Genomic DNA, 115343 nt, shown 5'->3' on the forward strand with positions numbered 1-115343 from the left:
ACCTTCTGTTTTTGGCGCTTCATAGAGGCTGTGCCGATAATAGCATACGCCGAATATAGTAATGCTTGGAGCAGAATCCCTTGCTGATCGTAGGCCGATCACATTTGACCCATTGGCATTTGTCGGGATAAAGCGATTGGCGGACCTTTATAATGGAGGGATCCCCGTGCCTGCGCCAGCGTTGATGATGCATCGAGCACATTCCCTTCGCTTTTACCGGCTTATTGCAGCCGTCCATGCTACATTCGTTCATGATCAAGCTTCCTTTCTTCGTAGAGACGAAAATCGTCATGTCCTGTCTACCATTATGAGAGATAGCCGCCGCATAATAAAGAACTGTAAGAGCTCTACAGACGAGCCTGGCCCTGGCTTAGAGTCCTTAATCGTCCTTAACAACCATTTCATGCAGGCAAGTTTAAATTATTAACCAGTTGATAATATCCGCCGCCTTTTTTATACTTTTAAGAGACATAGGCATAGAGGCAGACATCAAGAGAAAGACACGTTGAGGAGCAGGTTTAGTATGACAGTATTCGATTCCATCTTCCAAATCATTAAAGCCCCGATGGCCATTATGCAGAGCTGCGGCAATGAGCTCCGGTTCCAGTGCGCCAATCCGGCATTTACTAAACTGGTCGGCTGCTCGGAGACAGAGCTGAGAAGCAAGCCGCCCCACCAATTATTCACAGCATGGAATGAGGGCATCTGCTACAAGGAGCAGGGAACTACCTCTTGCCTTCTGAACCAGAATCTGTCCAGCCGACAAATTCAATTGCGATTGACCTGGCAGAGCATTGAGGATGCCGAGCAGCCTTCGCATCTGCTAGTTGCTGAGGATATTTCGGCCAAAGCATGGATCACAATGATGAGCCAATCGCAGAATGTGATGATATCAGGGGTTACAAATTCCGACTTCATTATTCATCAGGTCGATCAGAACTATCCACTGCCTATGATTAGCGGAGATATCGTCGTGGAACGGCAGTCTGCTTTCTCATTCGTTGAGGAGAGCGAGAAGGAACGCATCATGCAGACGATCGGACGGGCAGTCGAGCAGAAACAAGCCGAGAGCCTGATCGTGCAGACGAATAGAATTGCCGATGTGTGCCAGCTTGAAGTTCACGTCACCATCTGCCCCTTCTTCAATGGAGACGGCAGCCTGGAGCAGTACGGGTTCGTCGTTAGCGATCTGCGGCCCATTCCAGACAAGAACGATCCCTCCGTCACCCTTAAAATACTGATGGCCAGACATAACATATCCACACAACAGCTATCGGAAGTAACCGGTATATCGCAGCAGACCATCTCCAAGCTGCGCAACGGCAAAATACGCAAGCCCCAGCGCCTGACCGCAGAGCTTATTGCAGCCGAGCTGCTTGTGGCTCCGCAACAAATCTGGCCCTAAACGAAAAACACCTCCAAACCACGCTGTTGAAGCGCAGGATTGGAGGTGTTTTTGTGAAAACGTTTGAATTCGGCTTACAGATCAACGCGATTAGACGGTTATTGGGCCGCTTCTTGTACATGAACGAGCCGCAGTCCCCTATCGCTGGCAGCCATCTCGTGGAAGAACTCCGGATTCTCCTGCGCAAGCCGTATCCAGGCTGCCACACAGGCAGGATCAAAGTGCGAGCCCTGCTCACGCTCAATGATGGCCATTGCCTCGTCATGCGACATCGCTTTGCGATAAGAGCGCGATGAGGTCAGAGCATCATAGACATCCGCGATGGCCGTAATTCTGGCCAGAAGCGGAATATGCTCGCCGGCGATCCGATCCGGATAGCCGCTGCCATCCCACTTCTCATGATGCGACCGGATGACAGACAGCTCATCATGAAGAAATCCAAGACGCTTGCACATGTCATAGCCCGATACAGGATGCATCTCGATCACGAACCGTTCCTCATGCGTCAGCTTGCCCGGCTTATTCAGGATCGAATCCGGCACCTTAAGCTTGCCGACATCATGCACGACGCCACCTTGCGCGATTGCGCGAAGCTGGTCGCTCGTAAGTCCCATCTCCTCTGCCAGACGCAGCGCATACAGCGCCACCCTCATGTTATGGCCCGCCGTATAGGCATCACGAACCTCGGTCGCCATTATGAGCGCCCTGACGCTGGGCGTCATGCACGCCTCCAGCCAAGCCCGCGGATCAGATTGAAACAGCACCTTCAGCGATGAGCTGAACGAGCCGCGCGAGAAATATTGCTGGATTAAACCGCCCAGCATCATAATCATAGAGCCCAGCAGCAGCATATGGTACAGCCACCAGCTCAGCTGCCATATCGTGCCTGCCACCATAATATACTGTGAGGCCAGCAGCCACCCCAGACTATACACAATTGCACCCTGCAGCGGGAACCGGGCAGCCTGGTAGGACTGCCAATAACGGTACATCGTCCATAAGCAGGCCGCAGCCGTCAAGCCTGAGGCGATCCAAATATAAGGCTCATCCAGCAGCGGCACAACATTCATAAGCTCCGGATAACTCATTGAGAGCACGCCAACAACAACAAGCAGCAGCAGCCAGCATGGAATAAGCCATGCCCGCCATTGAGCCAGCAGCCGTATGATGGGGTTATCCGGTGATACCGCAGACAGAAACAGCCACATGACTGCAAGCATGATGCTGATCTGGGCTGCTGCGCCCGCTATGCCTGTATGCTCCATCAGAAATCCCGGCGTCGATAAGCCGTGAAGGACGAAGATGCCCGCCAACGACACATAGGACAAGGACAAGAAGCCGACCTTCAAATTGCGCAAACGTTGTCCCGCAATGCCGACAGCAACCGCCAGGATCAAGGCAAGGCCGGAAATTGCACTGACCATGTAGAAATGTCCGGTGGGCGAATGCACAGTAATATCGGCGGTCTGCGATGTGCGAAGCCATTCAAAGACTCCGATCGGCAGCACCATCGATGCTAAAGGCCCAATAATAGACCTTCCTCTTCCACGCATGGAAGTTCCTCCTGTTCAAAACAATGATGACTGACCGATTGTACATAGACTTGTTTTTACAGCAACCCCAGGCTTCCTGACAAGATCGATTGAAGCTGTGATGAGGAAGACTAAGAGGCAGCGGCCAGCAATCTGGATTCTAGCAATTATTTGTGGAAGTAATGAACCGAAAATGCCGACATGTATAAATCTTCTTTCTTCGACAATATCGGTTATTTGATCATATTTATTTAGTGCTGCTGTCATGCGGATTGAATAATTGCGTAAATTATTATCCATTTATTATAATAAAAAGGATTTTAGCCTAATATAGGAGAGGCGTAGGAGAGGCATGAAATGAAAAACCAAAACATCTTTTTGGAAATGCGGGAACGCTTTTTTAAATTCTGGCGTCTTCATAGTGTAGTCCATTTTTTACCTAAAAAGTAGCTACGTGAATCCAATGTCCGATAACAGCGTTTGGTATGAACTCCATAATTCGAGTGGAATTTATAAAGAAGAAGACGCAACAGATGGTTTTAGTGGAATCCTGTTCACAGACTCAGTCCCAACGGCGGATTATCATCTTGACCTTAACCCGGATGGACCTAATTATACCGGCGTTGTTGCAAATGGCAAGGCAAAGAACTAATCGTTATCGATCACAGTGTAGAGGTAGAGGACAGCTTGTCCTCGCCCTCTACACTTCTTACTTCATTATTCTAGCGGGATGTGACAAGGTTGAAAATAATTGAATCTCTCAAGATCGAGTTGATCTTATTTCATGGCTCTTTTCGTAAATATTGTTGCTAAGAGGAGTGGTTATCGAACTACCCCTCCGTTGTAGTGCAACTCATATACCTTTTGACCGTCTAAAAGAATTATTTCCTTCCCATAAAAGCAGTCAAGAGTACCTTCGTACTCATTTTTGAAAAGGTAATTGTCCGATTCAAAATGGTTTGGACCACGATATATTGACTTTGTATCTACCAACCTTAACGCTTGTCGAAGGAAACTATAAATCGGACCAATGATATCCCAATTTGCGTTCGGAATAATGACACCGCCTGAATAGACCATTGACCAAATTGGACGATTCTCGAATTCAACCGTTTCTTGTCCAATAAAGAAAGCCGAACCAAAGTAAATATCCCGATAAAAGTAATCACCACTGCGGTATTCCAGTTGTTTTGAACCGTTTAGTAAAGGTTGAACCGATGCATCATCACCCTGGGATGCGTAAGTGCTTCTTTTGGCTTCTACAAGGAAGTTGATAAGATGCTCGTGATTAATAGACATATGAAACCCTCCATTACGATGCACTTCTAATAACTTGAACAGATGTGAAGTTTGCTTTCTTGCAAGCATCTAAAACCATATTCCGCTTACAAAGTTGCTTTTCAAGGTTCTTTTGCAATTCCAAGAAACGGAACCACATTAAGTAGTTGTCCATGTACTTTGTAGCAACTCCATTGAACCGCTCCATCCACTTTTTTAAACGTCGGTGATATGCGTTAACGTGCTGGATGTGGTAAACGCCTTTCTTTACATATTCACCCTTGTTGGAGTTGATAATTTCGTGAGAGATGCCTTTTTTCTTAGCAAATGACTTGTAGTTTGTAGCAGAATCGGTACATAGCACGATTTCTTTATCAAGGCATTCGCCTAATGTTTGGTCAATTTCGTTTGCGGTGATACGCCCACGCCCTGCCACTTTTGTGATAATGCTTCCATTACGGTCATATGCAACCACAACGCTAATTTGTTCATTGCTAATGCCACGTTTTTTGGCAACGCCACCACGTTTCCTTGGCTTACGATGAACAATATACTTCTTCCCTTTATCACTCTCTAAGAAGTAGGTTTCATCACTTTCAATGATTCCACGCAGAGTTGTAAAGCCGAGTGAACGTAAAGCGCACAAAACTTTATGTCTCCAGTAGAAAGCTGTAGATACGTGAATATTCAACTCTTCTGCGATTTTGGGCAGACTGACACCTTCAACCATTAACTGAAAGTATTTAAGCCATTTGTGGGGGTGGTGTGTTCCCGAAAGCGGGCTTGCTGTCATGTCGTTAAATGATTTTCCGCAATCTTTGCATAAGTAACGCTGACGAGAACGATACTTACCGTTGCGTTTAATAGCGATGCTGCCACAGTGAACACAAGCCAAGCCTCTGCTGAAACGAACTTCTCTTATGTCGCCAACCATGTTGGCAATATCCTCTTTTGGTTCAGGAAAGAGAGTATCTTGTATGGCTTGGAATAATTGAAGTTGTTCAGCTTTCGGCAAATCACTAAAATCACCATAAACAGAACGCCAGTCCATAGTTCATCCCTCATTTGCAAACAAATGTTCTGGTTTTATTATATCACAAGCCTCATTTAGCAACAATCTTTTAGAAAAGAGCCTATTTCATAGAAGCAAGTGGATGTATTTGTTGTTTTTGGGTTCACTGCTATACCTCGGGTACAGAGCTAATCTGGCTTTTGGAATATATGCACCGGGTCAGATCGTTAACGGAACGGCCTATATCGTACAATCTGCTATTTTCTTGTTCATGGTATATGGAATATTATTAGCGAAGCAAGAAACAATGGATGAGTCTTACGAGGTCTTTCGGACCATTTACAAAGGCTGGAGAAATAAAGTATTTGCTAAAATGATACACATCACGATTATAGTTTTACTGTTTTCCGGATTACATGTACTTCTTTTATTTGTATTATTCGGATTTAATAATATCCCTGCCCCCTTTTACTATTCTTCATTTTTATATATTGTCCTGTACTGGGTTCTTCCTTTTATGATTTCAGGCGCACTAGGTCTGTTCTTAGGAATTGTGGTCAAGTCGAAAATTGTATATCCTCTCATGATGATTATAGGGGTCTTCATTGGCCCTCTGAATCAAATGGTTTTTATAGCTTTAACAAAGATGCTGCCTGTTTGGCTGCAGAAATTAATGTTTCTAATTAACTTGGGACAATCTGATCCCTTCAGAATTTATAATATCGTTTATGGAAGCCCCTTGGAAGGATTTCGCTGGAACACCAAGTTCTATTTTTTGGCCATGATATTAATTATTCTGGTTACGACTGTTTTCGCTATTGAAAAGCGGAAGCACTTTAAACTAGCCCTCATTCCGGCAAGTGCCTTGGTCCTTTTATTGGGAGCACTGAGTTGGAATGAGATGTCCCCGCATCTAGATGAACTCACTTCAAAGCAAGCCATATCATCAGACACCAAATACTACAGAGATACAAAGGTAGCTAAATATAATGCCGCTAACACCGATTTTATTGTGAAAAGCTATGATATGGATATAACGGTGGACAATGGTTTAAAAAATAAGGTTAAAATGAACCTCGAACTAGGAAGTACAACAAATCAACTGATCTTTAGCTTGTATCACAATTTCAGAGTACAAAGCATTCGTTTTCATAATGAAGAAATTCCCTTTGAACAAGAGGCAGATTATCTGACTGTTAATTTCCCTGGAAAATTAGACCCCTCTATAGACTATGAGCTAGCCATTGACTATGAAGGTTATGGACCCCAAAGGTTTTTCTCTAATGACCAGGCAATAATGATGCCAGGTTTCTTTTCCTGGTACCCGGTGCCGGGAAACCAACCGACAGCTGAATTTGTTAATAAGACCGTTTTTTACACGTTCAATTCACAGCAGCCCGTTCAATATACAATGAAATATACAGGACCTACACCTCTATTCACGAATTTGGACGAAACTTCTAACCATATATGGAGCGGTCGGTCAACTTCAGGAATAACGTTAGTTTCGGGTGATATGGAAGAAATTCAAGTCAATAATAAGGTTGATTTGGTTAGACCCTATACATTGTATACGATGCCCAAGGATTTGGATAAGGACGTATCTTCTTTTATTGATTTATATGGAGATATTGCACAAGTACTAGGACAACCTCGGAAGGATATTAATAAAATATTTTTACTTGAAACAAGGTTGGGTCAATCCCCGGTATGGGTTGAAGATGGATATGCCATTTTGGATGTGGCAGTAGGAAATAATAACGTTTTCACTTTAAGCGACTACCTCATACAAAATATTGTAGAGGCAGCAGTTCAAAACTATTCATGGGAACGGCAAGATAAAACAATGAGGGAACTGTATACCAGTAGCTTCTCCTATTGGTATGGACCAAAAAAATATAACATGGATAAAAAGGACAGTTTTTTAATCTATCAATACTCCTCTATCATAGACAGCTATTTCCCGCAAAATAAGAGCACATTTAATAAATTAGTTGAATTTCTCGATGCAAATCATAGCAATGATGAAAAAATACATTCGTTCTTCATGAGCTGGTTAGATTCGCTAAGGAATAAAGAATATTTCGGTTGGGACACATTGGATACTATAATCAGCAACAACAAGGAGTGAATCAAACATGCATCGTCTTCAGATCGATAATATCTCCAAAAAATATGGCGCTTTTAAAGCATTGGATAATGTTTCTTTAACATTATCCAATGGTATTTTTGGATTGCTAGGACCCAATGGAGCCGGGAAATCGACATTGATGAGGATTCTAACAACGCTGCAGCCTTTCGATACTGGTTCTATTAAATACGGGGAGATATCCTGGAAAGAAATGCACAAGGTTCAAAAAATTATCGGTTACTTGCCACAGCATTTCTCGTTATATAAACATTTATCCGTATTCGAATGCTTAAAGCATATTTCGATATTAAAAGGGGTTAGAAAAGCAGAACTGCAGGAGCAAGTATACAACGCTCTTGAACAAGTCAATTTGCTGCAAATCAAAGACCAAAAAATCGGGAAGTTATCCGGCGGGATGTTACGGCGCGTAGGCATCGCTCAAGCTATAATAGGCAACCCGCAAATAATCGTAGTAGATGAGCCAACAGCAGGGCTGGACCCGGAAGAGAGAATCAGATTCAGAAATATTCTTCATACAATTGGCCGGAACAACATTATTATCATTTCATCACACATTGTCGAGGATATAGAGACACTTTGCAATGAGGTTGCAATCCTGCACAAGGGTAAAATATTGGGGAAAGGCACCATAAACTCGCTAAAAATGAATGCCGAAAATGTTATTTGGTCAACGAAAGTCGAGAAGAACGAGTTATTTGCACTCCAAAACGAAGTGAAAATAATTTCGCAGCAATCCAAAGGCGACTACTATGAAGTACGATATTTAGGCAACACGCAACGAAATCCTCATGATCAATTGCAGGAACCTACTCTCGAGGATGCTTATTTTTACTTTATGCAAAAGGTTGACAATTCCCAATGCTGAGAAAAATAAATCCGTACTTTCAGTTGAAGAGCATGGGGATCAGTGCATTTTTGCCTTTAGTCACCTCATCTTTTTTAGTGCTTATCGTATTTATTAACAGCGGAAGTTTAGTGGATTCCATGCCCGCGATCGAATTTATTTTCCCAATAATGGGGTGTTGGTGGAGTATATTCGTTTTACATGATCTGTTAGCTGAGAAAGGCGGGGAAGTGCTGTTCGCCCTGCCTGTCAGAAGGTGGTGCTACGGATCGCTTAATGTGATGACTTTTTATATCATGTACATGCTTCTGATGGTTATCATGCTGCTTGTGATGAGCAACTGGTTCAGTCAATCTGAGCTTGTGTCTATGGGACTGCAGTTAGGGGCGCAATCTTTCTTTTATGCCGGGTTAGGATTTTTAGCGATGGTGTTAACGAGAAATACCGGTTGGTCATTAATCATTGTTACTTCATATTTGTCAATCGAATTATTAACCTTTAGAAATTCGATTAGCATGTTCGATATTTATCTTCACAATGTAGAAGCAATACCGGTTCCCGAGCTATCGAATTTTTTAATTAAAGTTGTGATTCTAGGTGCAATTTTATTTATAAATGCGCAATATTTTCTATCAACAACAAGACGATACAAATAGAGCTCGGCTGGCGCTTTTTACGTTAGAAGTCCAAGCTCGCAAAATGCTGCAGCATCAGTTTAACTGGCCTGGGGTATACGTAATAGGGGTAGTACCGGTGAACTGGAAGTTCGCTGGCACTACCCCTATTTGCCGTTCAGAAGGCCTTACGGACTCGCTTGGCAGTAATCCTTAACAGGTCTTAACGCTGCTCGATCGTTAAATTGCCGGAGCCCGTGCTGACTTGAATCTCAATATCCCCTGCGCCAAACGTAACCTGCTGGTCGCCTTCATCGTCAGAAGACTCCTCTTGCTCATTCCACTTATTATACAACTCCCCGGAGCCCGGATTGAATTCAAACCGTGCCGATGCAGGCTCCTTATCGGTAGCAATAGTAACATCGCCGCTGCCCGTATCCAGATTCATCGCATGTTTAATTTCATCCAGCTCCACCGAAATGTTGCCGCTGCTGACGTTTGCTTTCAACTCTGTGCCGCTGTCAACCAGCTCAACATTGCCGCTGCCGCCATCAACGGAAACTTTGTCCGCCTTCACTTTGTCCAGCGTTGTGTTGCCTGAGCTCATGATCACTTCCACATTCTTTGCGGTCAGCTCGTTAAGGCTCACATTGCCGCTGCCCAGCTCCGTTGAGAACTCATCGGCCTCTATTCCCTCCACGGTGAAATCGCCGGAGCCGCCCGTCGCCTTGAACGAATTAGCCGCAATATCTCTCACATCCAAATTGCCGCTGCCCATATCCAGTACAATCTGCTCCCACTTCCGGGCCGGGATTTCCACCCTAAGATCAAGATCCATAATATTCACACCTATGGAGAAGCCTTCATTCGTATCGGCTTCAACTTTAACTGTGTCACCGTCACGTTCCAGCTTCAGTATAATTTTATCCTTGTACTTCTTGCTGGCCTCTCCGGATATTCTCGCTTTGATCTCCTCCGAGGAGCCTGGCACAATCTCCAGATCCATCGAGCCCACATCGAATTGGATACGCTTGACGCCGGCTCCATCCACCGATTCTTCCTTGTTGTATTCTACGGCTCCCATGGAGAACAGCCCATCGAAGCTGAAGGATGACGAAATGCCGATTAGTCCGACGACGATTAATATTAATGCAACGACAATCCAATTTCTCATTTTTTGTTCCCCCTTGTAATCATTCTGGAATTAAACCGCAAATAGTTCAGTGTCATGCGGGCCACAGCGCGGGCAAGCCGATGTGTTCCGACGCCAGTCAAAATTCCGAGCCCCATCAGTACCGCAGCCAGAGACGAGCCTTGCAAATAAGTCAGCTCCGTTCCCCATACCGATTCATAGATCGCGGCAAGCGATGAGAGACATAATGCCCCGGCAACCGCGTAGAAGGAAATAAGGACAGCCAAGAGCGCAATGTAAGGCCCCAGCACGAATATTAAATTGAAGAAGCCAAGGCTGACCGCTGCAAGCACAGCCCGCGATACATGAGTAATGCTGCCGTTCTTGTCCGCGGCCTGCTCAACCCGGTACCCCAGCAGCAGCTCCTTAGCGATCTGTCTCGGGTCGCCAAGCTCGACTGCTGCCGCTTCCTCCGACTGTCCGTTCTCCACGGCGATGCGGAAATGCTCCTCATAATCATACATCCAGTCACGTCTTATCGGCTCCGGCACAGGCGCCAGCAGCTCCCAAAGCTCCTGCAGAAATTGTTGTCTAATCATCGTTCGACACCTTCCTTGATTATTTGGTCCACTGCTTGCGAGAATGACCGCCATTCAACCGTCAGCTCCATTAAATGCGTATGGCCAAGTGGTGTAAGCTTGTAATATTTGCGAGGCGGACCCTCCGGCGATTCCCTCAAATAAGTCGAGAAATATCCCTCCAGCGTCAATCGATTCAACAGCGGATATACACTCCCGACAGCTACCTCGAATTTATGAGAGATGGATACGGCCAATTCATAGCCATACCTATCCTCCCAAGCTGTTAAGGCCAGCACGCACAATTCCAGTACGCCTTTCTTAAATTGCACATTCATCCACAGCCGCTCCCTATTACATATCATTTGGTATTCATTATTATAGAATAGTGGGGCAAAAAAATAATCCCTTGCAGCTATAGTATATGACTTACTATTCATTAATGCAATATAGGTTGGAAAACTTTATTAAATCTTTACTCTACAGGGCTACAGGACTGCACGCCAGCCTGTAACCATATGCCTCTCTGCATTTGCTTATCCGCAAGTATCACTTTCCTATTGCGTACAGCTTGGATGTTAGACGCCTGTCATTCGACGCAGGCGCGTCCCACTTTTCACTCATAAGCTGTATGAACATTTGTTTGACAAGGAGGAAGCATCCCATGGAAGAACAACTGGTTATTACGCTATTCGGCAGTGGCGGCGGTGTCGCAAAAGCGGTATTATCCATCCTGAACCACTCCGCAGCCGATTCCGGCAGTCCGCTGCATCATCAGCTTGCAGGCAGCCGAATCCATTGCATTGACCAGCATCAACGCCCCTTCTCTTACTACAGCAGCAGCTTTCCGAATCTGGCAGGCAATATGAAACTCCACCAATTCGACTTGAATGACAGCAGGCGGCTGTCCCGGCATCTGCAAGGGACCGGCACGAAGCTGGTCATTGATTTGTCATGGGCGGATACGGTGAACGTCATGTCCTGCTGCGATAAGCTTGGCATTGCCTATATCAACACGGCGCTGGAGAACCAGGAGGTAGATGATACGCCGGAGCTTGAAGGGTTTACGCTGATCGAACGCTCGATCCGGTTTGAAGAGGCCCGGGATAACTTCACCCGTATGAAGGCGATTGTCGGATCCGGGATGAACCCCGGTGTCGTCCAGTGGATGGCGCATAAGCTCATGCGTCTCCATCCCGAGGAGCGCCCGCTGGGCTGCTACATTGTCGAGCACGACAACACCTTCTACGCCGATCCTTCGCTTGCCGCACCGGAGACGATCTACTGTACCTGGTCACCGGATTGTTTTCTCGACGAGGCCGTTCTCAACTACCCTCTGATCGCTTCGAACAAAACCCCGCTCTTCCTCTACAATACGCCTTACGAGCTGCTGTTCGACGTTACGCTTGGCCCGATACAGTTTCAAGGCTGCTTGATGCCGCATGAGGAGAGCATAACGCTCGCCCGGCTGTACGGAGTAGAGAGTGGATTTATATATAAGGTGAACGATGTGACCACCTCCATTCTAAGGGACCATCTGGACAACCCTGATGTGCTGTGGAATTGGAAGCACAAGCTGCTGGATCCTGCCGATGGAGCGCTGTCCGGAGCCGACCTGGTCGGCGTACTGCTTGTCTACAAGGACAAGGAGCGATATATGTACAACGTTACCAGCAGTGAAGCAATCTACCCGCTGTTCGGGACGAACGCAACCTATTGGCAGGTCGCCTGCGGCGTATATGGCGCATTAGGCACCCTCCTGCTGGATTCCATCGCTCCGGGTGTCTATTGGGTAGACGAACTGCTGGAGGAATACGGGCAGGATTGCCACTATGGCGATTATCTGTCCTACTATATGTCTGAGTTTGTAACGGGCAGCAATGATCAATCGCAAGGACTGCTGCTGGCACGCATGCATGAGTGGACAGAAGGAGAGGATGACAGCTATGGCGGATGATGACCTTCTTCTGGGTTATGAAAAGGATGAGAACGAGCTATGGCTGTGGGATGATCTGCCTGAGCTCCATATGGAGGTCGGTTACCGGATCAACCGGCTGCTTCACTTTGAACGTTCTGCCTACCAGGAGATTAGCGTTGCAGAGACATCCGCCTTTGGACGGATGCTTGTGCTGGATGGTGTACCGCAAATAACGGAGAAGGACGGTTATATATACAATGAAATGATCTCGCATATCGGGCTGCTGACGCACCCCAATCCGCAATATGTGGCCATGATTGGCGGCGGGGATTGCGGGCCCGCGCGTGAAGCGGCAAGATATCCGGACATTAAGCGCATCGATGTCGTAGAGATTGATCCCCGCGTAACGGATGTATGCCAGCGGTTGTTCAATCGAAGCCGTGCCGCCGCGCTTGATCCGCGCATCACAATCTTCCACGAGGATGGCGCACGCTGGATTCAGAAGCAGCGCGAACGGATTGATGTCCTGCTGATCGATCGTTCAGATCCCTTCGGACCAGCTGCTGTGCTGTATTCCAGAGCCTTCTATCAGCATGTTTACAGCAGCTTGAGCTATGATGGCATCGCCGTCTTTCAGTCCGGCTCTCCCTTCTTCGATATGAAGGGACTGAAGACGACCTATCATCGACTCCAGTCCCTATTCCCCATCGTTAGAACCTATGTAACTTCTATTCCATCCTTCCCTGGAGGCATCTGGAGCTTCACTGTAGCCTCGAAGCGCCATGATCCGCTTGCAGCAAATACAGACAAACTGCCAGCTGGTACACGTTATATGAACAAAGCTATTGCGCGTTCCGCGTTTGCACTCCCTGAGTATATTCAGGATGCGTTGCGCACATGAAGAAGGAGCGGCTGCTCTTCTGTCTAGACGACAGAGGGGTAGCCGCTCCTTCTTGCTGTGACAGCGTATTACAGGCGGATATCGAGATTACCGCCCAAGTGGGGTTGTACGCTCTGCTCCATCATCTTGATGAGCAGTTGGCCTTGAAGCTGCATATTATCCAGCGATTTCGCCATTACAGCGATTCCCGCCTGCTGCTTCAGCTGCGCCATTGCTTGTCCCGATGCTGCCGCGCTGATGCTTTGGATGTCCATTATGTTCATCCTCCTGGGTTGTTATCGCGTCATCGGCGACGTTCTATCTAGCCGATAGGTTTTGTATCGGTTTTTTGCAACCGGCACTTTAGAGCATTAGGTTAAAATGGTATGCTATATAAGCCGATGTCTATTATTCCACTCCCCCGGAGGTACTAAGATGAACCCTTATGAAGTAGCGAAATACGAGAGCGCCTATACGTTCTACACACTGAAGGAAGAGCGCACGAACTCATCTGTGACGATCTGTCCGCAGCGGGGCGGCATCGCTACAAGCTGCCTGCTGAACGGCGTAGAACTGTTCTACATGGAGGAGGATACCCTCCTGGATCCGGCAGCGAACATTCGCGGTGGGAATCCCGTGCTGTTCCCCATCTCCGGCCAGCTTGAGAACGGCCGCTACGAATGGGAAAGCAAGTCCTATACGATGCGCAATCACGGCGTTGCACGCAACCGCCCATGGGAGGTCGTCTCCACCTCGGAGAAGGACGAGGCTGCCGTGACGCTGCGGCTGCGCAGCGATGACAGCACGCGGCTGGAGTATCCTTTTGACTTCGAGCTGCTGTTTACGTATGCCTTGAAGGACGGTGTGCTTCATATCAGACAGCTTTACCGCAATCTGTCGAACCGCAGCATGCCATTATATGCCGGATTCCATCCTTACTTCCGCACCAACTCCAAACAGCTCGTATATGCAACCGACGCAACGCGCTATCTCGATTATAACGACCACACGGTCAAAGCGATTGACGGCCCCCTCTCCATTGAAGGGTTGAAGGAATCCGTCGCCTTGCTGGATGCGCAGCAGCCCACAATCGCATTCCCTGCCCCAGACAGCGGCACGATCTGGATGAAATACAGTGATCTCTTCAAATATGTCGTGCTCTGGCAGGTGGACGGCAAACCGTTCGTATGCGTCGAGCCATGGATGGCGCTTAATGCCGAGCTCAACCGCAAGGATGAACTGCCAATGATCGGGGCGGAGGAGACGCTGGAGGCGTCGCTGTCCATCGGTTATCAGCTCGCGGAATAAGCCAATTCAGCAACCCGGGCTCCCGCAAGCAGCACAATCAGGCTCCGCCTTGTTCGCCGCTTCTGCAGAGCAGAATTTGCCGTTCGAACCGCCCTTTGCGGACAATGCAGCGGTCCAGAATCTGCAAGCCGGCTTGCCCGATAGACGCATCGACTGCTTCCGTTGTGACGATGAGCAGCCTGTCTGCTAGTCTGGCCCCGCTCTGAAGCATGGACAGCCGTTCTTCGACCGACATTTTGGAGCATAAATTATAAGGCAGATCAATGATCGCCGTATCGTAACGTCCCGTCAATGTACGCATATCCGCAAGCCGGACGACGTCCGGCATGCCGAAATGCGCCAGATTAATCCGCGCGCCGCGAACTGCGAGGGGATTGATATCTGCTCCGGCAATATCAATCCCCATTGCTGTTGCTTCTATAACGACCGTGCCGATACCGCAGCAGGGATCAATGACGCGCACGCCTTCCGGCTGCGGAACGGCTATGTTCACGATCGCTCTGGCTACCCGTGTGCTTAATGCCGTTGAATATGGCCGAGGCTTCTCATTATGCTTCAGCCACTCCGGCTCGCTCTTCCTGTATTCCCCGAACAGCCACTTGCCGTGCGCATAAGCCACTCCGAACAAACGCTCCGGCGTCCTCATCTCGGCTTGCCCCTGTATGCTCCGCCCAATCTGCCGTTCAGCCGCTCTCTTGTCCTCATAGGACACACTGCCGTCGGTATCTATAAAGCATACCTTGAAGGTCGCCTTGTTCAGCCCTATTCCTGCTGCGTATTCCGCAATGCTTGCAACATCCGCGCCTTGAGCCCGGATCGCCAGCTTGTACCGGATAAAGGGACTCCGGCCAAGCCCGACATCCCTATCGCTGATCAGGCAGCCGCCCTCGGCGATACTTCCGAATAAGGCCCGCAGCTCCATCGCGCACAATTCCGCCTCATCCTCATGATAAGCGACCGCGTACAAATATTCGCGGGACAACTTCTCTGAGACGCTGGCCTGCAGGCTCGTCTCCTGGTTCATGTACCTGTGCATTGCTGCAACCATCCGTTCTTTCCTGATAGTAGAATCGATTATTTGAACCAGCCCTTCACCTTGAACCAGAGGAACATCCCAAGCCCCAGACCGCCCATAATTCCCAGCACGATATAATATCCGAACGGCCAATTCAGCTCTGGCATACGGTCAAAATTCATGCCGTATATCCCCGCGATGAATGTAAGCGGCATGAAGATCGTCGTAATAACAGTCAGCGTCTTCATGATCGTATTCATCCGGTTTGAGCTGAGCGACATATAATGATCCCTCATATCCGAGGTCATATCGCGGTTGGAATCGACCATCTCCGACAGCTTGAGCAGATGATCATGAATATCGGTGAAGAATACCAGATACTCCTGCAGCCCCTCAATGCGCTGTGAATTAATAATGCGATACAGCAGGTCTCTCATCGGAATAATGGTTTTGCGAAGCTTGAGCAGCTTCGTTCTCGTCTGGAACACCTGGCTCAGGGCGCTCTGGTCTGTGCGGCTGTCATCGGAGGTATCGAATTCGAGCAACTGATCCTCAATCGCATAGACAGCGGGAAAATAGTGGTCTACCATTTTATCGATAACAGTATAGGCAGCCTGCAAATAACCGTACGGTTGCGGCGGCGGCATAATTCCCACCTTCGACCAAGCCTCGTCAATCACCTTCAGCGGCTGCAGATGGAAGGTAACGAGGTAGCCGCGTCCGATGAACATGTCCACCTCTTCGGCCTGCAGCGTTCCTTCATTAAGAGCATGCAGCACGAAAAAATGAACATCCGTATAATGATCCATCTTCGGCCGTTGCAGAAACATGAGACAGTCCTCGATCGCCAGCGGATGGAAATGAAAATACTCGTCCAGCAGCTTCGATTCCGCCTCTGAAGGCTCGCTGAAATCAGCCCAGAACCAGCTGACCTCATTCCGGTCTATATCCTGCAGCGGGATATTCTCATAGATTTCATGATTTTTCGTTACAATGAGTGTGCGAATCATACCGACTCTTCCTCATCCCGGTTTTATTCCCCATTGTAGCATTGCTTCATTCGGCGAATCAATCAAGGAAGGACGAGCGCCGCCGTTCGCTCCTCCCGGGCTTCAGCGGTCCCCACTTCCAGCAGCTGCATAATATGCTGGCGCAGATGAATGAACTCCGCGCTTGTCCGTCTCCTCGGCCTAGCCAGCTTGATGGGCAAGATAGAGCGAATCCTGCCGGGATGCGGACTCATAATAACGATCCGGTCAGCCAGGAACAGCGCTTCCTCCACATCATGCGTCACGAGCAGGTAGGTCATCCGTTCCGTCTGCCAGATGCGGACCAGCTCCTCCTGAAGCCTCTGCCGCAGCAGCACATCAAGCGCTGCGAACGGCTCATCCATGAGCAGCAGCTTCGGCCGCAGGCATAATGCTCTGGCCAAGGCTACACGCTGGCGCATCCCTCCTGACAGCTGGCCAGGATACAGCGAGCCCGCTCCGGTCAGTCCCATAAAGCGCAAGTATTCGTCAATCCGCAGCTTCCGCTCCTGGCGGGAGCAGCCTTTGATCGTCAAGCCAAATGCGATATTTTGTCTCACCGTCAGCCAAGGGAAGAGGGCATAATCTTGAAAAATAAACCCCCGATCCGTGGACGGTGCGCCGACAGGCACATCATCACATCTCACAGCACCTGCATCGGGCTGCTCGATCCCTCCTATCAGCTTCAATAGCGTGCTCTTGCCGCAGCCGGAAGGTCCAACAATACAGATGAATTCTCCTGAATCTACACGAAGGGAGATGCTATCGAGCGCCGTTATCTTCATGCCCGTTCCTGCCTGATAGGTCTTGGATACCCTGTCGATATCTATTCGCATCCCATCCCGCCCCTCTCATCGTCCTGCATATATTTCACTTGCAGTGCCCGCTAATGCCATCGGCACCGTGGCGGCCTGTTCTCACTTCCAGCGGATGACTGTGCGCTCTACTGCTCTTACCAACGCCGAAGAGGCGTAGCCAAGCAGCCCGATAGAGAACATGCCAATGATCGATTCGTTATAATCCAGCAGATGGTAAGCCTGCCATGTTGCATACCCGATTCCTGTCTGCCCGGACATCATCTCGCCTGTAATGACACCCATCCACGAAGCACCGATTCCTACCGACAAACCAGTAAAAATACCAGGCGCCATCGCAGGCAGATAAATTTTCCACACAACACGAATCGGACCGCATCCCAGGCAATGTGCCGCCTGAACAAGCGACTGCGGCACCTGCCTTGCCGCATCCCGACAGCACAATAGAATGGGGAAGAATGCACCCACAAAGGTAATAAATATAATGCTGCTTTCTATCGTTGTGAAAAGCAGCATCGCAACAGGCAGATAAGCGATGAGAGGGATGGGGCGAAACAGCTCCAGATTAGGAAACAGCAGATCGCTCGCTCTCGGTGACAGGCCTATCCACAGCCCCAGCGGAACCGCAAAGGCGAGGCCCAGCAGAATGCCGGCAGCAACCCTGAAAACGCTGGCCAGAATATCGTTGTAATACTGCTGCTTCATCAGATCAACGCGCCATGCCCCCAGAATATCAAGCGGCTTCGGCAGGTTGCCGAATTGCAGCGGATACTGAATGTTGTAATGCACGAGCACATGCCAGGCCAAGAGGAAGAGCAGTACAGAAGCGGTGCGCACCGCGTACGCAGTCGCGCGCTTCCGCTTCTTTGCGTTCTTCCATCCCAGAGGAAGTACGGCTTGGGCTTGGCGTTCTACTCCCATCTCGCCCCCCATCTCAATAGACCTTCCCCTCAATCCAATCTCCCTGCAGCTCCTGATCAGTCAGATAGGCCTTGCCTTGGGATGCAAGAGCTTCACGCAGATAGCTGTCATCAATGAATGATTCCAACGGCAGCTTCTTCTTCAGCTTGCCGATCTCCGCCAGAAATTCAGCACTGCCGGTTAGTGTCGCAACATCCTTATTGTAGATCACCGCATCAAAGCGGATATGGTCCACCATACGCTGACATACCTCGCGCGGAAACTTGCTCTCTGCCTGGAATATTTCAACCGTCTCATCCGGGTGCTCGGCAATAAAGACATGAGCCTCATGAAGTGCCCTGAGAAAGGCAAGCGCATAGCTCTTGTTCGCCTCCACCCAATCACGATTCGCCACAACTCCGGTCAAATAATCAATCTCCGTCGCCTCTCCCGGCAGCAGAAGCTGGCCGATGCCGCGATGCTGAATCAAGCTGGGATAAGGCTCCCACGTAGAATGCGCAATGATCTTATTCTGCTCGATGCTCTGCATGCCGATTGTGACGGACTGGTCAACAATTGTGACCTCATCAACCAAATCCTTCTTCCTCAGCGCTTCCAGCAGCATCCGGTGAGAGCTGCTTCCGATCGGCGTCGAGACGGTCTTGCCTGCCAGATCTTCGATCCTTCCAATGCCGCTTCCATTCGGGACAACGATGGCTTGATTCCGTCCGCCCTTGCCTTTGCCGTCTATGGCCAGGAAGACTGAGCGGTAATTCGCCTGGCTGATGCCCATCACACCATTAAGCAGGGATGGCATATCGCCAAGGAATGACAGCTGGATTTTGCCACCGTTCATATTGTTGTTGAGAACAGACCCGGCCGGAGCGTCGAACCATTCAACCGTGACCTTGTCGCTTGGGGCCAGCTCCTTGAGATGCTTCTCGAATAATTGCTTATTCTTAATGACAAGCGCTCCCCAAGTCTGGGCGGTCGGGGACTGATAACCAATCGTAATCGTCGCCTGCTTATTCTCCACTCCATCTGCCTTGCCGATCGGGGGTTTCTCACCGCCTTCCGTAGAGCAGCCCTGAATCAAGAGGAGAGCTGCGCCAAGAGAAGCTAGCACTATCATCAGCTTTCGAGCCCGGTTTTCCATAGACAGACAACCTTCCTTTCATAAAAAAATCATCCTGCGATCATCGAACCAAATACGGAATATGAACACGGACAGCATCAACCGGACAATCCGTCTGGCAAGGTGTGCAATACCAGCATTCATCGTATTTCATATAGGCCTTGCCGTCCTTGTCGAGCGCCAGAATGCCCATCGGGCATACCTGCACGCATATATCGCAGCCGATGCATTTGTCGCGGTCGATGATGACGCTCGCCTCTGCACGCTGCTGAACATAATGGGCGGAATAGTTGCTCATGCCGTTGTCCCTCCTGCAACTCCAGTTCTAGTCTCCAATACATAAGGCGGAAGCTCCTTCGTAGACAGCTCAATCTCGCCGTCCCCGCCTTTCTTGACGATAACCCGCTTCATCCAGTTGGCATCATCCCGTTCAGGATAATCCAAATAATAGTGGTAGAAGCCCCATCGGCTTTCTTTGCGGAACAGCGATGCGCTTGCCATCATCTCCGCACAATCGACGATGCTGTGAATCTCCAGGGCACGGCCAAGTTCATGCGGATCACGCGCGCCAAGCAGCTTCAAGTCCTCCTTGCGGAAATGCCGGATCTTCTCCAGCGCAAGCTCCATCTTCGTTGTCGTCTTGGGCGGCATAAGGTACTGCGTTACAATACGGCGGATTTTGTACTCCACCTGCTGATGCGGTACGCCATCGGCATTCGCAGACAGCGCTTCAATCCGCTTCCGCTCTGCCTCTATCTGCCCCTGGTTCGGCTCCACCCTCGCCGTGCTGGCAGCGAATGCTGCCGCATTGACGCCTGCAATCTTGCCGAACGTCAGGGCGCCAAGCAAATATTGATGCGGCACGCAGGCCATGTCCCCTGCCGCGTATAATCCGCGAAGCGAAGTTTCCGCTTCGTGATTGACGAGGACGCCGGACGCGCTGTGCCCGCTGCACAGGCCGACCTCGGAGAAATTCAGCTCCACCATGTCTGTGCGATAATCTTTGCCGCGCCCGGCATGGAACAGATCACGGCTTGGGCGTTCATTATGGTGAAGGATCGCTTCGATCTTGCTCACCGTCTCGTCATCCAGATGCGTCAGCTTCAGAAAGAGCGGCCATTCACCCTTGTTGGCAAGCTTCCACATGTTCATAATGAGCTCGCCGCTCCAATAGTCGCACCCTGTCACCCGCTCTCCCTTGGCATTCGCCGTGTAGCCGCCGAACGGACCGGCTACGTACGCACAGGCAGGGCCGTTATAATCCTTCATCGTCGGATTGATCTGATAACACTCGATCCCAGTCAGCTCTGCCCCGGCATGGTAAACCATCGCGAAGCCTTCTCCGGAATTAGTCGGATTCTCGTAGGTGCTGTACAGATAACCCGAGTCGGTAAGCCCCATTCGCCCCGCTGCGCCTGCGGTGAGAACTACCGCCTTCGCCTTGACAATTACCAGCTCGCCGGAATTCACATCGAGCCCGAGCGCTCCGACGACTTGATTGCCTTCTGTCAGCAGCCTTGTCGCCATGACACGGTTGATGACTTTGCAGCGGTGCTGCTTGACCTTCTTCGCCAGAATCAGCTTCAGGTTGCTTGCTTTGGGCATCGGCAGCACGTACCTCCCTTTGCGGTGAACACGGTACACCTCGTAATTGCCCTCGGCATCCTTCTCGAAGTCAACCCCCCAGCTGTCCAGCTCCTGTATGATGGGATAACATTCGCTGGCCTGCCGATATACCGCCCGCTGGTCAATGATGCCGTCATTGGATTCCGTTATCTCAAGCGTATACTCCTCAGGTGTCGCTTTCCCCGGCACAACGGCATTATTGAGCCCATCCATCCCCATGCTTATGGCCCCGCTTCGGCGAATATCGGCCTTATCCAGCACCAGCACATTCAGCTGAGGCTGAGCCTGCTTGGCCTTTATCGCAGCCATTGTTCCTGCTGTGCCACCCCCGATAATAAGCACATCCGTTTCGTACATTCTTGTTTCCATATTGGAATTCATCCTTTCGTAAGGGAGGATAAAAAAAGAAGACACAGAGACTCGCCCGCTTCAGCGAATGCCTCTGTGTCTCCGGCTGACCGGTAGACTCTACTTATAATCCCCAGTTGTTCCATCGGGTTTATGGCGCTAACTTTAGCACCCCCCCAAACCACTGTCAACGAAGGGACGAACATTGCGCACGAATGAGGAGCAATGCGGATGAAACCCTTATTTTTCAACTCTATACGCCCTGCCCTGACCCTTTCAACCGTATTGAATATTTGCCGACTTATCGATATGATGATGTTATATAGTATACTTATTGCATCGGAATAATAAGAATAAAAGGAGGGAAGTGTCTGCCATGAAAGACAACCCATTCACACTGCTCCATATGCAGGACGCCATGGACTTGCTCGGAGTCAGCAGATCCACCATAGATCGCTGGAGAAGCACCAAGCAGCTCCCTTATGTGAAGATCGGCAAAGAGGTCTTGTTCGACCAGAATGCTCTCACAGCGTGGATGCGCAGTCATCTCATCATGGCGGAGCCCCGATCAGGAACGAAGGCATCTGAACGGACAGCAGCTGCGGACAATCCTTCTGCGCCCGTCACGATTGTGGTCGGCTATCAAAGCGGTACCGCCCATATGTGGAGTCCGCTCATAATTCGGGAGCTCGGTCTGTTCGAAGAGGAGCTTCGCTCCATCCGGCCATTCGGGCGTTATCGCGTTCAATGGCTCGACGCTCCCAGCGGACTAGAGCTGGTGGAAGGCATGATTGCCGGGCGGGTCCATATCGCCTCGCTCGGAGATTATCCCATTATCGTCAGCCAACAACTAAGCCGACTGCTGCCGGGCTATCAATCCATGCTGATTGCCTTCGATGGCAAGACTGCGGGAGGACAAGGTATCGAAGTAGTCGTTCCGGAGGGAGATTGCACTCCTAATCTGTCTGCTCTCGACGCATCGGCCGTATCGACAGTGCCGCATTCAAGCGCCGGCTGCCGGCTGCGCAAACTGCTGACAGCCACCAATCTCCCCGGCGTCGAACCCATTGTCGCCAAGGGAATGCGTGAATGTCTGGACGGTATCCTGAAGCGGACGGTTAGCGCGAGTGCTATGTGGGAGCCTTACATCAGCCTGCTGCAATACTTAGGAGCCGGCAGACCAATTGAGACTGGGAACCTCGAAGGAAGAGAGGATTACTTGACCGGAGTCGTGGCGGACGGGGAATGGGTACGCAATCATGAAGATGCTGCTATCGCTTACTTAAAAGCACATATTCGCGCCCATCGATTTCTGCGGGCGGAGCCGTTCGCAGCTTCACAGCTCATACATCGGGCGACGGGATTCCCGGCCCAGGTGACCGGAAGCGTGATCTCCCGCGTACGCTGGGATGCCGCACTGTATGGACGCGATCTCGATACACTGCGGCGACTTGGCAAACATGACAATTTGTTGGAGCAGACAAACTCCATCAAGGTTGAACCCGCTTATCTGCTCCATGCAGCCCGCTCCATGCACCCGGCCCTGCCGCGTACCAATGATTTCTCTATGGACTGGGCAGTTGAGTCGCTATAACGGGGATACATAACAAATTTCCTGGGTCCCAAACGCGAAGGTCGGCGGAATTGGCTTCATTACCTGGAAGTATAAGAGCGTGTAGATGATGAAGCCTGCGAAGGTACAGGAATTCCGATTAAAGGAAGCCTTAGGCCGTACAATACCTGCGATAATGCAGGAATATGAGGAAGAACTGGCCGATAAGGGCCATATACAGCCAAATGCCTGCGCTTCGGCATGCATTTCAGCATCGACCTGGCTGGTACGAGAGAAAGGCTGCAGTTTCGCAGGCATATTCGACGTTTATGGTTTTGATATTCTCCAGCAGCCGCCAATCTACCGATACGTAAAGGCAACAGTTATTACGCCGCTCTGATCTGTTGCAACCGAATATTTGGCCACTTCCGTGAATGGTCCGATGAGACGGCTCCAATCGGTAGCAGCCTCCTCAGCCTTGTACATTCTTTTGAGCGTGATGGCGTTCATTCCGGATTTTATCGCACTGGCAATGCGAGCTTCGAATTCAGCAGGAGTGCCGACTGTCAGCCCGTTATACGCAAAATAATTATACGTGACACTCTTCGCCGCAGGGAGCTTGTCGCTCCACTTATGATCCTTGCTCAGTTCCTCATCTGTCACATTGAAATATCCGTATGTTACCCTGCCAGACACATCGGGAACGGGATCATCCCATGTCACATCGAGGTTGTAATATTCGCCGCCAATCTTCACCTTATTCCATGCATGAGCGATTCCATTAGCCGTTCCCGTCACAACATGCGCTTCAATGCCAGCCATCTCCAGCAGCAATTGGGCTGAGTAGGCATAGCCCTGGCAGACAGCGATCCCGCCTATGAGCGCTCCGTACATCGTATAAGAATCTTCCGGCACACTATCCTTCTTATAGTTCTCATAATCATACGCAATATTCAGCAGAAGATAATCATGAATGGCCAGCTCAGTCTCATATTCCGTCATGTCAGGCTGAATAATTTCTTTTAGAATCGCCTCAGCCTTGGCATAGACTTGCTTGGCCCGATCATTATTCATTTCGACCGGCAATGCTTGGCCCGGCACCTTCAGCAGATCATGCTCGTCATTGACATAGTAAACTCCAAACTGCTTATAAATGCGGTTCGCAAGAACAATCCCCTGCTCGCGGGTAATCGACATCTGCGGCATAAACCGCAAACTGCTGCCGCGCTGTTCACCCTTCATCAGCTTCAGAGCGCTCAGCGTTTCAACAGCAGCGCGGGACCATCCTGACAGCCTGGCGGCATCGGCGAATACCGGAACAGATATACCATCATAGACCAGCTTGTCTTCTCTCCCCGCCCTCTTCAGCGTATTGAAAAGCATAACCGCTGCCTGCTCACGGGTAACCGCTTCATTCGGCGAGAAGGCCGTGCTGCTCGTGCCCTTCACAATACCAAGCCCAAGAGCTTGCAGCACACCGAAGCTGCTCGTATCCTTGAACGGGTTCAACCTCGGTGTGGATGGCGTTACATTCGTTAATGCTGTATAGAGAAGAACCGTTAATTGACTGAATTGCTCTCGGGTAAGCGCCCCTTGAAGTTGATTATTAAGTTTAGAGGGGATTAGCCCGCTATCCTGCGCCTCCTCAATATCGGCAGCTGCCCAGGGGCTTGGCAAATTATTGGCGGCGTAGGATCGATTCGGCACCACAGATATAGCTAGAACGGCAATCAGGAGTATCATGATGAGAGTCGACAATTTATTGTTCATTATGCGTATGCTTCCTCCTGTAGAGAGACTAATAATTACAATAATCATACCATACCTTGTACCCGCACTTTGATCGTTTTTGCATCTGAAAATTTCCCGCCACCGCAGCAGCGGCCTGCTTATTGACATTTCCAGTAATCCTATGTATAATTAATGATTGTATGTTAGTGTAACCCTCGGTTTAACCCCGATTTATGATGATGGATCACCTCCCATCCGTTAACACTTTCCTTTTATTCCGGCTGCTTGAAGGAACACGGATTCAAACTGGCGCGGTCTTGGAACCGCAAGGACGACTGAGAGGATTAGGGCTTTCGTTGTTTTCGTGAAGTGAGTCATGAACTAATGCGTTACGCTAAAATATATCGTTCGCCATATTGCCCCTGCTGTTTGATTGTGAATGGAAGGGATGCTGCGAACACACACAATGGCCCCCGCTTATTGAAGCGGGGGCCGACTAATTTTTTATAAGTTAATTACGGTTCTCCTGAGAAGATGCTTATCGCATTTAAACTTGAGGGATAACTGGCTTCCAATACTTCTCATTACCCTCGAAAGCGTCGTTAAGTTTGCTTACACCATCGCAATTCCCTTCGTTTGTCATCGCAACTCCGAATAGGTTAATGATCATAATGAACAATTTCATGTCATCCACTCCTCTTATCTCATTGTGCCTCTGTCTTATATGTTAGATTATATAACATATAGATCACACAATCAATAACCAGGACTGATTTCAATCATTGCACTTCTTTATAGCCCCATTCGTTTTTTCTTATATTTCAAAATCGCCATATAAGTTGCTTAGGAATGAACAACAAAGCGAAGCAGGGGGAATGATGCCGGAGAAGCGCCAACGATCGCAAGAACATTCCCCTGCGCGGCAGCCTGATTGTTCGTTTCAATCAAACAGCTTCAGCGTCACTCCGAGGACTTCGCCGGGAAATTCCGGGCGATATAGATGACAGGCGTAGACGCCGCAGAGATAACAAATTTAATCAGATAAGTGGTGATGAATATCTCCAGCCACACTTCGAATGGATAATGACCAGCGAAAGCGATGCTGCAGAAGATTAGCGAATCTACCAGCTGACTGACCGCTGTACTGCCGTTATTGCGTATCCACAGCTGGTTGCGCTCAGGGAATATCCGCTTCAGCAGCGAATAGATGCGAACATCAAGAAATTGGCTCACGAAGTAGGCCACCAAGCTGCCCAGCGCGATCTGCGGAATGAGGCCGAATATCGTCTCCAGCGAAGAGTGGCCCAGATCATCAGCCTGCCGCTCGAATACGATCGCCATTTGCATTACGATCATCATCATAAGCAAGGTGAAAAAACCAAACCATACCGCCTTCTTGGCCGCCTTCTCGCCGTATTTCTCATTCAGCAGGTCAGATGCCAAATAGATCGTGCCGTACATCGTATTGCCGAGCGTCATGACGAATCCGAACATGTCGATCGTCTTCACCACCTGGACATTGGCCAGCACAGTCGCCACCCCTACCCATGCGTACAAGCCGCTCTTGCCGAAGGAGCGGTAACATACGAGGAACAGCGAGAAATTAACTACTACAAACAATACACCCCATAAAAAATTAAACATGCAACTATTAAACCTCCTTAGTTTTGATAACGCGGGAGTTTGCGAACCGCGACTCCCTTCTCGTAGCGGAGCGTTAACCATTATATCACAGCAGTCAAGCCATTCACGCGCAGCAGCCAGTTTGCATGCAGAGCAGTTGTCACAATCACAGTCACCATCATCGCACATCGCGTAAAACAAAAGCGTCCGCAAAATATATCCCGCTACATCGGATATATTTTGCGGACGCTCCATTTATGAACGGTCAGCTCTGCCCAGCAGCTCAACAATTCGCTTCTCGAACTTCATCGGCTTCGTTGTTGGCGAGTAGCGCTTCACAACCTTGCCTTCACTATCTACGAGAAACTTGGTGAAATTCCATTTGATAGATGAGCCGAGGAGTCCCGGGCTTTCCTTCTTCAAATACTTGAACAACGGGTCAGCAGCGTCGCCATTCACATCAATCTTCGCGAAGAGCGGAAAGGTAACACCGAAGTTGATCTGGCATACCTGCTCCACTTCACTATCCTTCCCTGGCTCCTGCTCCCGAAACTGATTGCTCGGAAATCCCAGCACCACGAAGCCTTGATCCTTATACTTCTCATACAGTCCCTGAAGCTCGGTGAACTGAGGAGCGAATCCGCATTTGGATGCAGTATTCACAATAAGCATCACCTGTCCCCGATAATCCGCAAGCGGCTTCTGCTCGCCTCGAATCGTCTGCACACTGTAATCATAGATATTCATGCCCATACACCCCGCTTATAGATTCAGATGCTATATCGATAACCATAACCACTGCTCACAAGCAGCAAGGCCATTTATTCAAGCTGTACTTCCTATTGTAATCAACCACCTGTTGATTTACCAGACCCTGCCCGGGATCACTATTTTGTCGTTTATAGCTATCATTCCCAAATAAATCTAGTTCGACAGATCTACTAGTGTTACAATATCTCGTGTATGATTCTCATAAACTCAAAGGGGAGAAATAGAATTGAAATCCTTTTTCAGAGCTTCCTCCATAATTGTTACTGCAGCGCTCTTAGCCAGTCTCTTTCTGCAAACAATCGCAGCAGCAGCTCCGCTTAGCCCGGCGGTCATCGAGCAGCTAAGACTTGAAGCAGCAGCCAAGAACAGCGCAACAAGAACAGCAAGTATATCCTCCAGCATTGATACATCCACTCCCAATCCCGTGCGCGTCATCGTCCAGTTCAGCGGACAGCCGTCTGCCGCAGGCAAATACGCGGCAACTATGGGAACCAGCCGCATCACCGCTAAAGCTGCAGAAGCAGCCGTACGCCTGGAGCAAACCTCGGTTCTAAGCACCGCGCTAATCCAAGGCGTCCAGCTGAAAGTCAATTACCAATTCAACACCGTTCTCAACGGCGTTGAAATTACGATTCCCGCTAATCAAATTCCGCAGCTCGCCGCCCTTCCGGGTGTCCTGTCCATTTATGAGAACCGCATCTATATCGCAGCTCCTGTAGAGGATGCTTACAGCTCCGTCATTGATACCGTCTATACGGATATCGCTCCTATCAAACAAATCGGCGCCGATGAAGCGTGGAACAAAGGCTTTACCGGCAAAGGCCTGAAAATCGGCGTTATCGATTCCGGCATTGACTACCACCATCCTGATTTGAAGGATGCCTATAAGGGAGGCTATGATTCCTTCAATAAAGATAGCGATCCTTATGAGGACGGGCCCGTAAGCCAGGAAGACGATCCTTATGGCACCGGGTTCGCGGGCTCCTACCACGGCACTCATGTTGCCGGAACTATTGTCGCCCGCGCAGCCAACACAGCAGCAGAAATACAGCATAAAGGCATCGCCTATGAAGCGGATCTCTATGCTTATAAGGTAATGGGCTATACCCCTATGTCATCTGAAGCAGTCGGTACAAGCGCTCAAATCATTGACGGCATCGAGCGGGCAGTCAACGACGGAATGGATGTCATTAACCTGTCACTCGGCACTGATCTGAATAAGGATCCCAATTCCCCGATGTCCATAGCGATCAACAACGCTGTACTTTCAGGAGTTGTTGCAGTCGTTGCCAGCGGTAATGCCGCTTCCAGCGGCCCTTACTATTACTCTATGGGCAGTCCGGCAACTGCACAATTAGCTATGACTGTCGGAGCCGTCACAAGCCCTGTAAGTTTATACAGCGGCTCAGCCGTCAGTTCCTTCGACAGCGGCCTTGAATATCCGCTTCAAGCGATGGCATGGCTCACAGGCCATGAGAATTTCAGCGCAATTCTCGGCACAGAGCCGCTGGATACCGTCTATGCCGGACTCGGCAGCACAGATGATTATGAAGGCATTGATGCCAGCGGCAAGATTGTCTTCCTGTCACGGGGCAGCATTCCATTCGCGGATAAGATCAGCAATGCCAAGCTGAATGGCGCCAAGGCTATCATTATTTTCAATGGGATCGAGAAGACAGACCCTGTAGCTGGCATCGTTCCAGATCTTTCTCCTTCTATCGAGGATCGCGACGGCTTTATTGAAGGCGGATTTCTGGGAGATGATCTCGCATTTATCCCTACATTCGTCATGTCCGGCATGGAGGGAAGGGCATTGGCCCAGCAAGTGGCCGCTAATCCGGCAACTCCGCTGCAATTTACGTTCGGAGCAGATTATCCAGCCACTGTAATCGGCGGCGATCACGTAGCTCCCTTCAGCTCCCGCGGTCCCAATTCCGACAGTGATTTCAGCATTAAACCGGACTTCACAGCACCTGGAGTGGGTATCCTGTCCACTTTCCCGGAGTTTCTCAGTTATATGCCGGATGCCACTTATGAAGAAGCCTACGCACGATTGAGCGGGACCAGCATGGCCGCTCCGCATGTAGCAGGACTTTCTTTGCTGCTGCTTCAGCAGCATCCGGATTGGACGCCCTTCGACATTCGGGCAGCACTGGCGAATACCGCTACTCCCCTCTATGACGAGACGAGCACCTTGTACGATGTATATTCGCAAGGCGCCGGGCGAGTGAATATCGCAGCAGCTATGGAAACACCAGCAATCATTCAAGCGCTTGATACCATTACCATTCTGGACAAAAATCTGGGCTCTCATGAAGTAACCAATCCGAGCAGCAGCATTAGCTTCGGCCTCATGCAAGCAGGGAGCGCTCCAGCAAGCGAGCAGCTTCAAGTGAGAAATTTCTCGGATGACGAGCAGCAGTACAAGACTGCCATCATGGTGCATGGTTCGGTCACTACTGATCCGTACCAACCAATACCGTCGCCCGATCCCTTTAATATCGAAGCCTTTCTCACCGGAGTTGACGATAATGATATCGTAACGATTGCCCCAGGCGCAGCGGCGCCGCTGTCTCTTCAAATTGCTCCGAGCGCAAATGCTCCGGACGGCGTCTATGAAGGCGAAGTCGTGCTTACTAGCTTAGGAGGCCTGCCAACGCTGCATCTTCCATTTGCCGTCCACATTGGCGATGAGAGACCGGATAACGGATTCGGATTGCAAGACTTGGTCTTATCGAACAGGGTTATTTCACCAGGAATTACAGGCATTGAATCCGTACATGAGACATCCGAGCTGGCATTTACTTTGCAGGCTAATAATACGAATGCGCTCGCTTTGATCGTCTATGATAAGAGCGGCAGCCAGATCGGATTTATGCATGATTCGTTGAACCTGGATGACGCTGATCAACTGGCAATGGCGGCGACAGGACGCAAGTCACTGCCGATAAACGGAATTTACTATGATTTCAATGAGCAAAGAGAGCGCCGCCTGCAGGATGGCCAGTACACGTTGGAACTGCTAGCAGCACAGATAGGGAATGACGGCAAGATCGCCAAGGACGAATACAACCAGCCCATCATCTATTCGGCTTTCACAACCATCGCAGTCGATACTGATGATGAGGACGTATTGAAAGTTGTACAAGCAAGAAGAGACTTCATCGGTCAACATAACGACAGAATACTGAATCAGCCCGCCCTGCAATTTCCAAGCAATTCAGGAATAACGTACAAGGTGACAGACAGCAATAAACCAGCTTATATCGATAAGGACGGTATTCTGCGATCACTTCCGGCCTCGGGAAGCGAGAATGTAACGCTTACCGTTACGATCACTTCAGCAGCTAAGCCCAGCATTAAAACCAGCATACCTGCCATAGTAACTCTGAAGCCGATAGACAAAATCATCGATATTGGTGGCGGCGGTGGTGGCGGTGGCGGCTTTGTGCCTCCCGTTGTCATCGCACCGGATACCGCCCTGCCTGCCGGACCGGAAATTCCGGACAACAGTCCCTCCATTGCAGCAGTTATAGATCAGGGGCAATTCAGATCGGCAGTGAAACCGGCCTTAACAAGCGCAAGCGCGGGCAATACGGTTCAAGCGTCTGTAGCCGATACCGATCTGCAGCAAGCGTTGAATCAAGCCGCCAGCTCTCCGGTTGGCGTTATTATTAAAGTGCCTGTTACAGGCAATCAGCAAGCACAGCTTACACTTAGCCCGAGCCAAGCGGCCATGCTCTCGAAGGCTGCCGACGGAAGCACGATCATTCTTAGCACAGGACAGGCTTCAGTCGCTCTGCCTGCAACCGCGCTGACAGGCCTGCCAGCCGATGCTTCTGTGCGGATTACCGTCGGCAATGACACCAGCAGCAGCTCCGCATTCACGGCCGCTTATAAGGAGGCGGTTATACTTGGCACACCTGTATCATTCGAGGTTGATGTTCTAACGAATGCCGGCACCGATCCGCTGCATGTGCCAATCGGCCAATTCATTACAAGATCGTTCACGATCAGCGGCAGCAGCGGCATCGGGACAGTTGGCGTTCTCTATCTTGAAGACGGCAGGATTCGCCCTGCAGCCGCCGCATTCACGCCAAACAGCGACGGAACCATCACAGTTGCCGTAAGCCGGCCCGGGTTCTCCGTCTACGCGGCAGCGGCACATAAAGTTCAATTCACGGATATCCGCACTTCATGGGCGAAGTCACAGATCCAATCATTGGCCGATAAGTTTCTCATGAAGGGCACTTCCGAGACAACATTCGCACCTAAGCAAAAGGTTACACGCGCAGAGTTCGCCGCAATGCTGGCCCGAGCGCTCGGTCTCCAAGCATCAGGTCCCGCTCCGTTCGACGATGTACGCTCCACCGATTGGTTCGCGCAGGATGTCGCCGCAGCATATGAAGCGGGACTGATTACCGGAATGAACAGTGCGTCATTCGCACCCGGAGCGTCCATTAGCCGCCAAGACTTAACCGTCATGCTTGCAAGAGCATTGAAGCTGCTTGATGCGCCTGCGCAATCTCCGCAGCCTCATCGCGCATACTCCGACGTGTCCAGCTTCGCCGCCTATGCGAAGGAGAGCATCGAGATCGTAACCGCGAGCGGATTAATGAAAGGGGTCGAAGCTGGCGGCGCAATCACCTTCCAGCCTTCACTTCCTACAACCCGTGAAGCCGCGGCAAGCGTCATTCACTCCCTGCTCCTGCAGGCCAAATTGATCAATAATTAACAGCAGCCGCTTCTGCAAAAGGAGGTAGCTGTCCAATAAGTCCCTAAAACAAAAAAGTTGGGCGAAAAAACAACATGTTTTTCGTCCAACTTTTTTATGTATTTGCTTCAGCAGGAAAGCAGTGAGGCAGATACCCAATACTTGCCCGCATTGTCTCCAAGCTTCGTGTCTACGTCCCCATGTACCAGTTGACTGAAAAAGATCCGGTTAGTAGAGCAAGGAGAAGCCTGCGGAAGGGCAGGAATTTCGGCTAAATGAAGCCATTGAGCGCAGGAAGCCTGCGAATACGCAGGAATATATGGCGGATTGGGCCGCTATCGGGAAAACATGGCGAAATGCCTGCGCTTTGGCAGGCATTCGGTCATCAGCATGCAGAAATGAACAAAAGCATGCCTATTCGCAGGATTCGCCGCCGCCGATGGAATGACTCCAGAGTCCCCCTCCACGCGTCGGGGCTGTAAGGGCTCACCCCACTTGCTGCACCCTGCCAGTTCCAGGCGCACTTGAAGCCAGCGCGTGAAGCCAGCTCGCGAGGCCAGCGCATGGGAGCAGTGCGTGAGGCCAGCGCGTGAGACCTTTTCCGCACCGCGCGTGTCTCCCGGCGCACGGTGCCATTGCGGCACGCGGGGATCAATCACACGTCGAGGGTCAAACCTCGTGCGTCCATAACATGGAGGAAGCCCGTGAATCCGACACACAAAGGCTTTCCGTGCGGCCTATTCGCCTCAAGGAGCTGCCCAAAAAGGGTAACCCCGAGTGCGTCAAACCCATAAAATGTACAATAGAACCTTCATAACCACTATAAAAGTGGAGCTGAAGGTTCCTTTAATTATTACATCCAAAGCGGAAGCTGAAAGTTCCAAAAAAGACTTTCGGGACAGCCTCCTCCTCTTATTTCTACATGCGGTAATTGTTTATGAACGCAACCGCCCGGGCAATATCCCGCTCCGGCTGATCGCCCACCTCACGTTCAATCGTCAAATATCCCCTATACCCGATCTCATGAAGCGCCGCGAAATACGCATCAAAATCCACATTCCCCTCGCCAAGCGGAAGCTCTTCGAAGTCAGCACCCTCTGCCGCCATCTCTGCTATATGCCCATGGCTCATTCCCTCATAGCCCAAATAACCGTATACTTGGCGCGGATCAACAACGCGGAGCCTTCTACCGTCCTTCACATGTGTATGGACAATATAATCCTTGAGCAGATACACACCTTGAACAGGATCATCACCTGTTACCATCACCATATTAGCAGGATCGAAATTAACCGAAACGCCATTAGTCCCCAGCGTCTGGAGGAAATCCCTCAGATGCACGGCAGTCTCAGGTCCGGTCTCTACTGCAAAATATGCATCCATACTTCGCGCATACCGCCCAAGCTCCCCGCAAGCCTCCTGCATCGCCTCATAGATGGCGCTATCAGTATTCTGCGGCACGATGCCAATATGCGTCGTTACGATTGACGTGCCAAGCTCGACCGCTAAGTCCAGAATCCGCTTCGATTTCTCGATCTTCACAGGGTTCGCCATTCGATCTTGAAACCCATGACCGCCGAGATCTCCGCACAGAGCGGAAATTTCGAGCCCCAGCCCCTCAATTCGATCTCGCAGCTCCCGTCTTTGCCGCCCCCCCATATTGGCCGGATCCATTGCACCGGAGACCGCGTAGATCTGCACACCTTCCGCACCGACCCGCTTCGCCTTCAGCAGCCCCTCCTCAATTCCGCAGCCAAAGCTGTCTACAATAACACCAATTTTATTGTTTAATTTCACCATAGCTATATTCAGCTCTCCCGAATAATGATTAAGTCATGACCGATTATCCTCTGTCAATATCGCCCAAGCTGCTTCCAAAAACAACGAAAAGCCCGCATCTCCAATCAGAGAGCGGACTTACGCTTCGTTGACAGCTAATCTCGCTCCACAAGGTCTCGCTTCAAATACCCTTCAAGCGTATTGCTAATATCAAAAATAGTATGTGCCAAATCATAATTCTCGTAAGCATGCTCGCATTGAGACTGATACGACATATCGCTCTCGTAGTGGCTCAGATGATCCGCAATAACTTCCTCACTCAGACCTTCGTCACGCTGCCGCGTCTGTACCGTCTGCCGGTCCGCGTAGATGAATAAGCGAATAACATGGTCGCCATACATGCGCTTCAAAATCTCCGCGCCCTCAGGGTTCAAGATAAGATAGATACAGCCATTATGCTGGAAACTCTGTTCAACATCCTTGTCTCTAAGGCCGTATTGGTTGTTACTAATGGTGACGCTCTCAATGAATTCGCCCCCGGCATGAAGCTGTTCGTACAGCTGCGGGGTAATAAAATGATAGTCCTGTCCGTCCACTTCACCTGGTCTTGGCTTACGCGTCGCATACGATAATACCTTGGATATGCCCAGCGTCGAGCCTACACTGTCCGCAATTGTCTTGCGTCCGGAGCCATCAGGCCCAGTGAATACGATAATCAGTTCCCGATCCTTGAGTTCAACCATTCTCACAACCTCCTTGTTCGCTAATATCACAAGTCCATAACGATGGGGCGTGCAGCATAACATTTTACCTATGAGGCTCATTATACCAAAATCAATGAAATTCATCAATAAATGACCATTTTATTGATAAATAATTAATATTTCTTTCACTATCGTCCATTATCGCGGAATATCGCGTCCACTCGCCCACTCACATCGGTATTCGGAGCGAAAACAAAAAAACCATCATCCGTAGATAATGGTTCTTCAGGAAGCGCATGTATTCAGATCTGAACACCCTTCTTAAGCGCCTTCTGATTGCTGTTCGTATTAACAAGCAGGGGTAGCATCTTCGTGCTGCTAACCATTGGAGATGAGCACTGCCGACATGTTGGCACAGCCTCAAACGCAAAATTGTCCCTCATCCAGCTGTTGCAACCTTCATTAGAGCACGACCATATAGCCGTCAGTTCTTCAGGGATTTCTTCCAAAGACTTTTTCCGTGAGTACATCGACAAGCCCCCTTCCTTCCTATCTTGCCCAAAAAAACAAGCCCTTAACAAAAGAGTTAAGGGCGTTTTTTTAACGATATACTACAGCTTTACAACGTTCTCAGCTTGTGGTCCGCGGTTGCCTTGTACCACGTTGAATTCTACGCGTTGTCCTTCGTCCAACGTTTTGAATCCTTCGCCAGTGATTGCGCTGAAGTGTACGAATACATCGTTGCCGCCTTCAACTTCGATGAAGCCAAAGCCTTTCTCTGCGTTAAACCATTTAACTGTACCTGTTTGCATTTGTATTACCTCCAAAATTTAATTTACATGCGTTTCTTTATTCTTGACGAAATAAAAATTCACATATTGGAAAAGGTTCCTTACCAAACAAAATAGTAACCCTTTACAATATGTAAATTGAGGTTCGATTTCGTTTTAAAAAGCATACCACATAACGCTTCGAATAGCAATATTTCCTTGCTGCCAGCTATAACGCCAATCCAGCTCCTTCCAGGGCGCTGACAATACCCCTAACTAAAGTCCCGTTACAGCCCGTTGCATAAGCAAGACTATAAGACTGCTGCGACAATAGTTATATTGACCTTTCTCATTTCGACTTATTTATGGTTATCTAGACATTGTGGAATTCAATGCAGAATCATATCAGGGGGATAACAATGAAACGGATCACATTCATGACTGCATTATGTATCATGCTATGGGCCGGAGCCGGAAGCATCGGCTTTGCTCAAGGAGAGAAAGCCTCATCCTTCACCGATATCCAGTCACACTGGGCGGAGAAGACAATTGAAGAGATGGTACAGCGGGGCATTCTTGATGGCTATCCTGACGGGACCTTCCGCCCGCAAGAGCCAGTCAAGGTGGATCAATTTATTAAGATGCTGGTGCTCTCCTACACAGATCTGCATCAGAACGGGGATCGCAGCTGGAATCCTGCCTTCCTTCAATCCTTGAGCGCGGAGAACCAGGCCATTCTGAAGCAGGATTACCGCTACTTCGACTTCAAGGCAAGCACGGCCGGCTACTGGGCCAAGCCATATATCGATATATCAAGCGATCTGCATCTGCTGAACAGATCCCGCTACAATGATTTTCAAGCCGATATGACCCGTGAGAATGTTGCCGAAATTCTATATTATACGCTTCAGGAAACGGAATTTCTAGAGGATTCGCAATTCAGCCAGGGGGTCGCGCAATCGTATGGCGATCTGCGAAGCGCTTCGGAACGCGAGCAGAAATTTATCGCTGAATCGTTGGTGAAAGGAATTATGCAGGGCTACCCCAGCGGCTTCTTCGGTGTCGGCCAGACGGTGACCCGTGCCGAGTCACTGGTGCTGCTGGAGCGGCTGACCGATAAGAGCAAGCGCATCGCGGTAAAGGTATCACCTGAGAAGTTAGAGCGTACTGTTCCAACACAGGGCGGCGGAAAGAAGATCGTGGTGTTCCCGGATCAACGGATGTGGGACGCATATGAAGCATTGGTTGCAGCTGGACAGCTGCGCGGCTCCAATCATGACCTGTTCGAAACGACCCTTCGCCTGTTCAAGGATCAGGAGGAGAAGGAGCTCGTGTTCGCCCGGAAGGCAGGCGCGTCCGAGGAAGCGGCGCTATGGCTTGATCCGCAATACAACACCTATGGCATCACGATCCATCTGCGCCAGGGGACATTGGCCCGCAATCAGGAGGCTGTCCAGCTGTTCGCTAACGGATTGTTCGGTTATCACGCATCGTCCTTCCATCAATTATTCACCGAGATCTGCACGAATGTTGAAGCGGGCAAACGGACAGATTCCTCAGCAATCATCATCGGTGATAACAATGTGAATATCCAAGTAGACGCTGCGGCAAAGACGGTCATCTTCTCCATAGCGAAGAAAAAATAAGCCCTTATACAAAAAATAACACGTGCAAATTCCTCATTTGTACTATAATGGGAATAGAATTCATGTACAGCACAAGAGAGGAATGATCGTATGTTTGGAAGAGTAACGTCCGATTTGCTCGGTTTAAGTGATGTAGGCGCGGTCATCAAGCCGCAAGATTACGACAAGGTGGATTCCGATGATTATGTCATGCATGAGGATAACGAGAAGATCTACTTCTTGATCAAATCCAAGGCTGACGAGTATTGCTTTACGAACCTTGCCCTCATTCATCTGGACGGTGTGAGCGCTATAAGCAAGAAACGCACGCTGCGCCGCTATCCTTACAACATGAACAAAATTAATAACGTCTCCTTGGAAACTGCCGGCACTGTAGATCTCGATGTCGAGATCAAATTCACAATCGGCGCTACCGCTCTCAGCATTGATATTCATAAGAAACATATAGAAGAAGTGAAGGACTTGTACAAGACCCTTCTTAAGATAGCGGAGCTCATGCATGAGAACGAGATCGCTCTGAGCTATTCCAGACAAAGCATCGAGATGGCTACGACGGCTCTCGGCAAGATTGCCAAGATAGATGCCAACCTCGTCGCGCAATTCGACGCTCTGAATGAATCGGCATTCAACTGGCTTGCCAGCACGCATAACCAGTACAAAGTAAGCGACTTTGGCGATATTTTCGAACGGTATATTAATCTGTAATTCATGAATCGATTTGAACAGGGCCTCTAATTTCGCACTATGGAATTAGTGGCCTTTTTGCTATGCAGCCATAGCCGACATGGTCCTGGGTCGTAGTCGTTCCCCGCCTAAAGCCTAGCCGCAAAAACGGTCGCGGGACTGTTTTGAACGATCCGGCCGGATATTAGAATGTAGTTATGAGCAGCGCAATAAACATACGTTGGCAAGCATTCATTCATTATAGAGATTCAGGAGGGAGTAATACCCAATGAAGAAATTGTACCTTTCGAGAACAGACAAGAAGCTGACAGGATTGTGCGGCGGTGTGGGTCAAATGTTCGGCATCGATCCAACAATTGTACGTCTGCTGTTGGTCGCGGTCGCACTGTTCAGCTTCGGTTCGGCGTTCCTGATTTACATTGCAGCGAGCTTTATCGTACCGAAAGAGCCCGGCGATGCGTTTAACGGGGGCAACCCTTACAGCTTCAATGAGTTCTACCAAAACCGTTAATAGGAGTGGATGAAGAATGGGAGTATTAACAAGATTAATCGATATGACAAAGGCAGCTACGAATGAGCTGCTCGACAAGCTTGAAGATCCAACAATGATGATGAACCACTATGTACGCACAGCGAAGAGTGATGTTGAATCTATTCAGACAGAGCTTCTCAAGCAAGAGGCCGGCGCCAAGCGTCTTCAATTGCAGGCCGAAGAATATACTAAGCTTGCGGAGCAAAGTGAAGCCAGAGCGCTGGAGGCCATGTCATCCGGCCAGGAAGCACTCGCAAGAGAACTGCTGTCAATCAAGCTGCAATATGCGGAGAAAGCACGCGAGAGTGCGGCATGGAGCGAGAGCGCCGAGCTGAGATGCGGAGAGCTGGCTAACCGCTTGGAAGAAGCCAAGGCGGAGCTTGCTGTGATGCAGAAGAAACGGGATGAGCTGGCTGCCCGCGCTCAATTGACTGCTGCCAAAGCAAGGGCGTCAATGACCGGCTGCGGGACTGGTCTCGAAGGCGGCGGCGCAGCTCAAGGGTTCCAGCGGATGGAGGACAAGATTGTTCAATGGGAAGCCCAGGTTGCCCTGGCAAGCCGCCCATATAACGGAGCAAACACCATTCACTTGTCCAAGGAGCATGGAGAAGCTGAGCTGAACCCATCGCAATCAGCATTAGTGGACGAGCAATTGGAGCTGCTGCGCAAAAGACTGCCGGCACAATAATACGAAGAGGAGCCAGCTTTATCCTGGCTCCTCTTTATTTGATAGAGAGACGGGGGTGCGCTGCTCTGCCCCTGCGCGGAAACGAATTCTCCACTCCGCTTTGACTCGCGGGGTTAGAGGCTTCTTCGTAAGAGTTGGGGCTGCCTTATTCGGCATTATCCTTCGGACAGCCCCTTGGTTTTTTGCCTTAACGAACGACATGGATTGCGAACCCGCCGAATAAGATTGAAGTACAGATACCTGCTGCGTCACAGCGCATCTATTCAGGAGGTGAAGGCTTCTTGCAAATTCATGTCGTCCAATCGGGTGATTCCCTTTATCGGATTGCGCATGCTTATGGGATACCGATTGAGGACATTACGGAAGCGAACGAAATTTCTGCCGCCAATACACTCGTCGTCGGACAGGCACTTGTCATCCCTATTGTCGGCCAATATTATTGGGTACAGCCGGGGGACAGCCTCTTTCTCATCGCACAGAGATTCCGTATTAGCGTGCATACGCTTGCTGCCGTGAACCAATTGTCTGTCAACAGTCCTTTAGCAGTAGGAATACGCCTCTATATCCCCCCTAAACCTAAACGCAACGCGGAAATCATCGCCTACATAGAGCCTAGAGGAGATTCGGTCTCCCCCAATCTGACCCAAGCAGCCCGTGAAGCAGCGCCTCTGCTTACTTATCTGGCTCCCTCCAGCTTCCGCATCAATCGCAATGGTACCTTGCAGCCCCCGCCGCTGGATAATTTAGGGGCGATAGCGGAGCAGAATGGCGTTGTTCTTATGATGGTCATTACGAATCTGGAGAACGAGCAGTTCAGCGAAGAGATCGGACATCTGATTCTGAATGACGAAGCTATTCAGAATCGGCTGCTGGATGAAATTATGAAGACAGCCAAGGAGCTGAATTTCCGCGACATTCACTTTGATCTGGAGCACTTGAATCCCGATGACAAGGAGGCCTACAATCGGTTTCTGCGCAAAGCCGCCCGCCGTGTCCATCAGGAAGGCTACCAAATATCGACGGCTCTGGCCCCCAAGACAAGCGCTGCGCAGACCGGCCCCTGGTATTCCGCGCATGACTACAAGGCACATGGAGAAATTGTAGACTTTGTTGTTATTATGACCTATGAATGGGGCTACAGCGGAGGCCCTCCTATGGCTGTATCCCCAATCGGACCCGTCCGCCAAGTACTGGAATATGCAATCAGTGAAATACCCGCCTCCAAAGTGATGATGGGCCAGAATCTGTACGGCTACGACTGGACCTTGCCCTATGTTCAAGGAGGGCCTTATGCGCGGGCCGTAAGTCCGCAGACAGCGATCGGACTCGCCAGAACGAATCATGCAGCGATCGAGTATGATGCGCGAGCTCAGGCTCCGTTCTTCCATTACTGGGCAGGCGGCAAGGAGCATGTTGTCTGGTTCGAGGACGCGAGGTCCATTCAGGCGAAGTTCGATTTGGTAAAAGAGCTGGGGCTAAGGGGTGTAAGCTATTGGAAGCTCGGATTAAGCTTTCCGCAAAATTGGCTGTTGATCGAAGATAACTTTCATGTGGTGAAACGTTAGCACGGGGAATGTTTAACCTCTTCCATTGTGTGGTATGCTAATTGGGAGTTTTTTGCTTTGGAAGGAGTACGCCTATCAATGACCGATCCATCTCTTCGCTTGTTCGTCGCCGCTTCGCTCCCGTCACAGCTGCAGCAGCAGCTTGCCGCTTGGAGCGAGAAGCTTCGCCTGGAGCTGCCTTTCCGCAAATGGGTGTATCCCAGCGATCTCCATATTACACTTCAATTCCTTGGCGATACACCCTCTCTGCAGAAGGCGCCTATTATAAGCGCATTGAACGGCGCAGCGAGCAGCGCCGGAGCATTTGAGCTGACTTTGGAAGGTCTTCGCCTATTCGGCCGTCCCAGCAATCCGAGCATTCTGTGGGCCGGTGTGGGCGGCGAGCTCCGCCTGCTGCATGATCTTCAGCAGCGGATCACCGCGGCCCTCGCGCCTCTTGGCTTTGTGCCTGAGGAACGGCCCTATCACCCTCATATCACGCTGGCGCGCAAATACAGCGGCGATATCCCTTTTGAGCCGGAACAGCTTGACCGTTACGCTGTTCCGGCTGCTGAAGAGGGCGAGCCGCTTCGCTGGATCATTGAGGATATTGTGCTATACAGCAGCACACTTCGGAAGTCCGGCCCTATGTATGAAGCAATTGCTCATGTGCCTCTCGCTTCATCTGGCAGCTCTGCACCTCGAGCTTCATCTGGCAGCTCTGCACCTCGAGCTTCATCTGGCAGCTCTGCACCTCGAGCTTCATCAAGACCGTCCTGACCGCATCCTTCTGATCCGACAGACGGCCCGGACCCTACCTACGACACCGGATTCACGCGCACAGCCGCTTGCTTGCCGCTGAGCTGAATGCCGGTTTCTTTCGTCCCGCTGGAGGCAAGCTCCTTCACGATTCTTTCCAGCAGCTCTTTGGCCCGCTGCCCTTCCTTGCCCTGAACCTTCACAACAAGCTGCACCGCATTCCCTGACTGCAGCAGCTTCTCCGCCTGCCGGAGCTTCGTATCATAATCGTGGTCCTCAATATTTGCTGTCAGCCGGATTTCTTTGACCTTAAGCGGTTGTTCCTTCCTGCGCTCTGCCCGCTTCTCATTCTGGGCATCCTGCTTCGCCGCTCCCCGGCCGATCAGCTTGCAAGGCGGCGGGCTGCTCATGAGAGAGGTGCAGACCAGATCCACCTTCAGCTCCCGCGCCAGCGCAAGCGCCTCTTCACGCGCAACGATTCCCAAATTTTCACCGTTCAAACCTGTTAATAGTACCTCGGATGCTTTAATTTTCTCATTCATGATCATTTCACTTACCTCCGAATTTGCAGCCTTACTTACAGAATACTCATAGAATACCACGCCAGCAGTTCCCAGTGTCTAGTACAAATCGTAGCTCAACGAATAAAAGAATGCTCTGCACTCGACATGACATCCTCCAGAAATCCGGGCTGCCCGCTGGCGGCTTTCGCACTTTATTTTCTCCATCCAGCCTATTATTGTCATTGAATACCCAAATCCACACATACGATTAAACGGAGCAGATACAACGATACATTCGGATCAAAGGAGTAATGGACATGGGCTATTATATCCAGGTGGAGCGCGGAGTTAAGCTGTATGTGGAGGATGTCGGGGCAGGAATGCCGGTGCTGCTTGTCCACGGCTGGCCGATTAATCATAAGATGTACGAATATCAAGTCAATCAGCTTCCCAAGCACGGGTTCCGCTGTATTGGGGTCGACCTGCGAGGCTTCGGCAAATCGGATCGGCCATGGACGGGCTACTCCTACAATCGAATGGCAGATGATATACGTGTCGTTATTGATACCTTGGGACTGGAAAAGGTTAGACTTGTCGGCTTCTCTATGGGCGGAGCCATTGCGATCAGGTATATGAGCCGCCATCACTGCCACAGGGTTATCCAGCTCACTCTTCTCTCCGCAGCTGCTCCTGCATTCACCCAAAGGAGCGGCTACCCGTATGGCATGAAGAAGGAAGAGGTCGACAGCCTTATTGTACAGAACGATACAGACCGCCCTCTTATGCTGGAGAATTTCGGCAAGCTCTTCTTTGCAAGCCAAGTCAGTCCACCCTTCCGAAGCTGGTTCCATTCACTGGGGCTTGAGGCTGCCTCTCATGCCATCGCTGCAACCGCCGTATCGTTAAGAGATGAGGATCTGCGCCCCGACCTCGGACGCATTCATGTGCCAACCTTCATCTTTCATGGCTTGTTAGACAAAATATGCCCCTTCTCATTGGCACTCTTGATGAACAAGGGCATTGCGAACTCCATCCTGCTGCGCTTCGAGAAAAGCGGTCACGGCATATTCTACGACCAACTGGACCTGTTCAACCCATCCCTTCTGAAAGTGCTTCGATCCTAGACAGGCAGCTGCGGTTAGGCCAAAAAGAATGGGCTGTCCAGAAAGCCCTTTATGGAAATCCCAACTCCCACTTTAAGAAACTGTACGATGTGGCATGTGCCTGCGATCATCAGGCTGTTGACGTACCCCCGCCAGAGGAAGATCCATCATTCAAACACCACGACAGGCGAGATCCGAGATTCGAGATGTAAGCGAGGTAAAACATGCGAAACGGCATTTATTTGCTCGTTTCTGGCCCCATGAAGGTGAAATGCCTGCCAGCGTGCAGGTATTTCACCTTCATTTCCTCTTAACGGCCGATTTTGTCTCAAATTCATGCTTCATCGCAGGAATGTTACCATTATGGCGTCTTGTAACCGAAATTCATGCACATTCGCAGGCTTCTTACTCTGTCACCCTGCCTTCAAAACAGTTGGATAACGGGCCGTCCAGAAAGTTGCTTGATGATTTCAGACAGAGTCCCCACTAAGTCCCCGTATACAATAAAAAGATGCTTCCAGTCCCCTTTTTAGTGGTTATGGAGGCATCTTTTCACATCATTTGGGACTGACTCATTGGATATTGGACTTTTCGGACAGCCCCTCTTCACCACGCTTTGCACCGCATCACGCCTTAGGCGAGAAGCCTTCCTCAACCAAATATTGTTCCGCCTCGTCATAGGTCTCGAACACCATATCAAGATTAAGTCCAGCGTAGATATACCACATATCCTCCTCCCGCTTGAGCGAGAGCGTCTCCTTGTTCGGCCCGATCCACTCCGAATCCTCGCCATCCTGTGTTTTCTTCCGTCTGCTCTTGGCAGGCGCTTCCGGCACCTTCATAGAAAGCGAATGGATGGAAGCCTCAAGCAGAGTCCGCAGCTCATCAGCGGAGTAGTCGCGTATATTCACGAAGCCTCTATCATCGGCTTCATAATTGCGCAGCAAACCGGCATATACGTAGCCATTGCCGTTGGGATGCAGGTGGAACACGACGATCTTCTTATCATGAGCACTCTCTTCATAATGATAGTTGACGCGGCGCAGCGATACATCCCTCCGCTGCAATTCGGGATAGGAATCAATAATTGCAAGCTTCTCTTCAAAACTGAGCATGGATGCCCTCCGATGACACAAATTTTTGTCTATTTTCAACGATACGCAAGTTGCGCTATGCCGCCCCGTTCCGCATCGGATGCACCTGCGCACATATGTTATTTGCCCGGAATAAAGCCCTTCAACCATTCACCGAAGCTGCGCGGATTTCTCGTCTGGATCAGCACAACACCTTCACCACGAAACCGGCAGACCGCTACCTCACCGCTCGTAAAAGTAGATATCCACCCCTTGGCAGCCTTCTCGATCGTGTAGTTCATATAGCTTGGCCATGCGACCAGATGCCCGTTATCGACAACAATCTCTTCCCCATGAGCCAGGTTGATGGCATGAATAGCGCCATAGGACGACAGGAAGACCGTTCCTCTGCCTCTGATCTCGATGATGAAGAAACCTTCGCCGGACAGTATCCCTCTGGAGAGATTCTGCATCTTGGTCGCAACCTCTATCCCGCTAGTTGCAGCCAGGAAGCCGTCCTTCTGCACACACAGCGTATAGGAGCCATCAAGCTCTACAGCCTGAATCCCGCCGATTGTCGAAGGGGCCAGTGTCACCTCTCCGCTGCCTCTGGTAGACGTGAGCTCCTGGAAGAAGAACTTCTCTCCGCTTAGCATACGCCCAAGCCCTCTCATTATTCCGCCATCCACAGTTCCAGTAAGGTTAATATTAGGCGACATCGATACCATCGCACCGGACTCGGCCTTTACCGTTTCACCCTGCTCCAGATTCACCTTAAGAAGCGGAAATGCGCCTTCATATAAAATTTCATATCTCATCGTATATCACCCTTCGCAACAGATTAATCAACACATTTCGCTATTACTCTTCATATTATCAAAAATACCGCAAACAGCCCGGATTTACAAATATATTCGGTCCCGGGAAGAGGACCCCCCCAGCGCCAGCATTACGGCTTCCAGACAAGCTCGCCCTTCCTGTTGATATATCCCTCAACAAAGCCTAGCTCGGCTGTCTTGGATTCCAGATAGACTTTAGCCAGCTCGCCAACGAAGGAGTCTGCCCACATATATGCAGGCTTAATGACGAACTTGCCCGTCCGGTCGATATAGCCGTGTTGCTGTCCCTGGCTAGCGGGGGCCAGTCCATTGACGAATTGCCCGCCTCCAAAATAAATAACCTTCTTTCCCTGCTTGTTGATATAGAAGGTTCGGCCGTTTCTCTCCACAGCTGCCAGCCCGTCCGAGAAAGCCCATGCCGCCGAGAACTGCGGGGTTATGAACATTTTGCCGGTCCCGTCGATATAGCCGTACTTGCCATCCACATAGACAAGCGCCGCTCCATCCGAGAACGGACCCGCATGGGCATAGATGGCAGGTGTTATCAACTTGCCGGTCTTGTCGATATAGGCATATTTGCCCCCGGCCTGCAATTGAACGACCGCTCGCCCCTCAGAGAATTCGGTTGTGCTGCTGAAGCGGTAAGGAATGACCAGCCTGCCCGTTTTATCAATATACCCGCTGGCCTTCCCCATGTTCACCCTTGCCAATCCATCCGAGAATGGCGACGCGTGATGGTAGATCGCCTCCGTTACCTGCTCACCCTTGACGTTCAAATAACCGTATCTTGTCTGGTAGGTTCCGTCCTCCATCATAATTTTCTTCTGATATACGGCCATACCGTCTGATATATATCTGCACTGATTCAACGGGCATTCGAACAGCTTGTTCCCCGCGGCATCATAATAGATTTGCTTGCCGTCCGCAACGACATAAGCCGGATTGCCCTGCTCGTTCACAGCTATACTGTACTTGGGCTCGATGATGATCTGGCCCTTCACGTTAATAAAGCCAAACTTGCCGTCCTTCTCGATCCGGTATAGCTTCTCCTGTGACGCAGGGGCGGCGGCAATCTCTTTCGATGTGCCGGCAGCGAATGAAGCAGCCCCGGATGTGCCAAGCAATGTCAGGGCTAATAATGACGAAATCAGCAGCTTTTTCATAATCAATCTCCTTCTAGCTGTGCGCAGCTTCATTTTATAACCTAGACGTGCTTTGGCCGCATTATGTTCCAGCATCTCCCTGCCTGCCCTGCTCGCCCGGAGGCCTTTCTAATCATTGGCGCCTATTGGACAGCGGCATTCTTATCGGGTGCGCTGGTTGTATAATAGTCCAGCATTTCCGAGAGAACCGCTACCATTCTCTCGTGCAGCTGAGACGGCTCCTTGATTACAATGGCCCTTCCATAAGGGAGCAGAAAATAAGGGACAAAGGTAAGCAGCATCGCTTGGTCAAGCTCGAACCTGGCTTCTGTGCGGTCGCGCTCAACAAGCGCATGTCCGAACAGCCAATGCTCGCACAAGCCATTGATCGCCTGCTCCTGACCGCTGATTCGCACCGTAATCAACGCATTGTCCGTGTGAGGCAGAAGCTTGCCCAGGAAAAATTCCCGTGCCGAGAAATCCGCAGGCCGCTCGAATACGGCTTCCGTCCGGTTAAGCGATGCGATCCGGTCTACCCGAAAGCTGCGGATCTCTCTTCGCAGGCGGCAGTAGGCGACGATGTACCAGGTGCCCTTCCAATATACTAATCCATAAGGATCTATTTCTCTTGCGGTCAATGAATCCCGTCTGCCTGCATACGTCATTGCGAGTGTACTTCCCTCCGCTGCCGATACCTCCAATGTTTGAAGGACAGGCGCAAGCGCCGTATTGGCGGGCGGATTAATGACGTCAAGGCCGCTCTCATGCCGATTGATCTTCTCCAACTGATCCTCATTCGTGTAGATCTTCAGCTTCGCGACAGCGCCGCTGAGCGCTTCTCCAAAAGGATATCCCGCCTGCCGGGCAAATATGGCTGCATGAACGAGCGCCTTTTGCTCATCAGCATCAAACATCAGCGGTGATTCATTGAATTGGCGGAGCAAGCTGTACCCGCCGTTATGCCCCGCATCCGATATGATCGGAACACCGCTGGCACATAAGGCATCGATGTAACGGTACACCGTTCTGATATGAATTTCTAATGTATCGGCAATTTCCCTCGCTGTCATTCTTCTTCCCGTCTTGAGCAGCCAGAGAATAGAGAGCATATTATCAGCCTTCGACACGCTGCAGACCCCCATTCTAATTGGAACCATAGTCCGGTCCGGCAGGCAAAAAGGCTCACAACCCTCTACAACGGGTCATGAGCCGATACATTAGCTGCTAGTCGATATAGCCTGCCATGCCTTTGTCCATCAAATATTGCATCTCAGCGTCCAGTATCTTCTCAACTGTCAGCTCATCCAGCTTAATATCCGGCTTGCCTAGAATATAATCGACCAGATCATCGCTGTCGATCTCCACCTCGCCCTTGGCATTCTCTTTGGCGCCATTGATATAGGCCTGTTCGTGCTTGAGAACGAGCGCGATGCTCCGGGAATCTGCCTTTGTTTCGTCCGCTATGTATTGTACAAGTTCCTGCTCGTTAAGCTGCTGTTCGCTCATTTAGTTGTCATCCCCTCATTGATATGTTGACATTGTAGCATAGAGTACCACATAGTGCCTAAAAATTGCACCTCCTGCGCCATTATGACAAAATAGCTCGACGGCCTCTTCTACTATTCCAGCCGCTGCCGTCACATAGGAAAAGCTGTCTTGGGAGTAGTATTAAGTTCTACTCCGAAGACAGCTTCTATTTAGTAATGATTATTTAAGGACGCTGCGGGAATACACCCTCCAGAGCGATGATATAATTGATAGCCAGATACGGCTGCATATTGTTGTGCGGCTGGCTCCCTCCTTGAGGGAGAATAGCCATCGGATTCATCGGTGTATTGATAAGATCCGAATACACTTTATCGCCTTTCCTCCCGCCGGTATTAGCCCATACTGCTCCTTGAGGGGTCATCTGATCCGCCGCTACATTCGACGGACAAGTAGCGGTATGGATATGATTCGGCAATTCTGTCGTTAGCAATGTAACCGTCGAACTACCGACATCCTCTCCCACACTTCTTGGCGTCAAGCCAGGCCCATTACCTTGGTTCATAGGAGCCTTGCCTTGCAAATTCGGCAGCGCGAACGTAGTTTTGCCGTCTCCCCCGTACTGAACGCCGAGAATAGAAAACAATGCCGTATTCTGCCTGATAGCCACTAGCTGACCATTACAAAATGCCCATCCCCTCGGAGCATAGCTGCCAGCGAATATTCGAATCTCTCCCACATATGGATCCATTGTGTCTCCTCCTTGTAAGTTTAGTCTCGTGGCGGAAAAATTCCGTTGAGCGCAATACAATAATTCAGAACCAGGTAAGGCTGCATATTGGTATGTGCAGCACTTCCGCCTGCTGGAGTCAAGGCCCCAGCGTTCATTGTCCCGCTGGCCGAAGCTACATAGGATGTTACTGCGGATGTCCCCCATGTATTATCAACTGGATTCGCACTCGTCCCTGTGTTTCCAGCTATTGCCTGGTGATTATGTGCCGGCATCTCATTTATCGTTAAGGTGTGTGTCTCTTCTCCTTGCATCAGTCCTGCCCGAATAGATGAACTAGGATGAATAGGAGCTCTTCCCTGAAGATTAGGCAGAGCAAAATTAGTTGTCCCGTTGCCACCGTATGTCGTGCCGAGTAGAGAAAACAATGCCTGATTTGTCTGTATAGCCAGAAGCTGTCCATTGCATGGTGCCCACCCTCTTGGTATAAGGTTGAAGGGGAACAATCGAATTTCAGCTAAAAACGGTTCTGCCATTATAATACCCTCCTTCTTCTCTTAGCCTTGGCTTGGGAATATGCCTTCCGTTGCGATGATAAAACTGATAACCAGGGACGGCATCATATTGTCATGCGGCTGATTGCCTCCTGTTGGAGTCAATGATCTGACATCCATTCTTCCATCTGCAGTTTCAGTTGAATACTGTTCCTCTGTGCTCCCGCCCCAATAATTGTTACTAGGGCTTGCAATTGTACCGGTTATGTCCGAAGCCGCAGCCAGATGCGTATGAGCAGGCATTTGTTGGCTGGTTAACGTAACGCTCTCAACTCCTGCCCTCTGTCCAAGCACGTAGTTGGTTCCCGTCGTGCTCCTCCCCATACTAAAGGGAATACGTCCGCGCAAATCCGGCAAAGCAAATGTAGTATTACCATCTCCACCATAGGTCGTGCCGAGCAGAACATAAAGCACCTCATATTGACTGATCGAAAGTATTCTGCCGTCGCAAGGCAGCCAGCCCACGGGTGCAAAGTTGCCACCAAACATCCGTATTTCGCCCACGTATTGATCACTCATGATTCTACCTCCCACTTGTATTGGTCATGCTGCCATTCCATAGCGACATACGGATACCGATCCTCCGTGACTTTGAAGCCTAGCCGCTCATACAAACCTTTAGCCGGATTATGCTGCAGCACATGAAGACGAACCGGTTTACCGGATTGTTCGCCAAGCTTAAGCACATTCTGAACCAGCTCGGTTCCTATCCCCCGCCTGCGATACCTCTCTGTCAAAGTCAGATCGATGAGATGAACGGCTTGCTCCGTATGCGAAATCAGAATACGGCCGATCTTAAGCTCGTCCATATATACAATCTGGCTGTCGATATGAGGGTATTGCATAGCGTATGAACGCATTTGCATATCGAACTGCATCTGGAGGAAGGCGAGCAGCTCGGACTCAGACCATCCGAGCGCTCCCCACTCTTCCCTTCGTGTCTCAACATATAACTCGAATAAGAATGCTTCATCCTCCAGAGCGGCCTTTCGATATTCCAGCAATGTACGTTCCTCGCTTCTCTATATAAGCTCTGCCTTCTCCAGCAATCTCTTGATGATAACTGCGGTTTCAGCACGGGTTAAGGCATTTCCAGGATTCAATTGACTGTTGAAGCCAGTCATAATCCCCTTCTCGATAATAAGTGCAGCGGAAGATCTTGCCCATCCTGCTACTTGTGCGCTGTCCTTAAACGGTTGAAGCGCTCCCGCAATTTGCTGGGCTGTCAGCGTATTGGATTGACCTGCGAGCTTGAGAGCCCGCTCTATAATGACCATTGCTTCTTGACGCGTAACTGTGCGGTCAGGAGCGAATGTTGTGTCATTTATTCCGGTAACCAGACCATAGTGCTCTGCAATTGATACGGCGTCATGATACCAGCTCGTATTGCCAACATCCTGGAATGAAGCCCCTTCTTGCGGCTTCCATAGACCAAGCGCTCTAGTAATAATGGCCGTGAATTCAGCCCTAGTAACAGAGCGATCCGGCTCGTATGATTCATCGCTAACGCCATTAATGATCATACGTGATGCCATATTATTGACCGCTTGCTCGGACCAGTGACCCGCTACATCACTAAACTTCTTCTCATTGAAGATGATGGTGTACGTACTGTTGGTCATGCTTTTAATAACCGCATAGCGTTTTCCGTTTATTTCCACCACTTTTGTCGGCATATGGACGACCGTTCCGTCAGGCATAACTACAACGCCTGTTGTAATTCGATCCGGATCGACATCGTCTGGTATGGCGATCGTTCTCTCTATATAAGCGCTGAAATCTGTAACTTCAACTGTTGTCCCATTGTGAGTCGCTGTAATTTTATATTCCACAGGTGGAGCAATGATTTGATAATTGCCATTGCGAGCTTTCTTGAAAATAACATCTGCATCAGATTCCGAAACCGTTACAATCTCTACCTGCACCTCAATGTCTTGTAGAGGTACATCGGCGCCAAATTGCCCCCGTAGTGCTTCTATGTCAATCTCTTCGGCCGGAATCGTATACTCAGCTTGCTTGGTCGTAATTTTCAAGACAGCATCTTTATTTTCCATGGTCTTAACCATTTGCCCATTCAGCTTGCCGATAATGATATCTGCATCATGGTTGACTGGAATTTGGACAACCGCATTAGGGCCCTCTTTCTCCAGTCTCTCCTCCAGCTTCTTCTCGTCAAGAGTAATGGTGATTGTCTCTCTGCCATCCATACCCGTTAGCTTCTCAGCATCAGCCAGTTCATCCAGCCGTTGGCCATTCACAATAATCTCCAACTTCAGCTCTTCTCTTACAGGCAGTGAAGGCGTGACTGGAATCGGTGAATATTCACTAACATTAGTTACCGTCACTGTGAACGATTTCTCGAAAGAGAGTCCTCCAGCATCTGTTGCTTTGATGCGGACGCTGTAAGATTTCTTCGTCTCGAAATCGAATACAGCAGATGTCTTCAATACATTGTCTGCAAGTGTGAAGCTGCTGTTATTCGTATCTCCTTCACCGCTTACCAAGCTGTACGTGAACGAGTCTCCGCTGTCAGCATCCGTAGTTGCAAGAGCGCCAACTGAAGTGCCAATAACAGCATTCTCTGCGACAGAAGACACATCTAATGTAATATTGGACGGCGCTTCGTTCGCATTACTGACTGTAATGGTGAAGGCTTTCTCAAATGTATGAGCAGCCGCGTCCGTTACTCTTACACGCACACTATAGGAGCTCTTCGTCTCGAAATCGAATACTTCCTTGGATTGCAGGGTATTGCCTGCAAGGGTGAAGCTGTTGTTGTCCGCGTCTCCCGTTCCAGATACCAGCGTATACGTGAACGTCTCGCCTGCATCTAGATCTGCAGCCGTTAATGTGCCTACTGCCGTGCCCACTGCCGTATTCTCAGCAATCGTTGTGCCCGTCAGGGTAAGGTCAGAAGGCGCATCATTAGCATCTGTAACTGTAATGGTGAAGGCCTTCTCGAAGATCCCGCCGCCTGAATCCGTCACTCGTACTCGGATGCTGTGGCTGGCTGCCGACTCATAATCAAGAACTGCGCCGGTCAACAGCTTGTCGCCCGATATCGTGAAGCTGGTATTATCTGTATCACCTGTGCCGCTGACCAGACTATACGTAAAGCTGTCCCCACTATCAACATCTGTCGTGCTGAATGTTCCAATTTCCGTACCTGCTGCTTCATTCTCGGCAACTGTGGCGCCAGTCAAGGCCAGAACCGTTGGAGCGTCATTGCTGTCCGTCACTGTAATGACATAGGCTTGCTCGAAGGTTGCTCCTTCCGAATCCGTTACTCTGATCCGAACGCTGTAGCTGTCTTTCGTTTCGAAATCAAATACGTCGTCTGTCTTAAGCGCATTGCCCGCAATCGTGAATGATCCGTTGTCGGTATCTCCCGCACCGCTTACAAGCGTGTAAGTGAACGTATCCCCAAGATCCACATCAGCAGCATTCAAGGTTCCAACCGTTGTTCCAGAAACGGCGTTCTCTGCAACAGAGGATGCAGACAGCGACAGACCTGTCGGAGCATCGTTCACATCCGTTACTGCAATAACAAAGGTTTTCTCAAAGATGTTGCTTGCGGAATCTGTTGCTTGGATACGGATGCTGTAGCTGCTCTTCGTCTCGTAGTCGAATACAGCACTGGTGCTGAGTACATCACCCGTTATCGAAAAGCTGGCATTATCCGTATCGCCGCTGCCGCTGGCGAGCGCATACGTGAAGCTGTCCCCGATATCCGAGTCTGTCGCGCTGAGGGAGCCTACGGTCTCTCCGCTGGCTTGGTTCTCCTGCACGGTATCGTTAGTTAATGCGATATCTGTTGGTCCATCGTTGCCGTCCGTTACCGTGATCGGGAATGATTGCTCGAAGGTTGCCCCTCCCGAATCTGTTACACGGATACGTACGCTGTAGCTGTCCTTCGTCTCATAGTCTAGGACTGTGCCTGTTTGCAGCACGTTCCCTGCAATGGTGAAGCTTGCATTGTCCGTATCGCCACTGCCGCTCACAAATGTATAGGTGAAGGTATCGCCATCATCAACATCTGTAGTTGTGAATGATCCGATGGAAGTGCCAATCGCTTGATTCTCTACGATGCTTGAAGCTGACAAGCTTACACCTGTCGGCGTTTCATTCACATCACCAATCGTAATCGTGAAAATTTCCTCATATGTTCCGGATGCTGAGTCCGTCACTCGAATACGGATGCTGTATGAATCCTTGGTCTCATGGTTAAAATCATCATCCGTTCTGAGCTCGTTGCCAACAATAGCAAAGCTGGCATTATCCGTATCGCCGCTGCCAGCAGCAAGGCTGTAGGTGAACGTATTGCTGGCATCCTCGTCTACTGCATCCAGTGTACCAATCACAGTACCGATGGACTCATTCTCATCCACTTCAGTGCCTGTCAAAGTAATATCGGAAGGGGCATCATTAGCGTCCGTTGCTGTGATGACAAAAGACTTCTCGAATGTGCTCCCGCCGCTATCGGTTACACGGACTCGGATGCTATATTCCTCTTGCGCCTCATAATTGAGAGGGGTGCTAATGTTCAGCTTGTTACTTGCTATAGCAAATGAACTGTTATCCTCATCGCCCGTACCGCTAACCAGCGTATACGTGAAGGTATCCCCTGCATCGCTATCCACTGTTGCGAAGGTTCCAACCTCCGTGCCAGCTGATTCATTCTCCTCCACAGTATCACCTGTCAATGTGAGATTTGTTGGAGGGTCATTGCTGTCTGTTACGGTAACAACGAAGGACTTCTCGAACGTCAAACCATCGGCATCCGTCACTTCAACTCGAATGCTGTAGCTCGATTTGTTCTCGAAATCGTATTCATCATCAGCCAGAAGCTCATCATTTGTAATGGAGAAGCTTCCGTTATCCGTATCACCCGTTCCACTCACAAGTGCATAGGTGAACGTATCGCCAGCGTCAGCATCTGTTGCGATGAATGCTCCGATCGTCTCGCCGATCTCTGTATTCTCCGCAAAGGAGGATGGAGTCAATGATACATCCGTAGGTGCTTCATTCACGTCCGTTACCGAGATAACGAAGGTCTGCTCAAAAGTGTTGGAGCCTCCGTCCGTTACACGAACCCGGATGCTGTAGCTGTCCTGCGCTTCAAAGTTAAAGCCTACTGCCGATTTCAATGTATTGCCATCAATCGTGAAGCTTGCATTGCCCGTATCGCCTGCGCCGCTGACAAGGCTGTATGCGAACGTCTCTGAGCTGTCGATATCGGTTGCGCTGAATGTACCAATCGTTGTGCCTGTCGCTTCATTCTCCGCTAAGCTATTCGCGGTCAAAGCGATGGCGGTTGGCGCATCATTGCCATTGGTTATCGTAATCGTGAATACTTTCTCATGGCTGCTGCCGCCTGCATCTGTCACACGTACACGAATGCTGTAGCTGTTCTTCGTCTCGTAATCAAATACCTCATTCGATCTCAGCTCATTGCCAACAATCGTGAAAGAGCTATTATCTGCATCGCCCGTACCGGTGGCAAGTGTGTAAGTGAACGTGTCGCCGCCATCTACATCAGTCGCAGTGAATGTGCCTACTGGAGTGGCTGACGCCGCATTCTCGGCTATGCTTGCTGCCGATAGGCTGATATCAGTTGGTGTCTCATTAACATTCGTCACTGTAATTGTGAACTGTTTCTCGAAGGTATGACTTTGTGAATCCGTCGTGCGAATCCGAATGCTGTAGGAATTCTTGGTTTCATAGTTGAATATTGTTGCTACATTCGTCTTCAATTTATCGCCGTCTATAACGAAGCTCGCATTATCGGTATCACCCGCCCCGCTTGCCAAGCTATAAACAAACGTATCGCTGCCATCCAAATCAGTAGTGGTGAGCGTGCCAATCTCGAAGCCGCCAGTCGCATCCTCTGCAACTGTCGAACCTGACAATGAAATATTAGTAGGCGCGTCATTGCCATTGGTTATTGTGATCGTGAAAGCTTTCTCGAAGGTATGGCTTGCCGAATCCGTCGTACGAACTCGAACACTGTAAGAGCTTTTCGTCTCGAAATCGAACATTGCATTCGTTTGCAGCTGGCTGCCAACGATTTTGAAGCTTGCGTTATCCGTAGATCCCGCTCCGCTTACCAGGCTGTAAGTAAACGTATCACCGCCGTCAATGTCGGCTGTGCCCAGATTTCCTACCACTGTGCTGACAGCTTGATTCTCCGCTACACTCGAGCTGCTCAAGGTGATGTCTGTTGGCGCATCATTGCCATTGAGTACTGTGATAGTCAGTACTTCCTCATAGGTAGCTCCTTCTCCATCCGTCACTCGAACCCGAATGCTATAGCTGTTCTTGGTCTCATAGTCAAAAATAGCCGCCGTTCGCAATTCATTGCCAACGATCTGGAAGCTCACATTATCGGTACTGCCTGCTCCACTCACCAAACTATAGGTGAACGTATCGCCCACATCAGCATCTACAGCCGACAACGTACCTACAGCCGTTCCAGAGGCAGCATTCTCCGCTACACTCGATGACGATAGATTAATATCGGTAGGGGCTTCGTTAGAGTTCACTGTAACGACCAGACGCGGATAATAGGTATTATCCTCATCGGAGTAATAGCCAATTTGTGATACATCACCGGAAGATCGTCCTGTAAGCACAAATGTAGCCACTTTGTCCCCGGCCGCTTGTTCAGTAATATAATCGGTAACATCAAATGTTTTCCATTGGCCTTCGACAAAACCTGTGACTCCTTCAATGATTGCGTCTCCAGCAGCAGGAATTGTTGCTGTATTTTCTAACCATGCATCGTTGCTTGATTTCCACAGACTAACAAAAGGAGGTGTATTATCAAACACTTCCGTTATGTAGATTCGGAGTTCAGCACTTACAATAGGGTCGGTTATGCTGGCAAGCTGAAATTTCATCGCGCTTTTTGCTTCGCCGTAGTCTGCGTCATATCCTACAAAGTTTTCATCAGTTAAATACCCTAAATCTTCAAACCCCTCGGGATAAGAACCCTCATTATCCACGTAAGTATCCATCTCTGCCCGAATCGTCAGATCATCTGCGCTTACCCTCTGCGCCGCTATAAACGGCATCATCATACTGATCGTCAGGAATATAACGACCATTCTTGATAATTGCTTCTTAACTAACATTAATTTCACCTCTCCATTCTTACTTTAGGCCCACGAATCCATTTAGCCATCTAGTATATTGGTTCTACATTTAATGTCATTTTCCTGTAAAAATTTATATGAAATAAAGAAAAATTTATGACATTGCCCATAAGTGTCGGTTTTTGTCGGAAAATCTTAGAATTCTAACCTGCGCACGACCATACATGCCATTCAGCATACGACGGATCATGAATTATTCCTCAACGAGCTATATCTACCCAGCATTAATTTCCTTGGATTCCCTAATAGTGATTATTTAATGCTCTGCCCAGGATCTGAATTCCCGCAATTCACCATATCTGTAATTTCATAAGAATATGACTTGAAATTCTACCTTTATCAACACAAAAAAATACACCCCTTAAGCTCCATCGAAATCACCCTAGTTTTTCGAATGTCTACTATAAGGGATGCATTTTATATTTTACCTCATCGTACTGACAATAGCAGTTAAAGCCTCGAATGATTATTTACCTTATATTTTATAATAAACCCAACAATTAATAATATTAATCCAATTAGACAAGAACTCAAGGGATAGACAACAGGAAAATAAATTGATGGATTTCTATAGGGCAAATCAGATTTATAACCAATTAATGAAGATGATTGCGACGATAACTGTATTAATTTCACTCCAAGTAAATGATCCCCTCTCTCTGTATAGGAAAAGGTTTCTTCTTTTAATTCTTTGTTCCGGTGAATGGAAATTACTCTCCATTTCTGTGATTCAACATGTGTTGTGATATTCTCACCTTTTAACCAATCGCCTGATAACCTTTGTATTATTGCAAGATATGTTTCGTTGCTTACATTATCCTTTATTTCTACAATATTAAGCCAAGACAAAACCCGCCCCTCTATTATACTATTAGGTGCTAACCACGCTTCAGAAGTGGGATATATTTCCATACCATTAATTACCACTTTAATAAATACCTTGTGTTTTACCTGATTATTAATCACAAGATTTGATACAGCCTTACCCGTATCTTCTGTTAAGATCTCAACGACATTCCCTTCCCATTTAATGGGGTGATTAAGAGATTGTGAACCTTGCTCTGAAATATTCCTATTATTAATACCTTTAAACTCATATCTTGAATTTATTTTAGAATCAATCACAAATTCACGAACCACTAAGAAGAGAGGAGATACCGATATTGCAATTAGCAACAAACCTAAAACTAAAACAGCTAAGATGAAACTCTTTTTTATCAAAACGGACACTTCCTTCATCGAAGGAAGGCTAGGAGATAATCTCACCTAACCTTCGAGTTAAGTTAGAGCTTGAAACTCTTATTCGTAGGTAAAGCTATAACTAAAAGACCCCCGACTAAAAGCCAGATTAATGAATGGATTTACTGGAGCAGGGATTGCACTGAATTGATACAAAGTATTAAAATTACCGCCATTAATACTAATATAACCTTCATATGAAGGGAATTTATCAAGGGTACCCGACACCGTTATTCTACTCATATTACTGATTTTAATCTTAACAGAGTAATCAAGAGATGGAGAACCAGATGATAGTTCATTTCTTGCAGAAGTAACAGCATTAATTATAGTGTAATTACTATCTCCACTTTTATCTAGATTAGTAGCCCAAGACATTCCTCTATTGCTATCACGTTTGGATGCAATAACTTCTCCTTGGTCATCAATCCGTTCTGTTACTGTAACATAATTGAATCCCACAATTGAATTGTAATCGAGATTCACCACTCCATATTGTAAAGTCTTTACATTGAGGTCATTCACCCCAAAGTGTCTGTCGCTACCATTTCCTAGATAAGTATCTCTATGAGGGTCTGAACCGGTATCAACAGGTAGGAATGTATCCAGGCTAACAATTGCGTAATTCGCCCCAGTATCTGCAACAAACCTCAAATAATTAGCGGTTGCATGAATCTGATTTTGCATAGCTTTTGATCCAGCCGCTCCATTATATGCTTCTGTTAAGAATTCCAGTTGCTCGTAAACAAAAGTATTACTTTTTTTATATTTAACGTCACTTTCTTGCATATGACCCGAAGGGTCAGTAAATATTAAAGGGTTATTGCTCACATACGTATATAGATTCAAACTCAGCGGGTTATCAATCTGTCCCTCATAAGTATCCTCACTAACAAATCGTCCATCGGAGGGATTGTACCATCTGGCTCTCAGGTACTGTAACTTCGTCGTACTATCCCATAGCTCGCCAGAGTACCTGAACGGATTATGCACCATCTCTTCTTCCGATACTACATTCCCCCAGAGATCGTACTCGTACTTGTTCAGGAGATTTCCCGAGGCATCTCTCAATTCGACGATATCGCCGTGTCCATTTACTACCGGATACGCCTTCGAACCATCACTGTACGAGATCACCTCCAACCGATTGCCGCGTATATAATTGGCCTTCAATTGCCTTACACCGTTAATGACGGTCGCTTCCGCGATAATCTGATCCCCATCATAATAATATCGTGTCGTAATGTCATTTTGGATCCGCTCTACCATCAAACCGTCCCCGTTATAACGATATTGAACGCTAGCTCTATCCTTAGCAATACTCGTCAACCTGCCCTCGTTATCCAAGGTAATATCCCTATCTTCAAAATCAGCAGTAGTCAGCACCGATTCCATCGATAACCGGTTACCTCTCTGATCATAAGTGTAGGTCTCTGCGAATTCACTTGAAGTCTCGATTCGGTTCAGACTGTCGTAGGTAAATGAATCTGTCTTCTGCTGATTAACCGTCCGATTCGCAATGTTGTTATTTCCATCGTAGGCATACTTATAGGTCAGTACAGCCTCTTCGTTTGCAACATGGCTCAGTTCCGATAATTTCAGTCCATCATATCGGCTATTGCTGGTAACTCCGTTTTGCCCAATCGTCTGGTGCAATAGCCCATTCTTTTTATATGTGTACCTAGCATCCGCTGAGCCTTTTATTGTTCCTACGTCCACCAATTGGTTCAGGTTATTATAGGAATAGAATGTCGTACTTCCAAACGGTCCTGTCATCTTCTCGCGATTGCCGTTGGCATCATACTCGAGTTGCAGCTTTAGTTGATCTGGATAGGTCAATGTAGTTAATTGTTCAGTATACGGATCATACGAATAGGCTGTGGTTCCAGTCCCATCAGTCATACTAAGACGTTTGCCAGCCTCGTCATATGTGTATGTCACAGATTGATTCGCACTGGTACGATTTGTCAATCTATTCCTAGCATCATACGCAAGTGTTGTTTCATTACCCTTGTGATCCTTCCGTCTGACTAGATTAGAGTTCGCGTCGTAATACCGCCTTTCCAGCCTTCCTTCCTCATCCTTGATCTGTTTCACACGACCAAGTTCATCGTAGAACTTCTCCTTAACACTTCCACCTGGATACGTCATCTTAGTTATATTTCCAACTTTATCATAGGTGTAAGAGGTGGTTTCATTCTTCGCATTTGTTACAGCACTGAGCTGGCCTAAAGCATCATAGGCAAATTTCGTTACATTGTTATTGCCATCTCTCTGTTCGGTTACCTGTCCACTGATCGGATGGTAAACTAAACTACTAACTTGTTTGATAACAGCATTTGGTGTCGATCGCTCTTCTTGCTTAACTACCCTTCCTAGTTTGTCGAAAGTCTGGATTTGCGTATAGCCTTCTGCATCAATGGTTGTAGTTGTACGCAGTGCTTCATTATAAATAGCCTTTGACTCGGCAAGATCGGCATTGATCGTGGAAGTCGTACGTCCCCACTTGTCATAAGCAACCTGTGATCGATTGGATCGGGCATCCTCGCTCCAGATCATCCTTCCATTACTGTCATAGCCATAACTGGCTTTTCGCTTGTAATCAGAACCTTCCAGTAATTCCTCTTTAATCTTCCATCCAAGAGAGTTCCAGCTAATTCTGGCCTTGCTCCCGACTTCATTTCTGACTGTAATTGTATTACTTACATCATTATAATCTGACTGGAAAACGGCACCGCCAGGATAAGTGACTTTCTTAATTCGATGAAGAACATCGTATTCGTATGCGGTACGATTTTGTTTGCCGTCAATCCATGCAGTCATCAGACCGTTAGAACGATCATACTCTGCTTCTGTATGAATTGTAGTTGAAAGATTATCTGCATCAATCACAGTTAATGTCTTCTTTGTTGGGAAAGCGAATTTATTTTCTCCTCCCTTGTACTCAAAGGTAGCCTCGCGAGATCTTCCATCAAGGAGTACCACCTCTTTAAGCACGTTACCATACTCATCATAGCTAGGGTAACTTACTTGTTGAAGTATCTCGCCTATCGCATTATTTTTCCTAACCGTTACCTGAGTAACAGCTCTTTGTGGATTGCGAATGTACTCTGTAAAAAGCGATGTGTCTGAACTAACTGGTTTAACCATCGTCTTAATAAGATGAGTGCTAGGGTCATAGGTATAGGTTGTCGTTATACCCGCAGCATCAGTAGATTGCAGTGTGTTGCCGTAATCGTCATATTGATTACTTACAGTTATTGTGTCGCCTGTAATATTGTCACTCATGACAGAGACAGTTGGAACAGAAACAGGATAATTACGTGCTCCTACTGTCTTACCATACGTATTTACCGTCTTCTTCTCCATACCATCGGCTTTGATAATAGATTCCTGAAGATAATATTGCGCAGGTGTTTCAGCATTTATTACATCTTTTTTATAGTTAAATGTTGATCGCGTTAATCCATTATCTATTGTTGTTAATATCGTCATATCCTGATCATAGGACGAACCAATATCCGTATTATGATACTGTATGCTTTGGCGGTTAAAGTCTTCTATGCTGCCGTTATCGTATATAATTTGATCGAAACGGGATTGCAAACGGTAAGCTTCATTAACCGAACTGGAACCAATCAATCGTTTCACCGGGAGTGTCTCGTAGGTATATACGGTTTTCGAGCCAGTCGGATGCTGGACCTGAGTTAATAATGCATAGGGATTCGATGTACCGCGTTCAGGATAGGCAGAGAATAAATTGAATTTGGCTTCTTTAAGCTGATAAGAATACGTGGTCTTACGACCAATCACATCCGTAACAGAATCTAGAATTTCAACACCTTGTTCTGTATGCTTCCTATAGAGAACGCTCTGACTTCCTTTAGTTAGTCTCACTTCTGATGGCGTATAGACAATCTGAATCTTATTGCCGATCGCATCAGTTACCTCGCTGAGTAGTTTTCGGGCATAGGTCGCATGTTGTGTATAGGAGAATTGAGTCGCATTATTATAAGCGTCTGATATTTGTAGTATCCGTCCATCATCTGTGAAGTACTGCTTGATGGTTCCGTCCACCGAAGTTAATACATATTTTGAGGTTTCCCCATTGAAGCTCACGCTGGTATTGGTTGTAAACGACATCCCCTCCCAGTCGTAGCCTTTCAAACGAGATCCATCTATCTCATAACTCCCCTTACCCGCAAGATGAATAAATAATTTCCCTTCACTCTTTTCTATAAAGGGCAAGCTCCAACTCCAACCCTTACCAATTGGATACATTTGCTGCTCAATTGGCGTTGTAGTCTGATTGTAGTATGAGACCCCTTGTCCAACAGCTGCTACATAGGTTTGTACAGTTGCATTCGGGCTGCTCGCAAAATAATAAATATATTGACCGTCCCTTTTAAGCACTGATCCTGCATAACTATTAATGGTATTCTTAAAATTATATGCATCTGTCTGATTCTCAAATGAATTACTAGCAAATGTTACCGTGCTGCCTTGCCCTTCCTTATAAGACTCTGTAACCCAGAAGCCCTGCGCTTTTCTTGCATATCTATAGTAACCTGAGCCTGCCGATTGCCAGGAGCCATATCCGATAGAACCTGACGCCCCCTGCTTGGTGACCGTTCCTCTATAATCCTGACGGTATACCCTTGTATCAGCTGATGCCGGCTTAGTAACTATCCCTGAGTAGTGGGCTAGATACTCTCTCGTACATTTCCATCCTGGAGTTCCCCCAGACTCACATGCTTTGATTGTTTCAACATTAATTTTATTTAGCGTTCCTGAGTAGCCTCCAGAAGCGTACGATATCGAATAAGGACAGGTTGAAATATCTGAGCTCTTTACCCATATCTTGCTGCTATTATAGTAGCCTTCCTCTTTTTTCGTGCAGCTGTCCGTCTCCGTTCTAGAGGCTGCAGGTGTGTATGATCCGGAAATAACATAGGACTGCCCTGTTGAATATAAGTTACCGCTAAATCCGTTAGCACTATAATAAACATAGGAGTTAAATCCGGTAGAACTGCTGCTCGTTCTATAGTCCGTCTGAGTCCGGGTTTCATTGCCATTGGTATAGACTACCCCATTACTGATCGCTTGATCGGCTTGAACTCTCGTATCATAGGACCCCAGTGTGACTGAATTGGATGCTACAAACCCCGTTGAATAATCCACGGTTCCATTACCATCATAATCTTCCTCAATCCATTGATTTTCCGTGTATTTAACGGTATATACAGGTATAAGAGGCTTTTCAATTGCTTGAAATGTGACGTAATATTTATAAATATCGTAAGTATAGTTATTAACACCATAACTTTTCCCATAGAATTGGGATGCATTACTATCATAGGTACGAGTCAATGAAAAACCTAGTCCATTTCTACCGGGTAATGACATATCCGTCTGCTGTACAGAGAGTCCCCCAGTTAAACTAGATATGGACTCATTATTTAATCCGATTGCGTATGGTGCCTCGTTCATGGTTGTCTTGTTATATACCGGGGGCACCTCTTGCATAATCGAGCTTACTGTTGCATTTGTAGCCATAACTCGATTCTGACCAGATTTCCCTTCCAGTGCCCTTTCTGTTGCTTCCATGTGCTCGGCAACAATAGTAGATTCATCCGCTTTTACCGCATCTACCATCCTTAATATCGGATCAGTCAGATCGTTATAGACCTGACCGGTAACTGTTGAAGAAAGATTAATTTCATTGGGGCTTAATAAATGCAATTCTTCCTGGAAGGTAGATTGTTTTATTTCTGCTTGTAGAAAAGCGGTATACACCTCATTCAATGTATAACCTTGATCCAGTTGTTGCTGAACGAATGGTTCTGTAGTTGCGAAACGCTCCACAACTTTCTCAATCTCTAACTTGAATGTGGACATTGATTCATTAGCATAGACTCGCTGCGCAGCCATAGGTTCGAAGACAGCCGCCAACATGCCTATTATGATTGCTGCTAATATAATTTTACTATTCCGTATTCTCATCTTCTCCAAATCCTGCCTCTCATTCCGGTCTGTTTTTCGTTAATTAGTGATTACAATTGAACCAACTCTTGTCTAGTCACGGTGCTAACAAAAATACCATTCAAATCATAAATATATTCCGTTGTATAGACATACATACCGAGGGTGATGGTTCGCTTGATGAGCCTGTTCGATTTGTCGTATACATAATGAGTCGCTTTTCTAGAGATCTGGAATTTATAAGGCTCAATAGAAATGGTCGACTCTCCTGCAATTACTTTTATATAGTAGCTTTTTCCGCTTTCCACGTTGAATGAGACTTCTTCATTTTTATTTCCAGCAATGATTCCTTTAGAAATCTGTTGCTGCATCTCATTGTATAAAACAACATTGTAATTATTGTCATCGGGCACGAGAAGAGTGATATGATAAACTCCTGTTGATACTGGAATGAATCTGAAATAATCAACATCTGATGGCGCTGACAGGTAGCCTGATTGAACACCCGCCGAATATACCTTTGCCTGTGCGAAAGTATTATTGGGCTCATTTGCATCATAAATATACGTATAATGAAGAACGGTTGATGGCAATGACAGATTTCCTGATGCATCCTTCGCCCTGATGCTAATGTCATAAATTCCAAACGCTGCATTCTGAACCTTGTATGTGGTCTCAGTCCCCGGAACAGTAGCTAAAAGCGTTGTGCCGTTATAAATTTCATAAGAGGCTACTTTAGCATTATCCGCAGACGCATCCCAAGCAATTTTAAAATGATTTGCAGACAGCTCGGAAACCATAATATTCGCAGGCGTTGTTGGTTTCTCTGAATCCTTGATCAGATATAGTGCATCAAGTCCGATCTTATAATCTGTACTACTGGCGTTCTTACCTTTCACTGTAAAACGAAATGCATGTGTATCGTCCGTCTGAACGGTCACCCAACCCATGTTGATTTCCTCAAACTCTGTACTGCTGTTGTATCCATCGATAATAGTAGGATTATTGTTCAACTGCATCCGCCCCATATCAGGGCCCTTTCTGACTCGCACAATAACCTGATAGCTGCCTGGCTCCGATACTGGAACATTAAATTCAACATACTCACTGACAGCCTTGGTATTTACATTCTGCCATTCCCCAGCACTTGCATCTCCACTAACCACACGAATAGATGATTGTCCCGTATTGGTATGAGAAATATCCTCAAACTCCAGCACTTGCATTGCATTCTCATCAACAGTTGAGGCTGTTATCGTTTCGCTCACTTCCGATACTTCGCTATCCGTATCTACAGCCTTGACATAGAAGCTATGAGTCGTATTACTCTCAAGACCTACTGCCGTGAAATGCGTATTGCTTGTTGTTCCGATCTTCGTTCCATCCTGATACACTTCATAGTTCGCTATACCCGCGGCATCAGTTGATGCCGTCCAACTCAAATTAATTGTCGTATTCGACTGAATTGGCGATGTCAACCCAGTCGGCACCGTTGGTGGCAACCCAGTCTTAACAACTAGTGCTTCCGTAGGGTCCGACAGATTTCCTGTGTGATCCTTCGCACGAACGGTGAAGCTGTATATCGCATTCGGTGCTAATCCTTCTGCTATATAGCTGGTCGTGTGTGCATCTACGATCCCAATCACGGTTGAACCGGATAGGATATCATATTCTTTCAGCTCCGCATTATCCATTGATGCTATCCAAGTCAGCTCCGCGCTTGTGGCAGTCTTCCGCACAAGCGATAATGTACTTGGTGTTGTTGGTTTCTCTGAATCCTTGATCAGATATAGTGCATCAAGTCCGATCTTATAATCTGCACTGCTGGCGTTTTTACCTTTCACCGTAAAGCGAAATGCATGTGTATCGTCCGTCTGAACGGTTACCCAACCCATGTTGATTTCCTCAAACTCTGTATTGCTGTTGTATCCATCGATAATAGTAGGGTTGTTGTTCAATTGCATCCGCCCCATATCAGGACCCTTTCTGACTCGCACAATAACCTGATAGCTGCCTGGCTCCGATACTGGAACATTAAATTCAACATACTCACCGACAGCCTTGGTATTTACATTCTGCCATTCTCCGGCACTTGCATCCCCGTCACCTACACGAATAGATGATTGTCCCGTATTGGTATGAGAAATACCCTCAAACTCCAGCACTTGCATTGCATTCTCATCAACAGTTGAGGCTGTTATCGTTTCGCTCACTTCAGATACTTCGCCATCCGTATCTACAGCTTTGACATAGAAGCTATGGGTCGTATTACTCTCAAGACCTACTGCCGTGTAATGCGTCCTGCTTGTAATCCCAATCTTCGTTCCATCCTGATACACTTCATAGCTCGCTATCCCCGCAGCATCGGTTGATGCCGTCCAATTCAAATTAATCGTCATGTTCGACTGAATTGGCGATGTCAACCCAGTCGGCACCGTTGGTGGCAACCCGGTCTTAACAACTAGCGCTTTCGTAGGGTCCGACAGATTTCCTGTGTAGTCCTTCGCGCGAACGGTGAAGCTGTATATCGCATTCGGAGTTAATCCTTCCGCTGTATAGCTGGTCGTGTGTGCATCTACGGTTCCAATCACTGTTGAACCGGATAAGATCTCATATTCCTTCAACTGCACATTATCCGTTGTAGCCGACCAGACCATTTCTGCGCTTGTCATTGTCTTCTTCACAAGCGATAATGCACTCGGCGTCGTTGGTTTCTCTGAATCCTTGATCAGATATAGTGCATCAAGTCCGATCTTATAATCTGCACTGCTGGCGTTTTTACCTTTCACTGTAAAACGAAATGCATGTGTATCGTCCGTCTGAACGGTTACCCAACCCATGTTGATTTCCTCAAACTCTGTATTGCTGTTGTATCCATCGATAATAGTAGGGTTGTTATTCAATTGCATCCGCCCCATATCAGGACCCTTTCTGACTCGCACAATAACCTGATAGCTGCCTGGTTCCGATACTGGAACATTAAATTCCACATACTCATCGACAGCCTCGGTATTTATATTCTGCCATTCCCCAGCACTTGCATCCCCATCAGCTACACGAATAGATGATTGTCCCGTATTGGTATGAGAAATACCCTCAAACTCCAGCACTTGCATTGCATTCTCATCAACAGTTGAGGCTGTTACCGTTTCGCTCACTTCCGATACTTCGCTATCCGTATCTACAGCCTTGACATAGAAGCTATGAGTCGTATTACTCTCAAGACCTACTGCCGTGAAATGCGTATTGCTTGTTGTTCCGATCTTCGTTCCATCCTGATACACTTCATAGTTCGCTATACCCGCAGCATCGGTTGATGCCGTCCAATTCAAATTAATCGTTGTGTTCGACTGAATTGGTGACGTTAACCCTGTCGGTTTCGTTGGCGGTAATCCAGTCTTAACAACTAGCGCTTCCGTAGGATCCGACAGGTTGCCTGAATAGTCCTTTGCTCGAACGATGAAATTGTACGCCGCATTCGGGGTTAATCCTTCCGCAGTATAGCTGGTTGTGTATGCATCTACAGTCCCGAGCACAGTTGTACCCGATAAGATCTCGTATTCCTTCAGTCGCGCGTTATCCGTTGCAGCCGACCAGGTCAGTTTTACGCTTGTCATTGTCTTATTCACAAGCGATAATGTGCTTGGTGTCGTCGGTTTCACTGTATCTTTAATATAGTACACAGCGTCGATTCCCATTTTGTATCCTGTGCTGCTCTCGTGCTTCCCTTTTACTGTGAGCCGTTTTTTGTATTCCCCGTACTTGGTAGGCAGTATCGTCCAGCCCTCTTCAAACTCCTTAAACCCCGGATTGCTCTGATAGAAGTCAATACTGTACTTAGGTGGTCCTAACCTACCCAAGTCAAACTGAACCGTTCCCATGTCAGGCCCAGTTGCCATCCGATATACGATTTTATACATCCCTTCTTCTTCGGGAATCGGAATTTCAATAACGACACTTTCTTCTAGATTCGCTGTTTCAAAGCTCCTCCAGCTTCCTGCACTTGCATTCTTCTCAACTTGGTTATTGCTCGGGACTGTTCCGATAAGATAAACAGTATCTTCTCCCTCCGCTACCTCCTTCTCATTCCTGTTTATTGTCGAGGCTGTTATCGTTTCACTTGCTTCCGATACTTCGCTATCCGTATCTACAGCCTTGACATAGAAGCTATGAGTCGTATTACTCTCAAGACCTACTGCCGTGAAATGCGTATTGCTTGTTGTTCCGATCTTCGTTCCATCCTGATACACTTCATAGTTCGCTATACCCGCAGCATCGGTTGATGCCGTCCAATTCAAATTAATCGTTGTGTTCGACTGAATTGGTGTTGTCAGCCCCGTCGGCACTGTAGGTATTCCTTCATTTGTTGGTGAGTTATAAACGTTATCAACAACATCGTTCATAGGGTTGTATACAACCGATGAAACAGATACTAACCTCTCTTTACCGAAATGTGGCGATAGTTTCACACGACTATCTCTCGCCGTAATTGGTGATGCTGAAATCATTAATAGAGTTAATATCAAAGCACTAGCCACTATTCTCTTCACAAAAATATCCCCCCAATTGAACAAATTATAAAATATACCAAATACTAATTTAACACAGATGAAGCGGGTAATTTTATATTTTATATAAAAGTTTTCTAATATTATCCGGTTATGTAGATGTACCAGCTTCTATGATGTCTTCTTAATAGTGTACCTTGCCCAATTCAGGCTACTTTGGTCACTTGCAAAAGTTCTTTCATCTTAGTCCTCCAAAGATGACCATCTTACTAAGGAGTCTCTTGACATTCGTACAGCAAAACGTATTCACATTAATTCTAAATACCTCTCCTTCAGCAAGGTAACTGCTTTTTGATGCGGCCGTTCGCCTGCCATCGGCAATAGTATCAGCTATTCAGTGCCCGCTTGCATACCTCATATTGAAGTCACGCACTCGCCCCATTGAACGCGGCAACATCTTGGATTTAAGCCAATTTGATTCGTTCTGTCCAAGAAGTGCTATGTAGTTACAGTTATCGCGTATAACAGAACACTGAATTTAACATCTTGCAACTAATAGAAGGGCTTGTTCGTAGTAGATAGAGGAAGATTACTTTTCAAGAGAGGATTAACGATGAATCCCAAACAAATTATTATCGTTGGCACGATAGCTATTGTGATCACACTTAGCGGAGGTATTTGGACCGACAAGGCCAATGCCGGAAGCAAGAGCCCGATATCACCCACTCAGAAAGTGAATATTGAAGTTCAAGATGCCCTGCTGCAATTGCTTGGCGCATCCTCTAATGACGAAGTACAAGAAGCGTTGTATAACGGCGAATCATTGGCTGATATCGCTAAGAATAACAATCGGGATGTGCAGCATATCATCGCTTTGCAGATGGCTGAGATGACCGAGCAGTTGGATTCGCGTCTTGCGCAGGGAAGCATTACCCTTGATCAATATCAGGCGCAGAGGTCAGAGCTGGCGGAGATTGTTACACGAAGCGCCTATGGCCTCAACGGCAGCTAATCGCGCACCAGGCTTTTAGGAGGAAGTACAGACAATACGCAATTTATAAAGACGGACGGATTACGGCATTCACCTGAGGCCTATCCGTTCCTTTTTACGTGCAAATTTCTTGTAAAAAATTGTTGCCAGCCTGCAACTATTAGCATTTATTGGCGTCCAATAGTTATTGGACAATTCTGGGCTGGCAAGTCCACTCGTCCATGAATCCAGTCATAGAATGGATGAGGTGAGCGATGAAGAAGTTTGGATTCCTGTTGTTGTTTGTTGCCCTTCTGTTCCTGCTTCCCCAATATGGACAAGCTGCTCCCGGCGGTGCGCGGATTCTGCTGGACGGTCAGCAGCTGGCCTTGCCTGACAAGGTGGAGATTCCCATTATAAGCAACAGTGTCATGGTTCCTCTGCGTGTAATTGTAGAGAATCTTGGGTTCGACGTCAGCTGGGATAAGCAGCTCCGCAAAGTGACCGTCACCAAAGAGAATCGCATTGCCGAGCTGACGATCGGAAGTGCAACAGCAATTGTAGACGGGACCCAGCAGCCGCTAGTTACCGCACCTGTCATTCACTCCGATACATCACTAGTTCCGCTGCGCTTCATTAGTGAAACGATGGGCCTCAAGGTCGGCTGGGACAATAAGACCAAGGAAGTAACTCTGCTCACTCCTGTGCAGACTCTCCCGGTAACCGAGCAAGATCCAACAACACCTGATGGTCTGCCTGATTCAACTGAAACAGAACCGGATCATACAGATGGAGACGCAGATCCCGTCAGTACTGGCCTGGCCTCCGTTGACGGAATCAGCTTTGACAGCAACCGCTTGATGATGGCAATTACGGGGAATGCAGCACCGAGCGTATTCACCATGAGCAATCCTGAACGAATTGTAATCGATGTGCCGGGCGCCAAATTCGCTGAAACTTTCGGCAATGGCCTACTATTGAACACGTCACCTGCAGGAGCATTGGAGGTAAAGGATTACCCCGATGTAAAGGGAATTCGCTATTCATTATTCAACAACAAACCTTCGACGGTTCGAATTGTTATCGATCTCAACGGTGCCACATCGTATACGACTTACAATGAGGGGGATAGCAGCTCACAGCTGTTCGTCGTAGATCTGAATGCGAATGCTGACACGACTCTTCCTGATCCGGCTGCTCCAACACCCGTCGTGCCCCTTGACCCTAACGCCAGAAAGCTTGTCGTTCTCGACGCTGGCCATGGCGGTACTGATCCCGGTGCCAAGGGCATAACAAGCAAGATAGAGAAGGATTTCAATCTCGCACTAACGCTCAAGGTCGAGGCACTGCTCAAACAGCAGCCCGGCATTGATGTTGTTCTGACCAGAGCGGACGACACTTTCGTAACTCTGGCGGATCGCGCGATTATAGCTAACAACCTGCATGCCAATGTATTCGTTTCCATTCATGCCAATGCAGCTCCCGGCTCCCCTTCTGCGCAGGGAACAGAAACCTTTTACTACCATGACACAAGCAAGCTGCTGGCCGATATTATGCATAAGCATCTGATTGCTGCTACTGGCTTCAAGGATCGAAAGGCACAGTATAAAAGTCTCAAAGTACTGCGTGATACCATCATGCCTGCGGCGCTGCTCGAGATCGGCTTTTTGTCGAATGCGACGGAGGAATCGCTCCTGTTCACGGAAGAGTTCCAGCAGCGTGTAGCGGCAAGCATCGTAGAAGGCATTGTTGAATATCTCACTCTGCCAACAGAAACCCCACCCGTCGTACCACAGCTGTAAGCATGCTGCTTTCCATCAATTCAAAGAACCCCCCGCATCCCATAAGGAAACGGAGGGTTCTATTGTTGTACACACCTGTTACAGCTGAAACAATGACAGCACAATACCGACTACAAAGCCGCAGAGCGCTCCATTCACCCGAATCCATTGCAGATCATTGCCAAGCTTATCCTCCAGCATGCGAACCAAGGAGGCATCATCCATCTGGTCGAGATTTTCCTTCACCAGTTGTCCGATCCGATAGTGATTCGACTCCACAAATCCGATGATGCCAGAGAGCAGACGGGACTCCCATGCAGCAATCCATTCCGGCTGCTTGTTTACGTACCGCACAATAGATCGATACACGGTGAATACCGCACGGCCTCCATTCCCCTGCTCTTCCTCCAGCTTATGAATGATGGAGCCCCGCAAATCTTCGATCCGCTCCTGAATGAAGCTCTCTGTACCTTCTCCCTGAAGCTGGTTCAACGCCCATGCCTTGAGCCCGTCCAGACGAGTCTCGTCACCCGCCAATTCGAACAACCGCACCCGGACTTCGCGAATGATTTTCTCCCGATAAGGGTTATCCTCATTCTTCAGCTCCCGAATACCAGAGAGCAGTAGATTTTGCAGCATCGTCCCCATCTTCTCTTCATTCATGAAGCCTGCGAATGCTTGTACAGCGAAGCCCATGAAGCCGCCAACCTTGACCTCATTGAGCTTCTCGCTCGCCAGCTTGCCCAGCATAATTCCTGTATCGGGCTTGGCTGCCCAGTTGGCACCCTCATCGAGCACATAGTCGAAGCTTTTCTCGTCGTACCGGTCATTCATGATTTTGGCCAGCACTGTATCTGCCGCAGCTCTCATATCCATCTTCTGTATGTACGCCGCTATGCCGGACTGAATGTAAGGTGCAGCCTTATCAAGCGGCATTCGCTGCGCCAGCTGAATCAGCAGGTTTAGAATGCTTTTTCTTACGCTCCTCCTGCTTAACAGCTTGGTCAACAAGGATGACGCATACCGCAGCACATTGAGCTTCCGCAGCTTATTCTCGATACTCTCTTTGTTCAGAAATTCATTCTCCATAGCCGAGATTAACGATTGAATGATTCTGTTCCTGTTCTTGAGCAGCAGCGAGGTATGCGGAATCGGAATTCCAAGAGGATGACGGAATAATGCAGTCACCGCAAACCAGTCCGCAATACCGCCAACCAAGCCCGCTTCGAAGCCGCCCTGCAGCAAGGAGACGAAAATGGATTTCGGGAGGAATAAGGTGGCCACGAAGCCGGAGGCCATTACGGCCAAAGAAATGCTCGCCAAATATCTAGATCTCATATTATGTCTCCTATTCGGCTGCTGCTAAAGCTAACAGCCCCATACTGTGTTATTGCTCCAATAGCAGCAGGACCTTTTTATAGGAAAGGGTTCCCACTCGCTATACTAAGTATGATTTCTCTACAGGGCATCCCTTGTACCAGATCCCTTATCGTTGAATTCCATTACACTTTACCATCATCATAACAGAAACGAAACTCAAACCTAAATTCATTTTTATTATGACAGGGTTCTCCATAGGAGCCCCGTCCCAGCTTAGCAGGTACTATGTGAAAATAGTACTACCTACTTTGAAAATAATGGGTATAATTTAATTATGACTTGGTACTAAGACAAGGACAAACACATTAAATGGAGGAATTCAATATGTATTCCAAACGTAGAAGAAACACTTCGGCCTTTACCTTCCTATCTTGGGCATCGTTTTCATTTGCACTGCTCGGCATGTTCATCGGCATTCTTTATCTGGACGAACCGCTTAGTGTAAGGGGATACTACGCAGTCAGCGCCCTATATTTGACCATGGCTTCCTTCGTTCTTCAGAAGGTCGTTCGCGATAATTTGGAAGATGAGCAGGCAACCCGCAAAAGAAACACGCCGGCCTTTACCTTCATGGCTTGGACGGCATTCTCAACAGCGCTTATGGCCATGTTCATCGGCATCTGCTACCTCGATCAACCGCTATCGGTTCAAGGCTATTACGCCGTCTGCGCCTTGTTCCTGACAATGTCCTCCTTCGTCCTGCAGAAGACTGTACGCGACAACAATGAGGATATCGACCCGCAAGCCCTGCAACCGGGTGCTGAGAGCATGAATCTGCAAGACTAGTAGGTAGATAGTAGGAGAATCGTTTTGTCACGGGATTCGTCCCCCAAAGAAAACTTCGTTCTCCAGCTATCCCCATCATAAACCACCCTTCAAATTATACCACCAGCTATCTCCGGCTAACCTAATAATAACAAAGAGAAACCTTGAAAGGCATCCAGCCAGTCAAGGTTTCATGTGTCGGCATGTTAATTGCTATTAAATAGCTTCAATGCAACTATGTTTCCTGAGTTACCAAAAACCGAAGCATGGTACAATCCTTCGAAGATATTATCTCTATGGAACTCCCCAACAAAGACAATATCATCATCCTTCTCGCTATACGCATATCGAACCAGTATAATAGTGAGATTCTTAACATGCTTATTTCGGCAGAATTCCTGTACATTACAACCAAATTCTACAATTGCGCTTGGAATCTCCTCTAATTCAAACCACTCATCAAATTCGCCTATAAATTCTTGATTAAGAATTTCAAAAGTAATGGAATGTAAGAGCCCATTAAGATGGGATACCTTCTTTGATTGGATCTTATCTTCGGGTAGAACTCTGTAATTATTCTTTTCTTCAAAAACAGTAAGTATGTACGACATATCAGTATTTTCATCCGTATCAAATGAAATGAACTGAGAGCAGTCATATAAAACTTCCGACATTATCTCACCTCTTAGGGATGCTATAGATTTTAACCCCTGTCGCTCTCCTCGGTTCTTTTTCGATCTTGTCTATTGGTAGTTTAGTACCGCCGCTCGTAACAAGCAAATCGCCAACCTTCAGGTCTTTAACAAGCGTCTTTTTCAATCTACCCAGAAAGGATTTGGCACCATAAAATTCCTATAAAAAACCTTGAAAGGCATGAAGCCAATCAAGGTTAAAGCGGTGTCAGTAACTTTCTAAATTTTCTTTTTGTAGCTCAGCTATTTTTCCAAACGGCTCGAATAAAACGAATATTTTTTTTTGAAAACTACTATCCTCCATTAGTTGTTTATTCTTCTCTACATCATTGAGAATTGCATAAAACTCTTCACATTCAACAGATGCACCTTCGCCACCATCTGCCTCATCCCCGGACTTCAACAATAAATCTTGTAGCGATAACTTGCCGTCTAAATATTTTAGATAATAATAACCAATTACTGCATCACTAAAAAGTGGGATACTTTTAATTCTGTGGCTTTCATCAATTAACAAATCACATAGAGCTTTACTTAATTCATCTATATCCCTTGATAAGGATACATTTATTAGCCAATCATCTAGTTTTTCACTCATCATAATGCGCTTATCCGCCCATTCCTGCCAATCTTTTTTACTAAAATATCCACTAAAAGCAGTTACAAACAAAAAATGACCAATTGCTATTATTTTTACCACCTCGGTGTTTCAGGATGTAATCCCGGCACTCCTTTTCCATGTTGTCGAGGATTGTACCATGGATTAGGATGGTGAAGAGGATTTGTATGTGTTTCAACGTCAGGTCGTCCATGGTCAGTATAATCATTATTACCTATCTTTCGACCATACTTATCATAAATTGTCTCTCTCGAATAAAGTTGACCAGTCTTTTCATTTATCTTTTGATCAACAATGCTTCGTGTACCAGGAACTGTATATGATCTATCTCTAGTGTTAGGTTGGTTTTCATAAATTTCTTTATAGTTTTGCTCCCAATATCTTTGATATCGAGCCGCCTCTGATGAGTCCATTTCATCAACAAAAGTCTTACCATTTCCCGTCCCCTTAACAGTGCAATTATGCACCCAAATCCCAAGATTAGAGACGAAATAAGAATTAAAATCTTCCACTTCAAAATTGTAAACAGTCGCTTGTCTCGGCTCTTTTTCGATTTTGTCTATTGCTAGTTTAGTGCCGTCGCTCGTAACCAGCAAATCGCCAACCTTCAGGTCTTTAACAAGTGTCCATCCCTTGCCATCTAACCAGAAAGGATGCTCGCCCGTCACCTCGATGATTTCATCCCCGATGTGGACATAGTGGATTTCCTCGGCTTGCTTCTGGAACAGACCCACTACCTCTTTATATGCCACTTCTCCGGTTGTATCATCTTTCGAGAGAACCATATCTCCAACTTCAATGTCCTCGATCGGCTTCTCGCCTTTGTCTGTAAGCACCTTTGTTCCAGATGTAAAGCAATTACATTTATTATAAAGATCATACACCTCATCGCTGTATTTCATAACATCCTCCGCATGAGCAGCCGTTCTTACTGCAGCACCTGTACCTGAAAGAAATGGCACAAATGCCGATCCAACATCGAGAGCTAGATAGCCTGCATTCTCCCAGCTCGGATCCCTAATAAGTTCAATCGTATCATAGATTGCAAATCCGATGTCAGCAATCTGGCCTTTATACGTATCCTCTGTATTAAACCGGCCAATACCTGGTGTGTTTGATGTACTCATTCGGCACTGGGTAGCCCCACCTAAAAAAGAAGCCCTGAAAGGCACGAAGCCAGTCAAGGTTATGTTCTATATCCCATCTATTTATAAAAATCTTCTACGGATACTGCTTCTATTGAGCTGCAATAAAAGTCTATAAAATTAAATCCATCATTCTCCCCATACCCACTGTCATCATGGACATGATACCTTTTGCTACTTTCCCAACCGATCTCGTTCTTGTCGTGAATAATCAAATTATCGGTAAGATATAGATTTGTTACCTTTCTTAGTGTGAGATCCGAAACATTATAATATCTTATTTTAAGTTTGAACCTCCGGTTACTTTTTATCAGTGACAGTGATACAAAGAAAGTAAGTTCTAGGGTAGTAGTCAAACCATCCATACCATCTATGTCAATATCATACTCTATCCCTACTATACCCTCATAACTCCAAGATCCTAAAGCATTCAATTTATCAGTCATGAGTTCATAGTTCTTAATAACTGACAATTGCATCCCATCTCCTTATTAATCAATAAACTCAATTTCATTGTGTGATGTCGCGAGTTACCGTGCACACTATAATCAACCCTTGCTGTAGTGCCGCTGTCATCTGTCATGCCGATGCGCCTGCCCCGTGTGTCGTATGTAGCGTGGTAAAAAAAACTTGAAAGGCATGAGACCAATCAAGGTTTGAGTACAATTAATTATTACGTACGGTTAGAACTAGCATACTACCTCCATCACCAAAACATGAGAAATGAAATAATCCCTTCATAATACTATCGGGAGACACGTCCACTTGGGTAATAGTATCCTCTTGTTTATTTTCTGAAGCATGATTAATGAGAAATAACCTTAGTGTGTCTATGTTATTTTGTAAAGCTATATTTTTGATTATTAGTGCAAACTTTGTAATCGCCTCAGGAGCATCATCATAGTTTTTCCAATCCTCAAAATATCCTAAGAACTCGTCATTAAGTAATTCAAATAAATGATTAAGTAAATACTCTTCTAAATAGACCTTCTTTTTGTTTGGTATAGATTCGCTTGTAACAAGCTTCAAATTCAATTCACCTAAAGGCTCTAATAAATACTGTAGATTGATCTCTGTCCTGGTGTTGATAGTTATAAGTTGAGTACAATCAAATATTACATAGGACATTTTCTCGCCTCCATACGTACCAAGCAACTAATGTCTTTTTCGGGGGAGATTGAACTACCACTTCATTTCGGCTACTTGTTAAATAATTTTTAGAGTGGATACATAGTTGTTTTCGTTTCAATAACTTCTTTTAAGCTCCTTCTAATTTCAGGTGTGTTACAATCCGTCTTTTTGATATATTCTATGAGCCTCCTCCGATTTCCCATGAATTTTGTGCCTAATTAGAGGGCAGCTGGCTAGCCTTTGTGACAGACAGAGCTTCCCGTTTTTGAAATATTCTGTTACGTCGTGACAATATAATTGTCTCGCTATCCCTCTGACTTGTTGCGAATATACTTTTCGGTTTGTTACCTTCCCACCGTCTATATCGCAATAAGAAAATCGCAAGAAAACAAAGTTAACAAAAATAGGTATCTAACCATAATCGACCTATTAATACAACGGAATAGCGTTATTTAGGTTAATAAATTCAAGCATTGATGTGTGTACAAACAAAATGACGAATCTTTATACGGATATTACATAGGTACAGTGTGTTATTTTTGAATGAAGTATTCATTCGGCACTGGGTAGCTCCCACCAAAGAAGTACCTTGAAAGGCTATTAGCCAATCAAGGTTAACAGGCTTACTTATTATTCATACAACTTCCCGACATAAAACAAATTCGCAAGAAAGTTCCAATCTATATTTTGAGGTATTGGTAAATTGTTATTTTCATAATAACCTTCCATATCCTCTACCCAAGACTTTATTCCTTCGAGAAAACTCTCAATGTCTCTATTTTCCCAATCACTAGGGTTTGATTTAAAATCCTTAACTAACTTACCAATAAATTCTGTAAATTGATCTTTGTCACTGACTTTTTTTATTTCTTTATATAATTCCATGTTCTCCTCCTACTTTATCGTGAGATTATTTCCATCGGCCATTTTTAATTTAATTGAACTTCCACCATTTTTTGTAGTCATTTTCCACATTTGACTTTCAATCATTTCTTTAGTAGCCCATTGTACGGGTATCTTTTCAGTACCGGCAATTCTAAATGCGGCTAATCTTCGATGATCCAACGTCCATATCTTTCCTGCACCATTTTTCCAAACATTAATGGTTTCTAAATCACTTGGTGAAAGTTTCCCTGATTTAAGTGCGTCAGCATTACCTAATACAGTGTAGTCGCCAGTTTTGTTTTTTATAGAACTTTGCATAAAATTAATCTCTTTCGGGTTCAGAGAATCAACCGTGCCCTTAACAGCACAATTATGCACCCAAATCCCAAGATTAGAGACGAAATAAGAATTAAAATCTTCCACTTCAAAATTGTAAACAGTCGCTTGTCTCGGCTCTTTTTCGATTTTGTCTATTGCTAGTTTAGTGCCGTCGCTCGTAACCAGCAAATCGCCAACCTTCAGGTCTTTAACAAGCGTCCATCCCTTGCCATCTAACCAGAAAGGATGCTCGCCCGTCACCTCGATGATTTCATCCCCGATGTGGACATAATGGATTTCCTCGGCCTGCTTCTGGAACAGACCCAATACCTCTTTATATGCCACTTCTCCGGTTGTATCATCTTTCGAGAGAACCATATCTCCAACTTCAATGTCCTCAATCGGCTTCTCGCCTTTGTCTGTAAGCACCTTTGTTCCAGATGTAAAGCAATTACATTTATTATAAAGATCATACACCTCATCGCTGTGTTTCATAACATCATCTACATGAGTAGCCGTTCTTACTGCAGCACCTGTACCTGAAAGAAATGGTACAAATGCCGATCCAACATCGAGAGCTAGATAGCCTGCATTCTCCCAGCTCGGATCCCTAATAAGTTCAATCGTATCATAGATTGCAAATCCGATGTCAGCAATTATATCTATAAAATGTCCCGTTGGATCATGGTACATCAACGGATTATTTTGCGCATACGCATACAGATTAAGCGTCAGTGGATCAGCAATCTGGCCTTTATACGTATCCTCTGTCGTAAACCGGCCAATACCTGGTTGGTAGTTACGTGCCCGCAGATAGTAAGTATCTGTCTCCTCATCGAAATACTGCCCCCCATATCTAAACGGGTTAGTATCCGCCGTGTCGCTATCAATCTCTACACCAAAAGCGTCATACTTGTAGCTATTGATTAACGACCCATCTCCTTGACGAGTTTCAACCACATCTCCATGCCCATTATGCAGATAGTAGACGGTTCCATTATCGCCCACACTTGCAAGCAGCTGATTTCCTCTAATATAAATGGAGGTGCCTGTTGGCTTTACGTCTGCTGCAAGGTTTGAGCCATCCCAAATATGGGTTGTTTTTTGCCCATTAACCATCTTCCATATTCTGATACCCTTCGGGTCATAGGCATAGGAAGACTTGAATGCTTCGCTCTCAACCTCAATGAGTTCATTCTTTCCATTATACGTATAGAACACTATATCATTGCCTTCACCTTCCCCGAACTTGCTTAACAGATAATCTTCGTTAATATTCGGGTCTAACGAGGAAATGATTTCTTTGACTTTGCTCAATTGATTTCCATTATTATCGTAATCATACGTGGTTACAGTACGCAGGTTACTCTCCCCTACGGACTCTTCAATCAACCTGTTATTTAAATCGTAATTATAATCCGTTTGGATCAATGCGCTGCCTTGTTGAACGACTAGAGATTTGCGATTATTGGCATCATCGTAATTAAAGGTAGATACCTTGCCTGCCTCAAACGTCTTATAAAGACGACCTAAACCATCATATTGATAACTTGTTGTAGCTACATTCCCGCCCGCTAACTCTACCTTTTGATATAAGCTTCCATCTACATTGTAGTCATAACTAAACTGCGAGGTAATTGTTCCGTTGATGGTATGACTTAGAGATTTTAACTTGTTCGCCAAGTTATAGGTGTAGCTTGCAACGGTGTTGTTAGCATAGTTGATGAATTCCGTGTAGCCGTTATCATTGTATTGGTATGTCGCGGTCAGATTACCATTAGTGGAAAGCTGGTGCATCCTGTCCATAGTATTATATGAATAGGTGTTATGAGAAATTTCCGAACCGCCGCTAATAACCTTGAACGAAATACGGTTATTATTTGCGTTATAATTGTAAAGTTTAGACACTCCTCCCTGCGTCTCTTCTTTAGTTAATCGACCTAAGTCATCATAATAAAAGTGTGATACTGCTTCCGAATTGCTTGATTTGGTTAATCGTCCAGATAAGCTGTACTCATATACAGAAGAAGTGTTCAACTTCTCTGTATCCGTCGTTACATTGGTTGTCCGCAAACGGTTTAATCCATCGTACGTGTTAACTGTAATTGCCCCGTTACGATCCTCTTTCCTCTTCAGATTGCCATTAATATCATACTCATATGTTTCTTCTTGCTGCATCGGATCAATCATTCTTTTCATTCGATTGAAGCGATCATATTCATATTTTGTAACGGAATACTCGGTATCGCTACCAGCACTGACACTATCCAACCCATTAATGACAAGTGGTGTACTGAGCCCTGTGTACATTCTTACCTTATTTCCGACTGAATCGTAGTAAAATTGTGTATAATTCTCTGCACTGCCGTTGTCATAAGTAACAACCATCCGTAATTGATTACGGCTGTTGTACTTATATTCAATACTCTGATGAGTATTTGTTGAACCTACATGGTTGTTCGTCGTCTTTTTTAATATTAAATTTCCCTGTTCCATCGGCATAAAGGAAGAGCTGCCCCTTTGCATTCAAAGGAGCAGCTCTTCTCTTGTATTTAGAACACAACACTAAATCGTCCGATCATCCACCCTCGCAACCTCGCTAAAGCTATTGATAATGTCCGATAATTCCTGTTGAACCTTATCGCTATTGTACGATTCAAGCGTCCATGAATGCAGTTGATGGAAGTGCGTATCCGTCTCGACGGTGGTGATCGAGTAAATCACTGAATACCCGTTATGCTCCGTTGAGAACTTGAATTGGTACGCCTCATACCCATTGACAATAAGAGCATTCGTCGGCTCAAGCAACTTCACATCGCTATGTTCCTCCAATGCCATATCTTCAATAAGCTCATGATACTCCTCCAGCGTCACATCGCTCGGGAAATCAAGCTTATCCTCTGACATCAGCATAAAATATTTATCAGAAAACCGGTGTGTAATGCCAAGATCCTGATCGTCATTCAAATCATCCTCGTGCCAACTGGCCGGAGCAGTAACTTGAAACTGTCTGTCCTTGCTGAGAAACACTTCCGTCCCCTCTGCAGAAGAAATGGCCGTATACAGCCCCAATATAGCGGAAACTACGGCAGCGAGACCCATAATCGAGAAAAGGATCGTTAGTGCCACATCCTTCGTCTTGCTCCTTGAAGAAGGCGGCAGGTCCTTCGTATTCACCACGAAAGTATTGGCCGCCATATCTCCGATTCGCTGCCTCTTCTCTGATAATAGAACAACAAGTCCAGCAATAAGACCCGCCTCAATAAGCTGAAGCAGATAGCGGATAAACTCCTTCAGAATTCCCGGAGGCCGTCCATCCTTCCTTACCACTTGTATACGAAGCGCAAATTTGCCTGCCGTATATCCAGTAAGCCCTTCAAGCAGCAGGTAGTACATCACAGCTCCAAGGAACCATATTCCGATCATAATAAACATGCGCGGCGACTCTTCGTCAAAGCCCCCAATCGTAAGAGCTCCAATAAATAAGAGTATCAATAAGACATTATCCACTATTGCTGCTGCCGCACGCTTAACAAAAATGACTTCCTTCTTGCTATGAATAGCTACACTCTCCATATCGCTCGGCAATGGCGCTGGCGGCCCCCCATTCCAATAATTAGGACCTTCATTCAGCCCCGGCTGGCGATAATCTCCTGGCTGGTACTGCAATACTTCCACCTCATTCTGTGTCATATACATACAATTGTCATAATTCCACTATTTAAACACTCCATAATTTCAAAGTCAATCCTATCATTACCATTATTTTTTTGGGCTTGACACCAGTTAAACCATTGGGGTATAGTGGACGAAAATAACGCATATTCTGCAACTTACGATGGAAGCACCCGTAAGAGAAGGCTTTTTTAAGCCTATCTTGCTGGTGCTTTTTTTGTTGTTCCCATCGTAATAGAGCTGCGATTCCAGAGGAGGAAGATGATGTATGAGAAATCGAAGGATATTCCTGCTGTTCCTGGCACTTATTCTGCTGTGCACGGCAAGCTTGACAGCCGCTGCCGCCACTGCCGTTGAACTGACCGCAACTGATAAAGCCGCCCTCGGCAAGACAATCACCGCTGCTGCTGCAGCCGAGAAGGCCGTCATTAACAAGCTATATCAGGATCTGATTACTCTTCAACAGCTGGAGCAGAGCCGGGATAGCTCAATCAAATCTGTTCACATCAAGAATGAGGAGGCACTACTAACTCTCCGGAGAGATATCAAGCTCATTGATGTCGAGAAGCTCAAGCTGCTCGACAAGGCGGTTCAGCAAGCGCGAGAGCGCTACAAACCGCTATTCGCTCTCTATACAGCACTTAACAAGCAAATTGCCGCTGTGAAGAAGCTCAAGATCAAGGAGCTGAATGCGCTGCTCTCCGCACAGGCCGATGCGATGAAGCTCGCCGTTCAGGCAGCGCGGCAAGAGATTAAAGCCCGTGAGAGCTTGCTGCAGGCTGCGAAGAATCATGCGAAAGCCGCCAAGAAGAGAATTCAAGAAACGCTATCCGCTATTACATTCGTCAAGATACGAATCAAGGCTGAACGGAATGCCGCCTCAACGACTAAGAAGCATATTGGCCCGCAGTTGAAGATGTTCAAGCAAGCGGTGAAGAAGACGAACGTCGAGGGTACCTTGGAATCGCTGCCAGCTCTAGTCGCCCAGGTCCGCCATATTGTAGCTCGCAAAGGGACCATCCTCGATCTGGAGAACCAAATCAGCGCCATTATAGACAAAGCAAAGGCGCAATTACCATCTAAACGGTAATTGCGCCTGAGGGCAATATTTGATTAAGGCAAGTCAATCAGCATGAACGATGCGCCTGAAGACGACTCTATTGCCAGCTGTGTTACATCTGTAATTCTTGCGGCATCGCGTTTGCTCAGGCTGTGCTCCTTGTTCAAGGTTAAGTCACCTTCAATTACGAACAGATAGATTCTTCTGCCCGCTTCCTGCGAGAATGTGAGTGCATGCCCAGCATCCAGATCAGCCAAATATAAGGTGAGGTCTTGGTGAATAAATGCAATCCGCTCCGATTGAATGCGATTCGAAACAATCGGCAACAGATTGTTCCTCTTGGCGCCTTGATCATACGATTTCTGCTCATAGGAGGGCTTTAATCCTTGTTCACTCGGCATGAACCACAGCTGCAGGATGTTGGCTGTCTCATCTTCTGAGTTATTCACTTCCGAATGGAGAATCCCGGTTCCGGCACTCATCCGTTGAACCTCTCCTGGACGAAGCGTTTCCTGGCCGCCTGTATTATCCTCATGATGCAATTGACCGGCCAGAGCTACTGTAACAATCTCCATCTCTCGATGCGGATGTGTTCCGAAGCCCTTCTGTGGATGAATGAAATCATCATTAAATACCCGAAGCGGACCAAAATTAACATTGTCGGGATCATAGTAATCAGCGAAGGAAAAGCTGAAGTTGTAATGAAGCCAGCCATGGCTTCCGGAATGTCTGGACTCGGAAGGATATATTCTAATCATCTGATCGCTCCTCTTTTTAATGCTCACATTTTCGCAACAACTTACTTTGTGTAAGTATGATAATGTGTTATATTAACTCTTGTCAAGCAGTTGCTCATTCGGCGCCATCACCTATACCCGGCAAGGGTTATTAGCTAAAGGAGTGTTCATGATGAATCATATGTATATTCGGCATGCAGTAGGGGGCAGGCAGCTTCTGGATTCCATTCAGCATACAGCCGGTTATGAGGTTGAAGAAGCAGGAAGCGGCAATTGGAAATTCGTCATTCGCATTACGGATGAGCATGCAGCCCAGCAAGTGCTGCAGCATAAGAACGAGATGAATCTGTTTGTCATCGGAAGCGGCAATACGAGCTCCAAGACATGGTACTATTCTTCCGATGGTAACGTGCAGTATGACCGGACGAACAGCATGCTCGTCATTGTAGCAGATGCCAAGCTGGATTATTCCGTATAATGAAGGTATGCCCAATTTAGTATGAATAGGAGAAGCGCACTGTGGCACATGTCCGCCGATTAATGACAGACCAGGATTTCGATGAAGCAATAGAACGCCAGGCTAGAATTCGCGTATTTAAGGACGACCATATTATTGACTCCGGAGGAATTATTATACGATTCGATGCCGGAACGGTCGTTATTCAATCCAGTGTGAGCGATATAACCTACCATCCGAGAGCAGCATGTGAATTCTTCTCGATGAAGGAGCGCTAGATCCCAAGTGAACTCACCTGCACCTCTTCCTTGATCACAATTGCATCGATAATGCGAAAGTGCCGGAAAGTCATAAGGACTCCCCGGCACTGCAACTGATTGTGTTATTGCTCCCTTGCTTTCACTCCGTGCTGCCGATCTGGCAACTCTCGGGGCCTCAGCCTTTATTGGCTCCCGCTTTAAGCCCCTCAATAATATATTTCTGCAGGAATAAGAACAGAATCGTGATGGGGATCGCTACGAGCACCGCTCCGGCAGCGAATGTCGTGAACTCGTTGTTCGCCCGTCCGGTGACCATTTCGAACAATCCGATTGCCAGCGTCTTGTTATCATTGGATCGCAGCACCAGTCGCGCGAATATGAAGTCCATCCACGGGCCAATGAAATTCGATACCGCGATGAATGTCAGCATCGGTACCGAGAGCGGAATCATGATGCGGAAGAAAATAGCGGTATGCGATGCTCCATCGATCTTGGCCGCTTCCTCCAAGCTGCGCGGCAAGCCGTCGAAGTATCCTTTTACAAGCCATGCTCCGAATGGAATCGAGCCTCCCGCATAGACAAGAATAAGGCCCCAGTGATTATCAAGCAGATTCATCTGCAGCAGCAGAATATAAATCGCAATCATCCCCATAAAGGACGGGAACATTTGCAGCACCAGCATAACCATGAGCCCCTGCTTGCGTCCAGGGAAGCGAAACCGCGAGAACGCATAAGCGGCCGTCACAACTAATATGGTTGCGATAATCATATTCATAACCGCAATAAACAGCGTGTTCTTGTACCAGAGCAGATAGTCCTTCTCCACGAAGAGATTAATGTAGTGGCTGAACGTCAGCTTCTCAGGCAGATAGGTGGTTGAGCTGATCGTATCGCCGGGATTCAACGAGCCCAGAATAACCCATATAACGGGATAAAGCACAACAACCGCAGTGGCAATGAGAATGAGATAAATCACCGTAAGCATAAGCTTATCTCGCAATGACAGACCGACGGACAACTTTCGTGAACCTGTAATCGTCCTCATTGGATCATATCCTCTTCCTTGAATGCTCTTGTTTGCCGGAAGTTCCAAATCGAGAAAATCGCGATAATAATGAAGATAAGGATGGAAATGACCGACGCTGTATTAAATTGATTCTGCTGCAGCGTCAACTTGAAGATCCACGATATCAGAATGTCCGTCGAACCCGCATAGCTGTAATCAATGTTGACAGGGCCGCCCTCCGTAAACAAGTAGATAATGTTGAAGTTATTCAAATTTCCGGCGAAGCTCATTATTAGCAGCGGTGCAGTTGCGAACAATACAAGCGGGAATGTAATCGTTCGGAATCTCTGCCATGGACTAGCCCCATCTACCTCGGCAGCTTCATACATATCCTTGTCGATGCTCGTTAGCACACCTGACATCAGAGCCAGCCAGAACGGGAACCCGAGCCATGTATTCACGAATACTAGCGATACTTTAGCCCAGAACGGATCGGACAGCCAGGGAATAGCCGAGATGCCAAGCAGGCTCAAATACTCGTTGAGCGGGCCGAACTGAGCGTTGAAGAAATTGCGGAATATTAATATAGTAACGAATGCCGGGATAGCCCAGGGGAGAATGTAGATCGTCCTCCAGAATCGCTTGAATCTCACCGCCTTGACGTTAATGATCAGGGCATAGAAGAGTCCCGTGAAATAAGTGGATACCGTAGCGAGCACTGCCCACAGCAGAGTCCAACTGACAACACCGTAGAACGTATGGCTCCATGCCTTTAGATTGAACAGATTCGAGAAGGTTTTGAAGCCAACCCAATCAACCAGATGCTTCGGCGGGAGATAATTCGGTCCGGAATAGTTGGTGAACGCGATCAGAATACCGAATAGCAGCGGCAGAATAGTTAGAAATAGTGTAAAAGTAATAGCAGGTATCAATAAGAAGTAGGCATAGCCTTGCTCCCACGCATGCTTGATCGATTGCTTGGCATCATGGGCAGGAATTCCTGCCTCGATGCCCTTTCTCACTTTGTAAGCATCACCGATATTAAAGATATAAAAGCAGATCATGACAAGAAGCGCGAGCAGATAAATGATCCCTTCAACCATCAGGAAGATAGAGTGATCCCCTTGTTCAATAATCCGGCCGCGCTGGCGAATTTGCATTTGTTCACCTAATGTGATGAGGCCCCATAGCCCGTTCATGACAGGCTTGCTCCAGAAAATAAGCACATACAGTTCAACAAGTGCCAGCAGCAGACCTTTTGCAATCTGGCGATTATAGATCTGCCCAAGGCCCATAAACAGAATGGATAACGTCACACTGATGGTTGTCTTAACAGACCTCTGCTCTCTGGCAGCTGGAATGATTGACATTGGCGATCCCATAGCAAACTCCCTTCACCCTATTGATTTTGCAGGGATATCGCCTCTTTGATTTGATTTACCGCCTTATCCAGCACTGTTTTGGGATCCGCATTGTCGTCCCAGATAACTGCGAAGGCATTGCCCATAGCTTCCCATACAGGTGTCATCTCCGAAATGTTCGGCATTGGAACGGATACGGCCGCCTGATCCAGGAAACCTTTAATAATCTCATTGCTCTTAATAACCTCGTTCTCCATCAAGCTAATACGTGGCGGCAGTTGCCCTGAGATTTCGAACTTCTTCATCAGCATTTCTTCACTGGTTGCAAACTTGGCATATGCCGCTGCGGCCTCAGGATATTTGGTATAGGAATTGACATAGTACGCTCTTACGCCCGAGAAGCTTGTCGGCGCTTTTCCGTTATCAAGTTTAGGGAGCGGGGCCACTCCAAAATTAACCTTGGCTTCCTGCAGGCCCGCTACAGCCCAAGGGCCATTAATGTCGAACATCAAATTGTTATTAATGAACAGGGATTCTTTCAACGAGAAGTTAATGTCACCGCTTTTTAGAGGTAGGACCTCTTTATGCAGTTTCTGCATGAACTCGCCGGCTTTAACCGCCCCTTCATTGTTCAGGCCAATATCGTCCTTATTCGTGTTCTTGTCTCCGAATACATAACCGTCATATCCGCCCAAAAAGCCATATAAGAAGAAGAAATCGTTGACTTGCATCATAAACCCGTATTTCTCCTTGGACTTGTCAGTGAATGCTTTGGCCTGCTCAATCAATTCATCCATCGTTGTCGGCACCTGCTTAACCAAATCCTTATTGTAAAATAACGCGTACGTATCGATAGCGGTCGGATAACCGTACAGCACGCCATTCATCGAGGTTCCTGTAATAGCAGCTTCCATGAACTCCGATTTATATTCTTCCGCATAGAAGTTCTCCAGTATTAAGCCTGCAGCAACCAAGCCGCCAATCTTGTCATGAGGTGCCAGGAATACGTCTGCACCAAGACCCGCAGGGCCATCAGTCTGCAATTTGGTCGGGGCATCGCCCTGCGATACTACCTGCACTTCAACCGGAATATTATATTTCTTCGTAAATTCCTCGGCTACCGCCTTAGCCCATGTCTCATCAGAGCCTCCATTATCCCATACAATAAGCTTCGCATCCTTTTCCAGCTCTGGCTCTGTGTTGACAGCCGTGTCATCGGGCTGTTCCGGTACAGTTTCATTGCCTTGGTTAGCCGATGGTGTGTTGGTTGTTTGGCTCGGTTCATTGTTGTTGCCGTTTCCGCATGCGGCAATTGCTGTTACCAGTACAAAAACAATAACTGCTGATACTACTTGTCTCATTTTCATTCCTTTACTCCCCTTTTTTCATGAATTGAAAGCAAGCGATAGACGGCTTTCCTCTCCGCCATGCAACCGCTTACTCCCCCATTCATATGAGCTATGGCCTCATAATATGCTTGATTTATCGACAAGCTTTGGAATCGAAAGGGACAAGCATAATCGGAACAACAAAAAACACCCCCTGGCGGAGGGCGGGCTAACCATCAGGTTATCCCATTCTGCCAAGGGGTGTTCGATGTCGTTTATGAACTATTGCTTAATCAGTGCGTAGATAACTTGCGCACCTTCTGCACGGTTCAGGTTTGCTTTAGGAGCAAATTGACCGCCGTCTCTGCCTTGCAGCAGACCAAGCGCAACTGCTTGCGATACGGACAGTTTCGCCCATGCGCTGATTGAATCGCTGTCTGCCAACGATGCATTGCCTTCCAATTCAGCGGCAGTCTTGCCTGTTTTCTTCTCGTAAGCACGAATCAGAATAACAGCCATTTCTTCACGAGTCACTTTGGCACCCGGATTGAATTTGCCGTGGCCATCGCCCGTAACCAGTCCTGCTTCAGCTGCTGCCGCAACTGCTTCAGCATACCAGGCTTGTGCAGATACATCGGAGAAGGCCGCTTGTTTCGTAGCCTTCAGATCCAAGGTACGCACTAGCAGAGCTACGAACTCTGAGCGTGTCAAATCTGCAGATGGAGCAAACGTCGTAGCGCTTGTTCCTTCGATAATGTGCTTCGCGGTCAGCGTCTTGATAACATTGGATGCCCAATGCTTGCTCGGTACGTCGCTGAACGTTTTGTCGAATTCCAGAATAGCATATTTGCTGAAATGGTTAATCGTTGCTGTCATGTAACCATTGCTTACAGTGCCGCCAATGTACTGCAGCTCGCCATTCTCAGCAATGTAGTAAATACCCGCTAAATCTGTGTTTGCATTATCAGCCAGTTTGAGCGTAATCGTAAGCGGCTTCTCGAACGTGTTCAGAGGCAGCTTCTTGCCATCTGCTGTGCTGACATACAGGTTCAATTGGTATACTTCGCCTGCTGGTTTTACTGCACTTCCTGCTTCCTTCTGCTTGTCGATCAAGCTTTGGGCCGCCGCTGCTTCTACCGGTTCGATTTCGAATACGATAGTTGCACCTTTTGCGCCGTCTCCGGATACAAGAGCGCTTGCTGCCTTCAATACTTCTGCCGGGAACTGGATCGTTGCGCCGCCTTGTTTGATCTCAAGTGCATTGCTGCCCAGTACGTCAGCTGTATTGAGCGGAAGAACCACTTGCTTCACGCCACTGTTTACAGCTACAGACACTTTGCCGTCTGCTGCGTTTTTCAAGGCTTGCTCATTGACTGCTGCTTGCGGTACATCTTTAACACCCGTGTTATTGTCATAAATAGTTACATAACCTGGGGTAGTCGTGCCTGGGTTCGTTCCTGGGTTCGTCCCTGGATCTGTTCCCGGATTCGTTCCTGGATCTGTTCCTGGGTTCGTCCCTGGATCTGTTCCCGGATTCGTTCCTGGATCTGTTCCTGGGTTCGTCCCTGGATCTGTTCCCGGGTTCGTTCCTGGATCTGTTCCCGGGTTCGTCCCTGGATCTGTTCCCGGGTTCGTTCCTGGATCTGTTCCCGGGTTCGTTCCTGGATCTGTTCCCGGGTTCGTCCCTGGATTCGTTCCTGGGTTTGTTCCTGGATTCTTTTCAACGATACCTTTAACAATAACAACAGTACCTCCATCTTCTTTAGCCGGAATGCTTACTGTTACTTTATTGTCTGCCTCAACAGTGTAAATTTCTCCACTGTAGATATCTGTCGCTTTGCTGCCTACTTCGAACGGAACGGTGAAGGTTGCTGTCTTCACTACATCATCAATATTCAAACCAACAAATACAGACTCATTCATGTAGTTGCGTTCAAAAATGATATATTTATCCGCATTGCTGCCCGATGTCTTCGTCTGCGTACCTTTAGAGAGTATTTTAGAATATTTACCGCGAATATACATGAGATCCTTATAATGATTCAGAAGATCAGCATTCTCAGTCATTTTGTCCCATGGCATATCCTTACGGTTCTCACCTAGTATCCCCTGGCTGAATACACCGTTCCGGCCTGTGGCTCCCAGTTCTTCGCCATAGTACACCACTGGCTGGCCTTTGGACATAATTTGCAGAGCAGCAGCTACCTTCAGCTTACTCTCAACATTATCGACAGAATACAAGAATCCGTCTTCATCATGGCTGCTAAGGAACTGACCCAAAGTAGCCGTGTTATTGATTCTATTGCTGCGCTGCTCTAACACTGAAATTACGCCATCAAGATTGCCATTAACGAAAGACTTGGCTTGAGATTTAAAGTCGAAATCAAGCAGGGAATCCATTTGCCCTGTACCTAAGTAACCTCCCGTGATATCAATGCTTGCTCCGAAATATTCACCAATAATTTTGAAGTTCGGATCGATAGCGGTAACAGCATTTTTAAGCGCTCTCCAGGAAGTGTTCTCTACATGCTTGATCGTATCTGCGCGGAAGAAATCAATTGTATCTCCACGGTCAGTTCTTGCTTTATTCAGCCAGTCTGCCTGCCATTGCACAATCTGATCTCTAACGGCAGGATCCTCAGTAATTAAATCAGGCAGCCCACCTACTTCTCCAGTAATGTCACCGCTTCCGCCTGGTCCACGGATCATACCATCAAAACGAGCACGATCTTCGTCCGTTGGGAAGTTAGCAATACCTCCCGTGTTCGTGTCCGTTGGCTTCAAACCATAGCCCGTATGGTTAAGAACAACGTCAACCATGATTTTGATTCCACGGTCATGCGCTTTATCGATAAGCTCTTTGAACGTTTCGAGATCTCCTAAATGCTCGTCAATCTTAGTGAAATCCTTCGCCCAATACCCATGATAGCCATACTGGAATCGGTATGGAGCCGATGTTGCCTGATTGTTGTCGATATTGTCTACAATTGGTGTAATCCAAAGCGTGTTAATTCCCAAATCCTTCATGTAATCCAGCTTGTTGATCAGACCACGGAAATCACCACCATGGTAAGTTTCCAGATGGGTCTTATCATAATTCTCGCCGTTCGGGTCATCATTAGTAGTGTCCCCGTTGGAGAATCTGTCCGTTACTGCAAAATAAATTCTTGCTTCATCCCAGTCAAAATCAAGATCGCCTGGTGGTGGGGCAACTACGTTCAATGCCGCTTCATCAGTTACATAATGCCCATAACGATCCATCAAAGTAACCGGAATTATTTTTTCACCTGGTGTTGTTGAATCTTTAATAGAAATTTGTTGTTTCTTCAGTTCGACGTCGATTGGTTCCTTAGCACTGCCGCCAACTGCTGTCAGATCAGCGAATATTTCTTTAATATCGCTCATATCTCCGTCAGTGACGGATACGTTAACAGACAGTTCCGCTGTTTGTTTGTAATTAACTCCTGTAGCAGGAATAGATGCAGAGAAATCCCATGTAGGGTCTTTGTATTCAAAATAACTCTTGCCGTCCTCTACATTTGGGTTATAGTAGTCTTTCTCTGACTTCGTCACGCCATTAGCGCGAGTTACTTCAAAATAGTAGTAAGATTTGCCCAAAGGCACATTCTCAACTGCCACTTGGAAATACTCTTCAGCATTATCGTAAGACATGTCATAAGAGGTGCTGTTGCCTTCATTCTCAATAACAAGGTTCACGTCGAGAATGGTATCCATCGTATTGTCCCGCATCAGCAATTCATCACGATAGAAGAAAGAAGTAATCCCTTGATCCATAACAGGATTGCTCAAATGCTTCAATTGTCTAATTGCCACGGTGTCTTCAGTAACAAACACTTTGGCCGTGCTTTGGCCAGGTGCAAAAGTAACAACGCGATCTAAATCAATATCCCTTTCAACCCAATCTCCTTTACGGAGTTTGAATCCCATCGTACTCGAATTGTTCGCAATCGGAATCTCTGCAAATCTCATGCCATTCCGATCCTCTTTGAAGAGCTTCTGTCCATCAGCCAGACCCGTGGACCAGACCCAAATGTTCCAGTCGGTATAATCATCATTCAGACGGTCATAGTAAAGATGAACGTAACGCTTCGTTAATGGATGTGGCTCAACCGTAAAGTTGAAGGACAAATCCTTCTGCAATACGCCATAAGACTCACTTTCTAGCGAGTTAGCAGGAATTTTCACTTGATATGTTTTTCCATATTCCAGTTCACTGGAAATGTCGAAGTTAATGTTTTTGCCGGAAACAGAGTGGCTGTAAACTACATCTGTTACAGTTAGACCGCCTAGTTCTGTCACGTTGTCATTAAGTTCAATCGAAATAGTGGAAGTATTAATAGGCACATTCACAGATCCAACACTTGGGGTGGAATTGATTATGGCTAGTTCACTGACTGCGCCTTGAATAACCCTTCCTATGCTATAAGTACTAAGAGCATTTTTAGTTAAACTTTCGTTCCATGTGTCTGCTGCTTCGTTTCCCGCTTCAGGGATAACATCAAATGCTCCATGAAGAGCCGAGTCGTTTCCACTAAGTACTGCAATACCTTTTACGACATCACCGTTCTTCAGGCCAAGGACTGATAGTGGAATTTTCCCCTCAAAGCCTTTCGTACGGTCAACTGCAAAATCCGCTCCCTTTAACGCAGACCATGTTGCAAGTATCGGGTCGCTCAAATTAGTGGATTTGTACACTGCAGCGCTATGAAGAGCATTATTTTGTTTAATTCGCTGCACAATATGGAATTGCGGCCTTTCACTTCCCGTGAACTTGAATTGGGTATTGAAAGGATTGCCCTCTATACCGGAATCAACTCCGTTCACATTTAGGGCCAAGTTGATATATTGACCATTATCTCCCCAGTTAGGAACATTAACAGCGTCAATATAATAATAGAGATAATATCCGTCGTTATGAATACGAAGGTTGTCAATATGGAAAGGACCTGCCGTATTCCCGTCTTCTACTGCTACCCAAGAGTTAGCATTCTCTGATCTTCCCAGAATCGCAGCTTGCTCCCAAGAAGTATCCTTCGTACCGTCAATTGTTACATTGAAGGTAGTTACCGTATAGGCATTGCTATAAACGGATTGAACGTCTGCCTTCGGAACTGGAGTAGAGACTCCCTCAATCATCTTTTCCTCTGTACCGGATTCATCCCAGCTACTTGCCTTCTGATTTGAATTATTCTCAGGAATAACATCGAACGCACCGTGTTGATTCGCGTTATCACCACTCTGAACAACAATCGCTCTGATTTCATCTCCATTCACAAGTCCGAGTTCAGACAGAGGAATCTTTCCCTCAAAGCCTTGTGAGCGATTTACTTTGAAATCAGCACCTTTTAGACTTGTTTCGGTGCTAAGAATCGGATTTAACAAGTCTGTCGACTTGAATACAGCCGCGCTTCTTACAAGATTATCGTTCATTACCCTTTGCATAATATGGAATTGAGGCTTCTTATCCGTTCCGCTGAAATTATACTGGCCGTACCAGAACTTATTAGGACCGGATGGTGCCGATGGCCCGGCACTAATACCGGAATCTTGATCATTAACCTGAAGTGCGATGTGAATATATTGGCCATCAGGGCCCCAGTTAGGCACATTAACGGCATCTATCCAATAATACAAGTAATCATTGTCGTTCGTTATCTTCAAATTATTAATATCAAAGCCCTGCCAGCCTGCACTCGGAGACGTCCCAAGGGACGCAATCTCATCCCATGCCGCATCTCTAACCCCGTCAACCGTAATGGTACCGGAAGATGCACTTGCCTGCTGAACACCGTAAACCGGCAATAGTCCGCAAACAAGCGTACTTGCCAGCAGAACGGATAGCCATCTTCGCTGCTTCTTAAACATTCTCATCCCAGCCTCCCAATATAATATTCTCGTTACGCAAACGTTTGCACAATGTACGCACAAAATGGAGCGTTTTCAGTCAGTGCCGGGCATGATAGTCAGTGCTGCTCTTTCTATCTAACGCAGCCATTCTATCCTTACCGCCACAGGTTCAGTGCAAACGCTTTCTTAACTAGTAGTAGTTTAACATTGATTAGCAGATTATTCAATACAAGAAGTCGCTGTTCTGCTCTGGTTCAGACGCCCTTTATTCCCCTTCCCGATCCGACCAATCCACCAGTGTTTCGAGCAGCACGGACATCAATCCGCCCATCACCAGTCCATTGCTGACTATTGGGCCGATATAAAGCGGCAATCCGGCGAATGCCTGCGGCGGGACGTTCATAATGCCTATGCCGAGAAGCACAGGCAGCGCAATCCGATAGACAGTTCGCGTATTCAGCACCATCCCTTGGAAAGCGCGCAGGGACGTCCCGAACATTTGCAAATAAGCGATAAAAAGGACGGCATACCCGACACTCGGCGGGAGCGTGGAGAAAAATGCCATCATCGGTGGAATCATACCTATCGCAACGATCATTGCCGCCCCGATAACAAATGCCGCCCGTCTCAATATTCTCGTACTTTCCAGAAAGCCTATGGAAGACGTGAATAAACCGAATGGGATGAGCCCGGATACGGCTGCGCCGACGGAGAACAGCCCGGTTAACAGAAATGACCGCTTATATTGGCCGTCCGTTGTCTCCTTCCCGTATAATTTTTCGACCGTGCTTAAACATGTGATCGTGTTGGTCATATTAATAATTCCGACAAAAAATGCAGTCAGTATAATCCCGATCTCCACATGCGGGGCTCCCCAAGGGAACAAGGATAGCAGTGCTCCCCCACCTTCCTGAACAGAAGCATGAGCCGGAAAAATGCTCGAATACGCGATCCATCCCGCTACAATTCCGATCAGAACGGAGTAGTTGCCGAGCATTCCCCGCCCTTTCAACCCAAGCAGGGCAACCAGACAAGCGATACCAATAGATAATAGAGTAACAGGCCAATCAATCCGTCCATTCCCATCCAGGCCAAGCATTCCCTTGAAGAAGGTCAGCGACAGCTGGACGCTCAATAGAAACAGGAATACCCCCTTTACTGTAGGCGTGAATATCCGCTGCAGCACATGCCCGAAGCCCCAGTAACCTAGAACCATCATCGACACGCTGGATAAAATAAATCCTGCTGCCAGTCCGCCTCCCACCTCACTCAAACTTAATCCTACAGCCTCCGCCGAAGCGCATAGATTAAGCGTCAGGCTCCACCATACACCGGACAGACCATCCATAACTGCATACCGGTGGCCGAACAGCGCTTGAAGAATACACAATGCTCCTGTCAGAATAAAGGAGCGCTGCAGCACCCCCGCAATCTCATCCGGCCCCAGATGGAAGGCATGACCGAGCGACAGCGGGACGACAATTGTATTGGTGAAAATATAAAAAAACCACTGCGCGCCCGCTAATGTCAGCGTGACCGGATGCTGCTTCAACATTTCTCCACCCTATCCGGCGCCTCTTCAATCTGTATTGCTCTCATCCAATGCTTACCGCCTTTTCCTAAGTTGTATTCATGCGCTCCGCTATTGGACAGCAAGACTTCCATTTCCTCATAGCCCCGTTTGCGAGCGTGCTCCAGCGGCGACACCCCGTCCCCGTCAGCCACATTCACATCCGCTCCATGCTTCACCAGCAGCTCTACAATCCGCTGATGTCGGGGCCCCCCATCACCAAGCAGAATAGCTTCCAGCAAGGCCGTCCAGCCCAGATTATTCACATGATCGATATTCACAGCAGAGCGTTCCAGCAGTTCCTCGACAATCTCCACATGCCCCCGGTCAGCCGCCGGAATAAGCGCCGTTCCCCCGTACCGATTCGTTATTGCCGGGTCAGCCCCGGCATCGATCATTAGCTTCACTATGTCCAGCAACCCTTCAGCTCCCGCATAGAGGAGAGGGTTATCCTTTCGGTCATCCTGGGCATTAATATCTGCACCCGCATCAATCAGCAGCTTCACCGTATCCGGATTGTTGCCATGAGTGGCAGCCATAATTGCTGTCCGGCCCCGTGCATCACGGGCGTTAATATTCGCGCCCTTCTTGAGCAATTCCAGCACGGCAGCCGAATCACCTTGCTCCGCGTACATAATCAGCTCTCTATCCAACATGCTCACATCCTTGTCCCCAGCAGGCTGACAGCCAACAAGAACAAGCAGCAGCACGACTGCAAACTGTCTTACCATAGCCCTGCACCTCCTGATTGCCCATTCTGGCTGCAAGTATGATATCATAGCGCTAGTTATACGAAAAATATTCGTTTCGTTGCATTCTCATACGATATGCATATACCAGATGGAGGCGATCCAGGATGGATCTGAAGCAGTGCCGTTATTTTATTGCCATCGCCGAGGAGCGGCAAATTACTGCAGCGGCAAGAAGGCTGCACATGGCCCAGCCACCGCTCAGCCAGCAGCTGATGATGATGGAGCGCGAACTGGGCACAGCGTTATTCGAGCGCCTGGGCAGGCATATGGAGCTGACGGATGCCGGGAAGAAGCTCTATGAATATGCCGTCAATATGACCAAATTCATGGAGGAGGCCATCGCAGAGGTCAGAGAAATCGGCGAGGGCATGAGGGGTAAGCTGACCATTGGCGTTAATACGCTGTCCGATGCGAGACTGCCCGGCCTGCTCCGCACATTTCGCCGCCGCTACCCGAATATCACCTACAAAATTCAGCAGAATGAATCCAGGCAGCTGTGCGCATTGCTGGCAGATAGAGCGATTGAGCTTGCGTTGGTGCGTCTTCCCGTGCCGCTTCATGATATCTCTATGCTCCCATTGGAGGAGGAGCCCTTCTATTTCGCCACAGTGGAGCCGATGGAACTTCCTGAAGACGGGATCGCCTACCGTCAAATCCAATCCCATCCCCTCTTGCTGCCTAGCACGGAAGGGCTGGGATTGTATGAGTTCATTATTCAGCAGTTTACAAGCCGCCGGCTCTCTCCCACCATTCTAGGGGAATGCTCCGATATCTCCGTTCTAATGGAGCTGGTCGCCTCCGGGTTCGGAGCGACGATCATCCCTCAATCCGTGCTCTCGCTGCATAGCGGCCACCGTTTGCACAGCTACCCTTTGCAAGATACGACCGGTCGGAATACCTCCGCGCTCATCTGGTCCAATAATCATTATTTGTCCAAGCCTGCCCAGCGATTCATCGACCTGGTGAGAGAAAAGAGCGGATCATCCGCTATATAAAAAAGAAGCGCTGGCAGCCCGCAAGCAGCCAGTGCTTCTTCTCTATTGTCATCAACCTCTCAGCGCCGCCAGATCGATCTCCGGCACAAGTCCTTCCTGTGCGGCTCGGCCAAGCAATGCCTCGACTGCTCTGTACCCTTGCTCACCAAGGTCAGCCGAGAAATGATTCACATACAGCTCGATATGCGCCTGCGCCACTTCCGGGGCAAGCTCCTGTGCATGCTCCATAATATAGGCAGCAGACGCCTCCGGGTGAGCCCAGGCATATTCCACCGAGGCGCGAATCCAGCCCGTAATAGCGGCCAGATCCAGCGTTCGCTTCGCAATGATCGCACCAAGCGGAATCGGCAGATTCGTATCGCTTTCCCACCAGCTGCCAAGGTCGGCCATCAGCTTCAGGCCGTACGAGGGATACGTGAACCGCGCTTCATGAATGACCAGCCCCGCATCGATGCTGCCTTTCTGGACAGCGGGCATAATCTCATGGAACGGCATAACGATAATTTCGCCGACACCTCCAGGGACATGCTTCGCCGCCCATAGCCGGAACAGCAGATAGGCCGTCGAGCGCTCGCTCGGAACCGCCACCCGGCGGCCGGACAAAAAGGAGGGATCATCCGTCCCTCCCTGTCCCGCTGTCAGGACAAGCGGCCCGCAGCCTCGCCCCAATGCGCCGCCGCAGGAGAGCAGCGTATACCGGGACAATGCCCACGGCAGCGCGGCATAGGATATTTTCAGAATATCCGGTCCGTCCTGTTGTGTCGCCAGATGGTTCGTAATATCAATGTCCGCATAGGTCACATCGAGCTGCGGAGCCCCGGTAATCAGCCCGTGCGTCCAAGCATGAAAAATAAATGTATCATTGGGACATGGCGAGTAAGCAATCTTCATGATACAGCCTCCCGTAAAGCAGCACTGGCCGCTTCCAATACTTCGAGTGCTTCCTTGATTCTCCAGGCGGACCGGTCGCGGGGACCAACCGCATTAGAGATTGTCCTAAGCTCCAGAAACGGCAATCCTAAGCGCTTTGCCGCTACAGCAGCGCCGTAGCCTTCCATCGCCTCCGCCGCCGCATCCGGATTGCGCCGGATAAGCTCCGACGCTGTCTCACCCGTACCAGTCACTGTGGATACCGTCAGCACTGCTCCCGTAGAAGCCGGTAAGCCAGCCTGCTTCAATGCCGCCGCCACAGTGTCGGCCAGCGTCACGTCCACTGCAATGCACGAGGAGCCAAAGCCAAGCTCGTCCAGGCTGAGGAAGCCTTCCGGCGTCTCCGCTCCCAAGTCTGCCGCAATCACCTTGCTTGCCACAACTACCGTCCCTACCGCCGCTCTTCCCTCGAACCCGCCGCCGATCCCTGCGCTTATGACGAGCCGATACCCGCCGGCCGCAAGCGCGGCCGCTGTACCTGCCGCCGCCCTGGCTGTACCGACACCAGCTGCCACGACATCGAAGCCAGCAGCGCCGCGAAGTCCGCGCACAACCGCATCCCGCTCCGCCTCTACAGCCGTTATCACCAGCACTCTATTATTGTTCATACCCAAAGCCTCATTGTTCATTAGCGCCATAGCCATATCTCCTTATTGCTGCACTCATGCAATCGCATTTCTACTGTGTCCCTGATTCCGCCGCGCAGAATCCAAGGAATACGAAATCCAGCTTTTTATAGTGAACCATGAATCATCTAATTTATCAATGCAGGCTCCATCCAGACACTTCTCGGTCCGGCGGGTTTCCCATCAACTACGCTCCCAACGTGTACAGTAACTGTCTGCAATCAACAGATCCGGTTCGTAAAGAGAGAGATTCCTGCGTAAGTGCAGTAATTATGGCTAAAAGAAGCCGTTGAGAGCAGAAAGCCTGTGTAAGTACAGGAATATATGGTCGATCGGGCCGCTATCAGGAAGAAATGGCGAAATGCCTGCGCTTTGGCAGGCATTCGGTCTTCAACAAGCCGGAACGAGAAAAAGCATGCATTTTCGCAGCAATGTTCAACGTTTACGGCATTGCTCTCCCCCTCAGCGGGCATCTCGACGAACTCGCATCGCAGGTATCCGACCTTCCTGCCCCCAAATCTGCCTCCTTGTATCTGCCCCAATATTTGCTCCCAGCATAAAGAGCAGCCGCCCCAGCATAAAATGCTGCAGCAGCTGCCCTCGGTGCAGCTATTAAATGAACCCGCGGAATTACATCAGATAGCGGAGAAAAATATAAATGCTCGACAGGAGGATCGATAGCAGCATCAACGGGAACGCGTATTTCAGAAACTTTACGAACGTAATAGGATACCCTTCCTTGGCTGCGAGCCCTGCTGTAATCAGGTTGGCGCTGGCCCCGATCAAGGTGCCGTTGCCGCCCAGACAAGCGCCCAGCGCGAGGCTCCACCATAGCGGCTCAACATTCTGGATGCCCATATTGCCCATCTCTTGAATGAGAGGGATCATCGTAGCCACGAACGGGATGTTGTCCATGAAGGCAGACGCAATCGCGCTCATCCACAGAATCAGCATGGACGTCGTAATGGGATCGCCTCCTGTAAGCTCCATCGCTTTCACCGCGAGCGTGCTAATAATGCCCGTGTCCACCAACGCGCCAACCAAGGTGAATAATCCGACGAAGAAGAAAATGGTTGTCCACTCTACACTTGTCAGCGCCTCCTCCATTACATGCTCACCGGAGAGCAGCAGCAGTACGAAAGCGCCGACAAGCGCAATAACCGAGGATTCGACATGCACAATCTGATGCAGGAAGAAGCCGGCAATTGTTAGCCCGAGAATGATCAGACAGCGAATCAGCATCTTCCGATCCGTAATAATCCCCTTCAGCTCGATCGCCATAATCCCTTTCTTATATTCATCCGTTGTCCGGATTTGCTTGCGGAACAGCAGAACGAACAGCGGAAGATGAACCAGCATAACGATGATGGCAATCGGCGTCAAATTCTCTATGAAGGCCATGAAGGTCAGCTCTTGCACCGCACTGCCAATCATAATATTAGGCGGATCGCCGATTAAGGTCGCTGTGCCGCCGATATTGGATGCCAGAATTTGCGAGAACAAGTAAGGGAACGGATTGACGCGCAGCTGTCGCGTAATGCTGAAGGTGACCGGAACGATCAGCAGCACCGTTGTTACATTATCCAGAAACGCGGAGCCGAAAGCCGTAATCGCGGCGAGTGCGACCAATATTTTCACCGGATCGCCTTTCGCCTTCTGGGCCGCTACAATCGCAATATACTTGAATAACCCTGTCTTGGCCGTGACACTTACGATGATCATCATTCCGATAAGCAATCCCAGCGTATTGAAGTCGATATGATGGCTGATGGCATCGTCAACGCTCACAATGCCGAGCAGCAGCACAAGCAGTCCGCCCAGCATCGCCACGATTGTACGGTGTACCTTCTCCGCAATAATCATTGCATAGGTAATCAGAAAAACCGCAATGGCCAGTATAGCCTGTTGTTCCACGCCTTGACTCCCCCTTGCTTACTGATACTCCTCTCATCGAGTATCCACTACGATAGAATACAGCAGAGTACGTTAGAAATTCCAGTTCCTTTTTGGCTTATAGCCCGCATTCTCGACAAAATCCCGCTCTGTCTCAAGAGGAAGACCTGCCATCGGAATAGCTGCGGATTGCGACACGATCAGCATCCGGCAGGCCATCTCCAATGTTTGCAGCGCCATGCGCGCCTCCCGAATCGAAGTATCATAGACCAGTACTCCATGGTTCTCCAGCAGGAGAACATTCGCCAGCTTCGCCTTTTCGCGAACCCCTTCTCCCAACGCCTCGCTGCCGGGATGGCAGTAGGGGACACGTTCTACCTTTTCAAGGTAATACATCGTTTCGACGAACCAATTGGAAGGGATCTCGATCTTGGAGCTGGCGACGAGCGTACTGTAAAAGGGTGAAGCGTGCAGCACAGCTCCGATCTCCGGCCGGTTCTCATAGATCGCCCGGTGCATCGGTGTTTCCTTGGACGGCTTGCGGCCCTCTGAATGACAGGTCTGGCCCGAGAGGCCGCATTCGATCAAATCCTCGTCGTCCAACTCGCCAAGAAAGGTTCCGCTTGCCGTTATCAGGTAGCGGTCACCCTCTGTTCTTGCGCTAATATTGCCAGCATTGCCCCAAGCCAGCTCGTACTGCATCATATATTTTCCGGTATGCTGTAATTCTTGTCTTACTACCTCTTTATTCGGCATTAGTAAGTTTCTCCTCCATTATATCGCCTGATAGACGGAAAGGCCGCAGCGCGGCCTTCCCAAGAGCAATGAAATTATGCGATTCATCGCTATCCTATTTCAGCAGATTAGGGATGAACATTGAAATTTGCGGGATATAGGTAATCATGAGCAAGGTGATTAGAAGCACCACATAGAACGGGAGCATCCCTCGTGTGATCTGCACCAGATTGATCTTGGCAAGCTGTGACGATATGAACAAATTGATGCCAAGCGGCGGTGTACACATGCCGAGCGCCAGGTTAACGATCATAATGATACCGAAGTGGACCGGATCAATACCGAGCTGAACCGCAACCGGAACGAGAAGCGGCGCAAGAATAATAATGGATGCGTTCGTCTCCATGAACATGCCGACAACTAGCAGGAACAGGTTGACCAGCAGCAGGAATACGTAAGGATTATCAGAGATGCCGATGAAGAATTCAGCCACATCCTGCGGAATGCCTTCCCGCGTCAGAATCCAGCCGAACAAGCCTGCGCTTGCCAGAATGAACATGATCGCGGATGTCGTCACGACCGATGTGGTCAAGACATGCATCACTTGCTTGAGCTTAATTTCACGATAGATGAGTACACCTACAATAAATGCGTAGCCTACGGCAACACCTGCCGCTTCGGTTGGCGTAAAGTAACCGCCGTAGATCCCCCCGAGAATGATAACGGGCATGAGCAAGGCCAGGAAGGATTCCTTGAACGCCTGCCAAAGCTCTTTGCCGGTCTTGCGGGTTTCCTTGGCGTAGCCGCGTTTCTTCGCTATGATGAACACCGTAATAATAAGAGAAAGTCCGATCAGAATACCCGGCACGAAGCCGGCCATGAACAAATCGCCGATCGAGGTTTCTGTCGAGATTCCGTAGAGTATCAGTGGTATGCTTGGCGGAATAATAACGCCGAGCTCACCCGATACGGATTGCACAGCACCGGTAAAGTTCCGGTGATAGCCGCGTGAGATCATGGCAGGAATCAGTATGCTTCCCAGCGCTGCAGTCGTAGCTGCACTAGAGCCCGAGATAGCCGCAAAGAACATCGATGTCACAACCGTAACGATAGCCAGTCCACCCGAGAAATGCCCGGTCAGCGCATTGGCGAAATTAACGAGCCTTCTGGATATTCCGCCGTATTCCATCAACACTCCTGCAAGGACGAAGAACGGAATGGACATAATCGGGAATGAATCGATCGAGGTGAAGGACCGCTGCACCAAAACGATAAGCGGTGTTCCGCCATCCCACCAGATCGCTACAGCAGCCGCAAGCCCCATAGAGATCGCAATCGGGATGCCAAGCGCGAAGAAGATCAGAAGGAATGCAAATAATATGATACCCATTACAGATTCTCCCCCTTCTTCAGCACTTCTGCCACTTCAGAGGTCTCAACATGCTCGTTCGTCAGCAGCTCGATAATGACAGCGATTGCATTAATAATCATCAGCAGTGCGCCGATTGGTATTGCCATATAGGGAATATCCATTGAGATTCCTATACCTGCTGATACCTGACGCTGAACGATTTCAAGCATATCAATTCCTTGTACAAGTAAAATGATAAAGAATACGATGGAAATGAGCATAATCGCAACCTTTAGCATTTTACGCACATTCGGTTTCAAGTACTCCGGCAGTATTTCAATAGCGATCATGCGATGATGCCGCAATGCTAGTGAAGATCCCAGGAACACCGTATAAACCATTAAGTAGCGTGCCGCTTCTTCAGACCAGGTAAGCGGAATTTCAAGCACGAATCGGCATACAATCTGAGCAATAATAATGATCGACATAACGGCGAGCATAATGCCTACAATGTAACCCACTATTTTATTCAGAACGTCAACGCATTTCATTGCTGTCTGCATGGATGAACCTCCTGTTTGACGTTATCTATCCTTACATAAGGCACAAGCGCGTCGGTGCTTGGAATACGCTGATTCTATGATGTGAGCACCGGCGCGGCCTGCCTGACTTGCCTTATTTCGTGTTAACGATGCTGTCGTACAATTCTTTGCCGTATTTATTAGCGAATTCCTCGTGGACAGTTTTTGCTTTCTCCATAAACGGAGCCGTATCTGGCTCAACGACTTCCATGCCGCTGTCTTTCAACATTTTGAGCAGCTCTTCTTCTGTCTTGGCAACAAGATCATTTTCGAAAGTGGTCGCTTCTTTAGCCGCCTCTTCCACTGCCTTTTGCTGTGCTTCGGACAGCTTGCTATATGTGATATCGCTCATCGTGAGCATAACGTAGCCATAAACATGATTCGTGAGCATCAAATATTTTTGAACCTCTTGAATTTTGTTGCTTGCGATCAGGGCAAATGGATTCTCCTGTGCATCGATTACGCCTGTTTGCAAAGAGGAGTATACTTCACCGAACGCCATCGGAGTCGGGGATGCGCCCATTGCTTTCCATGCTGCGATCGAAGCAGGAATCTCTGGAACACGCACTTTCAGACCCTTCAAGTCTTCCACTTTCTCAATCTTTTTATTAGCAGTCAGCTCACGCGGACCACGTACCCAGAACTCCAGACCGCGCACCTGCGCGTTAGCCAGCAGGTCTGCCTTCATCTTCGTGCCTACTTCACCGTAGAGCACTTTCTCCATATGGTCTTGATCACGGAACAGGTACGGCAGTTCAAGAATCGAATACGGCTCATAGAAGTTGGAGAGCACGCCTGCTACAAGAGCGAAGTCAACGGAGCCAAGCTGCATGCCTTCAATCAGGTCGCGGTCGTTGCCAAGCGTGGAGCTCGGGTATACTTCGACCTCAACACTGCCGCCGGATTTCTCTTTCACCAGCTCTGCGAATTTGAGCGCCCCTTTATGCCATGCATCCGATTCCCCTGTAATATGGCCAAGACGCAGCTTGACCTTCTTGTCGGAGCTGGCATTGCCGCCGGATGCTGCCTCTTTGCTGCCATTGTTTCCATTACTGCCGCATGCAGCGCTTACAACAATCAATAAGAGCACCATTGATATCAAGGCAAGTTTCTTGTACATGTGTGTGACCTCCCAGTTTGTATACATTCATGTTGTTCCATCCTCCGGCTTCACTGCGTAACAGCGTGAAGCCGGGCTGATCTTTCGGCTATTCGAACGTGACCAGCACCTTTAGCGACGAATCTTCCTTCTTATCAACCAAACGGAATCCTTCCGCAGCCTGCTCATAAGATAATCGATGGGAAATGATAGCCTCTTCATTAAGGGCACCCGCTCCAATGAGGTCAATCGCTGTAATCGTGTCTTCGCGGGTGTATGTCATGCAGCCTACAATTTCTTTCTCCTGATTCTGCAAATTATGAATGTCGAAGGTCTGGGTGCCATGGAACATTGCAATCGTTACGATGCGGCCGCCTTTGCGCAGCAGAACAAGGGACTGATCAATAATACCGGGAACACCAGCTGCAATAAGCACTTTATCGAATTCTCCGCCGATTATGCCCTTGGCCTCTGCCATCCACTCCGGCTTGTTCATAATATTAAGCGTGTGCGTGGCGCCCATCTGCACAGCGCTTTCGAGTGCATAATCCATCACATCTGTTACCATGATGGTCGTTGCGCCGGCTGCCTTCGCTGCGGCCATCGCCAACAGTCCAATCGGTCCTGCTCCAAGAACAGCTACCTTGTCGCCTACTTCAATGGCCGCCTTGCGGACAGCGTGCACGCCAACTGCGAAAGGCTCCACCAGTACGCCTTGCTCATAGCTCATACTGTCCGGCAGCTTGAATACCATTTGCTCCGGCGCGGTAAAATATTCTGCCATCGCGCCATACCAATTGCCGATGCCCGGCGCTCCTCGATTGGCACAATAGTTGATCTTGCCAGTCAAACAGTATTCGCAGGTGCCGCAGCCCGTCTGAGGCTCAACCGTTACCCGGTCGCCAAGCTGCAGCTTCGTTACCGCCTCTCCAAGCTTGACCACCTCGCCGGCAATTTCATGGCCGATGATGACCGGCGGCTTGCGGAAGGGGTGCAGACCTTTGTACGTATGAATGTCTGAACCACAGATTCCGGCAACCTTAACCTTGATCAATACCTCATTTGCGGACAACTCTGGAATTTCCACATCCTTGACAACGACTTTGTAAGCATCATCTACATATACAGCCTTCATTGCAGCTCCTCCACTCCCTGATTGAAACGAACAATGGGGTGCGGTACAGGGGAATGTTCATCCGATCGCTGACGCTTCTCCAGAATCACTCCCTCTGCTCCACTCTGTCGTTCGTCCTCTCGTTCTTCTTTAGTTAAACAATTTGCTCTTCGATTCCTGAAGATGATGCTTCATCCGCTGCACACATTCTTCATCGCCTTGCTGCAGCAGTTGATAAATCTCCTTATGATCCTGCAGGAATCCTTCCATTCTGTTCGGCTCTTTCCGCAAATGCCTTAGCGTGATTCGCAGCAGATGGTCTTGATAATTCAGCAGCACACGATAAATTTCCTGATTGCCTGCAAATTTGCAAAGCAGAAGATGAAACTGATGATCAGCCTTGGCGAAGGCCTTCACATTCAACTGCTTCACGATCTCTTCCGTCTCTTGCAGATTAGCCAGCAGCAGATGATTCTGCTCTTCTGTCAACCGACCAAGAATCTCTCTAATATTGAAGGACTCCAAGGCAACCCTGAGATCATATATATCAACAATCCGGTTCAATGCAAGGTCATTAATGATGATTCCCTGCTTGGATGATACCGTTACGAAGCCCTCTGTCTCCAGGCGGGTAAGCGCCGATTTGATCGGTGTCTTGCTCATCTGCAGCAGCTCGATCAGCTCCCGTTCTGACAAGAAGCGTCCCGGCTCGAATCTCTCATCGAGAATATGTTCCTTAATCTGATTGTAGGCAATGTCTTTCAATAAAGGCGCTGAGCCCGAGCTGGTCTCTTCCAAACTGCCACCTCCCCTCACGATGATCACCATACCGGGTTAATCCGCAGCGGCATCCCTCACTCTGGCAAAATAATCCGGACTTCCAAACTGGCCGCCCTTCAGCGCAAGTTCGATTCCATCCATAGCCGGATCTTCCGAGTAAACTTTGCACAGCGGCGCCCCCGGTGAGATGGGAAGCAGCATTTCCAGCCCATAAATGCCCATCTCGCTTGTAACGAAGCCTGATGTATCGCCCCCGGCAATTACAACCCGGCGCAGTCCCGCCTGCCGCATTATATAGTTGGTCCAGCGTCCCAGCTGTCTTCCAATATGCTCCCCCGCCTGCGAACCGTTGATTCCCCTATCGGCCAAAGCCTTGCGGGTTGCCGCGATTGCTGCATCCTCCGGTCCCAGCGCCGTATAGAGAACCACGCTCTCCCCTTCATTAAGGAGAGTAATCGCTTGATTCAGCAGCTCATCCGGCAGGCTCTCTCCGCCCGTAATAGCGGAGGCTGGAATGCGAATGCCATGAAAGCCTTGTTCGATGGCGGTCTCAATCTGCCGCTGGCTGACTGGTGAAGCGCTTCCAGATACGGCTAAGATCCGATCGGATGGCGCGATGCTGCCCGTGCGCTGTGCCGCTGGCTCCTCTTTTGCCAATCCGGATTTCTTCCAGAAGGCAGTCAATGCGTATTCAACACCGGAAGAGCCTACTACAAATTGAAGACCCTCGGCTAAAGCACCCTCCCAGATTAATCCGCCGCTGCGTGCCAGTCTCTCCTCATCCAGAGCATCAATCAGCAGCACTGCCGGCTTTTCGTTCAGCTTGGCACGATAGCGCTCTCCAACAGTCAGAGCATCGCCGTCCAGCTCCAAAATGTTCATCAAGCCGATTTCCTCATCCAGCTGCTCCCGCAGATGAAGCCTCAAGTCTGCCTCCCCCATTGGCGTAACGGGATGACGAGACATCACTGGATGGCGATCCAGGCGGTATACGTTTCCGTCCATCCGGGCAAAATGTTGGCCGAACAACGTATATCGTCCAAGCGCCGGCGCCCCTACCAACAGTGGAACTGTCTCCTGCCCTGCAAAGAACGGGCGCGATACCCTTATCGCCTCGCCAATGCTTCCGAATTCCGGCGATGAATCGAAGGTGGAGCAGGTTTTGTAATGAACAACCGGTGCTCCAAGCCGTGACAAGCCTGCCATAACCGCCCCTACTTCCTTTGCCAGGTCCGGCGGCGTCTTTGCCCGGCTGGTACCAGCTACGCCGATACAGCGGATGCCTTGGAATCGCTCCACCATGGCTGGTGTCGGGGCATCCAGGAACAATAGGGTCCGATAGCCGCTGCTCGCCAAGGCTTCCATTGCATCCGTAGAACCTGTAAAATCATCGCCGTAGAAAGCGAGTAGAAGCTCATTGTCTTTCATCCCTCTATTACCTCCATTCCTCCTACTTCCTGCCGAATGTCTCTATTGCTTTCTGCAGCTCAGGATGCTCCTCGGCATACGTGTTCAGCTCAATTCCCTGAACCGCTGCTTCCCAGCCCTGCTGCATGCTGCGGACACCCTCGGCTGTACCTCCCGGATGGGCCAAGATGCCGCCTCCGGCAAGATGAATGACATCAAGCGAGCGAACTGCCTCATAGGTTGTTGCTGCACTTCCCGCCCATTGCGCTGAGGACAGCACCGGCATGACCGTATAGCCACCGAGCATTGGGCTTAGACAATCATTAATGGATTGTGCAACAGATTCATTGCTCTCCGCGAACTTGCTGTCCAGCCCATTCGTATGAAGGTGATCGACGCCCGCGAGCCGGCATAGCTTCTGATAAGCAGTGAAGCTCATGCCAAGCAGCGGACAGCGGGTCATCGCTCCCCATTGATTGCGGTGACCGTGAACCGGCAGCTCCGTATACTGGCGAAGATGGGCAACTGCCGGCAATCCGACACTGTTGATGCTGACCATCACACAGGTACCGCCCGCTGCCAGAACAATGTCATGATTGCGCCTCATCTCATCGATATCGCCCGTAATATTGAAGGCATACATCAGCTTCTTGCCCGTCCGGTCGGCTGCCCGCTCAATCTCTGCCATCACAACCTCGACACGTTGTTCGAAGGAAGCATACAGCGGATTGCCGCACAGCTCGTCATCCTTGATGAAATCCAGCCCCGCTTCCGCCAGTTCGCGAACCATCGATCCGTATTCGGACAATGGGAGGCCGATACTCGGCTTCACGATCGTTCCGATGATGGGACGATCGTACACCCCAGCGAACCTCCGCGTCCCTTCGATGCCGAATTTCGGCCCCGGATAGCGGATCGCAAAGGGCTCCGGCAAGTCCAGATCCATCAGCCTCAGCCCCGAGAATTCACGAAGCTCATAGAGGTTCCCGGCTACAGTAGATAACAGATTAGGCAGTGATGGGCCAAAATTATGAAAGGGAAATGAAAGCTTCACAAGCGCTCTGCGATAGACGGGCTTGTCCATGCCTGGCGGGAGATAGCATTCCGGCAGCGATGGGGCAGAATAAGCGCCCAGCTCTTGAATGCTCACGACTTCCGCGCCATGACGCGCCTTCAGTTCCCGCGTTTCACCCGGCACAGAGATGAACGTACCCGTGGACTGCTCACCAGCCATCACCTGGGCCGCTCTCTCCAATGGATATGGCGTCTCGATAAGATAAGTAGCCAGAACTCTATGATCGGTCATCATGATCTACCTCATTTCTTGATAGCTTCATCCTTCCAGCAAGCAGAACTCGAAAGAACAGTTCTGCGATTGCTTGCTTGCTTGCTCGCTTGCTATGTGCCATCATCGTTGCGTTCACCATTCATTCATAGATCCATCTTAGATCTATGTTAGATCTATTTGATACCCATCATAAATAAACCGCTTTCATTTGTCAATCGATTTCGCTAAAATCCGAATAGCCCACTTTTTCCCACTCTTGCACGGGTGTGATGGCCGATGCCTGAAACACTGATATACGCTATATTTTTAGCCGGCTACAGTGAATCATTCATCTGAGCACAAAAAGTGCCCGGAAGTCCGAAGGACTTCTCAGGCACTCATCATAAGCTGCCCATCTATAATTAAGGCAGGAGACGTATTCCGCCTATTCCCATGGAAATTTCGTAACCAGAAAGTCAGCGAATTTCTTGCTTTCCTCTCTTCTCCTTCTTCTCATCTCTGCCCGATGTTCTGCCGTCTCGAACAATTTCCATTCCTCTTCAGTCTCCGGGACAACGTGAGGAATAGGAATGGGCCGATTGTTCTCGTCCAGCGCGACGAAGGTAAGGAAAGATGTTGCTGCAATCTTTCTCTCCCCGCTCCTCAGATCCTCCCGAATCACCTTCACGAAGACCTCCATCGAGCTCTTGCCTGTCCATGTTACGAAGGATTCCAACGATACCGAATCAGAGGGCCGGATGGGATGCAGAAAATCAACTGAATCGGTAGAGGCCGTAACTGTGGTCACACGGCATAATTTCGAGGCCGAAATCGATGCAATATCATCAATATAGGACATCAACTTGCCGCCGAATAAGGTCTCATGATTGTTCACATCCGTCGGAAAAACTCTGGATACTTTGAAACAACGGGTCTCCTTGGCAAACTTCTTGTCCACAATCGGTCACACTTCTTTCTGCAAAGTTGCATATGTCCGATAATCTTTTCTAAGGCTCGCGGTCCTAATCTGCTCAATTCCGATTGCTGCTGCGACGGATGGCAGATATAGCCAAATACTAACCGACATTGCCTCCAGCTATGCGATCTCCAGAATTGCCCGATGGATCCGTTTTATAATCATCCTCATCCGCATGGACAATAAAGGATTTGCCCTGGATCGAGTTCGCCTTGCCCTTCTCCAACGTCATCCCTTCAATAACGAAACTCATATGAGCCGTCCCGTCAGCCCCGGCATTCAGATTGAGGTAATCACCCTGATGCGGCCCCTCCGGATTAAGGTGGCCGTGCTTCTTATGCTCCGGATTGTAATGTGCGCCCGCAGTCTTGAAGTCATTGTTCTCAAACTTCTTCTCATGAAGATGAAACCCATGCTTGCCCGGCTTTAACCCCGATGCTTGCACATTAACCTGGATACCGCGATCCGTCTCAGACAGCCGCACATGCCCTGTTACCGCTCCCGCAGCCGTCACAAGCGGAATATTCATCTCACCGAGCCAGACCTCTTTCGTATCTCTCGCCCACAGCTTGCCGAAGCTTTGATTGTTGCTCTGCAAAGTAAATGCAGCACCCGTAAACAACAGGACACCGCAGACAATTGCGATAACGACATACTTCCTGTTTGACTTGCGAATCATGCAACAAACCTCCTTATTTTCTTCGTATTGTTCCCACTGTATCCGATTTGACACTACTATCCCTGTCCATTTCCAATTCTCCCTATACTAATCCCTCGCACATTATGCAGCGGATGGCCTTCAAGGAGCGTCACTACTCGGTATCGTACCCCCTGAGTGTAGCGCTATGTGATACACTGCGTGCGGCATGTTGTTATGTTTCCTTATAATGCTGTGGTGTGGTGGTGTTTAGTGTTATATTGTGTGCTGTGTTATGTCGTGTTGTATGCTGTATTATGCTGCGTTGAGTGTTGTTTGCTGTGTTATGTGTGCTGTGTTATGTGTGTTGTGTGTTGTGTCGTGCTGTATTATGATGTGTTGTGTGCTATGTTGCGCTGTGTGCTGTGTTATGCTGCGTGTTATTGTGATGTACTGTATGTTGTTATGCTGTGCTGTATTGTTCAGGTCTGTGCAACGCAGTGTAGCGCTATGTACTATACTGAGGCACAATGTGGTGTTACCTTGCAGGATGGAGGTCGGCCACAACAAAGCAGAAATCCTGCGTAGGTGCAGGAATTTCGATGGAAAACACCCATAGAAGGCAGAATGCCTGCAATCAGGCATGAATATATAGGGGATTTCGCCTTCTAGAGACAATTAGAGCGAAATGCCTGCACTTGCGCAGGCATTTGTTCCTTGGCAGGCCGAAAACGAGTGAAAACCTGCACTTATGCAGGCATCTTCCCCGTTTCTGGAATGGCGCCTCTGATCAGGAGGATTTCCCCCCTGAACCCAGAGCAGGTAATAAGAAGAGTCCTCCAGTTCCACTTTGGTCGTGGCTTTGGAGGACTCCTATTTTCGACAGCCCCAGCTCCATAGGTGCTCGTTGGGAAAGGAAAGCAGCTCTAGATATCAAAAAACTTCCGGAGTATATCGAAGACAACTCTCGTACTTATCGGCTTGCTTATATAATCGTCCATTCCTGCTGCAAAGCAAAGCTCCCTGTCGCCCTTCAGCGCATTCGCCGTCACTGCAATAATGATGGGGCAATTGTCTCCCAGCTTATCCTTGATAACCGCTGTTGCTTCGAGCCCATTCATGCCCGGCATATGCACATCCATAAAGATGACATCGTACTCTCCGGTATACGCCAGATTAATAACATCTACGCCATTCTCCACAACTCTCACCGCATGTCCTTGCTTCTCCAGCATTTTGACCAGCACCATCTGATTGATCTTGTTGTCTTCCGCAATCAATATGCGCAGTGCTCTCTGGATAGCCTGTCCATTCAAAGGAGCATGCTCGGCAATTCCTGTATTCCTCCGTTCAATCTCCTTCAGAATTACAGTGAATATAAAGGTCGATCCCGGCCCATCCGTTGGCTCCAGCCAGATCTCTCCATTCATCAGATTGACCAGCCGCTTGCTGATCGCCAGCCCCAGCCCTGTGCCCTCCAATGTGCGCGTCATGAAATTATCCAGTTGATAGAAAGGCTGAAACAAGTACTGCACCTTTTCCTTGTCTATTCCGATCCCCGTATCCTTAATCGTGAACCTCAGCTTCACCTCATTGCCGACATGGGCCTCCTTGTTGACGGAGATGGCGACACTGCCGCTATTCGTGAACTTGATCCCATTGCCGATCAGATTCATCAACACTTGCTTCAGCCTCTGATAGTCGCCCACCAGCACGGGAGGCAAATCAGGGCTCATGGAGAACGATACTTCAAGCCGCTTCTCCTGTGCCTTGGGTGATAGAATATCAACAGCTTCGAAGATGCAGCCTCTAATATCGAAGGGCTCCTCCAGCAGCTCCGTATTGCCGGAATCGATCTTGGAGAAGTCCAGAATGTCATTGATTATTGTCAGCAGCGTATCCCCGCTCTTGCGGATGATCTCCAGGTAGCCCCTCTGTTCCGTATCCAGGATGGTCGTTTCCATCAACAGATCCGTCATTCCGATTACGCCGTTCATCGGCGTCCTTATTTCATGGCTCATCATGGCCAGAAACTCGCTTTTGGCTTTATTGGTCGATTCTGCCGCTTCCTTATCAATAATGAGCCGCTTTTGCTCCGTAATATCCTTCGCAATGATGTAATAGCCGACATTTTCCGAATTGATGATAATAGGGACGATCGTCGCCAGTACCTCGGCCACATGTCCGTCCTTATGATAGATTCTATCGATGCTTTGCTCCGCTGACATGTCCTCCAAGGAGTGGGTCAGAATGCTTTTAATATCCTGATTGCCAATAATGCTGGAGAAACTATGTCCGATCAGCTCTTCCAGCCTGTACCCCGTCAGCTCTTCCGTCATCTTGTTCGCATTAATAATATTGCCTTCCAGATCAAGCGACACAATCGCATCGTGATTGTATTTCTTCAGAGAGGTGTAGCGTTCGATTGTCTCTTGAAGCTTGCGCTCAATCTCCTTCCGCTCGGTAATATCCTGAATCGTTCCATTCATCCGCTCGGGAATACCTGTGTCGGAGAGGACAACGACACCGCGAATATGAAGATACTGATCCTTGCCATCCCTCGTTGACGTCCGGAACTCGAAGCTGAGATTCTCGCCCTCCAAAGCTCCTTCAATGCTTTCTTTAAACCGCTGCCGATCGCGGGAAGGAACCAGATCCGTCAGTTGGCTCAGTCTGCCCTTCGCATGGTTCCCTTCAAGATTGTAGATCAGATACAACTGGTCGGATAAGGCAATCTCACCCTTATCGATATCCCATTCCCAGCTGCCGATCAATGCGATACGCTGCGCCTCCCTAATGAAATCCTCCTGCTTCTTGCGGTCTGTAATTTCCCTTCCAATGACCACAATAACCGTGCTGCCGCTGCTATCTTTGAGCTGCTTCACCATGGATTCAAACCAGATATCGTAGCCGTCTCTATGCCGCATCCGAAACTGGCTTCTCGCGCTGCCCTGCAGCTTGCAATCGGCAAGGGGCTGCAGATCCTCAGGATGATAGAGCATCGCCTCCTCTTTGCCCACCACCTCCTCCGGTGAATAATCCAGCAAATCGTGAAGAGATGGCGATGCAGACAGAATGACGCCTGCTTCCGAAGTCTGATAGATCAGATCGCGGGTATTATCTACGACTATCTGATACAGCTTTTCCGTTCGCGACAAGCGCCCTTCAAGCTCTAACCGCTCTTGTATCTCAGTGAAATGCAGCACTACAAGGACGGGCGATCCAGTCCCCTCGTCTATAATTCTCATTGTGTTCAAGGATACCCAAACCGTACTGCCATTCTTACGCATGAGCCCATGCTCGGATACAAGCGATTCGTATTCCAGCGCAGCCTCCACAATGTCATGCCGCTTCCCATCCGCCCACCGGTCTTCCGAGTGCACGATATCTTCCAGTTGAAGCGCGGTCAGCTCTTCATATGTATAGCCAAGCATACGGCAGAGGCTTCGATTGGCAGCAACCCATTCGCCTTCCGGTGTAACGATTGCCATCGCATGAGATGAATAAGCCATAAGCTGGTTCACAAGAGATTCATGATTAATATGTAGACTGAGCATGCAGCACTCACATCTCCTCTTATTCAATAATGATGGGTCCGTTCTCGCGTCCTCGCTGCAACCAGTGTCACCGGGTCACACAGAGCTTGAAGACATACCTCTTCTTCTATACCCCCTGCATGGAATGACGAAACATTCCTTTGCCCTGTCATCGCTCGCATTTGCACTTTATTTATCGAATCGGCACTACCTTTGTCACCGTGGCAGGTGGTTGAAGGAACATATCGAATATCTCTAGCATGAAATCATAATGAGGTGAGCGAAATGGATGTATGGAAAACAAAGGATACCGCAGGTGCGCTCGGAGTCAGCCCGACAACCGTCAAACGTTGGGTCCTCCATTTCTCCCATTACTTTCAGAAGGACCGTCTAGGACATTATATCTTCTCGGGACAGGACGTGCGAAGACTGCAGTATGTCAAGGAGCGAATGGAACAAGGAGACAGTCTGGAGCAGATCACACTTCCCCCGCTGGTAGAGCCCGGGGACAACATGATGCGGCTGCCTGCAACAATGATTACGAATGCGGATGCAGTTGAGGACGGCACAATAACTGCGGACATTTGGACGGCGGCTGATGCCGGGGCGAGCGCAATGGAGAAGAGTTCAGCTATGACAGCAGCAGCGGCTTCGACAAGCGGGGGAGCCGGCTCTGCCACGACGACGGCTAATGGCTCACTGGATGCCATCCGTCTGAGCTGCGATACTGCGGAGCTGATGTCCCGAATCCGGCATGTCGAACATACACTCTCGCAAAAAGCCGACGAGATCGTTAACCTGCAGGTGCTTCAGCACCGCATGGAGCTGGACGAGCTCCGCCAAATGGTGGAGCAGCTTATACGCTCTGTCGAAGCCGCAGGGACGCCCAATGCCACGCCGCCAGTTCCATCCGAATCAGCTGCTCCATCGGAGGAGCCCGCTGCATCTTCGCTCAAGCTCCAAATCCGCCATAAGAAACGGGGACTGCTCCGGTCGTTTTTTCAATTCCTGTAGTCCCCTCCAATAGAAAAACAGGGCTGTCCGAAAAGCCCCCTATCCAATAAGTCAGTCCCAAATGATGTGAAAAGATGCCTCCAAACCACTGAAAAGTGGGACTGGAAGCATCTTTATCATTATATATGAGGACTTAGTGAGGACTCTGAAATCATCAAACCACTCAACCGCCGAACCAGGTGCTCGTAGCCTTTCACCTTCCCCGAGTGTGGTTTGAAAGCAGCGTGACGGAGTAAGAAGCCTGCGAATGTGCATGAATTTCGGTTTCAAGACGCCAAAATGGTGAAATGCCTGCGATCATGCATGAATTTCGGGGGAAATCCGCCGTTAAGGAGAAACGAAGATGAAATACCTGCACGCTGGCAGGCATTTCATCTTCATGGGGCCGGAAACGAGCAATAAATGCCGTTTCGCAGGTTTCGCCTAGCTCGCAGCTCGCTTGTCAGACCCGTTCACTGTACTTCCACTATCCTCGGTTACGATGGAAGAGCAATATCGCCGATCCTCTCCGCGCCGCCTTCTCCAGCATGATACACTTCAAGCTCGCCATCAGAATTCTTAACTACTAGATAGCCGCATAGGTTCCATCATCGAACTTGGGCCACAGATTGCCTGAATACCATCATCCCCTTCTTGCTATTCTTCAATACGACAAAAGGCACCTCAAATGGCGTACCCTTGCCGATGAAGAACAAGCTTTGCAGCGGCCCAACTGGCCCGCTCCCTAAATGCATCAACCTGCGTTGAATCTACGATTCCATCATAGGAATTGTGCCAGCTATATGATCAGTGATTCCAGTCATGAACTCCCGTCATGACGAGTTTTATGGATAACTTGGTGTAAATATCTCATTAGAAAATATATAATGCTATAAGGGAGGCGAATGATCTAATGAGAAAGTTCTTTAACAGTAAAAGTAAATTAATAAGTGCATTTGCAATTGTGTTGGTTTTATTCCTTATCTTTTTGTCCATGAATCAGACAACCGCGGCTGAGTATTCAAGCAGATTGTATACGCCAACGTACACAGCGAAGATAGGAGATCATTATTTTATAGTGGACTGCTGGAACCATAGAATTATTTACAATGATGACATAGATACGGACATAAAAAATTGGAGCACACTGGATAACGATATCGCCGGCCCGCATTCCATAGCCAGTGATAGTGAATTATACGTAGCTGAGGATACCGGAAGAAACAAGCTGTTCGTGTATACATTAACGGCGGATGGATTTAAGAAAACTCAAATCATTGATGATATTGCAGGCCGTCCTCATCGAACAATTTATGATCCATCTACAGAAAAGT

General features: G+C 48.2%; 89 protein-coding genes and 2 pseudogenes (1 of these 91 only partly in view). 26 read left to right on the forward strand and 65 right to left on the reverse strand.

Translation table 11 applies throughout. The features are described from left to right. The first annotated feature begins 523 nt into the window (after positions 1 to 523). Entirely contained in the window at positions 524 to 1405 is an 882-nt protein-coding gene (locus K0T92_RS14875) for a helix-turn-helix domain-containing protein (RefSeq protein WP_219873271.1), read from the forward strand. A 98-nt stretch (positions 1406 to 1503) separates the two neighbouring features. Here K0T92_RS14875 and K0T92_RS14880 read toward each other — a convergent pair whose 3' ends face one another. From K0T92_RS14880 to K0T92_RS14890, 3 genes are all read right to left on the reverse strand, one after another. Then, complete coding sequence (locus K0T92_RS14880) at positions 1504 to 2958, reverse strand: HD-GYP domain-containing protein (RefSeq protein WP_219873272.1); 1455 nt, start codon at positions 2956 to 2958, stop codon at positions 1504 to 1506. Positions 2959 to 3759: 801 nt separating this feature from the next. Continuing rightward, positions 3760 to 4236 carry a DUF5680 domain-containing protein gene (locus K0T92_RS14885; protein ID WP_219873273.1) on the reverse strand — a complete coding sequence of 159 codons (477 nt, stop codon included), beginning with the start codon at positions 4234 to 4236 and terminating at the stop codon, positions 3760 to 3762. A 13-nt stretch (positions 4237 to 4249) separates the two neighbouring features. Further along, the gene (locus K0T92_RS14890; protein WP_219873274.1) at positions 4250 to 5266 is read right to left on the reverse strand and encodes an IS1595 family transposase; all 1017 of its coding nucleotides are present in this window, start codon (positions 5264 to 5266) and stop codon (positions 4250 to 4252) included. A 103-nt stretch (positions 5267 to 5369) separates the two neighbouring features. On the opposite strand from K0T92_RS14890, the gene K0T92_RS14895 reads away from it, so the two are divergent. Genes K0T92_RS14895 through K0T92_RS14905 form a run of 3 tightly spaced genes read left to right on the forward strand, consistent with a single transcriptional unit; the run spans position 5370 to position 8879 of the window. Then, positions 5370 to 7358, forward strand: a complete 1989-nt coding sequence (locus K0T92_RS14895; RefSeq protein ID WP_219873275.1) for a hypothetical protein — start codon at positions 5370 to 5372, stop codon at positions 7356 to 7358. 7 nt (positions 7359 to 7365) lie between these two features. Further along, positions 7366 to 8244 carry an ATP-binding cassette domain-containing protein gene (locus K0T92_RS14900; protein ID WP_219873276.1) on the forward strand — a complete coding sequence of 293 codons (879 nt, stop codon included), beginning with the start codon at positions 7366 to 7368 and terminating at the stop codon, positions 8242 to 8244. Beyond that, positions 8238 to 8879, forward strand: a complete 642-nt coding sequence (locus K0T92_RS14905) for a hypothetical protein (protein WP_219873277.1) — start codon at positions 8238 to 8240, stop codon at positions 8877 to 8879. The genes K0T92_RS14900 and K0T92_RS14905 overlap by 7 nt, the downstream gene beginning before the upstream one ends. Positions 8880 to 9060: 181 nt before the next feature. On the opposite strand, the gene K0T92_RS14910 is transcribed toward K0T92_RS14905, so the two are convergent. From K0T92_RS14910 to K0T92_RS14920, 3 genes are read right to left on the reverse strand one after another with little or no spacing between them, the layout of a single operon-like run. Further along, positions 9061 to 10011, reverse strand: a complete 951-nt coding sequence (locus tag K0T92_RS14910; RefSeq protein WP_219873278.1) for a DUF4097 family beta strand repeat-containing protein — start codon at positions 10009 to 10011, stop codon at positions 9061 to 9063. Continuing rightward, positions 10008 to 10568, reverse strand: coding sequence for an HAAS signaling domain-containing protein (locus K0T92_RS14915; protein WP_219873279.1), 561 nt, complete (start codon positions 10566 to 10568; stop codon positions 10008 to 10010). Before K0T92_RS14915 ends, K0T92_RS14910 begins: the two co-directional genes overlap by 4 nt. Then, positions 10565 to 10885 carry a PadR family transcriptional regulator gene (locus K0T92_RS14920; RefSeq protein ID WP_219873280.1) on the reverse strand — a complete coding sequence of 107 codons (321 nt, stop codon included), beginning with the start codon at positions 10883 to 10885 and terminating at the stop codon, positions 10565 to 10567. The genes K0T92_RS14915 and K0T92_RS14920 overlap by 4 nt, the downstream gene beginning before the upstream one ends. A gap of 326 nt (positions 10886 to 11211) precedes the next feature. On the opposite strand from K0T92_RS14920, the gene K0T92_RS14925 reads away from it, so the two are divergent. Next, on the forward strand, positions 11212 to 12504 hold the full coding sequence (locus K0T92_RS14925; RefSeq protein WP_219873281.1) for a Rossmann-fold NAD(P)-binding domain-containing protein: 1293 nt from the start codon (positions 11212 to 11214) through the stop codon (positions 12502 to 12504). Then, positions 12494 to 13366 (forward strand): polyamine aminopropyltransferase, encoded by an 873-nt coding sequence (speE, locus tag K0T92_RS14930; RefSeq protein WP_219873282.1) that lies wholly within the window; start codon positions 12494 to 12496, stop codon positions 13364 to 13366. The genes K0T92_RS14925 and speE overlap by 11 nt, the downstream gene beginning before the upstream one ends. A 68-nt stretch (positions 13367 to 13434) precedes the next feature. On the opposite strand, the gene K0T92_RS14935 is transcribed toward speE, so the two are convergent. Continuing rightward, the gene (locus K0T92_RS14935) at positions 13435 to 13620 is read right to left on the reverse strand and encodes a YjfB family protein (RefSeq protein ID WP_219873283.1); all 186 of its coding nucleotides are present in this window, start codon (positions 13618 to 13620) and stop codon (positions 13435 to 13437) included. Positions 13621 to 13780: 160 nt separating this feature from the next. On the opposite strand from K0T92_RS14935, the gene K0T92_RS14940 reads away from it, so the two are divergent. Further along, entirely contained in the window at positions 13781 to 14653 is an 873-nt protein-coding gene (locus tag K0T92_RS14940) for an aldose epimerase family protein (RefSeq protein WP_219873284.1), read from the forward strand. Positions 14654 to 14690: 37 nt separating this feature from the next. On the opposite strand, the gene K0T92_RS14945 is transcribed toward K0T92_RS14940, so the two are convergent. The 7 genes from K0T92_RS14945 to K0T92_RS14975 all read right to left on the reverse strand — a co-directional run bounded on the left by K0T92_RS14945 (position 14691) and on the right by K0T92_RS14975 (position 21541). Then, a complete protein-coding gene (locus K0T92_RS14945; RefSeq protein WP_246628174.1) occupies positions 14691 to 15701 on the reverse strand; it encodes a TRM11 family SAM-dependent methyltransferase in 1011 nt (336 codons plus the stop codon). Between the two features lie 26 nt (positions 15702 to 15727). Beyond that, positions 15728 to 16678, reverse strand: a complete 951-nt coding sequence (gene corA, locus K0T92_RS14950; RefSeq protein ID WP_219873285.1) for a magnesium/cobalt transporter CorA — start codon at positions 16676 to 16678, stop codon at positions 15728 to 15730. A 62-nt stretch (positions 16679 to 16740) separates the two neighbouring features. Continuing rightward, a complete protein-coding gene (locus tag K0T92_RS14955; RefSeq protein WP_219873286.1) occupies positions 16741 to 17532 on the reverse strand; it encodes an ABC transporter ATP-binding protein in 792 nt (263 codons plus the stop codon). Positions 17533 to 17613: 81 nt separating this feature from the next. Beyond that, positions 17614 to 18432, reverse strand: a complete 819-nt coding sequence (locus K0T92_RS14960; RefSeq protein WP_219873287.1) for an ABC transporter permease — start codon at positions 18430 to 18432, stop codon at positions 17614 to 17616. 13 nt (positions 18433 to 18445) lie between these two features. Next, positions 18446 to 19567 (reverse strand): ABC transporter substrate-binding protein, encoded by a 1122-nt coding sequence (locus tag K0T92_RS14965; RefSeq protein ID WP_219873288.1) that lies wholly within the window; start codon positions 19565 to 19567, stop codon positions 18446 to 18448. Positions 19568 to 19607: 40 nt separating this feature from the next. Then, on the reverse strand, positions 19608 to 19844 hold the full coding sequence (locus tag K0T92_RS14970; protein WP_219873289.1) for a 4Fe-4S dicluster domain-containing protein: 237 nt from the start codon (positions 19842 to 19844) through the stop codon (positions 19608 to 19610). Next, a complete protein-coding gene (locus K0T92_RS14975; RefSeq protein WP_219873290.1) occupies positions 19841 to 21541 on the reverse strand; it encodes a fumarate reductase/succinate dehydrogenase flavoprotein subunit in 1701 nt (566 codons plus the stop codon). The genes K0T92_RS14970 and K0T92_RS14975 overlap by 4 nt, the downstream gene beginning before the upstream one ends. A 355-nt stretch (positions 21542 to 21896) precedes the next feature. On the opposite strand from K0T92_RS14975, the gene K0T92_RS14980 reads away from it, so the two are divergent. After that, a complete protein-coding gene (locus K0T92_RS14980; protein WP_219873291.1) occupies positions 21897 to 23114 on the forward strand; it encodes a helix-turn-helix domain-containing protein in 1218 nt (405 codons plus the stop codon). A gap of 318 nt (positions 23115 to 23432) precedes the next feature. Here K0T92_RS14980 and K0T92_RS14985 read toward each other — a convergent pair whose 3' ends face one another. The 3 genes from K0T92_RS14985 to K0T92_RS14995 all read right to left on the reverse strand — a co-directional run bounded on the left by K0T92_RS14985 (position 23433) and on the right by K0T92_RS14995 (position 27173). Next, on the reverse strand, positions 23433 to 24842 hold the full coding sequence (locus K0T92_RS14985) for a transglutaminase domain-containing protein (RefSeq protein WP_219873292.1): 1410 nt from the start codon (positions 24840 to 24842) through the stop codon (positions 23433 to 23435). Between the two features lie 921 nt (positions 24843 to 25763). Then, positions 25764 to 26447, reverse strand: coding sequence for a queuosine precursor transporter (locus K0T92_RS14990; protein ID WP_219873293.1), 684 nt, complete (start codon positions 26445 to 26447; stop codon positions 25764 to 25766). A 234-nt stretch (positions 26448 to 26681) separates the two neighbouring features. Continuing rightward, positions 26682 to 27173 (reverse strand): glutathione peroxidase, encoded by a 492-nt coding sequence (locus K0T92_RS14995; protein WP_219873294.1) that lies wholly within the window; start codon positions 27171 to 27173, stop codon positions 26682 to 26684. Positions 27174 to 27423: 250 nt separating this feature from the next. On the opposite strand from K0T92_RS14995, the gene K0T92_RS25315 reads away from it, so the two are divergent. Beyond that, entirely contained in the window at positions 27424 to 31932 is a 4509-nt protein-coding gene (locus K0T92_RS25315) for a S8 family serine peptidase (protein ID WP_219873295.1), read from the forward strand. An 897-nt stretch (positions 31933 to 32829) separates the two neighbouring features. Here K0T92_RS25315 and K0T92_RS15005 read toward each other — a convergent pair. From K0T92_RS15005 to K0T92_RS15020, 4 genes are all read right to left on the reverse strand, one after another. Continuing rightward, positions 32830 to 33711, reverse strand: a complete 882-nt coding sequence (locus K0T92_RS15005) for a sugar phosphate isomerase/epimerase family protein (RefSeq protein ID WP_219873296.1) — start codon at positions 33709 to 33711, stop codon at positions 32830 to 32832. A gap of 134 nt (positions 33712 to 33845) precedes the next feature. After that, on the reverse strand, positions 33846 to 34433 hold the full coding sequence (locus tag K0T92_RS15010; protein ID WP_219873297.1) for a guanylate kinase: 588 nt from the start codon (positions 34431 to 34433) through the stop codon (positions 33846 to 33848). Positions 34434 to 34696: 263 nt separating this feature from the next. Continuing rightward, the gene (locus tag K0T92_RS15015; protein ID WP_219873298.1) at positions 34697 to 34924 is read right to left on the reverse strand and encodes a cold-shock protein; all 228 of its coding nucleotides are present in this window, start codon (positions 34922 to 34924) and stop codon (positions 34697 to 34699) included. Positions 34925 to 35005: 81 nt separating this feature from the next. Continuing rightward, positions 35006 to 35206, reverse strand: coding sequence for a cold-shock protein (locus K0T92_RS15020; RefSeq protein ID WP_072330115.1), 201 nt, complete (start codon positions 35204 to 35206; stop codon positions 35006 to 35008). A gap of 377 nt (positions 35207 to 35583) precedes the next feature. Here K0T92_RS15020 and K0T92_RS15025 point away from each other — a divergent pair, with 377 nt between their 5' ends. From K0T92_RS15025 to thpR, 6 genes are all read left to right on the forward strand, one after another. Next, positions 35584 to 36810, forward strand: a complete 1227-nt coding sequence (locus K0T92_RS15025) for an S-layer homology domain-containing protein (protein ID WP_219873299.1) — start codon at positions 35584 to 35586, stop codon at positions 36808 to 36810. Positions 36811 to 36900: 90 nt separating this feature from the next. Further along, complete coding sequence (locus tag K0T92_RS15030; protein ID WP_219873300.1) at positions 36901 to 37515, forward strand: PH domain-containing protein; 615 nt, start codon at positions 36901 to 36903, stop codon at positions 37513 to 37515. A 247-nt stretch (positions 37516 to 37762) separates the two neighbouring features. After that, entirely contained in the window at positions 37763 to 38005 is a 243-nt protein-coding gene (locus tag K0T92_RS15035) for a PspC domain-containing protein (RefSeq protein WP_219873301.1), read from the forward strand. A 16-nt stretch (positions 38006 to 38021) separates the two neighbouring features. Further along, positions 38022 to 38714, forward strand: coding sequence for a PspA/IM30 family protein (locus K0T92_RS15040; protein WP_219873302.1), 693 nt, complete (start codon positions 38022 to 38024; stop codon positions 38712 to 38714). A 281-nt stretch (positions 38715 to 38995) separates the two neighbouring features. Continuing rightward, positions 38996 to 40279 carry a glycoside hydrolase family 18 protein gene (locus tag K0T92_RS15045; RefSeq protein ID WP_219873303.1) on the forward strand — a complete coding sequence of 428 codons (1284 nt, stop codon included), beginning with the start codon at positions 38996 to 38998 and terminating at the stop codon, positions 40277 to 40279. Between the two features lie 78 nt (positions 40280 to 40357). Continuing rightward, on the forward strand, positions 40358 to 41038 hold the full coding sequence (gene thpR, locus K0T92_RS15050) for an RNA 2',3'-cyclic phosphodiesterase (protein ID WP_219873304.1): 681 nt from the start codon (positions 40358 to 40360) through the stop codon (positions 41036 to 41038). A gap of 38 nt (positions 41039 to 41076) precedes the next feature. On the opposite strand, the gene infC is transcribed toward thpR, so the two are convergent. Then, a complete protein-coding gene (infC, locus tag K0T92_RS15055) occupies positions 41077 to 41565 on the reverse strand; it encodes a translation initiation factor IF-3 (protein WP_219873305.1) in 489 nt (162 codons plus the stop codon). 272 nt (positions 41566 to 41837) lie between these two features. On the opposite strand from infC, the gene K0T92_RS15060 reads away from it, so the two are divergent. Further along, positions 41838 to 42644: an alpha/beta fold hydrolase gene (locus tag K0T92_RS15060; protein WP_219873306.1), complete on the forward strand. Its 807-nt coding sequence runs from the start codon at positions 41838 to 41840 to the stop codon at positions 42642 to 42644. Positions 42645 to 43249: 605 nt separating this feature from the next. Here the strand turns inward: K0T92_RS15060 and K0T92_RS15065 are convergent. The 13 genes from K0T92_RS15065 to K0T92_RS15125 all read right to left on the reverse strand — a co-directional run bounded on the left by K0T92_RS15065 (position 43250) and on the right by K0T92_RS15125 (position 67290). Continuing rightward, a complete protein-coding gene (locus K0T92_RS15065; RefSeq protein WP_219873307.1) occupies positions 43250 to 43738 on the reverse strand; it encodes a hypothetical protein in 489 nt (162 codons plus the stop codon). Positions 43739 to 43836: 98 nt separating this feature from the next. Next, the gene (locus tag K0T92_RS15070) at positions 43837 to 44514 is read right to left on the reverse strand and encodes a TIGR00266 family protein (protein WP_219873308.1); all 678 of its coding nucleotides are present in this window, start codon (positions 44512 to 44514) and stop codon (positions 43837 to 43839) included. Between the two features lie 131 nt (positions 44515 to 44645). Beyond that, the gene (locus tag K0T92_RS15075; protein WP_219873309.1) at positions 44646 to 45773 is read right to left on the reverse strand and encodes a WG repeat-containing protein; all 1128 of its coding nucleotides are present in this window, start codon (positions 45771 to 45773) and stop codon (positions 44646 to 44648) included. 47 nt (positions 45774 to 45820) lie between these two features. Further along, positions 45821 to 46804, reverse strand: coding sequence for a helix-turn-helix transcriptional regulator (locus K0T92_RS15080; protein WP_219873310.1), 984 nt, complete (start codon positions 46802 to 46804; stop codon positions 45821 to 45823). Positions 46805 to 46901: 97 nt separating this feature from the next. Next, positions 46902 to 47183 carry a hypothetical protein gene (locus K0T92_RS15085; RefSeq protein ID WP_219873311.1) on the reverse strand — a complete coding sequence of 94 codons (282 nt, stop codon included), beginning with the start codon at positions 47181 to 47183 and terminating at the stop codon, positions 46902 to 46904. A gap of 205 nt (positions 47184 to 47388) precedes the next feature. Further along, a complete protein-coding gene (locus tag K0T92_RS15090) occupies positions 47389 to 47913 on the reverse strand; it encodes a phage tail protein (protein ID WP_219873312.1) in 525 nt (174 codons plus the stop codon). A gap of 20 nt (positions 47914 to 47933) precedes the next feature. Further along, on the reverse strand, positions 47934 to 48428 hold the full coding sequence (locus K0T92_RS15095) for a phage tail protein (RefSeq protein WP_219873313.1): 495 nt from the start codon (positions 48426 to 48428) through the stop codon (positions 47934 to 47936). A 21-nt stretch (positions 48429 to 48449) separates the two neighbouring features. Continuing rightward, a complete protein-coding gene (locus K0T92_RS15100) occupies positions 48450 to 48965 on the reverse strand; it encodes a phage tail protein (RefSeq protein WP_219873314.1) in 516 nt (171 codons plus the stop codon). Next, a complete protein-coding gene (locus K0T92_RS15105; protein ID WP_219873315.1) occupies positions 48962 to 49450 on the reverse strand; it encodes a GNAT family N-acetyltransferase in 489 nt (162 codons plus the stop codon). The genes K0T92_RS15100 and K0T92_RS15105 overlap by 4 nt, the downstream gene beginning before the upstream one ends. Before the next feature lie 18 nt (positions 49451 to 49468). Beyond that, complete coding sequence (locus K0T92_RS15110) at positions 49469 to 55579, reverse strand: cadherin domain-containing protein (RefSeq protein ID WP_219873316.1); 6111 nt, start codon at positions 55577 to 55579, stop codon at positions 49469 to 49471. A gap of 471 nt (positions 55580 to 56050) precedes the next feature. Then, positions 56051 to 56821, reverse strand: a complete 771-nt coding sequence (locus K0T92_RS15115; RefSeq protein WP_219873317.1) for a hypothetical protein — start codon at positions 56819 to 56821, stop codon at positions 56051 to 56053. 78 nt (positions 56822 to 56899) lie between these two features. Next, positions 56900 to 62842 (reverse strand): RHS repeat-associated core domain-containing protein, encoded by a 5943-nt coding sequence (locus tag K0T92_RS15120; RefSeq protein WP_219873318.1) that lies wholly within the window; start codon positions 62840 to 62842, stop codon positions 56900 to 56902. 50 nt (positions 62843 to 62892) lie between these two features. Beyond that, positions 62893 to 67290 carry a fibronectin type III domain-containing protein gene (locus K0T92_RS15125; protein ID WP_219873319.1) on the reverse strand — a complete coding sequence of 1466 codons (4398 nt, stop codon included), beginning with the start codon at positions 67288 to 67290 and terminating at the stop codon, positions 62893 to 62895. A 652-nt stretch (positions 67291 to 67942) separates the two neighbouring features. Between K0T92_RS15125 and K0T92_RS15130 the strand changes: the two genes are divergently transcribed. Further along, the gene (locus K0T92_RS15130) at positions 67943 to 68341 is read left to right on the forward strand and encodes a hypothetical protein (protein ID WP_219873320.1); all 399 of its coding nucleotides are present in this window, start codon (positions 67943 to 67945) and stop codon (positions 68339 to 68341) included. A gap of 233 nt (positions 68342 to 68574) precedes the next feature. Next, positions 68575 to 70101, forward strand: coding sequence for an N-acetylmuramoyl-L-alanine amidase family protein (locus K0T92_RS15135; protein WP_219873321.1), 1527 nt, complete (start codon positions 68575 to 68577; stop codon positions 70099 to 70101). 78 nt (positions 70102 to 70179) lie between these two features. On the opposite strand, the gene K0T92_RS15140 is transcribed toward K0T92_RS15135, so the two are convergent. Continuing rightward, positions 70180 to 71418, reverse strand: coding sequence for a DUF445 domain-containing protein (locus tag K0T92_RS15140; RefSeq protein WP_219873322.1), 1239 nt, complete (start codon positions 71416 to 71418; stop codon positions 70180 to 70182). 366 nt (positions 71419 to 71784) lie between these two features. On the opposite strand from K0T92_RS15140, the pseudogene K0T92_RS25070 reads away from it, so the two are divergent. Then, positions 71785 to 71994, forward strand: a pseudogene (locus tag K0T92_RS25070) (YiaA/YiaB family inner membrane protein); the annotation flags it as partial. A gap of 36 nt (positions 71995 to 72030) precedes the next feature. After that, entirely contained in the window at positions 72031 to 72246 is a 216-nt protein-coding gene (locus tag K0T92_RS25075) for a YiaA/YiaB family inner membrane protein (protein ID WP_281423155.1), read from the forward strand. A 185-nt stretch (positions 72247 to 72431) separates the two neighbouring features. Here K0T92_RS25075 and K0T92_RS15150 read toward each other — a convergent pair whose 3' ends face one another. The 8 genes and pseudogenes from K0T92_RS15150 to K0T92_RS15185 form a co-directional block, all read right to left on the reverse strand. Further along, positions 72432 to 72899: a hypothetical protein gene (locus K0T92_RS15150; RefSeq protein ID WP_219873324.1), complete on the reverse strand. Its 468-nt coding sequence runs from the start codon at positions 72897 to 72899 to the stop codon at positions 72432 to 72434. A 226-nt stretch (positions 72900 to 73125) separates the two neighbouring features. Next, on the reverse strand, positions 73126 to 73617 hold the full coding sequence (locus K0T92_RS15155) for a hypothetical protein (protein WP_343223713.1): 492 nt from the start codon (positions 73615 to 73617) through the stop codon (positions 73126 to 73128). Between the two features lie 362 nt (positions 73618 to 73979). Next, positions 73980 to 74405 (reverse strand): annotated as a pseudogene (locus K0T92_RS15160) (polymorphic toxin-type HINT domain-containing protein); the annotation flags it as partial. Between the two features lie 335 nt (positions 74406 to 74740). Next, positions 74741 to 75154, reverse strand: coding sequence for a hypothetical protein (locus K0T92_RS15165; protein WP_219873325.1), 414 nt, complete (start codon positions 75152 to 75154; stop codon positions 74741 to 74743). 193 nt (positions 75155 to 75347) lie between these two features. Beyond that, positions 75348 to 75809: a hypothetical protein gene (locus K0T92_RS15170; protein WP_219873326.1), complete on the reverse strand. Its 462-nt coding sequence runs from the start codon at positions 75807 to 75809 to the stop codon at positions 75348 to 75350. Between the two features lie 633 nt (positions 75810 to 76442). Next, positions 76443 to 76697 (reverse strand): DUF7660 family protein, encoded by a 255-nt coding sequence (locus K0T92_RS15175; protein WP_219873327.1) that lies wholly within the window; start codon positions 76695 to 76697, stop codon positions 76443 to 76445. Between the two features lie 9 nt (positions 76698 to 76706). After that, positions 76707 to 79517: a polymorphic toxin-type HINT domain-containing protein gene (locus tag K0T92_RS15180; RefSeq protein WP_219873328.1), complete on the reverse strand. Its 2811-nt coding sequence runs from the start codon at positions 79515 to 79517 to the stop codon at positions 76707 to 76709. Between the two features lie 63 nt (positions 79518 to 79580). After that, positions 79581 to 80714 (reverse strand): RDD family protein, encoded by a 1134-nt coding sequence (locus K0T92_RS15185; RefSeq protein ID WP_219873329.1) that lies wholly within the window; start codon positions 80712 to 80714, stop codon positions 79581 to 79583. Positions 80715 to 80958: 244 nt separating this feature from the next. On the opposite strand from K0T92_RS15185, the gene K0T92_RS15190 reads away from it, so the two are divergent. Next, entirely contained in the window at positions 80959 to 81780 is an 822-nt protein-coding gene (locus K0T92_RS15190; protein WP_219873330.1) for a hypothetical protein, read from the forward strand. A 23-nt stretch (positions 81781 to 81803) separates the two neighbouring features. Here the strand turns inward: K0T92_RS15190 and K0T92_RS15195 are convergent, their stop codons facing one another. Beyond that, positions 81804 to 82508, reverse strand: a complete 705-nt coding sequence (locus tag K0T92_RS15195; RefSeq protein ID WP_219873331.1) for a pirin family protein — start codon at positions 82506 to 82508, stop codon at positions 81804 to 81806. 148 nt (positions 82509 to 82656) lie between these two features. Here K0T92_RS15195 and K0T92_RS15200 point away from each other — a divergent pair, with 148 nt between their 5' ends. Both K0T92_RS15200 and K0T92_RS15205 read left to right on the forward strand, forming a co-directional pair. Beyond that, positions 82657 to 82965 carry a hypothetical protein gene (locus K0T92_RS15200; RefSeq protein ID WP_219873332.1) on the forward strand — a complete coding sequence of 103 codons (309 nt, stop codon included), beginning with the start codon at positions 82657 to 82659 and terminating at the stop codon, positions 82963 to 82965. A 41-nt stretch (positions 82966 to 83006) separates the two neighbouring features. Further along, on the forward strand, positions 83007 to 83222 hold the full coding sequence (locus K0T92_RS15205) for a hypothetical protein (RefSeq protein ID WP_219873333.1): 216 nt from the start codon (positions 83007 to 83009) through the stop codon (positions 83220 to 83222). A gap of 157 nt (positions 83223 to 83379) precedes the next feature. Here the strand turns inward: K0T92_RS15205 and K0T92_RS15210 are convergent, their stop codons facing one another. The 6 genes from K0T92_RS15210 to K0T92_RS15235 form a co-directional block, all read right to left on the reverse strand. Continuing rightward, positions 83380 to 84249: a sugar ABC transporter permease gene (locus K0T92_RS15210; protein WP_219873334.1), complete on the reverse strand. Its 870-nt coding sequence runs from the start codon at positions 84247 to 84249 to the stop codon at positions 83380 to 83382. After that, a complete protein-coding gene (locus K0T92_RS15215; RefSeq protein WP_246628175.1) occupies positions 84246 to 85592 on the reverse strand; it encodes a carbohydrate ABC transporter permease in 1347 nt (448 codons plus the stop codon). Before K0T92_RS15215 ends, K0T92_RS15210 begins: the two co-directional genes overlap by 4 nt. A gap of 17 nt (positions 85593 to 85609) precedes the next feature. Continuing rightward, positions 85610 to 86938, reverse strand: a complete 1329-nt coding sequence (locus K0T92_RS15220) for a sugar ABC transporter substrate-binding protein (RefSeq protein WP_219873335.1) — start codon at positions 86936 to 86938, stop codon at positions 85610 to 85612. Between the two features lie 243 nt (positions 86939 to 87181). After that, a complete protein-coding gene (locus K0T92_RS15225) occupies positions 87182 to 92791 on the reverse strand; it encodes an alpha-amylase family glycosyl hydrolase (RefSeq protein WP_219873336.1) in 5610 nt (1869 codons plus the stop codon). A 241-nt stretch (positions 92792 to 93032) separates the two neighbouring features. Beyond that, positions 93033 to 94322, reverse strand: a complete 1290-nt coding sequence (locus K0T92_RS15230) for a uracil/xanthine transporter (protein WP_219873337.1) — start codon at positions 94320 to 94322, stop codon at positions 93033 to 93035. Further along, positions 94316 to 95068, reverse strand: a complete 753-nt coding sequence (locus K0T92_RS15235; protein ID WP_219873338.1) for an ankyrin repeat domain-containing protein — start codon at positions 95066 to 95068, stop codon at positions 94316 to 94318. The genes K0T92_RS15230 and K0T92_RS15235 overlap by 7 nt, the downstream gene beginning before the upstream one ends. A gap of 125 nt (positions 95069 to 95193) precedes the next feature. Between K0T92_RS15235 and K0T92_RS15240 the strand changes: the two genes are divergently transcribed. After that, positions 95194 to 96084, forward strand: coding sequence for a LysR family transcriptional regulator (locus K0T92_RS15240; RefSeq protein WP_219873339.1), 891 nt, complete (start codon positions 95194 to 95196; stop codon positions 96082 to 96084). Positions 96085 to 96135: 51 nt separating this feature from the next. On the opposite strand, the gene K0T92_RS15245 is transcribed toward K0T92_RS15240, so the two are convergent. The 14 genes from K0T92_RS15245 to K0T92_RS15310 form a co-directional block, all read right to left on the reverse strand. Next, complete coding sequence (locus tag K0T92_RS15245) at positions 96136 to 96975, reverse strand: 1,4-dihydroxy-6-naphtoate synthase (RefSeq protein WP_219873340.1); 840 nt, start codon at positions 96973 to 96975, stop codon at positions 96136 to 96138. Continuing rightward, the gene (locus tag K0T92_RS15250; RefSeq protein WP_219873365.1) at positions 96972 to 97643 is read right to left on the reverse strand and encodes a futalosine hydrolase; all 672 of its coding nucleotides are present in this window, start codon (positions 97641 to 97643) and stop codon (positions 96972 to 96974) included. Before K0T92_RS15250 ends, K0T92_RS15245 begins: the two co-directional genes overlap by 4 nt. Before the next feature lie 627 nt (positions 97644 to 98270). Next, positions 98271 to 99554, reverse strand: coding sequence for an ArsB/NhaD family transporter (locus tag K0T92_RS15255; protein ID WP_219873341.1), 1284 nt, complete (start codon positions 99552 to 99554; stop codon positions 98271 to 98273). A gap of 72 nt (positions 99555 to 99626) precedes the next feature. Then, the gene (locus K0T92_RS15260) at positions 99627 to 100289 is read right to left on the reverse strand and encodes a class II aldolase/adducin family protein (RefSeq protein ID WP_219873342.1); all 663 of its coding nucleotides are present in this window, start codon (positions 100287 to 100289) and stop codon (positions 99627 to 99629) included. 94 nt (positions 100290 to 100383) lie between these two features. After that, on the reverse strand, positions 100384 to 101658 hold the full coding sequence (locus K0T92_RS15265) for a TRAP transporter large permease (protein WP_219873343.1): 1275 nt from the start codon (positions 101656 to 101658) through the stop codon (positions 100384 to 100386). Then, positions 101658 to 102182 carry a TRAP transporter small permease gene (locus K0T92_RS15270; RefSeq protein ID WP_219873344.1) on the reverse strand — a complete coding sequence of 175 codons (525 nt, stop codon included), beginning with the start codon at positions 102180 to 102182 and terminating at the stop codon, positions 101658 to 101660. Before K0T92_RS15270 ends, K0T92_RS15265 begins: the two co-directional genes overlap by 1 nt. A 112-nt stretch (positions 102183 to 102294) precedes the next feature. Beyond that, a complete protein-coding gene (locus K0T92_RS15275; protein ID WP_219873345.1) occupies positions 102295 to 103320 on the reverse strand; it encodes a TRAP transporter substrate-binding protein in 1026 nt (341 codons plus the stop codon). 88 nt (positions 103321 to 103408) lie between these two features. Next, on the reverse strand, positions 103409 to 104434 hold the full coding sequence (locus K0T92_RS15280) for a zinc-dependent alcohol dehydrogenase (RefSeq protein WP_219873346.1): 1026 nt from the start codon (positions 104432 to 104434) through the stop codon (positions 103409 to 103411). Positions 104435 to 104563: 129 nt separating this feature from the next. Continuing rightward, positions 104564 to 105211: a GntR family transcriptional regulator gene (locus tag K0T92_RS15285; RefSeq protein ID WP_246628176.1), complete on the reverse strand. Its 648-nt coding sequence runs from the start codon at positions 105209 to 105211 to the stop codon at positions 104564 to 104566. Positions 105212 to 105247: 36 nt separating this feature from the next. Next, positions 105248 to 106621, reverse strand: coding sequence for a four-carbon acid sugar kinase family protein (locus K0T92_RS15290; RefSeq protein WP_219873348.1), 1374 nt, complete (start codon positions 106619 to 106621; stop codon positions 105248 to 105250). Positions 106622 to 106643: 22 nt separating this feature from the next. Continuing rightward, complete coding sequence (locus tag K0T92_RS15295) at positions 106644 to 107909, reverse strand: ribulose-bisphosphate carboxylase large subunit family protein (RefSeq protein WP_343223714.1); 1266 nt, start codon at positions 107907 to 107909, stop codon at positions 106644 to 106646. A gap of 403 nt (positions 107910 to 108312) precedes the next feature. After that, positions 108313 to 108825, reverse strand: coding sequence for an acyl-CoA thioesterase (locus tag K0T92_RS15300; RefSeq protein ID WP_219873349.1), 513 nt, complete (start codon positions 108823 to 108825; stop codon positions 108313 to 108315). Between the two features lie 118 nt (positions 108826 to 108943). Then, a complete protein-coding gene (locus K0T92_RS15305) occupies positions 108944 to 109522 on the reverse strand; it encodes a superoxide dismutase family protein (protein ID WP_219873350.1) in 579 nt (192 codons plus the stop codon). A gap of 884 nt (positions 109523 to 110406) precedes the next feature. Beyond that, positions 110407 to 113037, reverse strand: a complete 2631-nt coding sequence (locus K0T92_RS15310) for a PAS domain S-box protein (RefSeq protein ID WP_219873351.1) — start codon at positions 113035 to 113037, stop codon at positions 110407 to 110409. Positions 113038 to 113301: 264 nt separating this feature from the next. Here K0T92_RS15310 and K0T92_RS15315 point away from each other — a divergent pair, with 264 nt between their 5' ends. Together K0T92_RS15315 and K0T92_RS15320 are read left to right on the forward strand one after the other, a co-directional pair. Continuing rightward, positions 113302 to 114030, forward strand: coding sequence for a MerR family transcriptional regulator (locus tag K0T92_RS15315; RefSeq protein ID WP_219873352.1), 729 nt, complete (start codon positions 113302 to 113304; stop codon positions 114028 to 114030). Between the two features lie 892 nt (positions 114031 to 114922). After that, positions 114923 to 115343: the beginning of an NHL repeat-containing protein gene (locus tag K0T92_RS15320; protein ID WP_219873353.1), read on the forward strand. The gene runs 545 nt beyond the window's last position; only the first 421 of its 966 coding nucleotides appear in the window; its start codon is at positions 114923 to 114925; its stop codon lies off the right edge, out of view.

Origin of the sequence: Paenibacillus oenotherae, assembly GCF_019443105.1 — a bacterium.
GTDB classification, from domain to species: Bacteria; Bacillota; Bacilli; order Paenibacillales; family Paenibacillaceae; genus Paenibacillus_Z; species Paenibacillus_Z oenotherae.

Excerpts from the sequence above, each read along its gene's own strand:
- K0T92_RS14875 (WP_219873271.1), top strand. The coding sequence starts at position 524 with ATGACAGTATTCGATTCCATCTTCCAAATCATTAAAGCCCCGATGGCC.
- K0T92_RS14880 (WP_219873272.1), bottom strand. The coding sequence starts at position 2,958 with ATGCGTGGAAGAGGAAGGTCTATTATTGGGCCTTTAGCATCGATGGTG.
- K0T92_RS14885 (WP_219873273.1), bottom strand. The coding sequence starts at position 4,236 with ATGTCTATTAATCACGAGCATCTTATCAACTTCCTTGTAGAAGCCAAA.
- K0T92_RS14890 (WP_219873274.1), bottom strand. The coding sequence starts at position 5,266 with ATGGACTGGCGTTCTGTTTATGGTGATTTTAGTGATTTGCCGAAAGCT.
- K0T92_RS14895 (WP_219873275.1), top strand. The coding sequence starts at position 5,370 with ATGTATTTGTTGTTTTTGGGTTCACTGCTATACCTCGGGTACAGAGCT.
- K0T92_RS14900 (WP_219873276.1), top strand. The coding sequence starts at position 7,366 with ATGCATCGTCTTCAGATCGATAATATCTCCAAAAAATATGGCGCTTTT.
- K0T92_RS14905 (WP_219873277.1), top strand. The coding sequence starts at position 8,238 with ATGCTGAGAAAAATAAATCCGTACTTTCAGTTGAAGAGCATGGGGATC.
- K0T92_RS14910 (WP_219873278.1), bottom strand. The coding sequence starts at position 10,011 with ATGAGAAATTGGATTGTCGTTGCATTAATATTAATCGTCGTCGGACTA.
- K0T92_RS14915 (WP_219873279.1), bottom strand. The coding sequence starts at position 10,568 with ATGATTAGACAACAATTTCTGCAGGAGCTTTGGGAGCTGCTGGCGCCT.
- K0T92_RS14920 (WP_219873280.1), bottom strand. The coding sequence starts at position 10,885 with ATGAATGTGCAATTTAAGAAAGGCGTACTGGAATTGTGCGTGCTGGCC.
- K0T92_RS14925 (WP_219873281.1), top strand. The coding sequence starts at position 11,212 with ATGGAAGAACAACTGGTTATTACGCTATTCGGCAGTGGCGGCGGTGTC.
- speE (WP_219873282.1), top strand. The coding sequence starts at position 12,494 with ATGGCGGATGATGACCTTCTTCTGGGTTATGAAAAGGATGAGAACGAG.
- K0T92_RS14935 (WP_219873283.1), bottom strand. The coding sequence starts at position 13,620 with ATGGACATCCAAAGCATCAGCGCGGCAGCATCGGGACAAGCAATGGCG.
- K0T92_RS14940 (WP_219873284.1), top strand. The coding sequence starts at position 13,781 with ATGAACCCTTATGAAGTAGCGAAATACGAGAGCGCCTATACGTTCTAC.
- K0T92_RS14945 (WP_246628174.1), bottom strand. The coding sequence starts at position 15,701 with ATGGTTGCAGCAATGCACAGGTACATGAACCAGGAGACGAGCCTGCAG.
- corA (WP_219873285.1), bottom strand. The coding sequence starts at position 16,678 with ATGATTCGCACACTCATTGTAACGAAAAATCATGAAATCTATGAGAAT.
- K0T92_RS14955 (WP_219873286.1), bottom strand. The coding sequence starts at position 17,532 with ATGCGAATAGATATCGACAGGGTATCCAAGACCTATCAGGCAGGAACG.
- K0T92_RS14960 (WP_219873287.1), bottom strand. The coding sequence starts at position 18,432 with ATGGGAGTAGAACGCCAAGCCCAAGCCGTACTTCCTCTGGGATGGAAG.
- K0T92_RS14965 (WP_219873288.1), bottom strand. The coding sequence starts at position 19,567 with ATGGAAAACCGGGCTCGAAAGCTGATGATAGTGCTAGCTTCTCTTGGC.
- K0T92_RS14970 (WP_219873289.1), bottom strand. The coding sequence starts at position 19,844 with ATGAGCAACTATTCCGCCCATTATGTTCAGCAGCGTGCAGAGGCGAGC.
- K0T92_RS14975 (WP_219873290.1), bottom strand. The coding sequence starts at position 21,541 with ATGGAAACAAGAATGTACGAAACGGATGTGCTTATTATCGGGGGTGGC.
- K0T92_RS14980 (WP_219873291.1), top strand. The coding sequence starts at position 21,897 with ATGAAAGACAACCCATTCACACTGCTCCATATGCAGGACGCCATGGAC.
- K0T92_RS14985 (WP_219873292.1), bottom strand. The coding sequence starts at position 24,842 with ATGAACAATAAATTGTCGACTCTCATCATGATACTCCTGATTGCCGTT.
- K0T92_RS14990 (WP_219873293.1), bottom strand. The coding sequence starts at position 26,447 with ATGTTTAATTTTTTATGGGGTGTATTGTTTGTAGTAGTTAATTTCTCG.
- K0T92_RS14995 (WP_219873294.1), bottom strand. The coding sequence starts at position 27,173 with ATGAATATCTATGATTACAGTGTGCAGACGATTCGAGGCGAGCAGAAG.
- K0T92_RS15005 (WP_219873296.1), bottom strand. The coding sequence starts at position 33,711 with ATGGTGAAATTAAACAATAAAATTGGTGTTATTGTAGACAGCTTTGGC.
- K0T92_RS15010 (WP_219873297.1), bottom strand. The coding sequence starts at position 34,433 with ATGGTTGAACTCAAGGATCGGGAACTGATTATCGTATTCACTGGGCCT.
- K0T92_RS15015 (WP_219873298.1), bottom strand. The coding sequence starts at position 34,924 with ATGTACTCACGGAAAAAGTCTTTGGAAGAAATCCCTGAAGAACTGACG.
- K0T92_RS15020 (WP_072330115.1), bottom strand. The coding sequence starts at position 35,206 with ATGCAAACAGGTACAGTTAAATGGTTTAACGCAGAGAAAGGCTTTGGC.
- K0T92_RS15025 (WP_219873299.1), top strand. The coding sequence starts at position 35,584 with ATGAAACGGATCACATTCATGACTGCATTATGTATCATGCTATGGGCC.
- K0T92_RS15030 (WP_219873300.1), top strand. The coding sequence starts at position 36,901 with ATGTTTGGAAGAGTAACGTCCGATTTGCTCGGTTTAAGTGATGTAGGC.
- K0T92_RS15035 (WP_219873301.1), top strand. The coding sequence starts at position 37,763 with ATGAAGAAATTGTACCTTTCGAGAACAGACAAGAAGCTGACAGGATTG.
- K0T92_RS15040 (WP_219873302.1), top strand. The coding sequence starts at position 38,022 with ATGGGAGTATTAACAAGATTAATCGATATGACAAAGGCAGCTACGAAT.
- thpR (WP_219873304.1), top strand. The coding sequence starts at position 40,358 with ATGACCGATCCATCTCTTCGCTTGTTCGTCGCCGCTTCGCTCCCGTCA.
- infC (WP_219873305.1), bottom strand. The coding sequence starts at position 41,565 with ATGATCATGAATGAGAAAATTAAAGCATCCGAGGTACTATTAACAGGT.
- K0T92_RS15060 (WP_219873306.1), top strand. The coding sequence starts at position 41,838 with ATGGGCTATTATATCCAGGTGGAGCGCGGAGTTAAGCTGTATGTGGAG.
- K0T92_RS15065 (WP_219873307.1), bottom strand. The coding sequence starts at position 43,738 with ATGCTCAGTTTTGAAGAGAAGCTTGCAATTATTGATTCCTATCCCGAA.
- K0T92_RS15070 (WP_219873308.1), bottom strand. The coding sequence starts at position 44,514 with ATGAGATATGAAATTTTATATGAAGGCGCATTTCCGCTTCTTAAGGTG.
- K0T92_RS15075 (WP_219873309.1), bottom strand. The coding sequence starts at position 45,773 with ATGCTGGAACATAATGCGGCCAAAGCACGTCTAGGTTATAAAATGAAG.
- K0T92_RS15085 (WP_219873311.1), bottom strand. The coding sequence starts at position 47,183 with ATGAGCGAACAGCAGCTTAACGAGCAGGAACTTGTACAATACATAGCG.
- K0T92_RS15090 (WP_219873312.1), bottom strand. The coding sequence starts at position 47,913 with ATGGATCCATATGTGGGAGAGATTCGAATATTCGCTGGCAGCTATGCT.
- K0T92_RS15095 (WP_219873313.1), bottom strand. The coding sequence starts at position 48,428 with ATGGCAGAACCGTTTTTAGCTGAAATTCGATTGTTCCCCTTCAACCTT.
- K0T92_RS15100 (WP_219873314.1), bottom strand. The coding sequence starts at position 48,965 with ATGAGTGATCAATACGTGGGCGAAATACGGATGTTTGGTGGCAACTTT.
- K0T92_RS15110 (WP_219873316.1), bottom strand. The coding sequence starts at position 55,579 with ATGTTAGTTAAGAAGCAATTATCAAGAATGGTCGTTATATTCCTGACG.
- K0T92_RS15120 (WP_219873318.1), bottom strand. The coding sequence starts at position 62,842 with ATGAGAATACGGAATAGTAAAATTATATTAGCAGCAATCATAATAGGC.
- K0T92_RS15130 (WP_219873320.1), top strand. The coding sequence starts at position 67,943 with ATGAATCCCAAACAAATTATTATCGTTGGCACGATAGCTATTGTGATC.
- K0T92_RS15135 (WP_219873321.1), top strand. The coding sequence starts at position 68,575 with ATGAAGAAGTTTGGATTCCTGTTGTTGTTTGTTGCCCTTCTGTTCCTG.
- K0T92_RS15140 (WP_219873322.1), bottom strand. The coding sequence starts at position 71,418 with ATGAGATCTAGATATTTGGCGAGCATTTCTTTGGCCGTAATGGCCTCC.
- K0T92_RS25075 (WP_281423155.1), top strand. The coding sequence starts at position 72,031 with ATGGCTTGGACGGCATTCTCAACAGCGCTTATGGCCATGTTCATCGGC.
- K0T92_RS15150 (WP_219873324.1), bottom strand. The coding sequence starts at position 72,899 with ATGTCGGAAGTTTTATATGACTGCTCTCAGTTCATTTCATTTGATACG.
- K0T92_RS15170 (WP_219873326.1), bottom strand. The coding sequence starts at position 75,809 with ATGTCCTATGTAATATTTGATTGTACTCAACTTATAACTATCAACACC.
- K0T92_RS15175 (WP_219873327.1), bottom strand. The coding sequence starts at position 76,697 with ATGGAATTATATAAAGAAATAAAAAAAGTCAGTGACAAAGATCAATTT.
- K0T92_RS15180 (WP_219873328.1), bottom strand. The coding sequence starts at position 79,517 with ATGCCGATGGAACAGGGAAATTTAATATTAAAAAAGACGACGAACAAC.
- K0T92_RS15185 (WP_219873329.1), bottom strand. The coding sequence starts at position 80,714 with ATGTATATGACACAGAATGAGGTGGAAGTATTGCAGTACCAGCCAGGA.
- K0T92_RS15190 (WP_219873330.1), top strand. The coding sequence starts at position 80,959 with ATGAGAAATCGAAGGATATTCCTGCTGTTCCTGGCACTTATTCTGCTG.
- K0T92_RS15195 (WP_219873331.1), bottom strand. The coding sequence starts at position 82,508 with ATGATTAGAATATATCCTTCCGAGTCCAGACATTCCGGAAGCCATGGC.
- K0T92_RS15200 (WP_219873332.1), top strand. The coding sequence starts at position 82,657 with ATGATGAATCATATGTATATTCGGCATGCAGTAGGGGGCAGGCAGCTT.
- K0T92_RS15210 (WP_219873334.1), bottom strand. The coding sequence starts at position 84,249 with ATGAGGACGATTACAGGTTCACGAAAGTTGTCCGTCGGTCTGTCATTG.
- K0T92_RS15215 (WP_246628175.1), bottom strand. The coding sequence starts at position 85,592 with ATGGGATCGCCAATGTCAATCATTCCAGCTGCCAGAGAGCAGAGGTCT.
- K0T92_RS15220 (WP_219873335.1), bottom strand. The coding sequence starts at position 86,938 with ATGAAAATGAGACAAGTAGTATCAGCAGTTATTGTTTTTGTACTGGTA.
- K0T92_RS15225 (WP_219873336.1), bottom strand. The coding sequence starts at position 92,791 with ATGAGAATGTTTAAGAAGCAGCGAAGATGGCTATCCGTTCTGCTGGCA.
- K0T92_RS15230 (WP_219873337.1), bottom strand. The coding sequence starts at position 94,322 with ATGTTGAAGCAGCATCCGGTCACGCTGACATTAGCGGGCGCGCAGTGG.
- K0T92_RS15235 (WP_219873338.1), bottom strand. The coding sequence starts at position 95,068 with ATGGTAAGACAGTTTGCAGTCGTGCTGCTGCTTGTTCTTGTTGGCTGT.
- K0T92_RS15240 (WP_219873339.1), top strand. The coding sequence starts at position 95,194 with ATGGATCTGAAGCAGTGCCGTTATTTTATTGCCATCGCCGAGGAGCGG.
- K0T92_RS15245 (WP_219873340.1), bottom strand. The coding sequence starts at position 96,975 with ATGAAGATTGCTTACTCGCCATGTCCCAATGATACATTTATTTTTCAT.
- K0T92_RS15250 (WP_219873365.1), bottom strand. The coding sequence starts at position 97,643 with ATGAACAATGAGGCTTTGGGTATGAACAATAATAGAGTGCTGGTGATA.
- K0T92_RS15260 (WP_219873342.1), bottom strand. The coding sequence starts at position 100,289 with ATGCCGAATAAAGAGGTAGTAAGACAAGAATTACAGCATACCGGAAAA.
- K0T92_RS15265 (WP_219873343.1), bottom strand. The coding sequence starts at position 101,658 with ATGGGTATCATATTATTTGCATTCCTTCTGATCTTCTTCGCGCTTGGC.
- K0T92_RS15270 (WP_219873344.1), bottom strand. The coding sequence starts at position 102,182 with ATGCAGACAGCAATGAAATGCGTTGACGTTCTGAATAAAATAGTGGGT.
- K0T92_RS15275 (WP_219873345.1), bottom strand. The coding sequence starts at position 103,320 with ATGTACAAGAAACTTGCCTTGATATCAATGGTGCTCTTATTGATTGTT.
- K0T92_RS15280 (WP_219873346.1), bottom strand. The coding sequence starts at position 104,434 with ATGAAGGCTGTATATGTAGATGATGCTTACAAAGTCGTTGTCAAGGAT.
- K0T92_RS15290 (WP_219873348.1), bottom strand. The coding sequence starts at position 106,621 with ATGAAAGACAATGAGCTTCTACTCGCTTTCTACGGCGATGATTTTACA.
- K0T92_RS15295 (WP_343223714.1), bottom strand. The coding sequence starts at position 107,909 with ATGATGACCGATCATAGAGTTCTGGCTACTTATCTTATCGAGACGCCA.
- K0T92_RS15305 (WP_219873350.1), bottom strand. The coding sequence starts at position 109,522 with ATGATTCGCAAGTCAAACAGGAAGTATGTCGTTATCGCAATTGTCTGC.
- K0T92_RS15310 (WP_219873351.1), bottom strand. The coding sequence starts at position 113,037 with ATGCTCAGTCTACATATTAATCATGAATCTCTTGTGAACCAGCTTATG.
- K0T92_RS15315 (WP_219873352.1), top strand. The coding sequence starts at position 113,302 with ATGGATGTATGGAAAACAAAGGATACCGCAGGTGCGCTCGGAGTCAGC.